Source organism: Xanthomonas sp. WCS2018Noco2-27, assembly GCF_031843525.1.
Taxonomy (GTDB): Bacteria; Pseudomonadota; Gammaproteobacteria; order Xanthomonadales; family Xanthomonadaceae; genus Xanthomonas.
This window is the reverse complement of record NZ_JAVTIK010000006.1, coordinates 171,979-268,693: the sequence shown is the minus strand read 5'-3', so window position 1 is coordinate 268,693 and position 96,715 is coordinate 171,979. Positions and strand designations below refer to the sequence as shown.

At 65.0% G+C, this 96,715-nt stretch carries 88 protein-coding genes, 2 other RNA genes and 1 pseudogene (1 of these 91 cut by a window edge); 56 read left to right on the top strand and 35 right to left on the bottom strand.

The genetic code is table 11. From position 1 onward, the window contains the following. From RQH86_RS12910 to RQH86_RS12895, 4 genes are all read left to right on the top strand, one after another. The coding region (locus RQH86_RS12910) for an ATP-binding protein (RefSeq protein WP_311260728.1) at positions 1-875 on the top strand (875 nt) is incomplete at its 5' end. Beyond that, positions 868-2,295: a nitrogen regulation protein NR(I) gene (gene ntrC / locus RQH86_RS12905; protein ID WP_311240521.1), complete on the top strand. Its 1,428-nt coding sequence runs from the start codon at positions 868-870 to the stop codon at positions 2,293-2,295. The genes RQH86_RS12910 and ntrC, both read left to right, overlap by 8 nt. Positions 2,296-3,009: 714 nt before the next feature. Further along, complete coding sequence (locus RQH86_RS12900) at positions 3,010-3,609, top strand: superoxide dismutase family protein (protein ID WP_055853746.1); 600 nt, start codon at positions 3,010-3,012, stop codon at positions 3,607-3,609. A 47-nt stretch (positions 3,610-3,656) separates the two neighbouring features. Further along, the gene (locus RQH86_RS12895; RefSeq protein WP_055853744.1) at positions 3,657-4,304 is read left to right on the top strand and encodes a superoxide dismutase family protein; all 648 of its coding nucleotides are present in this window, start codon (positions 3,657-3,659) and stop codon (positions 4,302-4,304) included. A 432-nt stretch (positions 4,305-4,736) separates the two neighbouring features. Here RQH86_RS12895 and RQH86_RS12890 read toward each other — a convergent pair. Together RQH86_RS12890 and RQH86_RS12885 are read right to left on the bottom strand one after the other, a co-directional pair. Continuing rightward, positions 4,737-5,093: pseudogene (locus RQH86_RS12890) on the bottom strand (glyoxalase). Between the two features lie 70 nt (positions 5,094-5,163). Beyond that, positions 5,164-6,048, bottom strand: a complete 885-nt coding sequence (locus tag RQH86_RS12885) for a hypothetical protein (RefSeq protein ID WP_311240522.1) — start codon at positions 6,046-6,048, stop codon at positions 5,164-5,166. Between the two features lie 88 nt (positions 6,049-6,136). On the opposite strand from RQH86_RS12885, the gene RQH86_RS12880 reads away from it, so the two are divergent. Beyond that, positions 6,137-7,432, top strand: a complete 1,296-nt coding sequence (locus RQH86_RS12880; protein WP_115526719.1) for an acetyl-CoA C-acetyltransferase — start codon at positions 6,137-6,139, stop codon at positions 7,430-7,432. A 121-nt stretch (positions 7,433-7,553) separates the two neighbouring features. Then, positions 7,554-8,096: a hypothetical protein gene (locus tag RQH86_RS12875; protein ID WP_311240523.1), complete on the top strand. Its 543-nt coding sequence runs from the start codon at positions 7,554-7,556 to the stop codon at positions 8,094-8,096. Positions 8,097-8,151: 55 nt separating this feature from the next. Here RQH86_RS12875 and RQH86_RS12870 read toward each other — a convergent pair whose 3' ends face one another. From RQH86_RS12870 to RQH86_RS12860, 3 genes are all read right to left on the bottom strand, one after another. Beyond that, positions 8,152-9,417, bottom strand: a complete 1,266-nt coding sequence (locus RQH86_RS12870) for a heme biosynthesis HemY N-terminal domain-containing protein (protein WP_055853736.1) — start codon at positions 9,415-9,417, stop codon at positions 8,152-8,154. After that, complete coding sequence (locus RQH86_RS12865; RefSeq protein ID WP_311240524.1) at positions 9,414-10,391, bottom strand: uroporphyrinogen-III C-methyltransferase; 978 nt, start codon at positions 10,389-10,391, stop codon at positions 9,414-9,416. Before RQH86_RS12865 ends, RQH86_RS12870 begins: the two co-directional genes overlap by 4 nt. Before the next feature lie 103 nt (positions 10,392-10,494). Further along, complete coding sequence (locus tag RQH86_RS12860; protein WP_311240525.1) at positions 10,495-11,358, bottom strand: uroporphyrinogen-III synthase; 864 nt, start codon at positions 11,356-11,358, stop codon at positions 10,495-10,497. A gap of 262 nt (positions 11,359-11,620) precedes the next feature. Between RQH86_RS12860 and RQH86_RS12855 the strand changes: the two genes are divergently transcribed. The 6 genes from RQH86_RS12855 (at position 11,621) to RQH86_RS12830 (ending at position 15,785) form a co-directional block, all read left to right on the top strand. Then, the gene (locus tag RQH86_RS12855) at positions 11,621-12,430 is read left to right on the top strand and encodes a glycosyltransferase family 25 protein (RefSeq protein WP_311240526.1); all 810 of its coding nucleotides are present in this window, start codon (positions 11,621-11,623) and stop codon (positions 12,428-12,430) included. A gap of 254 nt (positions 12,431-12,684) precedes the next feature. Further along, positions 12,685-13,155: a YiiD C-terminal domain-containing protein gene (locus RQH86_RS12850; protein ID WP_055853726.1), complete on the top strand. Its 471-nt coding sequence runs from the start codon at positions 12,685-12,687 to the stop codon at positions 13,153-13,155. A 30-nt stretch (positions 13,156-13,185) separates the two neighbouring features. Continuing rightward, complete coding sequence (locus tag RQH86_RS12845) at positions 13,186-13,608, top strand: hypothetical protein (protein ID WP_055853724.1); 423 nt, start codon at positions 13,186-13,188, stop codon at positions 13,606-13,608. 76 nt (positions 13,609-13,684) lie between these two features. Next, on the top strand, positions 13,685-14,119 hold the full coding sequence (locus RQH86_RS12840; RefSeq protein WP_115526724.1) for a rhodanese-like domain-containing protein: 435 nt from the start codon (positions 13,685-13,687) through the stop codon (positions 14,117-14,119). A gap of 109 nt (positions 14,120-14,228) precedes the next feature. Continuing rightward, positions 14,229-14,744: a protein-export chaperone SecB gene (gene secB, locus RQH86_RS12835; protein ID WP_055853720.1), complete on the top strand. Its 516-nt coding sequence runs from the start codon at positions 14,229-14,231 to the stop codon at positions 14,742-14,744. A 15-nt stretch (positions 14,745-14,759) separates the two neighbouring features. Continuing rightward, the gene (locus RQH86_RS12830; protein ID WP_115526725.1) at positions 14,760-15,785 is read left to right on the top strand and encodes an NAD(P)H-dependent glycerol-3-phosphate dehydrogenase; all 1,026 of its coding nucleotides are present in this window, start codon (positions 14,760-14,762) and stop codon (positions 15,783-15,785) included. A gap of 282 nt (positions 15,786-16,067) precedes the next feature. Here the strand turns inward: RQH86_RS12830 and RQH86_RS12825 are convergent, their stop codons facing one another. Further along, complete coding sequence (locus tag RQH86_RS12825; protein ID WP_104611926.1) at positions 16,068-16,664, bottom strand: diffusible signal factor-reguated Ax21 faimly virulence factor; 597 nt, start codon at positions 16,662-16,664, stop codon at positions 16,068-16,070. A 362-nt stretch (positions 16,665-17,026) separates the two neighbouring features. On the opposite strand from RQH86_RS12825, the gene poxB reads away from it, so the two are divergent. The 6 genes from poxB to RQH86_RS12795 all read left to right on the top strand — a co-directional run bounded on the left by poxB (position 17,027) and on the right by RQH86_RS12795 (position 24,934). Next, entirely contained in the window at positions 17,027-18,736 is a 1,710-nt protein-coding gene (gene poxB, locus RQH86_RS12820; RefSeq protein ID WP_193552576.1) for a ubiquinone-dependent pyruvate dehydrogenase, read from the top strand. 44 nt (positions 18,737-18,780) lie between these two features. Next, positions 18,781-20,223: a HAMP domain-containing sensor histidine kinase gene (locus RQH86_RS12815; RefSeq protein ID WP_311240527.1), complete on the top strand. Its 1,443-nt coding sequence runs from the start codon at positions 18,781-18,783 to the stop codon at positions 20,221-20,223. Continuing rightward, positions 20,208-21,548: a sigma-54 dependent transcriptional regulator gene (locus RQH86_RS12810; RefSeq protein WP_311260585.1), complete on the top strand. Its 1,341-nt coding sequence runs from the start codon at positions 20,208-20,210 to the stop codon at positions 21,546-21,548. The genes RQH86_RS12815 and RQH86_RS12810 overlap by 16 nt, the downstream gene beginning before the upstream one ends. Before the next feature lie 504 nt (positions 21,549-22,052). After that, positions 22,053-22,850, top strand: a complete 798-nt coding sequence (locus RQH86_RS12805) for a hypothetical protein (RefSeq protein WP_311240627.1) — start codon at positions 22,053-22,055, stop codon at positions 22,848-22,850. Positions 22,851-22,980: 130 nt separating this feature from the next. Further along, positions 22,981-23,616, top strand: a complete 636-nt coding sequence (locus RQH86_RS12800; RefSeq protein ID WP_311240628.1) for a hypothetical protein — start codon at positions 22,981-22,983, stop codon at positions 23,614-23,616. A 91-nt stretch (positions 23,617-23,707) separates the two neighbouring features. After that, a complete protein-coding gene (locus RQH86_RS12795; RefSeq protein ID WP_311240629.1) occupies positions 23,708-24,934 on the top strand; it encodes an MFS transporter in 1,227 nt (408 codons plus the stop codon). 333 nt (positions 24,935-25,267) lie between these two features. Here RQH86_RS12795 and RQH86_RS12790 read toward each other — a convergent pair whose 3' ends face one another. Further along, positions 25,268-25,744, bottom strand: coding sequence for a tRNA (cytidine(34)-2'-O)-methyltransferase (locus tag RQH86_RS12790; RefSeq protein ID WP_311240630.1), 477 nt, complete (start codon positions 25,742-25,744; stop codon positions 25,268-25,270). 26 nt (positions 25,745-25,770) lie between these two features. Then, complete coding sequence (locus RQH86_RS12785; RefSeq protein ID WP_115514985.1) at positions 25,771-26,232, bottom strand: hypothetical protein; 462 nt, start codon at positions 26,230-26,232, stop codon at positions 25,771-25,773. A gap of 386 nt (positions 26,233-26,618) precedes the next feature. Here RQH86_RS12785 and RQH86_RS12780 point away from each other — a divergent pair, with 386 nt between their 5' ends. The 4 genes from RQH86_RS12780 (at position 26,619) to RQH86_RS12765 (ending at position 30,359) form a co-directional block, all read left to right on the top strand. Next, complete coding sequence (locus RQH86_RS12780; RefSeq protein WP_055853702.1) at positions 26,619-26,939, top strand: DUF4156 domain-containing protein; 321 nt, start codon at positions 26,619-26,621, stop codon at positions 26,937-26,939. 101 nt (positions 26,940-27,040) lie between these two features. Beyond that, a complete protein-coding gene (locus tag RQH86_RS12775) occupies positions 27,041-28,057 on the top strand; it encodes a 3-oxoacyl-ACP synthase III (RefSeq protein WP_055853700.1) in 1,017 nt (338 codons plus the stop codon). A gap of 99 nt (positions 28,058-28,156) precedes the next feature. Continuing rightward, positions 28,157-29,311 carry a Fic family protein gene (locus RQH86_RS12770; protein WP_311240631.1) on the top strand — a complete coding sequence of 385 codons (1,155 nt, stop codon included), beginning with the start codon at positions 28,157-28,159 and terminating at the stop codon, positions 29,309-29,311. A 145-nt stretch (positions 29,312-29,456) separates the two neighbouring features. Continuing rightward, positions 29,457-30,359, top strand: a complete 903-nt coding sequence (locus RQH86_RS12765) for an alpha/beta fold hydrolase (RefSeq protein WP_115526732.1) — start codon at positions 29,457-29,459, stop codon at positions 30,357-30,359. 57 nt (positions 30,360-30,416) lie between these two features. On the opposite strand, the gene RQH86_RS12760 is transcribed toward RQH86_RS12765, so the two are convergent. Beyond that, a complete protein-coding gene (locus RQH86_RS12760) occupies positions 30,417-30,800 on the bottom strand; it encodes a YkgJ family cysteine cluster protein (RefSeq protein ID WP_055853696.1) in 384 nt (127 codons plus the stop codon). 321 nt (positions 30,801-31,121) lie between these two features. Here RQH86_RS12760 and oleC point away from each other — a divergent pair, with 321 nt between their 5' ends. The 3 genes from oleC to RQH86_RS12745 all read left to right on the top strand — a co-directional run bounded on the left by oleC (position 31,122) and on the right by RQH86_RS12745 (position 34,664). Further along, the gene (oleC, locus tag RQH86_RS12755; protein ID WP_311240632.1) at positions 31,122-32,774 is read left to right on the top strand and encodes an olefin beta-lactone synthetase; all 1,653 of its coding nucleotides are present in this window, start codon (positions 31,122-31,124) and stop codon (positions 32,772-32,774) included. 8 nt (positions 32,775-32,782) lie between these two features. Then, positions 32,783-34,336 (top strand): winged helix-turn-helix domain-containing protein, encoded by a 1,554-nt coding sequence (locus tag RQH86_RS12750; protein ID WP_311260584.1) that lies wholly within the window; start codon positions 32,783-32,785, stop codon positions 34,334-34,336. A 251-nt stretch (positions 34,337-34,587) separates the two neighbouring features. Further along, positions 34,588-34,664, top strand: a non-coding RNA gene (locus RQH86_RS12745) — sX9 sRNA. Between the two features lie 4 nt (positions 34,665-34,668). Here the strand turns inward: RQH86_RS12745 and RQH86_RS12740 are convergent. After that, positions 34,669-35,823, bottom strand: coding sequence for a serine hydrolase (locus RQH86_RS12740; protein WP_311239464.1), 1,155 nt, complete (start codon positions 35,821-35,823; stop codon positions 34,669-34,671). Between the two features lie 198 nt (positions 35,824-36,021). On the opposite strand from RQH86_RS12740, the gene oleD reads away from it, so the two are divergent. Both oleD and RQH86_RS12730 read left to right on the top strand, forming a co-directional pair. Then, entirely contained in the window at positions 36,022-37,032 is a 1,011-nt protein-coding gene (gene oleD, locus RQH86_RS12735; protein WP_055853689.1) for a 2-alkyl-3-oxoalkanoate reductase, read from the top strand. Between the two features lie 64 nt (positions 37,033-37,096). Further along, positions 37,097-37,255 (top strand): DUF1328 domain-containing protein, encoded by a 159-nt coding sequence (locus tag RQH86_RS12730; protein ID WP_003468167.1) that lies wholly within the window; start codon positions 37,097-37,099, stop codon positions 37,253-37,255. 114 nt (positions 37,256-37,369) lie between these two features. On the opposite strand, the gene RQH86_RS12725 is transcribed toward RQH86_RS12730, so the two are convergent. From RQH86_RS12725 to RQH86_RS12715, 3 genes are all read right to left on the bottom strand, one after another. Beyond that, entirely contained in the window at positions 37,370-37,852 is a 483-nt protein-coding gene (locus RQH86_RS12725; protein ID WP_311239463.1) for a GNAT family N-acetyltransferase, read from the bottom strand. Continuing rightward, positions 37,849-38,955, bottom strand: a complete 1,107-nt coding sequence (ddlA, locus tag RQH86_RS12720) for a D-alanine--D-alanine ligase (protein WP_311239462.1) — start codon at positions 38,953-38,955, stop codon at positions 37,849-37,851. Before ddlA ends, RQH86_RS12725 begins: the two co-directional genes overlap by 4 nt. 135 nt (positions 38,956-39,090) lie before the next feature. Beyond that, positions 39,091-39,363: a hypothetical protein gene (locus RQH86_RS12715; RefSeq protein WP_311239461.1), complete on the bottom strand. Its 273-nt coding sequence runs from the start codon at positions 39,361-39,363 to the stop codon at positions 39,091-39,093. Between RQH86_RS12715 and RQH86_RS12710 the strand changes: the two genes are divergently transcribed. Then, positions 39,362-40,006 carry an SCP2 sterol-binding domain-containing protein gene (locus RQH86_RS12710; RefSeq protein WP_311239460.1) on the top strand — a complete coding sequence of 215 codons (645 nt, stop codon included), beginning with the start codon at positions 39,362-39,364 and terminating at the stop codon, positions 40,004-40,006. The two genes, RQH86_RS12715 and RQH86_RS12710, sit on opposite strands and share 2 nt — an antisense overlap. Further along, positions 40,003-41,676, top strand: coding sequence for a ubiquinone biosynthesis regulatory protein kinase UbiB (ubiB, locus tag RQH86_RS12705; RefSeq protein WP_115514994.1), 1,674 nt, complete (start codon positions 40,003-40,005; stop codon positions 41,674-41,676). Before RQH86_RS12710 ends, ubiB begins: the two co-directional genes overlap by 4 nt. A gap of 171 nt (positions 41,677-41,847) precedes the next feature. Here ubiB and RQH86_RS12700 read toward each other — a convergent pair whose 3' ends face one another. Beyond that, positions 41,848-42,309, bottom strand: a complete 462-nt coding sequence (locus RQH86_RS12700) for a thioredoxin family protein (RefSeq protein ID WP_055853679.1) — start codon at positions 42,307-42,309, stop codon at positions 41,848-41,850. An 81-nt stretch (positions 42,310-42,390) separates the two neighbouring features. Here RQH86_RS12700 and RQH86_RS12695 point away from each other — a divergent pair, with 81 nt between their 5' ends. Then, a complete protein-coding gene (locus tag RQH86_RS12695; protein ID WP_115526742.1) occupies positions 42,391-43,161 on the top strand; it encodes a pseudouridine synthase in 771 nt (256 codons plus the stop codon). A gap of 949 nt (positions 43,162-44,110) precedes the next feature. Here RQH86_RS12695 and RQH86_RS12690 read toward each other — a convergent pair. Then, the gene (locus RQH86_RS12690) at positions 44,111-44,686 is read right to left on the bottom strand and encodes a DUF2059 domain-containing protein (RefSeq protein WP_311239465.1); all 576 of its coding nucleotides are present in this window, start codon (positions 44,684-44,686) and stop codon (positions 44,111-44,113) included. 57 nt (positions 44,687-44,743) lie between these two features. Between RQH86_RS12690 and arfB the strand changes: the two genes are divergently transcribed. The 8 genes from arfB (at position 44,744) to lepB (ending at position 55,754) form a co-directional block, all read left to right on the top strand. Continuing rightward, positions 44,744-45,175: an alternative ribosome rescue aminoacyl-tRNA hydrolase ArfB gene (gene arfB / locus RQH86_RS12685; protein ID WP_019301089.1), complete on the top strand. Its 432-nt coding sequence runs from the start codon at positions 44,744-44,746 to the stop codon at positions 45,173-45,175. 2 nt (positions 45,176-45,177) lie between these two features. Continuing rightward, positions 45,178-45,807 (top strand): lysophosphatidylcholine acyltransferase, encoded by a 630-nt coding sequence (locus RQH86_RS12680; RefSeq protein WP_311239459.1) that lies wholly within the window; start codon positions 45,178-45,180, stop codon positions 45,805-45,807. A 116-nt stretch (positions 45,808-45,923) separates the two neighbouring features. Beyond that, positions 45,924-46,193, top strand: coding sequence for a hypothetical protein (locus RQH86_RS12675; RefSeq protein ID WP_115561431.1), 270 nt, complete (start codon positions 45,924-45,926; stop codon positions 46,191-46,193). A 182-nt stretch (positions 46,194-46,375) separates the two neighbouring features. Continuing rightward, the gene (locus tag RQH86_RS12670) at positions 46,376-47,386 is read left to right on the top strand and encodes an isoaspartyl peptidase/L-asparaginase (RefSeq protein WP_311239458.1); all 1,011 of its coding nucleotides are present in this window, start codon (positions 46,376-46,378) and stop codon (positions 47,384-47,386) included. Between the two features lie 254 nt (positions 47,387-47,640). Continuing rightward, complete coding sequence (dcp, locus tag RQH86_RS12665) at positions 47,641-49,821, top strand: peptidyl-dipeptidase Dcp (protein WP_311239457.1); 2,181 nt, start codon at positions 47,641-47,643, stop codon at positions 49,819-49,821. Between the two features lie 227 nt (positions 49,822-50,048). Further along, positions 50,049-52,217: a M3 family metallopeptidase gene (locus RQH86_RS12660; protein ID WP_311239456.1), complete on the top strand. Its 2,169-nt coding sequence runs from the start codon at positions 50,049-50,051 to the stop codon at positions 52,215-52,217. Between the two features lie 268 nt (positions 52,218-52,485). Continuing rightward, a complete protein-coding gene (gene dcp / locus RQH86_RS12655; protein WP_311239455.1) occupies positions 52,486-54,654 on the top strand; it encodes a peptidyl-dipeptidase Dcp in 2,169 nt (722 codons plus the stop codon). Positions 54,655-55,127: 473 nt separating this feature from the next. Continuing rightward, complete coding sequence (gene lepB / locus RQH86_RS12650) at positions 55,128-55,754, top strand: signal peptidase I (protein ID WP_311239454.1); 627 nt, start codon at positions 55,128-55,130, stop codon at positions 55,752-55,754. An 88-nt stretch (positions 55,755-55,842) separates the two neighbouring features. Here the strand turns inward: lepB and RQH86_RS12645 are convergent, their stop codons facing one another. Together RQH86_RS12645 and RQH86_RS12640 are read right to left on the bottom strand one after the other, a co-directional pair. Continuing rightward, positions 55,843-56,772, bottom strand: coding sequence for an oxidoreductase (locus tag RQH86_RS12645; protein ID WP_311239453.1), 930 nt, complete (start codon positions 56,770-56,772; stop codon positions 55,843-55,845). Continuing rightward, the gene (locus RQH86_RS12640) at positions 56,769-57,836 is read right to left on the bottom strand and encodes an MBL fold metallo-hydrolase (RefSeq protein WP_311239452.1); all 1,068 of its coding nucleotides are present in this window, start codon (positions 57,834-57,836) and stop codon (positions 56,769-56,771) included. Before RQH86_RS12640 ends, RQH86_RS12645 begins: the two co-directional genes overlap by 4 nt. 98 nt (positions 57,837-57,934) lie before the next feature. On the opposite strand from RQH86_RS12640, the gene RQH86_RS12635 reads away from it, so the two are divergent. After that, positions 57,935-58,567 (top strand): TetR/AcrR family transcriptional regulator, encoded by a 633-nt coding sequence (locus RQH86_RS12635; protein ID WP_311239451.1) that lies wholly within the window; start codon positions 57,935-57,937, stop codon positions 58,565-58,567. Positions 58,568-58,959: 392 nt separating this feature from the next. On the opposite strand, the gene RQH86_RS12630 is transcribed toward RQH86_RS12635, so the two are convergent. Next, entirely contained in the window at positions 58,960-59,916 is a 957-nt protein-coding gene (locus tag RQH86_RS12630; protein ID WP_228324906.1) for a LysR family transcriptional regulator, read from the bottom strand. Between the two features lie 118 nt (positions 59,917-60,034). Between RQH86_RS12630 and aceB the strand changes: the two genes are divergently transcribed. From aceB to RQH86_RS12610, 4 genes are all read left to right on the top strand, one after another. After that, positions 60,035-61,651 carry a malate synthase A gene (gene aceB / locus RQH86_RS12625; protein WP_311239450.1) on the top strand — a complete coding sequence of 539 codons (1,617 nt, stop codon included), beginning with the start codon at positions 60,035-60,037 and terminating at the stop codon, positions 61,649-61,651. Between the two features lie 169 nt (positions 61,652-61,820). Continuing rightward, positions 61,821-63,116 (top strand): isocitrate lyase, encoded by a 1,296-nt coding sequence (gene aceA / locus RQH86_RS12620; protein ID WP_055853656.1) that lies wholly within the window; start codon positions 61,821-61,823, stop codon positions 63,114-63,116. Between the two features lie 192 nt (positions 63,117-63,308). Then, positions 63,309-64,376, top strand: coding sequence for a GGDEF domain-containing protein (locus tag RQH86_RS12615; RefSeq protein WP_115526749.1), 1,068 nt, complete (start codon positions 63,309-63,311; stop codon positions 64,374-64,376). A gap of 3 nt (positions 64,377-64,379) precedes the next feature. Further along, positions 64,380-66,872, top strand: a complete 2,493-nt coding sequence (locus RQH86_RS12610; protein WP_311239449.1) for a putative peptide modification system cyclase — start codon at positions 64,380-64,382, stop codon at positions 66,870-66,872. Positions 66,873-66,899: 27 nt separating this feature from the next. Here the strand turns inward: RQH86_RS12610 and RQH86_RS12605 are convergent, their stop codons facing one another. Continuing rightward, positions 66,900-67,211 carry an NHLP-related RiPP peptide gene (locus tag RQH86_RS12605; RefSeq protein WP_115526751.1) on the bottom strand — a complete coding sequence of 104 codons (312 nt, stop codon included), beginning with the start codon at positions 67,209-67,211 and terminating at the stop codon, positions 66,900-66,902. Between RQH86_RS12605 and RQH86_RS12600 the strand changes: the two genes are divergently transcribed. After that, positions 67,210-68,472, top strand: coding sequence for a putative peptide maturation dehydrogenase (locus RQH86_RS12600; protein ID WP_311239448.1), 1,263 nt, complete (start codon positions 67,210-67,212; stop codon positions 68,470-68,472). The two genes, RQH86_RS12605 and RQH86_RS12600, sit on opposite strands and share 2 nt — an antisense overlap. Positions 68,473-68,713: 241 nt before the next feature. Here the strand turns inward: RQH86_RS12600 and RQH86_RS12595 are convergent, their stop codons facing one another. The 4 genes from RQH86_RS12595 to RQH86_RS12580 all read right to left on the bottom strand — a co-directional run bounded on the left by RQH86_RS12595 (position 68,714) and on the right by RQH86_RS12580 (position 75,942). After that, complete coding sequence (locus RQH86_RS12595; RefSeq protein ID WP_311239447.1) at positions 68,714-70,801, bottom strand: S9 family peptidase; 2,088 nt, start codon at positions 70,799-70,801, stop codon at positions 68,714-68,716. Positions 70,802-70,904: 103 nt separating this feature from the next. After that, positions 70,905-72,932: an acetyl/propionyl/methylcrotonyl-CoA carboxylase subunit alpha gene (locus RQH86_RS12590; RefSeq protein ID WP_311239446.1), complete on the bottom strand. Its 2,028-nt coding sequence runs from the start codon at positions 72,930-72,932 to the stop codon at positions 70,905-70,907. A 225-nt stretch (positions 72,933-73,157) separates the two neighbouring features. Beyond that, positions 73,158-74,768 (bottom strand): carboxyl transferase domain-containing protein, encoded by a 1,611-nt coding sequence (locus RQH86_RS12585; RefSeq protein ID WP_311239445.1) that lies wholly within the window; start codon positions 74,766-74,768, stop codon positions 73,158-73,160. Between the two features lie 10 nt (positions 74,769-74,778). Next, on the bottom strand, positions 74,779-75,942 hold the full coding sequence (locus RQH86_RS12580; protein ID WP_115515010.1) for an isovaleryl-CoA dehydrogenase: 1,164 nt from the start codon (positions 75,940-75,942) through the stop codon (positions 74,779-74,781). A 129-nt stretch (positions 75,943-76,071) separates the two neighbouring features. On the opposite strand from RQH86_RS12580, the gene RQH86_RS12575 reads away from it, so the two are divergent. The 3 genes from RQH86_RS12575 to RQH86_RS12565 all read left to right on the top strand — a co-directional run bounded on the left by RQH86_RS12575 (position 76,072) and on the right by RQH86_RS12565 (position 77,675). After that, positions 76,072-76,689, top strand: a complete 618-nt coding sequence (locus tag RQH86_RS12575; RefSeq protein ID WP_082473618.1) for a TetR/AcrR family transcriptional regulator — start codon at positions 76,072-76,074, stop codon at positions 76,687-76,689. 87 nt (positions 76,690-76,776) lie between these two features. Next, entirely contained in the window at positions 76,777-77,151 is a 375-nt protein-coding gene (locus RQH86_RS12570; protein WP_055853635.1) for a hypothetical protein, read from the top strand. Then, on the top strand, positions 77,148-77,675 hold the full coding sequence (locus RQH86_RS12565; RefSeq protein WP_311239444.1) for an RES family NAD+ phosphorylase: 528 nt from the start codon (positions 77,148-77,150) through the stop codon (positions 77,673-77,675). The genes RQH86_RS12570 and RQH86_RS12565 overlap by 4 nt, the downstream gene beginning before the upstream one ends. Positions 77,676-77,891: 216 nt before the next feature. Here the strand turns inward: RQH86_RS12565 and RQH86_RS12560 are convergent, their stop codons facing one another. The 4 genes from RQH86_RS12560 to RQH86_RS12545 are packed head-to-tail and all read right to left on the bottom strand — an operon-like array spanning position 77,892 to position 80,833. After that, the gene (locus RQH86_RS12560; protein WP_311239443.1) at positions 77,892-78,227 is read right to left on the bottom strand and encodes a DUF3325 domain-containing protein; all 336 of its coding nucleotides are present in this window, start codon (positions 78,225-78,227) and stop codon (positions 77,892-77,894) included. Continuing rightward, positions 78,224-79,843: a PepSY-associated TM helix domain-containing protein gene (locus RQH86_RS12555; protein ID WP_311239442.1), complete on the bottom strand. Its 1,620-nt coding sequence runs from the start codon at positions 79,841-79,843 to the stop codon at positions 78,224-78,226. Before RQH86_RS12555 ends, RQH86_RS12560 begins: the two co-directional genes overlap by 4 nt. Continuing rightward, positions 79,840-80,151 (bottom strand): DUF3649 domain-containing protein, encoded by a 312-nt coding sequence (locus RQH86_RS12550; protein WP_115552641.1) that lies wholly within the window; start codon positions 80,149-80,151, stop codon positions 79,840-79,842. Before RQH86_RS12550 ends, RQH86_RS12555 begins: the two co-directional genes overlap by 4 nt. Positions 80,152-80,188: 37 nt before the next feature. After that, positions 80,189-80,833 carry a DUF4198 domain-containing protein gene (locus RQH86_RS12545; RefSeq protein WP_115552642.1) on the bottom strand — a complete coding sequence of 215 codons (645 nt, stop codon included), beginning with the start codon at positions 80,831-80,833 and terminating at the stop codon, positions 80,189-80,191. A 281-nt stretch (positions 80,834-81,114) separates the two neighbouring features. Between RQH86_RS12545 and RQH86_RS12540 the strand changes: the two genes are divergently transcribed. Further along, positions 81,115-81,633: a c-type cytochrome gene (locus tag RQH86_RS12540; RefSeq protein ID WP_055853623.1), complete on the top strand. Its 519-nt coding sequence runs from the start codon at positions 81,115-81,117 to the stop codon at positions 81,631-81,633. 283 nt (positions 81,634-81,916) lie between these two features. Further along, entirely contained in the window at positions 81,917-83,635 is a 1,719-nt protein-coding gene (locus tag RQH86_RS12535) for an ExeM/NucH family extracellular endonuclease (RefSeq protein WP_311239441.1), read from the top strand. A gap of 288 nt (positions 83,636-83,923) precedes the next feature. Here the strand turns inward: RQH86_RS12535 and RQH86_RS12530 are convergent, their stop codons facing one another. Continuing rightward, on the bottom strand, positions 83,924-84,310 hold the full coding sequence (locus tag RQH86_RS12530) for a MerC family mercury resistance protein (RefSeq protein WP_115552644.1): 387 nt from the start codon (positions 84,308-84,310) through the stop codon (positions 83,924-83,926). 61 nt (positions 84,311-84,371) lie between these two features. Between RQH86_RS12530 and RQH86_RS12525 the strand changes: the two genes are divergently transcribed. Further along, complete coding sequence (locus tag RQH86_RS12525; RefSeq protein ID WP_311239440.1) at positions 84,372-85,697, top strand: GTP-binding protein; 1,326 nt, start codon at positions 84,372-84,374, stop codon at positions 85,695-85,697. Positions 85,698-85,771: 74 nt separating this feature from the next. Here the strand turns inward: RQH86_RS12525 and RQH86_RS12520 are convergent, their stop codons facing one another. Next, positions 85,772-86,653 (bottom strand): EamA/RhaT family transporter, encoded by an 882-nt coding sequence (locus tag RQH86_RS12520; protein ID WP_311239439.1) that lies wholly within the window; start codon positions 86,651-86,653, stop codon positions 85,772-85,774. 66 nt (positions 86,654-86,719) lie between these two features. Between RQH86_RS12520 and RQH86_RS12515 the strand changes: the two genes are divergently transcribed. The 5 genes from RQH86_RS12515 (at position 86,720) to RQH86_RS12495 (ending at position 91,062) form a co-directional block, all read left to right on the top strand. Beyond that, the gene (locus RQH86_RS12515) at positions 86,720-87,382 is read left to right on the top strand and encodes an alpha/beta hydrolase (protein ID WP_115552900.1); all 663 of its coding nucleotides are present in this window, start codon (positions 86,720-86,722) and stop codon (positions 87,380-87,382) included. A 78-nt stretch (positions 87,383-87,460) separates the two neighbouring features. Next, positions 87,461-88,555: a cell division protein ZapE gene (zapE, locus tag RQH86_RS12510; RefSeq protein ID WP_055853613.1), complete on the top strand. Its 1,095-nt coding sequence runs from the start codon at positions 87,461-87,463 to the stop codon at positions 88,553-88,555. A gap of 466 nt (positions 88,556-89,021) precedes the next feature. Further along, complete coding sequence (locus RQH86_RS12505; protein WP_311239438.1) at positions 89,022-89,483, top strand: MarR family transcriptional regulator; 462 nt, start codon at positions 89,022-89,024, stop codon at positions 89,481-89,483. A 99-nt stretch (positions 89,484-89,582) separates the two neighbouring features. Next, on the top strand, positions 89,583-90,011 hold the full coding sequence (locus RQH86_RS12500) for an organic hydroperoxide resistance protein (protein ID WP_055853607.1): 429 nt from the start codon (positions 89,583-89,585) through the stop codon (positions 90,009-90,011). Positions 90,012-90,030: 19 nt separating this feature from the next. Continuing rightward, positions 90,031-91,062 (top strand): alpha/beta hydrolase, encoded by a 1,032-nt coding sequence (locus RQH86_RS12495; RefSeq protein ID WP_311239437.1) that lies wholly within the window; start codon positions 90,031-90,033, stop codon positions 91,060-91,062. 417 nt (positions 91,063-91,479) lie between these two features. Here the strand turns inward: RQH86_RS12495 and RQH86_RS12490 are convergent, their stop codons facing one another. Then, positions 91,480-92,280, bottom strand: a complete 801-nt coding sequence (locus RQH86_RS12490) for a DUF2884 family protein (protein WP_311239436.1) — start codon at positions 92,278-92,280, stop codon at positions 91,480-91,482. 219 nt (positions 92,281-92,499) lie between these two features. On the opposite strand from RQH86_RS12490, the gene RQH86_RS12485 reads away from it, so the two are divergent. Further along, positions 92,500-92,916, top strand: a complete 417-nt coding sequence (locus tag RQH86_RS12485; protein WP_055853599.1) for a hypothetical protein — start codon at positions 92,500-92,502, stop codon at positions 92,914-92,916. A 382-nt stretch (positions 92,917-93,298) separates the two neighbouring features. Here RQH86_RS12485 and RQH86_RS12480 read toward each other — a convergent pair whose 3' ends face one another. The 5 genes from RQH86_RS12480 to RQH86_RS12460 all read right to left on the bottom strand — a co-directional run. Further along, the gene (locus RQH86_RS12480) at positions 93,299-93,601 is read right to left on the bottom strand and encodes a hypothetical protein (protein ID WP_055853597.1); all 303 of its coding nucleotides are present in this window, start codon (positions 93,599-93,601) and stop codon (positions 93,299-93,301) included. Positions 93,602-93,722: 121 nt separating this feature from the next. Beyond that, a non-coding RNA gene (locus RQH86_RS12475) (sX9 sRNA) lies at positions 93,723-93,797 on the bottom strand. Positions 93,798-93,886: 89 nt separating this feature from the next. After that, entirely contained in the window at positions 93,887-94,690 is an 804-nt protein-coding gene (gene dkgB, locus RQH86_RS12470; protein WP_055853595.1) for a 2,5-didehydrogluconate reductase DkgB, read from the bottom strand. A 61-nt stretch (positions 94,691-94,751) separates the two neighbouring features. Further along, positions 94,752-95,780, bottom strand: a complete 1,029-nt coding sequence (locus RQH86_RS12465; RefSeq protein ID WP_311239435.1) for an NADP-dependent oxidoreductase — start codon at positions 95,778-95,780, stop codon at positions 94,752-94,754. A gap of 105 nt (positions 95,781-95,885) precedes the next feature. Continuing rightward, positions 95,886-96,715 carry the 3' portion of an aldo/keto reductase gene (locus tag RQH86_RS12460; protein WP_115515022.1) on the bottom strand. 139 nt of this gene lie beyond the right edge of the window, so only the last 830 of its 969 coding nucleotides appear in the window; the start codon falls outside the window, past its right edge; it ends in the stop codon at positions 95,886-95,888.

The window sequence follows — 96,715 nt, the reverse complement described above, 5'->3', positions numbered from 1 at the left end:
GCTTCCTGCTCAACGACGAACGCGACGTGCTGCGCCTGCACCGGCTGGCGCTGGGCCTGCCCAACGACGCGCCACGCTTTGCCGAAGGCTGGCTGTCGCGGCTGGACGACGGCGGCTGGCTGTTGGAAACGCACCCGGTCGACGAATTTCCCGCGCTGGACCCCACCCACGCGCTGCCCAATGCCTTGAGCGCCGCGCTCAAGGGCCTGGCGCACGAACTGCGTAACCCATTGGCCGGCTTGAAGGGCGCCGCGCAGTTGCTGGCGCGCCGCTCGGCAGGCCGCGATGAAGACGAGCGCGAGCTGATCGAGCTGATCGGCACCGAAATCGAACGCCTCAACACCTTGCTCGAACGCCTGCTCTCGCCGTCGCCGCTGCGCCCGCACGAGGGCCTCAACATCCACGTGGTGCTCGAACGCGTGCTGCGCCTGGCCGAAGCCGAGGGCGGCTGGTCGGTGCAGGTGCAGCGCGATTACGACCCCAGCATTCCCGACATCCTGGGCGATGTGGACCGGCTCACCCAGGCGGTCTGGAATCTGGTCCGTAACGCGTTTCAGGCGGGCGCCACCCGCGTCACCCTGCGCACCCGCGTCGAGCACGGCCAGCGCATCCGCGACCGCGTGCATGCGATGTCGCTGCGGCTGGAAATCATCGACGACGGCGGCGGCGTGCCGGAAGAGCTGGCCGAGCACCTGTTCCTGCCGCTGGTCAGCGGCCGCGCCGAGGGCAGCGGGCTGGGACTGGCGCTGGCCCAGCAGGTCTCGCGCGAGCACCACGGCACCCTGACCTATCGCTCGCGTCCGGGCCATACCGTTTTCACACTGCTGCTGCCCGAGCTGGTCGGCGATCACGACAAGGAGCATCTGCATGGCTGAGGCCGCCGCCGCATCCCACCACATCTGGGTGGTCGACGACGACCGTTCGGTCCGCTTCGTGCTGTCCACGGCCTTGCGCGATGCCGGTTACGCGGTGGATGGCTTCGACAGCGCCGCCGCGGCGCTGCAGGCACTGTCGATGCGGCCCATGCCGGACCTGTTGTTCACCGACGTGCGCATGCCCGGCGAAGACGGCCTGAGCCTGCTCGACAAGCTCAAATCCAAGCACCCGCAGCTGCCGGTGATCGTGATGTCGGCCTATACCGATGTCGCCAGCACCGCCGGCGCCTTTCGCGGTGGTGCGCATGAATTCCTGTCCAAGCCGTTCGATCTGGACGATGCGGTGGCGCTGGCCGCTCGCGCGCTGCCCGACGCCGATGCCGGTGTCGACAAGATCATTGGCACCCCGCTGGCCGAAGGCTCGGCCGCGCTGATCGGCGACACCCCGGCGATGCAGGCCTTGTTCCGCGCGATCGGACGCCTCGCGCAAGCGCCGTTGTCGGTGCTGATCAACGGCGAAACCGGCACCGGCAAGGAGTTGGTGGCGCGCGCGCTGCACAACGAATCGCCGCGCGCGCGCAAATCCTTCGTCGCACTCAACACCGCCGCCATTCCTGCCGAGTTGCTGGAAAGCGAGTTGTTCGGCCACGAAACCGGCGCCTTCACCGGCGCCACCAAACGGCACATCGGCCGCTTCGAACAAGCCGATGGCGGCACCTTGTTTCTGGACGAAATTGGCGACATGCCGCTGCCGTTGCAGACGCGCCTGCTGCGCGTGCTGGCAGAGAACGAATTCTTTCGCGTCGGTGGGCGCGAGTTGATCCGTGTCGATGTACGCGTGATCGCCGCCACCCACCAGGATCTGGAAGCGTTGGTCGAACAAGGCCGCTTCCGTGCCGATTTGCTGCATCGCCTGGATGTGGTGCGCCTGCAGCTGCCACCGCTGCGCGAGCGTCGCGGCGACATCGCGCAACTGGCGGAAAATTTCCTGGCCATGGCCGGGCGCAAGCTCGACATGTTGCCCAAGCGGCTATCGTCGGCCGCACTGGAAGACCTGCGCCAATACGACTGGCCCGGCAACGTGCGCGAACTGGAAAACGTCTGCTGGCGCCTGGCCGCCCTGGCCACCGCCGACATCATCGATGTGGTCGACGTGGATGCAGCGCTGGCGCGCGGCCGCCAGCGCACCGGCCGTAGCAGCGTCGGGCAATGGGACGACATGCTGTCCAGCTGGGCCGCGCAACGCCTCAGCGAAGGCGCCCAGGGCGTACACGCCGAAGCGCGCGAACGCCTGGACAAGACCCTGCTCGAAGCCGCCCTGCAACTCACCCAGGGCCGCCGTGCCGAAGCTGCCGCACGCCTCGGCCTGGGCCGCAACACCGTCACCCGCAAACTCGGCCCGGGCCGCAAGCGCCGCTGAGCAGTCCGGCGGCTAGGCCGGGCGGGGTCGGGATCGTGCTTGGGTGGTTGCTTGGGCGTTTTTGCGCTTACGTGAGCGCAAGGGTTCTGGTCACTCGGCGGCGAACGCTGCCCCCATCCGCCCTTCGGGCACCTTCCCCCGCACGCGGCAGAAGGCAGGCAGGTGATCGCTGCGGCGAGCCCTGCTGATCGCTGCCATGAAGCCCCCCTCTCTCTCGCCTGCGGGGCGAGAAGGCACGGTTTGCGCGCCACGCGCGCGCGCGCCTTTGGAGCGCCCGCGCCGCAAGCGCGGGCCGGGGCGCGGAGCTGGGGGTTGGGTAAGGGAAGGGCACCCAAGCCGATAAAAGCGCAGCCGCCTGCATCGCTCCTTTGAATCACCTCGTGCACGAAACGCGTGAATCACGTAGTGCACGCAACGAGCACGCAACGAGATTGACGCGCATCACCACACATTGAGCACCCTCACTGCACGTGTTTCACCATCCATACGACACCGCATCCCCCTGGCCATCGATGAACCCGTGGTAGCCCCTGATCGGCCTACGCCATCGTCGAAGCCGCGCAAGGCTCCCCGCACCGCATCCCGCACCGCGGGCGTGCAAACAACCCGACCATCCACACCAACCCCGTAAACTGCTGCGCTGCCCCAGACGCATTTCATGACACGTGAACATGCGCCCGCATAGGTTTCCAGCCTGATCAGGAGAACAGCTCGATGCGTTATCGGTCGTCCACGATCGTTGCCCTTACCGCTCTGGCGCTGGCCGCCTGCAGCAGCACGCCGCCACCTCCCCCGCCACCGCCGCCAGCGGCGCGCGTGGTGCCCGCGCGTCCGGTGCAGCAGGCCGAAGCCGCGCTGGCTTCGGCGTCGGGCAGCCTGGTCAGCGGCCGGGTCGTGTTGGTACCGGCGCTGCAGGGCATCCGCATTACCGGCACGGTCGGTGGCCTGCGCCCAGGTGGCGTGGCCGGTTTCCATGTGCACGAACGCGGCGATTGCAGCGCGGCCGATGCCAGCAGTGCGGGCGCGCATTTCAATCCAACCGGCGCCTCGCACGGCCGCGCCGGCAGCGGCGGCCATCACCTGGGCGATATGGACAACCTGCGTGCCGACGCCGAGGGCGTCGCGCATCTGGACATGATCCTGGCCGGCATCAGCCTGGGCGACGGCGCGCCCAGCGATGTGATCGGCAAGGCGCTGATCGTGCACGCCGATGCCGACGACTATCGCAGTCAGCCCAGCGGCAATGCGGGTGCACGCCTGGCCTGCGGCGTCATTCGCGTCACCCAGTGGCGCACACCCCCTTCGCAGCCCTGAGTTGGGGCATCAATGGCCGCAGCTGCGGTCTCTACAGGAGCTTTCCCATGCGCATTCTTCCCACAACCCTGTTCCTGGCGACCGCCCTGGTGTTGACCGCGTGCAAGCGCGACGAGCCCGCACCGGCCGAGCCCACACCCGCACCGACGGCCAGCACCCCGGCCGACGCGGCGCACAGTGGCGAGCATGCTGCCGCCATGGTGACCGGGGCGGCAGCCACCACCACGGCCACCGCCGAGCTCAAGCCGACCAAGGGCAATGACGTCAAAGGCACGGTGACCTTCAAGACCGTCGATGGCGTGCTGCGCGTGACCGGCCAACTCAGTGGGCTCACGCCCAACACCGAACACGGCTTCCATATCCACGAAAAGGGCGATTGCAGCGCCCCGGACGGCAGCAGCGCCGGCGGCCATTTCAACCCGGCCCAGTCCGATCACGGCAACGTCAGTGCCGACCCGCATCACGGCGGCGACATGCCCAACATCAAGTCCGACGCGCAGGGCAATGCCAGCATCGACGGCCCGGTTTCCAGCAACGTCAACCTGGGCAAGGCCGATCAGTTCGACATCGCAGGTCACGCGGTGATCGTGCACGCCGATGCCGACGACTACAAAACCCAGCCCACCGGCAACGCCGGTGGCCGTCTGGCCTGCGGCGTGATCACCACCGACAACGCGCAGGCTGCAACCAAGTAAGCGCATGGACGCGGCGGCATTCGATGGCCGTCGCGTCTTTTGTCTTGTAATGCACAACGGCCGCGGTAAGCAGCTGTGTGTCAGGCGTCGACGCGTTGTTCCGCCGGACATAATGGCCTGTTGGCAACACGAAGGCGGGATCTCGCGCATGGTCTTGCAGACGCTGATGCTGCTGCTACGACGCGGCAACGTTGCTCAGCGGAGCGTGCATGGTTGGACCGTGCATCGATAGAGCGGTAAATACTGCAGTTTATGCATCAGTGCGCCAACTGCTGCGCTGTCGAGCGTGTGCACGTATACGCGCTCGGGGCAGCCAATCCGTAACAAGCAATCTTCAGCTGGGCAGATGGCGCAGTAACCAGCGCGTATGAATCGTGGGCGGATCCGAGCACGAGCGCTACGTGTTGCGGTGAGTGGCTTTGCCAACCGCGCTCAGTAATTTGGCCAAAGACTATGAGTCGCCACCCAGCAAGTGCGCATCGGTATCGCGGAAGTAAATACGTTGCCGGCCACCGCGTGCGGCCTTCGATCAGCGCGCCGCACGCCTGCAAAGGCGCTTCCCAACCGGTCAGTGCATCGCCTAGCATCGCCAGTGCATAGTGCGCACGTCCGCTCCTGTTGTGCGGTGGAATCGTCCCGCCGGGTCATGTAGCCGTGTTCGAGGTACTTCCCTGCAAGAATCGGGAGCAACACTTGCCCCAGCGCACTCGCGTACGCCGGCATGCGCGCATCGCGGTGCATAGGGTCCAGGCCAAGTAAACGCGTATAAAACGCGCAGGCACGCTCCAGGTCTGCCGCCTACACGCCGGTGTCCAACACGCCCTGCAAGGCAGGCGCGCGGTGGACACCGACGCATCGCTTATGCAGATAAGGCCTGGTGCGGGTTCTGACCCGGCTCCACGTGCACGTACAGCACCGGCAACCCGTGCGCTTCCAGTACCGCAGCCATCTGCCGCTGACGCGAGAGGAATTGCTCGTAGACGCCGCGCAGGCGCTCGCAATTCTCGCGGTCGTGCGTGTAGTAATCGCACCAACCGGCCGGGTCGAACAATGCAATGCGCACTTCGCCATCGACATAGCGCAACACCGGCTCGGGCGATTGCTGCAGCCATTCTTCGCTGTCGGGGGCGAGCAGGGCGGCTTCGATCAGCGGCCACAGCGGTGCCAGGCCCTGGTTGTCGTACTGCATCGAGATCATCGCCGCCAGATCGTGCGCGGTGAGGTAGCGGGCGTGCTCGATGCGCGCGCCGAAGCTTTCCTGCGCCAGCAGCGCGGTGTCGGCCTGGGCCATGCCCTGGGCCAGCAGCACTTCTTCCATCGCATCGGCCACGCTCGCCACGATGTCAGGGTCGCCCGACAGCAGGAACGGCAGGACGCGCAGGCCGCCACCTGTCAACTGGGCATCGGCCTGGAACGGCAAGGGAATCTCGCCCTGCGCATCGGCACCGAAGGCCAGCACCCGCGGGCCCTGGTCGCGGCCCGGCGCGCGGGCATGCAGTTCCTCCAGCCGGCGATGCAGCGGCCAGCCCGGCCGCAGCACTTCGGCGGGGTCGAAATGCGCCATCGCCACGCTCAACTCCAGCGCGCGGATCTCCGGGATCCATTGCGCCAGGTCGCGGCCAATGCGTTCGGCCAGCATGCCGGCCTGCTCGGGCGCCAGGGCGCCGCGCTCGGGGGCGGTGCCGCCCGTCAATTCCAGCGCCATCACACCCATGGCGGTCACGCCGTGTTCGGTCTTGCTCATGATTCGCGGTTGGCCCATCACGGGGTCGAAGCTACACTGCGGCCATTATGCCTGCCGGCCCTGTGCAGGCCATGTCCCCGAGTCCTCCATGCCAGGTCAACCGATGCCCGCAGCCCGTCCCGTCGCCATTCTGGGCGGCGTTCGTATCCCGTTCTGTCGTCAGAACACCGCTTACGCGGACGTGGGCAACCTGGGCATGTCGGTGCGCACGCTGGGCGCGCTGGTCGAGCGCTTCGGCCTGCATGGGCAGCAATTGGGCGAAGTGGCGATGGGGGCGGTGATCAAGCACTCCTCGGACTGGAACCTGGCCCGCGAGGCAGCGCTGTCGTCGGGTCTGTCGCCGCTGACGCCGGGCATCACCTTGCAGCGCGCCTGCGGCACCAGCCTGGATTCGGTGATCACCATCGCCAACAAGATCGCGCTGGGGCAGATCGATTCGGGCATCGGTGGCGGCTCGGACACCACCTCCGAAGTGCCGATCGTCTATGGCAAGAAATTGCGCGCGCGCCTGATGGCCGCCAACCGCGCCAAGGCCACCGGCGACAAACTCAAGGCGTTGCTGCGCGGCTTCAAGTTGAGCGAACTCAAGCCGGACTTCCCCGGTGTGGCCGAGCCGCGCACCGGCAAGAGCATGGGCGCCCACTGCGAGGACATGGCCAAGGAGTGGAACATCTCGCGCGATTCGCAGGACGAATGGGCAGTGGCCTCGCACCACAAGCTGGCGGCTGCGTATGAGCGCGGCTTCTTCGATTCGCTGATCGCTCCGTTCCGTGGGGTCTCGCGCGACAACATCCTGCGCGCCGACACCTCGCTGGAAAAGCTGGCGACCTTGCGCCCGGCGTTCGACAAGACCTCCGGCCGTGGCACCTTGACTGCCGCCAATTCCACTCCGCTGACCGATGGCGCCGCCGCAGTGCTGCTGTCCAGCGAGGCCTGGGCGCTGGCGCACGGCCACACGCCGATGGCGTATCTGCGCGATGCGCAGGTGGCGGCAGTGGATTTCGTGCATGGCGAAGGCCTGCTGATGGCGCCGACCATCGCGGTACCGCAGATGCTGGCGCGTCAGGGTCTGACCCTGCAGGACTTCGACATCTACGAAATCCACGAAGCCTTTGCCGCGCAGGTGCTGTGCACGCTGCGCGCGTGGGAGAGCGAGGATTACTGCCGCACGCGTTTGGGGCTGGACGCACCGCTGGGCCGCATCGACCCGGACAAGATCAACCCGCTGGGTTCGTCGCTGGCCACCGGCCACCCGTTCGCCGCCACCGGCGCGCGCGTGGTGGCCACCGCCGCCAAGCAGCTGGAAGAACGCGGCGGCGGCCGCGCGCTGATTTCGATCTGCACCGCCGGCGGCATGGGCGTGGTGGCGATCGTGGAGCGTTGACGCTGCTGCGCAGCGTGGGATTTGGCATTCGCGATTAGGATTGGCAACATCAGGAGCGGAATCCTGTTTTTGCGAATCTCTACTCCCCAATCCCCAATCCCAAACCAGCAAGGACGCATGGATGTCGAATGACGCGTTTCGCGAGCCGCCCAGCCTGTATCTACCGCCGGCGAACGGCGATGTGTGGCGCGAGGGCGATGTGCTGGTGTGTACGGCGGGCGCCAATCTGCCGCCACGGTGCGTCAAGTGCAATGCGCCGGCCGACATGCCGCCACGTCGCTACATCTTTCATTGGCACCACCCGGTGATCTACGCCGCGCTGCTGCTGGGCGTGTTGCCGTACGTGATCCTGGCCATTGCGCTACGCAAACGCAGCGCGCATGTGCTCACCCTGTGCGCGCAACACGAGCGCCGCCGCGCCCGTTTCGTCGCGGTGGCGATGGCATCGGTGTTGACGTTGCTGGTGTGCGGGCTGTCGCTCGATAGCCAGTTCCGCTGGGTGATCGGTGCCGGCGTGATGGCGGCGATGCTGTTGATCGGCCGCCTGGGCTCGCGCGTGTTGTCGCCGACGCAGGTCGACCATGCGCAGGCACGGTATCTGGGTGCCTGCGATGCATTTCTGAGCGATTTGCCGCCACCGCCACAGGCATCGCGCCAGCGTTGATGCAACGCGGCGCACCTGTGGTGTGCGCCGCTGCAAGGTCGAACAACCGCAGCGATTACAGAATGCGATCGTCCGGTGCGAGTGGGTCGGCCGCAGGCGCCGGACTTGCCGACACGATCGGCCCGCGCAGCGACTGTTGCGGCATGCCTTCATGCACCGGCTCGCCGCGTGCGGCGCGCAATGCATTGGCGTAGCAATGCTGCGCAGAGAGCAGGTCGCCGGCGGCAGCAAATCCATGGCCCAACTCTTCCCAGGCCTCGCTGCCGGCGCCATTGGCAAGCGCGCGGTGCAGGAACTCTTCGGCCTGCGACCACTGCTGCTGATGGCGTGCCAGCCGCGCCAGCGTCAACAGCAGGCCTGGGCTGTCCGGATACTGGGTCAGCCAGCGCTGCGCACTGGCCCGACGCGAATCGTATTTTTCCAGCGGCAACACGCCGTACAGGCGCACCAGCGATTCGTCCCATTGCGTATCCAGCGCCTGTTCCAGGCTGTGCACGGCGGCATCGTCCCAATGCAGTACCGCGGCACGTTGCGCGTATGCACCGACCACGGCCGGGTAGGTGCGCAGCGGCTTGGGCAGCGCCTCCCAGCGCTCGGCCAGCGCATTGGCATCGCCGGCCTGCAACAGGGTCTGTTCGGCCAGTGTGGCCTCCAGCGCGCTGTAAGCCTCCGGTGCCAGCACCGCTTGCTGACGCAAGGCACCGAGCTGGCCGTAGGCTTCATCGGCACGGCCGATCTGGGTCAGCGCATGCGTGCGCAGCAACAGGCCACGTGCCGGCAGCGGTTGGGCATTGGCAGCATCGAGCGCATTGATCGCCTCGACCGGCCGTTGCCGCGCCAGATGTCGCTCACCCTGCAGCAGCGCGTACGCGGTGGGGTCGCGCTCAGCCAACTGCTGTGCGAGCGCAGTGGCCGATGCCTCGTCGCCGCGTGCATCGGCCACGCGCACCGCGCTGGCGAGCGCGATGCCGCTGACCTCGTCGTCTTCGCTGGCAGTGACCAGCAGGCGCTCGGCGCGTTGCCACTGGCCGTGGTCGGCGGCGCGCAGGCCTTCGATCAGGCGCGCGCGGCCCTTCTTGCGGCGGTACTTGCCCCATACGCGGAACGGCAGGCTGATGAGCGTCCACAGCAGCCAGATCACCAGCAGCGCGATGATTAGGATCAGCACCGCCTGCGGCATTGCGGCGCGGTAGTCGTTGCCACCTACGCTGACCACCACGTTACCCAGGTCGTAGCTGTTCTGATGCGACAACCACTGCGCACCGAGCACGCCCAGTGCCACGGCAACCAACAGGATCAAGACGGTACGCAACACTTTCATTGGGTGGATCTCCCTTCACGCATGGCCTGCAGTTGCAGCAGGGTGGTGCCCAGTTCCGGCAGTCGCGGACGCAGTGGCGCTTGTTGCAGCGTGCGCAGGCGCACACGCATCTGACGGCGTTGCGGCGAGTCCGGCCACAACCGGGTGGTCCAGGTCTCCACGCGGCGTAGCGATTGTGCAAAGCCTTGCGGATCGCCACGTTCTGCAGCGGCGCGGGCGAGGCTGATTTCGATCTGCAAGGCATCGCTGGCGGCGTTGCGGTCGCCGGCGGTCAGCAAGGCATCGCCACGGCTGGGGCGAATATCCACCAGCGGTGCGAGCACTTTTTGCCACCACGGCCGCGCCGCTTCGGTGGTTTGTGCGGAGTGTTCCGGCAGGCGCTGCAGATCGATGGCCAACTGATCGAGCGCCTGCGTCGCCTGGGCCTGCGGGCCGGCGCCGAGGCGGTCCAGCGCATCGCGCTCCTGCACCAGTGCCTGGCGCAGATTGAGATAGCCCGGATCGTCTATCCCGTTGAGGGCGCCGTTGGCCAGCGCGTAGGCGCGACGGGCGCCATCGGCATCGCCGGCAATGCTCAGCCGCTGCTGCCCGAGCCGCAGCAACAGTTCCACTTCATCCAGCCGCAGCGCCTGTGCGCCATGCCGGTTCGGGTCGGCAAGCTTTTGCACGGTGTCTTCGAGCAAGGCGCTGCGCTGGCTCAGGCCCAGCATTTCATCGCGCAGCACGCGATTGGTGGCGGCCGCATCCTGCAGGCGCTCATTGGCCAGGCGTTGATCGCGGCGCAGTGTTTCCAGCAATTGCTGGGTGCCGTCCCAGCGTTGCTGCTGCGCCTGCGCTGCCTGCAGTTGCGCGTCGTGATAGCTCTGCCACGCACGCCAGCCGAGAAACAGCGCCACGCCCACGGCGGCAATGGCCAGCACAAGCAGCAGCCAGGCCCAGGGAAACCGTCGCGTGGTGGCGGGCATTTCGGTCATTCGGACATCCTCGGGCGGTCACGACCGGCGCAGGCGCCGCAGTCATCTGGCACAGCATGGCGTGCGCCGGCAGAGCGCCGCAAGCTGTGCTTGAGTTCGCAGTTCAGCAAGGTCGCGATGGTGTCACGATCGCTGCGGCGGCAGCGACCAGTTGCTCCGGCAATGGACCTGCCGCGCGGACGACGTGGCAGAAGCCCGACGCTTGCGCGGCGTCGCACAGACGTTCGCTGGAGGCGACCAGCGGGCGTTGCCGCACTGCCTCGCTCAGCGCGGCGGGCAACTGTTGCAGCACCAGCGTCAGCGCCTCGGCACTGCTCATGGCCAGGACGCTGCGCGGCAGTGCGTCGGTCAAAGTGTGCAGTGCCGACGGGCGCAAGCGCAGCGGCACGCGTTGATACACATCCGCACGCAGGATGCGCGCACCGCGGTGTTCCAGCGCAGGCGCCAACATGCCGCGTCCACCCGGCGCGGTGATCAGGCCGACGCTCTGCAACGGCGCTGCGAACACCGGCAAGGCGAGCAGGCCTTCGCTGTCCATGCGCGCAGGGCGCACAACCGCGTCGATGCCACAGGCGTGCAGCGCACGCGCGGTGCCTTCGCCCACGCTGACCCACTGCGCCTGCACCGGCCGCTGCAAGGGCCGCAGCTGATGCGCGGCGCGCACGGCTGCCGGGCTGGTGAACACCGCGATGGGCGCCTCCAGCGCGCGCTGCAAGGCGGCGCGCGCCTGCGCGGTATCGTTGGTCTGCAGGCGCCACGGCGACAGGGCAAGCAGCCGCCCGCCATACCGTGCCACCGCCCGCCGCAATGGCGCGTGCTCCCCGCTGGGACGCAGCGAGAGCAGGGTCCAGGGATCGGCGAGCGGGGGAGGGAGGGTCATCTGACGATTATGCGAGAGCCATGCCGTCTCCGGGTGGTGCGCGTGCTGCGTTGGCGCGCACGACGATGCAGAGCGGCAAGCAAACACGAAGTGAGCCGCTGTCAGGGGGTGGGCAGGGCACAGAAACCGTCGCGGACGATTGGGGCGTGCCGATTCCGGGCACCAGCCGCACCCGTGTGGTGGTCGTGAGCGTTCGTTTTCGTCGTTCCTCCTCCTCGCGCGTTGCCTGGCTACGAGTGCCCGCTCGGCGGGATACCTGCGTTTGTGCGGCCACAACCTCGTACTCGGGGGTGAGCCAATCAGCGCCTCCGCTCACGATCCGCCACGACAATCGAGCTGGAGTGGCACCGTGATCAAGTCCTACCTCATCAACATGCAGCGCAGCGGCGATCGCCTGCAGGCCATGGCGGCGCGGTTCCAGGCATTGGGGATCCCGTTCGAGCGCCTCCCCGCCATCGACGGCGCCACCCTCACGCCGGAGCAGATCGCCGACTTCGTGCGTGAGCGCCCGCTGGAAAACTCCGGCGATGCGTTCAGCACCGGCCCGCGCAAATGGACCGCGTCCAACATCGGCTGCTTCCTGAGCCATCAGGCGGCCTGGCGCATCGCGGCCGAGTCCGACGCTGCGTACACCGCCATCTTCGAAGACGACATGCACCTGTCCGATGCGCTACCGGCGCTGTTGCGCAGCACCGACTGGCTCCCGTCGGGCAGCAGCATCGTGCGCCTGGAGCCGTCCTACAACCGGATCAAGCTCGATGCCAAGGTCGCCGACATTGCCGGGCGCCAGCTGCGCCTGGTGCGCCCATCGACCTACCAGCATTGCTGGCCGGTGTGCGCCGGTGCGCTGATCATCAGCCGCGAGGCGGCGCGACTGCTGCTGGCCGCCGACGCGCGCTGGCACACCATGGCCGATATCTTTTTGTTCGGTTGGAACGAATCGCCGGTGGCGCAGCAGCTGTCCACCTATCAGCTGTCGCCGGCAGCCTGCATCCAGGACAAGTTCTTTCACGCAGCGCCGGAGCAGATCGTGTTCACCAGCACCATCGATGCGCCGCTGACACGCGCGCAAAAGCAACGCAGCGCGCACTGGAAGGCCAAGGCGACGACGCTGCTGCGCGTGGCGCAGGGCTACCGCAAGGTCGTGTTCGCGCCGTAAACGGCGATCGCCACGGTGGCGCCATGGGCTGATCGCAGGTCTCGCACTTGCGCGCTCGCGCGCCGCAATTGCATGCACAGTCCACAGTGCCCGATGCCGGCGTGCTTACCGGGTTGTTGAAGCAAAACCTAAGGCGTGCAACAGCCCGATGCTGCACGCGTTCACCATGCGGTACCGCATGTCATCCACATGCACAAGACGCTCGCCGGACATTGCGGCATGATGCCGCCCTTCGTCGTCTGCCAGCCTTTCCAATGACTCCTTCGTGCACGCTCGTCTCCGCCCTGCAGTCGCTGCAGCAGCAGTTCATCGCCATGCCGCCGGTGTTGTCGATGGGCATTGCCGTGGATGGCTTGCACGATGGGGCGCTGCGCCTGCGCGCGCCGTTGCAGGCCAACGTCAACGACAAGGCCAATGCGTTCGGCGGCAGCCTGGCTTCCTTGATGACGCTGGCCAGCTGGGGGTGGCTGACGCTGCAACTGCAATTGGCCGGCCACGAAGCCGACGTGTATGTCGCCGACAGCCAGCTGCGCTATGTCGCGCCGGTGTACGAAGACCTGGTGGCCGATGCCGAGCCCGCCGAATTGGGTGGCTGGGACGCCTTTCTGGCGACCTTCCGTCAGCGCGGCAAGGCGCGCATCGGCATGCGCGCGCAGATCGCGCTGGGCTCGGGCGCAGCGGCGGCCACGTTGAGCGGGCGCTTCGTGGCGTTTCCAAAACGGTAGGATGCTGGCTGGATCAAGGGGGGAATACGTATGCGTGCACTGATGGGAGCAGTTGTCCTGCTGGGGCTGGCGATGCTGAGCGGGGTGGCCACCGCCGGCAGTCGCGCCCAGGGGCGCGCGCTGGAAACCACCCAGGCCGCCTACACGGCGGCGGTGCGCTGGAGCGATTTCGATGCCGCGCAGGGGTTTGTCGAACCGACCTACGCCCAGGCCCATCCGCTCAGCGACCTGGAACGCTCACGCTATGAGCAGGTGCAGATTTCCGGCTACCGCGAGTTGCGCGTGGGCGAAGAGCCCAATGGCGACCTGCGCCGTGAGGTCGAGCTGCGCGTGATCAACCGCAATACCCAGGCCGAACGGCTGGTGCGCAGCATCGAGATCTGGCACTGGAATCCCGAACAAAAGCGCTGGTGGCTGGCCAGCGGCCTGCCCGATCTGTGGAAGGGCCAGTAGCCCGGCCTCTGCCTCGCTGGCCGTCGCGCGTGCCAGCTGTGCGACAATTCCCGCCCGCTCGACTGACCCTGACCCCGTGAATTTCGAAGAGCTGCAGGCCTTTGTCGGCCGCAACCCCATGTTGTCGCTGGCCCTGGTGGGCCTGACCATCGCCCTGATCGTCACCGAGGTTGCGCGCCTGTTCCGCGGGTATCGCGCACTCAAGCCGGCCGAGCTGACCCGTTTGATCAACAGCGAAGACGCGCTGGTGATCGACCTGTCGCCCACCGCCGATTTCGAAAAGGGCCACATCGCCGGCAGCCGCAACGTGGCCCTGGCCAAGTTCGACCCGGCCAGCAAGCTGCTTGCCAACGCCAAGGCATCGCCGGTGGTGGTGGTCTGCCGTAGCGGCAACACCTCTGCAGGTGCGGCCAAGACGCTGAAGAAAGCCGGCTTCGAGAAGGTGTACTGGCTCGAAGGGGGCGTCGCTGCCTGGCAAATGGCCGAATTGCCACTGATCAAGGGCCGCTGATCCGCCTTGTGCGGCAGCTCGCAAGCCCCCATTGCTTGCGTGAGATACTCGCGTTTTCACGTCTGCATCACTCAACGCTGCATCCACCGAACCGCTTTTGGAGTTAGGAATGTCCGACGAAATCCTCAACGGCGCCGCTGCGCCGGCCGACGCCGCTGCTGGCCCCGCTTTCACCATCGAAAAGATTTACGTCAAGGACGTTTCTTTCGAATCGCCGAACGCGCCGGCCGTCTTCAATGACGCCAACCAGCCCGAGCTGCAGCTGAACCTCAATCAGAAGGTCCAGCGCCTCAACGACAACGCCTTCGAAGTCGTGCTGGCCGTGACCCTGACCTGCACCGCCGGCGGCAAGACCGCCTACGTGGCCGAAGTGCAGCAGGCCGGCGTGTTTGGCCTGGTCGGCCTGGAGCCGCAGGCGATCGACGTGCTGCTGGGTACGCAGTGCCCGAACATCCTGTTCCCGTACGTGCGCACCCTGGTCAGCGATCTGATCCAGGCCGGCGGCTTCCCGCCGTTCTACCTGCAGCCGATCAACTTCGAAGCCCTGTACGCAGAAACCCTGCGTCAGCGGTCGCAAGGCGAAGGCACCTCGCTGGCCGATTCCGAGCCGGCTGGCAACGCCTAAGCACTGTCTGCGCCGATGAGCGATTCGACCCACAAGATCGCCGTTCTCGGCGCCGGTTCCTGGGGCACGGCCCTGGCCGCGCTTCTCGCCAGACACGGTCACTCGACCGTGCTCTGGGGACGCGATGCGGCGATGGTGGATGCCATCGACCGCACCCACGAGAACGTGCGTTATCTGCCGGGCATTCCGTTGCCGGAGACGTTGCGTGCCACCACCGACCTGCAGGCCGCCATGGCCGATGCAAGCTGGATTCTGGTCGTGGTGCCCTCGCATGCATTCACCGAAACGATTCGCTTGATCGCTCCGTTGCGTCCGGCCAACGCCGGCGTGGCATGGGCGACCAAGGGCTTCGAACCCGGTTCCGGGCGCTTTCTGCATGAAGTGGCGCGCGATCTGCTCGGTCCCAGCGTTCCGTTGGCCGTGGTGACCGGGCCGTCCTTCGCCAAGGAAGTCACCCTCGGCTTGCCTACTGCTGTCACCGTGCACGGCGACGATGCGGCGTTTGCCCAAGTCGTGGCCGATGCGATGCACGGCCCCACCTTCCGCGCCTACACCGGCGATGACATGGTGGGCGCCGAGCTGGGTGGCGCAATGAAAAACGTGCTGGCGGTGGCCACAGGTGTGGCAGACGGCATGCAGCTTGGCCTCAACGCGCGTGCGGGTCTGATCACGCGCGGCTTGAACGAGATGTTGCGCCTGGCTGCAGTGATCGGTGCGCGCCCGGAAACGTTGATGGGCCTGGCCGGGTTGGGCGATCTGGTGCTCACCTGCACCGGCGATCTGTCGCGCAACCGCCGGCTGGGACTGGCGCTGGGGCGCGGGCAGAGCTTGAACGATGCGATCCGCGAGATCGGCCAGGTGGTCGAGTCGGTGCAGACTGCCGACGAAGTCATGCGCCAGGCCGAACAGCACGGCATCGAGTTGCCGATCTCCAATGCCGTACGCGCAGTGCTGCATGGCGAAATCACACCGGAAGCGGCGTTGAAGGAACTGCTGGCGCGCGAGCGCAAGCCCGAGTATCCGCAGGCCTTGTTCACCTGATCGGGCGGCAATGCGTATCGCGTGATGCAACGAAGACAACAAAAAGCCCGGCACTGCCGGGCTTTTTGTTGGTGCATATCAGATGCATCGCCGCTTCGCGGCAACTCAAGTGCGAGGTGACTCCAGTGCTTCGTTCAGAAGCGCTGCGTGCGCACGTATGCGAAACAACCACGCGACGCTGCGCGCCATCGACCAATCGCGCAAAAGAAAGAAGCCCGGTCGGGGGACCGGGCTTCCAATGCAACGCGGGAGAGAGAGTCGCGTTGCAGTCAAACGTGCGGCTTACCAGCTGAAGCGCGGGCCGACCGACCATTCCTTGTTGCCGTCGCCATCCATACGGATGTCGCCGTTGATGCCCCAGTTCTGGTTCAACTTCACCTGGGCGCCAAGGCGGCCGTAGAAGTTGTCGCCGATGTCGATGCCGCGCTTCTTGGAGAAGTCTTCGTAGCCAGCCAGGGCATAGACTTCGAAGTGCTCGCCGAACGCGTTACGCAGACCGGCTTCTACGCTGTAGCCGTCGAAGCTGATGTTCGGGCTGTCCAGGTCCAGCTTGCGGTAAGCAACGCGGGCAACGAAGTCGGTGCTGGTGGCGATCTCGTGGTTGTAGCCGACACCGACGCCCCACTGCTGGAAGTCGGAGTTGGAGCTTTCGAACACGCTGTCGTTGTCGTCAGCGTTCTGCTTGCTGTAATCGCCGAACACGTGGAAGTTCGGAGCAACGGCGTAAGAAGCCTTCAGGCCCCAACCATCTGCATCGCGACCTTCGGTCGGAGTGCGCACGTAGTCGCCTTCGACGAAATTGTAGGAGAGGTTTTCAGCAGCGGAGGCCGCAAACGGCAGGGCTGCGAGGAGGCCGAGGGCCAGCAGTGAAGTCTTCATGATCAATACCTGTACTTATGGTTTGGGCCGGCGCTGAGGCGAATGCCGTTCGCTGCCGAGATGTAAATTCTCCGTTATTCGATGGAACGCGACATGAATTTTGGACTGAGCCGTGAATGAATCATCGCGCCAGATTCAGCTGCGCTTTCTTGTGGTCCTCAGCGGATGCGCGTAGCGCACGCGTAAAACGTGACACGGCATTCACTGCGCACCTGCAATGTGAGACGTGTGTGCACAAACGTTTAAATCATCGAGTTTTTCAGGACTTTTCGTGCACGAGCACATTGCACTGACATCGCCGCTGGGAGCATTGCAGACCTGTTGACTAGTAGCGGAGCTGCATCGTGGCGAAGAAGAAGACGGTGGCGCGGTTTCTGGCCGAGACGCTGCAGAGCGCGGGTGTGGAGCGGATCTGGGGCGTGACCGGCGACAGCCTCAATGGGTTGACCGATGCATTGCGCGAGATGCAGACCATCGAGTGGATGCATGTGCGCCACGAAGAAGTCGCCGCGTTTGCCGCAGGCGCCGAGGCTGCGGTGACCGGCACGCTGGCGGTGTGCGCCGGGAGTTGCGGGCCGGGCAATCTGCATTTGATCAACGGCTTGTTCGACTGCCATCGCAGCCGACAGCCGGTGCTGGCGATCGCCGCGCATATTCCATCGTCCGAGATCGGCCTGAGTTATTTTCAGGAAACCCACCCGCAGGAGCTGTTCCGCGAGTGCAGCCACTTTGTGGAGCTGGTGACCAATCCGGCACAGCTGCCGGAAGTGCTGCATCGTGCGATGCGCACGGCCATCCTGCAGCAAGGCGTGGCGGTGGTGGTGATTCCCGGCGATATCGCGTTGCTGGAGGTGGACAAGCATCTGTCGAGTGCATGGCCTGCCCTGCGCGCGCCGCGCGTGCTGCCTGCGGCCGACGATGTGCAGCAGCTGGCCGAGCTGTTGCAGCAGAGCAAGGCGGTCACCTTGTTGTGCGGCAGCGGGTGCGCAGGTGCACACGATGCGGTGGTGGCGCTGGCAGAGAGGCTGGGCGCGCCGATCGTGCACGCGCTACGTGGCAAGGAATACGTGGAATGGGAGAACCCGTTCGATGTCGGTATGACCGGCTTGATCGGCTTCAGTTCCGGCTACCACGCAATGCTCAATTGCGACACCTTGATCATGTTGGGTACGGATTTCCCGTATCGGCAGTTCTATCCGAAGGACGCCACCATCGTGCAGGTGGACCGCGACCCGGGTGCATTGGGACGGCGCACGCCGCTGCAGCTGGGCATTGCGGCGGATGTGGGCGAAACCATCGCGGCCTTGCTACCGCAGTTGCAGCGTCGCGAAGACCGCCGCTTCCTGGAAAAATCGTTGGAGCACTATCGCAAGGCGCGCGAAGGGCTGGATGACCTGGCAGTGCCGGCCGATCCTGGTGAGCCGTTGCATCCGCAGTTCGTGACCCGGCTGATCAGCCAGATTGCCGATCAGGATGCGGTGTTCACTTGCGATGTCGGCACGCCCACGGTGTGGGCGGCGCGTTATCTGCGCATGAACGGCAAGCGCCGTTTGCTGGGGTCGTTCAACCATGGCTCGATGGCCAATGCGATGCCGCAGGCACTGGGTGCGCAGGCGGCGTTCCCCGGGCGGCAGGTGATTTCGCTATCCGGCGATGGCGGCTTTGCGATGTTGATGGGCGATTTCATCTCGTTGGCGCAGTTGAACCTGCCAGTGAAGATTGTGGTGTTCAACAATGCCTCGCTGGGCTTTGTGGCGATGGAAATGAAGGCTGCCGGTTATCTGGATACCGGCACCGAGTTGCGCAACCCGGATTTCGCCGCGATGAGCAATGCGATGGGCATTCTGGGCATTCGCGTGGACGAATCGTCGCAGCTGGAGCGTGCGTTGCGGCAGGCCTTTGCGCACTCCGGTCCGGCGCTGGTGGATGTGCGTATCGCCACGCAGGAACTGGCGGTGCCGCCGGCGATCAAGCTCGAACAAGCCAAGGGCATGGGCCTGTACCTGCTCAAGGCGGTGATGAGCGGGCGGGGCGATGAGGTGATTGAGCTGGTCAAGACCAACTTGCGCTAACGCGGCCAGTTCTATCATCGGCCGACCTTGCCCGGATTGCTTGCATGCCACGTTCGCTACTGCGGCAATTGTTGCTGATCTGGATGGTGATCGTGGCCGCCTGCCTGGGCGTGGCCACGATGTTGTATGGCCTGTATCGCCAGACCGAAGGTGTTCGGCTGGAAGACGCGCGGCAACAGTTGAGCGGGCAGTGCATGCGCATCGTGCAGCGCTATGCCGGCGCAAGCGAGGCCGCGCGCAGCGGCGACAACGGCGCCGGCTTGGCTGCGGTGGTGGTGCAATTGGTGCTGGCCGATGCGCCCGGCGTGGAAGGTGGCGTGTGGAATGTGGACAAGGGTTTCATCGCCTATGCCTACCCCACCTATGACGGCAGCGATCACAAGACCGATATCCCCGCAGCTGAGTGGACAACCATCGTGGGCACTGCGCGGCAAAGCGCGCAGGGACGCAAGCCCGTGCAGTTCCGCCGCGATGGCAGTCGTGAGGTGCTGCTGATCAGCGCCTGCCCGTTGGCGGCCGGCACCGCCGCGTGGACCATGTCGCGGGTGCCGGCGAGCAGTTCGGATGCGTGGCGGCCGCTGGTGGTCGGCATGGTGTTGATCTTTGCGATGGTCGCGGTGTCTGCGATTGCGCTGGGCGTGGTGGTGCGGCGCTGGAGTCAGCGTCTGCAGAAGATTCAACACGCACTGGCGGCCGATACCGAGATGCCGCAGATTCCGCACACGGGTGCGCCCGAACTCGATCGGCTCGGCGCTGCGGTCACCGGCTACGCGCAGCGCACTGCGCAGGCGCTGGCGCAGACACGCAAGCTGGCCGACGAGCTGTCGCGGCACGAGCGGCTTGCCGCGCTCGGGCGCATGACTGCAACGGTGGCGCATGAAATCCGCAATCCCATCGCCACCATGCGGCTTGCGGTGGAAAACGAGATCTCACGCCGCGATGTCACCCCCGACGACGCCGCGCATGGTGCGCTGATGCTGGCGCAGATCCGGCGTCTGGATGGCGTGGTCGAAAGCCTGCTCGGCATGGTGCAGCCGATCCGCCTTCATCTGGAGACAGTAGTAGTGCAGGACTGGCTCAAGGAGCTGCTGGATCCCACACTGTTGCCGCACACTGCGCATCAATTGCAGCTGCAGGTGCCGGATGCACCGCTGCAGTGGTCACTGGATCCGCAGCAACTGGGACGCGCGCTACACAATCTGTTACGCAATGCGTTGCAGCACGCCGACCCAGGCACGCAGATTGTGATGTGTGCGGTGCAGCGCGAAGGCATGTTGCATTTGCAAGTGAGCAATCGCGGTGCGCCCGTGCCCGAGCCGATTGCGGCGCAGCTGTTCGAACCGTTCGTCAGCGGCCGCAGCGACGGCAATGGGCTGGGGCTGGCGCTGGTGCGCGAGATTGCGCGCGCGCACGGCGGCCAGGCGCACTACACCCATGCCGACGGCATGACCCATTTCAATGTGGAGCTGCCATGGCGCGCATCCTGATCATCGACGACGACGCAGCGTTTCTCGCCACCTTGCAGGCGACGCTGCGCTCGCTCGGGCACAGCGTGATTGCCGCAAGCGACGGCGCGCAGGGGCTGGCGCAGTTGCGCGAAGGCGGTGTCGATCTGGCGTTTGTGGATTTCCGTATGCCGGGCATGGACGGGATCGAAGTGTTGCGCGCGCGGGCGGGCGATGCGCAGGCGGCCCAGGTGCCGCTGGTGATGCTCACCGCCCATGTGTCCAGCGGCAACACCATCGAGGCGATGACGCTGGGTGCGTTCGATCATCTGGTCAAACCGGTGGGGCGTGCCGATATCGTCGATGTGGTGGAACGTGCGTTGCTGAGCCGCGCCGATGCTGCAGCCGACGAGCCGCCGATCCCGCTGCCCGAAGAAGACGATGCGCTGGTCGGCCACAGCCCGGCGATGCGCACCGTGCACAAGCGCATCGGGCTGGCGGCCGCATCGGACTTGCCGGTGTTGATCACCGGCGAGACCGGCACCGGCAAGGAGTTGGCCTCGCGTGCATTGCATCGCGCCAGTGCGCGGGCAAATGCGGCGTTTGTCGCGGTCAATTGCGCGGCCATTCCGTTGGAGTTGATGGAGAGCGAGTTGTTCGGTCATCGCAAGGGCGCCTTCTCTGGTGCGACCAGCGACCGCATCGGCCTGATCCGCGAGGCCGATGGCGGCACCTTGTTTCTGGATGAAATCGGCGACATGCCGTTGGCGATGCAGGCCAAGCTGCTGCGCTTCTTGCAGGAAGGCGAAGTGACGCCGCTGGGCGGCCGCGGTGCCCAGAAGGTGGACGTGCGCGTGCTGGCGGCCACCCATCGCGATCTGGCCGCGTGGGTGGCCGCCGGGCAGTTCCGCAGCGACCTGCGCTACCGCTTGAACGTGGTGCCGATCGAGCTGCCGCCGCTGCGCGAGCGTGGGCAGGACATCGTGCTGCTGGCCGACTACTTTCTGCGCACAGGACAGGGCAGTGCACGCACGCTGTCGCCGGCCGCGCAGGCGCGCGTGCTGGCCTACCCGTGGCCGGGCAATGTGCGCGAGCTGCGCAATGTCATGCAGCGTAGCCAGGTGCTGGTGCGCGGGCACAGCATCGAGGCGGACGATCTGGACGAGGCGCTCGGCGACCTCGCGTCGCCGCAGGCGCCGCCGGCGGCTCCGGAAATGCAGCTCCCCGAAGCGGTGGCGCGGCTGGAGAAACAGATGATCCAGGATGCGCTAGCGCACAGCGGCGGCAATCGTGCCGAGGCCGCCCGTCGGCTCGGCATTCATCGGCAGCTGCTGTACCGCAAGCTCGACGACTACGGCTTGCAGTAGGCGCGCGGGCTGGCGCCTGCAAGGCTGTGCGGATGGGCGACGAACCGGTGCTGATTGAGTGGTTCGCCCGCCCGGCTCCATTGCCGGCAGGACGTTGCAAACAGATGCATCCCATCGCCAGGGCATCGACAGGCGGCCATGGGCCAGCGCTAGCATTTGCAGCTGTGCAGCTGTGCAGCTGTGCAGCCAGACAGCCATACAGCCAGCCAGCCAGCCAGCCAGACAGCCAGCCAGCCAGCCAGACAGCCAGCCAGCCAGACAGCCAGCCAGCCACAGCAAGCCACAGCAAGCCACAGCCGCAGACTGCAATCGCGAACGCCGGTTGCCCAAACACGGGACACCGCAGCGCACGTGTCTGCAAAACGGACAACGCTGGATGAAGTGCAGACATCTTAGGTGCCCTGTTCCAGGCCATCCGCCTTGAAAAACAAGGCTTTCAGAGTTGGCACGATGTCTGCGTTGTACCCATAGCGAGCGGCACTCCTGCCGCATTGGAGACATCACATGCTTCGTCAGACCGCACTTGCTGTTGCATTGGCTTGCAGCGTGGCTACCGCGGCGGCGCAGGTTCCGCCGCCGCCTGCCGCGCCGGTCGCACCGCGTCCGCCGGTGGGCACGCCGCCCCCACCGCCGCCCATGCCGCCTGCGCCGCCCGCACCGGTGGCCGCTACGCCGGTGCAGGTCAGCGGCACCGTCGAGCGTTTCATGCTCAATCCCAACGGCGACGTGGACGGGCTGTGGTTGCGCGACGGCACCCAGGTGGCGTTTGCACCGCATCTGTCCGATGACCTGCAGGCGGCCGTGCGCCGCGGCGATGCGGTGAGCGTGCAAGGCTATCGCCTGGGCGACTTGCCGGTACTGCGTGCCAGCAGCATCCGCTCCACGCGCAGCAAGCGTGAGGTGGTGGACCGCCCGCCGTTGGCCGGCGACATGCCGCCGCCGCCCGCGCCTGCCGCACTGACGCCGTTAACAGCGGATGGACACATCGAGCGCCTGGTCTACGGCCCGGGCGGCGAAACCAATGGCGCGTTGCTGAGCGACGGCACCGTGGTGCGGATGCCGCCGCATCTGGCATTGCAGTTGAGCGACCTGCTACGTACTGGAGCACCGCTGAGCGTGCGCGGGTTCGGTGTCGCCACTGCGGCCGGGCGCGCGATCGAAGCCACCGCAGTGGGTCGCGACCGCGCGTCGCAGCGTGCGTTGTTCGTTCCTCCGCGCCCGGATGGCCCGCTGCCGCCGCCACCGCCGCCCGCACCACCTGGGCCGCCCGTGCCGCCGGCGGCCCCACCCACACCGCGCTGAAGCAAGCCGCCGCTGCGAACGCGACGGCGGCGCGCACCCAGATGTTCGTTCACGCACCCCGCCGCGCCGCCTGCATGGCGTCGGGCGCGGCTTGCCGGCGTTGGCCGGTCCTACCTAGTTGGAGTCCACAATGCATTGGGTCGATCCTGATTTCCTCCCTGAAACCCGCGGCACCCTGGCGCGTTTTCTGCTCAATCCCAAGGCCGATATCGATGGCCTGCTGTTGACCGATGGCACTGAAGTACACACACCGCCGCATCTGTCGGCGGCCTTGCTCAAGGCGCTCAAGTCTGGCAGCGCATTGACCGTGCGCGGCCTCAAGCCACGCGATGTGGACATGCTGGTGGCCCTGGCGATCGACCCGGACGGCGGCAAGCGCATCCTCGACGAGGGCCCGCATGGGCCGCATGCCAAGCCCAAGCCCAAACCCAAACCCAAACCCAAACCGCCGGCCGGCAAGCCGCCCAAGCTGCAGCTCACCCAGCACGCCGGCACCATCGCGCGGCTGCTGCATGGCCCACACGGGCAAGTGCATGGCGTGCTGTTCGACGACGAAGTGACGGTGCGGTTTCCGCCGCATGCCGGTGCCGACTTCGCCAAGCAGCTAGTGGTCGGCAAGCCGTTGGTGGTCGAAGGCGACACCAAGGCCACACCGCATGGCGTGTTGATCCATGCGCATGCGCTGGGCAGCAAGGCCGCTGCGTTGAAGCAGATCGACCATCCGCCGCATGGCCCGGGCGCGCATAAGCCCAAGCCCAAGCACTAGGCGCCGCAATGTGCCCGCTGCGCTGCAATGAGACAGTCGTCATCGGCGTTGCCCTGCAGACAGGTCGTGCAGGGCAACGCGCAGCAGGGCGATGCGCATGAGCACGTCGACCCGACCGCGTGGCACGCGCGCGCTGGAAGCGCTGCATTTCAGCGTGGCCGATGTCCAGGACGGGCTGGGGCCGTTTTTGAGCGTGTTTTTGCAGTCCAAGGGCTGGTCGGTGGGCGCGATCGGCACGGTGATGAGCGTGGGCGGTATTGCCGGCATGCTCGCCACCACGCCGGCCGGCGCATTGGTCGATGCCACCCGGCGCAAGCGCGCCGTGGTGGTGGTCGGCTGTCTGGCGATCCTGCTCGCCACCGCGTTGATCTGGCTGCGCCCAACCGCTTCCGGCGTGGTCGCTGCGCAGATCGCATCGGCGCTGGCGGCGGCCGGCATCGGCCCGGCGCTGACCGGCATCACGTTGGGCCTGGTGCGTGCGCGCGGGTTCGATCATCAGCTGGCGCGCAACCAGGTCGCCAATCACGCCGGCAACATGCTGGCCGCGGTGCTGGCCGGCTGGTTGGGATGGCGCTACGGGTTTGGCGCGATCTTCGCGCTCACAGCGGTGTTCGGCGTGTTGGCGCTGACGGCCGTGCTGTCGATTCCGGCAACCGCCATCGACCATCGCGCTGCACGCGGCCTGGGGCATGCCGATGGCGCAGACGCATTGAGCGCCTGGCGGGTGTTGCTGACCTGCCGGCCGCTTGCATTGCTGGCGGTCACGCTGGGGCTGTTTCATCTGGGCAACGCGGCGATGCTGCCGTTGTATGGCATGGCGATCGTGGCTGCGCATGCCGGCGACCCGAGCGCGCTGACCGCCACCACGATTGTGGTCGCCCAAGCCACGATGGTGGTGGTTGCGTTGCTGGCGATGCGCTGGATCCGCGTGCACGGACATTGGTGGGTGCTGCTGCTGGCCTTCATGGCCTTGCCGCTGCGCGCGCTGGTGGCGGCCTCGGTGATTCACGGCTGGGGCGTATTTCCGGTGCAGATCCTCGATGGGCTCGGCGCCGGTCTGCAAAGCGTGGTGGTGCCGGCATTGGTGGCGCGCTTGCTGCATGGCACCGGGCGGGTCAACGTCGGCCAGGGCGCGGTGATGACGGTGCAGGGGATTGGCGCGGCGCTCAGCCCGGCGTTTGGCGGCTGGCTCGCGCACGCCTTTGGCTACCGCATCGCGTTTTTGAGCCTGGGCGCAATCGCCTTGCTGGCAGTGGCGTTATGGGCTGGATGCCGCAGCCTGTTGCAGGCAGCGACCAGCGTGCAGACCGCGTCGTAGTGGCTGCGCAGGTGCGTGCAAGAAAGCGCGTGTGTATTGATTCCATCGTTAGCGGTGCGTGGTGCATTGCGCGGTGTTGTCGAGGATCGCAAGCCTGGATGTAAAGACTGAAGACCTGCAGCGCGCATGCACACAACACGGCAATCACCATCGCGCTGTAAGGCGTGGGCAGTGCCGGGTGTGTGGTGGTCGACCAGTCCTGTCGAACACCTGCGGCAAGTGATAGGTAGACGCCTGGGCATCTCGCTCAAGAACCGAGCGTGCAGTGGTCCATGCAGATTGCTGATTGCCGATAGCGGGCGCGCAGTGCTTGCTGCTGGTGTTGCGTCGAGGCTACTGACCGCCAGCGAAGTTCCACTGCCGCCAGGCTTCGAACACCATCACCGCAACGGTGTTGGACAGATTGAGGCTGCGATTGTCCGGCCGCATCGGCAGACGCAGCCGGTGCTGCGGCGGGATCGACTCCAGCACCTCGGCCGGCAGGCCGCGGGTTTCCGGGCCGAACAAAAACGCATCGCCGTCGGCGAACTGCGGTGTGTCGTAACGCACCGTGCTGCGCGTACTCAGGGCAAACACACGCGTGGGCGCGATGGCAGCCAAGGCAGTTGCCAGGTCGGCGTGCACTTGCAGGGTCGCGTATTCGTGATAGTCCAGGCCCGCGCGCTTGAGCTGCTTGTCGCTGAGGTCGAAGCCGAGCGGCTCGATCAGGTGCAGGCGCGCGCCGGTGTTGGCGCACAAGCGAATCACATTGCCCGTGTTGGGCGGAATTTCCGGTTGAAACAGGATGACATCGAGGACGGGTGCTGACATGCGCGCAAGTGTAGCTGCGCGCGTGCTTAAAGGCTGATGGCGGCGCTGACCAGGGCTTCCAGTTCGGCCGGCGACGGCTGCAGCTGCGGCACCGGCAGATTGACCATGACCTGACCCATCAGCGCACCGATCGCGGCGGCGGTCTGGCCGGAGGCGCTCTGGGCAGTGGCGGCGCTGCTGCGGACCACCAGCTCGGCACGCTGTTCGGCCGAGGGACGGACCTGCACCGCGGCAAGGGTGACAACGCGCGGGCCGGCCTGTTCGGCAGCGAAGGCAGCCAGCTGCTCGGCGGACGGGCGCACCTGCACGGCAGTCAGGGTACGGATGTTGCTGCTGCGCTCCAGCGTCTGCTGGGCGATCTGGTCGGCGGCCGGGCGAACCTGGACGGTGTCCAGCGTGGTCAGGCTGGCGGCTTGGGCAAAACCGGCGAAGGTGGTGCCGGCCAGGAGGGCGGCGGAGAGGGCGATGCGCAGGGTCTGGGTCTTCATGGCGAGGTCTCTTGGTGTGGGTGATCAGTGGTGTGGTAGTAAGGTAGTACACCGTTTCGGTATGTGCAAGAACTTTCGAAGGTGTCGTTTATTTGTTCAGTAAAAAGTCAGCTTTCTGCTATTTGCTTCCGGTGCCGGTTGAATAAAGCAAACCGCGTGCCATCTTCAAGCCATTGTTTTTAAAGATGTATTTGATGTGTGCGGGTGTCCGCGTCCGGACACCCGGACGCGTTTGCGGGCAGTGGACGGCGACGCCATCAGTTCCATGCGGCGGATATGCGCAGGTGCCGGTGTGCTGAATGAGGCGTATGGCGCATGCCGGGCACGCGTTTGACCGCCGGACAACTGCGGCACAATCCGGCTTTGCCCTTCGGTGTGGATGACTTATGCGCGTGCTGATGCTGTCTGTTCTGGTTGCCACCACCACCGCGGCGTGCACCTGGGTGCCGATCGAACAAAGCGGCAAGAGCGTGCAGGTATTGCCCGCAGGCCCTGTGCCAGCTGGCTGTCAGCAGCAGGGCGAGGTGGTGGTGACGGTCAAGAGCAAGGTCGGCTTCTACAACCGCAACCCGCTGCGCGTGCAGGAAGAACTGGAGACCCTGGCGCGCAACGAGGCCCCGGGCGCCAATGCCAATACCGTCCAGGCGCAGGGCCAGCCGGCCGACGGAAGCCAGCGTTTCAACGCCTTCCGCTGCCCACCGCGCTGAACCGTTGGGCTGGGGCGGGGGCGATTCAAATGTAAAGATGCGGTAAAACCAGCCAGCGGCTAGACTGACGCCCCCTCGCCTGACGCCATGGCGCTACTTCGATGCTCTTCCAGAATGTCTCCATCGCGGGACTGGCGCATATTGATGCGCCGCATACGCTGACTTCCAAGGAAATCAACGAGCGCCTGCAACCGACCTACGACCGCCTCGGGATCAAGACCGACGTGTTGGGCGACGTTGCCGGTATCCATGCACGGCGCTTGTGGGACCAGGATGTCCAGGCATCCGACGCCGCCACCCAGGCCGCGCGCAAGGCGCTGATCGATGCCGGCATCGGCATCGAAAAGATCGGCCTGCTGGTCAACACCTCGGTGAGCCGCGACTACCTGGAGCCGTCCACGGCGTCCATCGTGTCCGGCAACCTGGGGGTCAGCGACCATTGCGTGACCTTCGACGTGGCCAACGCCTGCCTTGCCTTCATCAACGGCATGGACATCGCTGCGCGCATGCTCGAACGCGGCGAGATCGACTACGCGTTGGTCGTCGATGGCGAAACCGCCAACCTGGTCTATGAAAAGACCCTGGAGCGCATGACTTCCCCGGACGTCACCGAGGAGGAGTTCCGCAACGAACTCGCCGCGCTGACCCTGGGCTGCGGCGCTGCCGCGATGGTGATGGCGCGCACCGAGCTGGTGCCCGACGCGCCGCGCTACAAGGGTGGCGTGACCCGCTCGGCTACCGAGTGGAACAAGCTGTGCCGCGGCAACCTGGACCGCATGGTCACCGACACCCGCTTGCTGCTGATCGAAGGCATCAAGCTGGCGCAGAAGACCTTCCTGGCCGCCAAGCAGGCGATGGGCTGGGCGGTAGACGAGCTGGACCAGTTCGTCATCCACCAGGTCAGCCGCCCGCACACCGCTTCGTTCGTGAAGTCGTTCGGCATCGACCCAGCCAAGGTCATGACCATCTTCGGCGAACACGGCAACATCGGCCCGGCCTCGGTGCCGATCGTGCTGAGCAAGCTCAAGGAGCTCGGCCGCTTGAAGAAGGGCGACCGCATCGCACTGATGGGCATCGGCTCGGGGCTGAACTGCTCGATGGCGGAAGTGGTTTGGTGAGTGGCTGTCAGGTCGAATGCCACAAGAACGTGTTAAAAAAAATGGATTTTTAGAACGCGTCCCTGCATCATGTTCGTTCTCGCAACATGAGTAGGTGACATGGACGACACCTCCGTTTTCGATCCGACCAATTTCGATCCGACCAAGCCCCATAACGCTCTCCCGCCGCTACCGCCGGCGGGAGATATCGAAACCCGCAGCCTGCTCAAGGCCTGCATCGTTGCCCGCACCGCATTGGCCGAGCTGAAGCAGGCCACTGCGCTGCTGCCCAATCCGGTCGTACTGATCAATACGATTCCGATCCTGGAGGCGCAGGCCAGTTCGGAGATCGAAAACATCGTCACCACCACGGACGAGTTGTTTCGTTACGCAGACGATCAGGAGCGCGCGCAACATCCCGCGACCAAAGAAGCGCTGCGTTACCGCAGTGCGCTGTATGAGGGATTTCAATCGCTCCAGCAGCGGCCGCTGTGCACCGACACCGCTGTTGTGGTGTGTAGCCGCATCAAAGCGGTGCAGATGCAGATTCGTCGCGTGCCGGGCACTGCGCTGGCCAACGACCAGATGCAGCAGATCATCTACACCCCGCCGGTTGGCGAAACGCTGCTGCGCGACAAGCTCGCGGACTGGGAGCGTTTCATCCATGAGCATACCGACATCGATCCACTGATCCGGATGGCGGTGGCGCACTACCAATTCGAAGCGATCCACCCGTTTACCGACGGCAACGGTCGCACGGGGCGGGTGCTGAATCTGTTGATGCTGATCGAACAGGGTCTGCTGGATGTGCCGGTGCTGTATCTGTCGCGCTACATCATTCGCCATCGCAGCGATTACTACCGCCTGCTGCTGGACGTGACGCAGCATGGGCACTGGGCTGAGTGGATTCATTACATGCTCGCTGCGGTTGCGGAGACCGCTGCCTGGACAACCGCGAAAATTCAGGCGATCCGCGGCCTGGAGACGCAGGCGCGTGATCACGTTCGCCGCCTTGCACCCAAGGCTTATAGCCGGGAGCTTGTCGATGTGATTTTCAACCAGCCGTACTGCCGCATTCAAAACGTGGTGGATGCGCTCGGCGTGACGCGCCAGACCGCAGCGCGTCATCTCAAGGAACTGGTGGATATCGGAGTGCTCAAGGAGCAGCGTCTGGGCAAGGAGAAGTTGTTCCTGCATCCGGCCTTCCTGCAACTACTCTCCGCTGACGGTCATCAACTGCCGCCTTACCGAGAAAGTCCGCAAGAAACCCCATGATCTCTAAGACTGCTGCCACTTTATGCATCCAGTGCTGCCGTCTGATAGGGCGCAGCATGCGATCGCTGCAGGATTTTTATCTGCATCGCTCGGGCCAACGCCAGCGCGATGTAGCTCTTCTTGAAACAAATCGGATCCCTTTGGCATGAACTACCCAGGCTACCCCTTCACCCCCAAGCGCCTCGATGTGCGGCCCGGCGTTGCGATGTCGTATCTGGACGAGGGTCCACGCGATGGCGAGGTGGTCGTGATGCTGCACGGCAATCCGTCGTGGAGCTATCTGTGGCGGCATCTGGTCAGCGGGCTGTCCGATCGCTACCGCTGCATCGTGCCCGACCATATCGGCATGGGCTTGTCCGACAAGCCGGACGATGCACCCGATGCGCAGCCGCGCTATGACTACACCTTGCAGTCGCGCGTAGACGATCTGGATACGTTGCTGCGGCACCTTGGCATCACCGGGCCGGTCACGCTGGCGGTGCATGACTGGGGCGGCATGATCGGGTTCGGCTGGGCGTTGTCGCATCACGCGCAGGTCAAACGATTGGTGATCACCAATACCGCCGCATTCCCGCTGCCGCCGGAAAAGCCGATGCCGTGGCAGATCGCGATGGGACGCCATTGGCGGCCGGGCGAATGGTTTATCCGCACCTTCAATGCGTTTTCGTCCGGCGCTTCATGGTTCGGCGTATCAAAGCGCATGCCCTCGGCCGTGCGGCGCGCCTATGTGGCGCCCTACAACACTTGGCGCAACCGTATCTCCACGATCCGTTTCATGCAGGACATTCCGCTGTCGCCGGCCGACAAGGGCTGGTCGTTGCTGGAGCGTTCCGCACAGGCCTTGCCGTCGTTTGCCGACCGCCCTGCGTTTATCGCCTGGGGCCTGCGCGATATCTGCTTCGACAAGCACTTTCTGGCCGGTTTTCGCCGCGCGTTGCCGAATGCGGAAGTGACTGCATTCGAGGATGCCAATCACTACGTGCTCGAAGACAAACACGACGTGTTGGTGCCGGCGATCCGCACGTTTCTGGACACGCATCCGTTGTAAGCGATGCACGCCGCTGCTGACCCATGCGCTGGTGCGCAGGTCAGCAGCGAGGCATGTTCACGAGGTTGGCAGCGGATTGCGCTGTGCGTCGTCCACGCCGATCCAATCGTCCTGCGTCAGCGCATGCAGCCCATGCGCCAGGCGCGACTTGTCACATTGCGCACTGCGCTCGCCGAACTCCAGCGAGGCCGGTACGGCGGCGCAGGAGGACGGGCGGCGGTCGTGGATGCTGCAGCGGCTGTAGCGGCCGATGTCCGCATCCAGCGCGATGCAGCGCGGTTGCGATTGCGAGGTGCCACGCATCACGCGCTCATGCGTGCGCAAGGAGTCGGTCAGTTCGATCGGCACCCTGCCGCCCAATGCGGGATCGGCTTCGCTCCAGTGGAAACTGACGCGGAAATAGGCGCAGCAAGCGCCGCAGGTAAGGCAGGGGTGTGCCATGGAATGCCGGGCCTGGCGCGGCGAAATCGCGTGGGGAGCGCGGCATTTTGACCGAACCGTGCTGCGATACAAGGGGCGTGGTGGCGCGTAGGTCAGCGATTCATCTGCCTGGACCTGCCAAGACCGACAAAGAGCGTGCATGCATTGCGTGGTGGTTAGGCCGCACAGCGCCAAACAGGCGCCGCATCCGTACGTCGGCTTCCGTTCGATCAGTCCGGTCGCGGCGTGCGGCGCGCCATCCCTGCAAGGGCTAGTGCACGCCTGATCCTGGAGATAGATGCAAGCGGCCGGCACTATGAGTGCATGAGTGATAATACGGCGATGACCACTCTCTGCAATATCGCTGCCACCTTGCCGCAGCTGGCGCGCGAGCGCCCCGATCAGATCGCCATCCGCTGCCCCGGCCGCCGCGCCGCCAACGGGTTTGCGGCCTACGACGTGACCTTGAGCTATGCCGAACTGGATGCACGCAGCGATGCGATCGCGGCCGGCCTGGCACTGCACGGCATCGGCCGTGGTGCGCGCGCGGTAGTGATGGTGCGGCCGTCGCCGGAGTTCTTCCTGCTGATGTTTGCGTTGTTCAAGGCCGGTGCGGTGCCGGTGCTGGTCGACCCGGGCATCGACAAACGCGCGCTCAAACAGTGTCTGGACGAAGCGCAGCCACAGGCGTTTATCGGCATTCCGCTCGCGCAGCTGGCGCGCCGGTTGCTGCGTTGGGCGCGCTCTGCCAAGCAGATCGTCACTGTCGGTGGAGGCTACGGCTGGGGCGGGGTGACGCTGGCGCGCGTAGAGCGCGATGGCGCCGGCGCTGGCAGCCAACTGGCCGATACCGCACCTGACGATGTGGCGGCGATCCTGTTCACCAGCGGCTCCACCGGCGTGCCCAAGGGCGTGGTGTACCGGCACCGGCATTTTGTCGGGCAGATCGAGCTGCTGCGTAACGCGTTCGGCATGCAGCCCGGTGGCGTGGATCTGCCGACGTTTCCACCGTTTGCCTTGTTCGATCCCGCCTTGGGGCTGACCTCGGTGATCCCGGATATGGACCCGACCCGTCCGGCCACCGCCGACCCGCGCAAGCTGCACGATGCGCTCAACCGCTTCGGAGTGACACAGTTGTTCGGCTCGCCGGCGCTGATGCGCGTGCTGGCCGACTATGGGCAGCCGCTGCCCAACGTGCGCCTGGCAACGTCGGCAGGCGCACCGGTGCCGCCCGATGTGGTGGCCACCATTCGCGCGCTGCTTCCGGCCGATGCGCAATTCTGGACCCCGTACGGCGCCACCGAATGTCTGCCGGTAGCGGCGATCGAAGGCCGCACGCTGGACGCGACCCGTGCCGCCACCGAAGCCGGGGCCGGCACCTGCGTGGGGCAGGTGGTCGCGCCCAATGAGGTGCGCATCATCGCCATCGACGATGCGGCCATTACCGATTGGAGCGGCGCGCGCGTGCTGGCCGTGGGCGACGTCGGCGAGATCACCGTCGCCGGCCCCACCACCACTGATACCTATTTCAATCGCGATGCGGCCACACGCATCGCCAAGATCCGTGAGCGCAGCGACGATGGCAGCGAGCGCATCGTGCACCGCATGGGCGATGTCGGCTATTTCGATGCGGAAGGACGCTTGTGGTTTTGCGGGCGCAAGACCCATCGCGTGGAAACGGCCACCGGCCCGCTGTACACCGAACAGGTGGAGCCGGTGTTCAACGTGCATCCACAGGTGCGGCGCACCGCCTTGGTCGGTGTGGGCGCGCCCGGGCAACAGCAACCGGTGCTGTGCGTGGAGTTGCAGCCGGGCGTGTCGGCATCGGCTTTTGCGGACGTGCAAACCGCATTGCGTGCGCTGGGCGCTGCGCATCCGCATACCGCCGGTATCACGCGTTTTCTGCGGCATTCCGGCTTTCCGGTCGATATTCGCCACAACGCCAAGATCGGCCGCGAAAAACTGGCGGTCTGGGCGGCGCAGCAGCGCTCCTGACGTCCACGATGTCCACGCATTATCGTCTGGATGATCTGCGCATCGATGTGGCGCGGCAGCGCGTGGAGCGCGACGGCGTGGCGCTTGAGGTGGGTGGGCTGAGTTTTCGCCTGTTGCACTACATGCTGCAACAGGGCCAACGCGTGGTGGATTTCGACGCGTTGATCCAGAACGTGTGGGCACCGGCGCTGGTCAACGAAGAAACCGTCACCCAACGTGTGCGGCTGCTACGGCAGGCCTTGGGCGACGACTCGCGGCAGCCGCGCTATCTGCGCTCGGTACGGGGGCAGGGGTATCAACTGTGCGTGCCGGTGCAGCAGGAACAGGCGCCGCCCGCGCCCGCGCCACGGCGGCATGGCGTCTGGATCGCCGCTGCCGTGGCGATGCTGGTCGTTGTAGGCGGCGCTGCAGCATGGTGGGTGCAGCGCGGCGACGCACCACCCGCGAAGGCGGCGTTGCTGCAACGTGCCGACTACTACGCCGGCATCGGCCAGCGCGACGACAACGACCGCGCAATCGGTCTGTATCGCCAACGTCTGCAGCAAGCGCCGGACGATCGGCAGGCCCAGCTCGGGCTCAGTCGTGCCTACGCCGCACGCGTGTGCCAATACGATGGCGACGGCGGATTTGCACAGCAGGCCCAGCAACTGGCCGATGCGGTGATCAAGGCGCAACCGCGTCTTGCGGCGGCCTACGCCGCGCGCGGTTACGCGCTGGATTGCCAGGGCCGTAATGGCGCTGCACTGGCCGCCTACGAGCAGGCGTTGCAGCTGGATCCGGCGGCCGATGCCGTGCGCGGCTCGGCCGCCTACCTGTACGAGCGGCAGGGCAAACTGGTGCAGGCGCTGTCGGCCAACCTGGCCGTGCGCGAGCCAAAGCGCGTGCGCTTTCTGCCGATCCAGATTGCCAGCAACCTGAGCCTGCTCGGCTATGCGAGTGCCGCCGAAGCACGCTATCGGCAGAACTTTCAGCTGTATCCGGACGATGCGTTTTCCAATCTGGCCTGGCCCACGTTTCTGTTCGAGCATGGCCGCGCGGCAGAGGCGCAGACGGCATTGAACGAAGCATTGGGCCGCGGCACCGACTATGCCGGGCTGTCCTTGTTGCAGGCGCAGCTGGCGTGGTCGCGTGGCGACACCGCGCTTGCACGCAGCGCGGCGCGGCAGGCCTTGCAGCTGCGCCCACAGGGCAGCTTTGCGCAGACGGTGGTGTGGGCGCTGCACGCCGAGCCGCCTCCGCCAGCCGCCACGCTGCACGCGCATGCGCAGGAGTTGCTCGGCAGCGTCGCGCGTGGCGGCGACCCGTTCGATGCAGTCGATGCCGCGGTGTTGTTGCTGAGTGCGGATGCGCCCGACGCGGCGATGCGCGCCTTGCAACGTGCAGAGGCCGCCGGCTACCGCAACGCCGGCTATTTGCGTCAATCGCCGCTGCTGCAGCCATTGCGCGGGTTGCCGGAGTTTGCCGCGTTGCTGGCACGTATCGATGCCGATCTTGCTGCCCAGCGTGGGCAGGTACGGCGTGCCGATGTGCTGCGTGCGCAGGCAACATCCAACGGCGACTGACAACTGGGTGAGCGTGGTCCGGACGGGCCGACTGCATGCTCAGACGGTGAGGTCAGATCCAGAATGAGCCATTGAGATCTGCGCCGCAGCAGGCACCGGCCGCGCCCTGCGGCGCGTCGGTGTGGTGTGGCATCGGTTGCCAGGTCTGGGTGGCGAACACGCCATGCACGCCAACCACCAACCAGTGTTTGGAGCGGCTAACTGACAGCTGCAGTCACCGCCAGGCAGGTGCGACCGGTGCTCGGTCTGGCATGTGCCACGCGGACATGCCGAGTCAGCGCGCGCCGTGCACACCCACCTGACGACTGCTTGCGACGTTGTGTTACCCGCTCTCAGTGCTCAGGCAGCGCCTTGAGCACATAGTCGGTCAGCAAGCGCTGCGACTGTTGGTGCATCTGCCGCGTGTTGTACGCGCTGCGCGTGAGCACCACCACCAGGCGCTCGTCAGGCACCACGAACACGTAGTTGCCGCCATTGCCGGACATCGCCCAGGTATCGCGTTGCACACCGCGCACCGGAAACCGGAAGTGCCAGATCAGATAGCCGTAATCGGCATCCTCGCGCGCCTGCGCGTGCACGCTGGTCATCGCCTGCACCCAGTCGGCAGGAATCACCTGGCGGCCTTGCCAGCGGCCGTGCGCCAGCAGCAGTTGGCCGAGTTTTGCCAGGTCGCGGCTGCGATAGCGGGTGCCGCCACCGCCCATGCCCACACCTTCGGACGACAGGTTCCACTGCGCCCGCTCGATGCCCAGCGGTGTTTCCAGCACCTGCGCCGAAAAGGCCTGCAGCGGCTCGCCGGCGACTTTTTCCAGCATCGCACTCAGCAGGAAGGAGCCGGCGGTGCAATACGAAAACGCGCGGCCGTGCGGGCTCTGTGCGGGCCGCGGCGTCCACGGTGCATAGCCGCGGATCGGTAGATCCAGCGCGAACTGCGTCCAGTCCGCACTCACGTACATGCGTTCTTCGTTGCCGGCCGAAAATGTATTTTCGTCGTTGCATTCCAGCTGCGAGCTCATCGTCAGCAGGTCTTCGACGGTGATCGCACGCTTGCGCGGATCGGGGTGCTGCCAGTGCCGCTCGCCAAAAGCGTCGTAGACCTTGGCCTGCACGTCGGGGATCAGCTTGCGCGCGATGGCCGCCCCGACCAGCAGCCCGGTCACGCTCTTGGTCAACGAGCGGGTGTCGTGCAGGGTCTGTCGATCGGCATCGCCCAGGTAGCGCTCGTAGACCAATGCGCCGTCGCGTGCGATCACCAGGCTGGTGGTGGAGGGGGCCAGATCGGCGGCGAGCGCCTGCTCCATCTGCGCCAGCAGCGGAAGGTTCCAGCCCTTGGCGGCAGCGTTGGCGACCGGCCAGCCGTCGTCCAGGGCTGGCGGTGTGGCGGCTGGCGGCGCGGGCGCTGCTGCTGTCGAGGCGGCAACTGGCGCCGCGGCGTGCAGCGCGGAGACGTAAAGCAGGGGTAGCAACAGCAGTGACAGGTGGGTCATGACAACTCCAGCGATCGAGGGTCCGGCCATGACGCCTGCGCCGCGAATGAACTGCCTGATGCTGCAATGAAGATTTATGAAGGTCTTTGCGATCAAGGGGTTAGCCGCACCGCTCGCGAGAAGAAACGCACGCCGCGTCGCCCTGACGGTTCTGTCCGGCTATTGTGTGCGCCCTGCAGGAGCGATGGGTGTGGCGTGATGAAAGTGCTGGTGACCGGCGGTGGTGGATTTCTTGGCCAGGCGTTGTGCCGCGGCTTGCGTGCGCGTGGGCACGAGGTGGTGAGTTTCCAGCGCGGCGATTACCCGGTGCTGCAGACGCTGGGCGTGGGCCAGATCCGTGGCGACCTGGCCGACCCGCAGGCCGTGCGGCATGCCTTCAGCGGCATCGATGCGGTGTTTCACAACGCCGCCAAGGCCGGCGCGTGGGGCAGCTACGACAGCTATCACCAGGCCAATGTGGTGGGCACCCAGAATGTGCTCGACGCGTGCCGCGCCAATGGCGTGCCGCGGCTGATCTACACCTCCACGCCCAGCGTCACCCATCGCGCCACCCATCCGGTGGAGGGCCTGGGCGCCGACGAAGTGCCGTATGGCGAAGACCTGCGCGCCGCGTACGCAGCGACCAAGGCGATCGCCGAGCGTGCGGTCCTGGCGGCCAACGATGCGCAGCTGGCCACGGTGGCATTGCGTCCGCGGTTGATCTGGGGGCCGGGCGACAATCATCTGTTGCCGCGTTTGGCCGCACGCGCACGCGCCGGTCGCCTGCGCATGGTGGGCGATGGCAGCAACCTGGTGGACAGCACTTATATCGACAACGCCGCGCAAGCGCATTTCGATGCATTCGACCATCTTGCGCAGGGTGCTGCCTGCGCGGGCAAGGCGTACTTCATTTCCAACGGCGAACCGTTGCCGATGCGCGAGCTGCTTAATCGCTTGCTCGCGGCCGTAGACGCGCCGGCAGTGACGCGCTCGTTGTCGTTCAAGACGGCGTATCGCATCGGTGCGGTGTGCGAAACCTTATGGCCACTGTTGCGTCTGCCAGGCGAAGTGCCGTTGACGCGGTTCTTGGTCGAACAGTTGTGTACGCCGCATTGGTACAGCATGGAACCAGCGCGCCGCGACTTCGGCTATGTGCCGCGTATCAGCATCGAAGAAGGCCTGAATCGGCTGCGATCCTCATCTTCCAACGACATCGCCATCACTCGATAAAGACCGCCGTCTGATCAGGATACGTCTGCGCCGATTCGGCACGACAACTTCTGGAACCATTGCCATGCTGCATTACGCCATCATCTTTTTCGTCATCGCCATCATCGCCGCTGTGCTGGGCTTCAGCGGTATCGCCGGTGCGGCGACCAACATCGCCTGGATCCTGTTCGTGGTGTTCCTGATCCTGGCAGTGATCTCGATGTTCCGTCGCGGCAAGGTCTAACGCCTCACCGCGATACGTCACGGCAGCGGCGCTGCCGGTCGGCGCTCACATGGCCCGCTTCCGCAAGGAGGCGGGCCATGTGCGTTATGGCGGTTTTCAGCGGGTTTTTTCATCTCACAGCAACTTTTCCAGGTATTGCACTTGTTTGCCATTGGCCAACACCGCATCGCCGATCGGCACGAATCCCAGTTGTCGATGCAATGCCAATGAGGCCGGGTTGGGCGGGCTTAGATTGACTTCGCACACCACGCGCGGTTGCGCTGCTGCACGCGCGCTGCGGATGAGGTCGTCGTACAGCTGCACCGCAAGGCCGCGTCGCTGCGCATGGGCGGCGATCACGATGCGGTCCACGTACACAAAGCGCGCGAAGCGCTCCGCCAGCCATGCAAAGTTCGCATTGGCATAGGCAGCGCTCTGATCCAGTGCGATCAGCAGGCCGTCGGCCGGTGGGATGAGGCGTGCATGCCAGGCCATCTGCAATAAAGCAGTGAGCCCATCGGCATCGAGCAACGACAGTGCGGTGGCGTGCGTATTGTTGAGTGCGAGCAGCGCGGCATGGTCGTGCGCTTGCACTGCGCGTAACTGCGCCGCACTCATGCGCGCGCGTCCACCGCGCTGCGCAGCAGTTGATCGTCCGCATGCCGTTGCAAGGCCAGCTCAATCAACTGCGTGATCAAACCACGATAGTCCAGCCCGCTTGCCTGCCATAACTTTGGATACATGCTTATGCTGGTGAAGCCAGGCAGCGTATTGACCTCGTTGATCACGATGCGCCCGTCCGCACACAGGAACACATCCACGCGTGCCATGCCGGCACAGTCCAGTGCTTGATACGCCTGCACCGCAAGTTGCTGGATGCGCTGCTGCGTCTGCGCATCGAGATCGGCGGGGATCACGATGTCGGCGCCATCCGCGCTGATGTATTTGGTGTCGTACGAATAAAACGCATCGTGTACCACCACCTCGCCGCACACGCTGGCCTGTGGCGTGGCATTGCCCAGCACCGCGCATTCGATCTCGCGACCGACAATGGCCGCTTCCACCAGCACCTTGTGGTCATAGGACAACGCCAATGCGAGCGCGGCGGCAAAGGCGTCCGCGCTGCGCACCTGGCTGACGCCGACCGAAGAGCCCTGGTTGGCCGGCTTGACGAACAGCGGCAAGCCCAACTGCGCGATCAGCGCATCCACATCGGCCTGCGCGGCGGTGTGGCGGTTGAAGCAGACAAACGGCGCCACCGCCAGGCCGGCATCGCGCAGCACGCGCTTGGCCATGTCCTTGTCCATCGCCACCGCCGAACCAAGCACGCCGGAGCCGACGAAGGGCAGGTTGGCCATGCGCAACAAGCCCTGCAGCGAGCCGTCCTCGCCCAGGGTGCCGTGCACGATCGGAAACACCACATCGATCTGCGCCAGTGCCTGCTCGGTATCCACCGGCCGCAGCTGCGCCTGCTCGGCGCCGGGTAGCACCGCCACCGAGCGGCCGCTGCGGTGCAAGGCGATCCGGCCCGGGTCGTCGGCATCGTGCAGAAAGCTGTCCGGCGCGCTCAGATGCCACTGGCCCTGCTTGTCGATGCCGATCAGCACCGGCTCGAAGCGCTGCGGGTCGAGCGCGTCCAGGAGGTTGCGCGCCGATTGCAGCGAAACCTCGTGCTCGGCGGATTTGCCGCCAAAGATGAGACCGACCCGGATCTTGCGCATCGCCTGCTCCTGCCAACTGTTCGAGAAGGGCGCCAGCATGCCCGTGACCGGCCGGCCGAAGGAAGTCGGCAGATCGCGCGCGGTCGGCAGCTGTGCACGGACGCCGCGCTCATCGCCGCAGGGCGCGATGGCCCATCACGTGCCGCCTACAAAGCGCAGCATCCCGGCGAGCCGCCGTGCAGCGCCGGCCTGCCAGACAATCCAGACAATCCAGACAATCCAGGCAATCCAGGCAATCCAGGCAATCCAGGCAATCCAGACAATCCAGACAATCCAGACAGCGACCCCTGCATCGATCGCTCCACCGCCAGGCAAGCGCCTGCCATGGCCACCGCAACAGCCCCCGGCGCGCAACGCCTTATCACCGTCAGTCAGCTGCGACATGCGGGGGCGGTAGAATGCGCCCATGCCCGGATCATTCTTCAATTCCCTCAAGCCGCTCGCCGGCCAGGCCCTGCAGGCCGCGCTCAATCGCGCACTGGCGCTGGACCCGGATACCCGCGATGCCCTGTTGCCGCTGGAAGGCCAGCGCATCGCGCTGACCCTGGACGCGCCCGCATTGGCGCTGCTGATCCGCGTGCACGAGCGCCGGTTGCTGGTCGGCCCGGTCGATCAGACACACGAGCCGGATCTGGCGGTGCGCAGCAGCCTGGCCGGTTTGCTGGGGCAGCTGCCGTTTCTGGCCAACGCGCGCCGCAGCGGTGCACCGGCGGGGCGGCTCAAGGTCTCCGGCGATGCGGAACTGGCGCGTCAGCTGCAGCAACTGGCCGGCCGCTTCGACCCGGATTGGCAGTTGCCGTTCGTGGCGGTGTTCGGCGAGATCCTGGGCGTGCAGATCGCCGGCGCGGTGCGTGCAGCGTTGCAGCAGGCGCGTCGCAGCGCCTCGGATCTGGCGCATAGCGCGGCCGAATTCGTCACCGAAGAATCGCGCGATGTGGTGCCGCGTGCCGAGCTCGAGGCCTTCCACGATGATGTGGACGAGCTGCGCGACGACGTGGAGCGGATGGCCGCGCGCGTGAGCCGCCTGCGTGCCGCCGGAGGCGCGGCATGAAGGCGATTTTGCGGGCCAGCCGCATCGGCCGAGTGATCTTGCGCTACCGCCTGGACGACCTGCTGCAAGGCACCGCCGCCGAGCGCTGGCTGCGGTTAGCCAAGCCGTTCGTTCCGCGTGCCAGCGCCGAAATCGCCGCGCAATCGCGCGGTGCACGGCTGCGATTGGCATTGCAGGAACTCGGCCCGATCTTCGTCAAGTTCGGGCAGATCCTGTCGACCCGCCGCGACCTGATCCCCGCCGATGTGGCCGAAGAACTCACCTTGCTGCAGGACCGTGTCAAGCCGTTCGATGGGCAGGCCGCGCGCCTGATCGTGGAAGGTGCGCTCGGCCTGCCGGTCAGCGTGGCATTCGCATCCTTCGACACCGTGCCGCTGGCATCGGCTTCGATCGCCCAGGTGCATGCGGCCACCTTGCCGCCCGATGCCAATGGCGTGCGCCGCGAAGTGGTGGTCAAGGTGTTGCGCCCGGACATCGAGCGTCAGATCGACGCCGATATCGCGCTGCTGCATTCGCTGGCCACGCTGGTCGAACGCACCCATCCGCGCGCCGACAAGATCCGTCCGCGCGAAGTGGTGGCCGAGATCGAAGGCACCTTGTCGGCCGAACTCGATCTGCAGCGCGAAGGCGCCAATGCCAGCGTGCTGCGCCGGTTCTGGGAAGGCTCGGACGATCTGTACGTGCCGGAAGTGATCTGGTCGCACACCGCCGAGCGCGCGCTCACGCTGGAGCGCGTGTACGGCATTCCGTCCGACGATATCGCCAAGCTCGATGCTGCCGGCATCGACCGCAAGGCGCTGGCGGCCAAGGGCGTGCGCGTGTTCTACACGCAGGTGTTCCGCGACAACTTCTTCCATGCCGATGCGCACGCCGGCAACATCTGGGTCGATTCGGACCCGGAGCGCCGCCTCAATCCGCGTTTCATCGCGCTGGATTTCGGCATCATGGGCCAGCTCTCGCAGGAAGATCAGTACTACCTGGCCGAGAACTTCATGGCGATCTTCCACAAGGATTATCGCCGCATGGCCGAGCTGCACGTGGAGGCGGGCTGGATGCCGTCCAACGTGCGCATCGACGAGCTGGAAGCGGCCGCGCGCTCGGTCTGTGAGCCGTACTTCACCCGGCCGCTGTCGGAAATTTCGTTGGCGCAGGTGCTGATCAAGTTGTTCCGCGTGGCGCAGCGCTACGAGTTGACGCTGCAGCCGCAGTTGATCCTGCTGCAGAAGACGCTGCTCAACATCGAAGGCGTCGGCCGCCAGCTGGATCCCAAGCTGGATATCTGGGCGGTGGCGCGACCGGTGCTGGAGCGCATCCTGCGCGAGCGTTACAGCCCGCGGCGCATGCTGGGCGAGTTGAGCAAGCGGCTACCGGAAATCATGACCCACGCACCGGACATGCCGCGCCTGGTGCACAGCTGGTTGAAGCAGCAGGTGGAAGGCCGGCATCAGCTGGACATCCGTTCGAGCGAATTGCGCGCGCTGGACATCAGCCTGCGCAAGCTGCAGACCCGCGTGGTCACGGCCATCACCGGTAGCGGGCTGTTGGTGGTGGCGGCCGTGTTGTACGGCCTGCATCCGGATGGCTGGTACCTGGGCACGGTGCCGGTGTGGAGCTGGATCAGCGGCGGCGCCGGGTCGGTTGCGTTGCTGGTCGCCTGGTTGCGTCGTTAGGCAACTGGCTGCGCGACAATCCGCGCGTACACGCTACTGCACTGCCCGCGTGCAGCGCATCGCTGCACACCGCTGCGGTGATATGCAGCGCGATGTTGCCGGGCACACGCGAACGGGTGGCGGTTCGCGCCCTGGTGTGAGCCCGCACCGCCAATCCTGCACACCCGCGCGTCAGGGCGCGCGGTGGGCGTGCGCCACTTGGTCGAAGAACTGATAGATGCCGTCGTCGCTCATCTGGCGCGCGTTGGCCAGCTCGCCGGCACGCGTGGTGTAGAGCAGCGTGCCGGCCGGCGATACCACCACCGCAGCCGGGATGCCGTTCTGGATCGGGTCGCCGTAGCGCTGGCTGATGTCCAGGTTGTGGTCGAAGTTACCCACGTCCACCTTGACCACAACAAACGAGCGGTCGATCAGCGGCGCGTTCTTTGCGCTGTGCAGCGAGGTATCCAGCGCGCGGCAGTCGTGGCACCAGTTGGCGCCGAAAATCACCAGCGTGGGTTTGTGGGTTTTCTTGCCGGCGGCCAGCGCATCGCGCAGCTGGGTGCCGGCGTCGGCATGGTCGTCGTACGGCAGGGTCGAAGACTGCGCCAGCGGAGCGACCGCCAGTAGGCAAAGCAGGAGCCAGGTGCGCATGGGGGACGCTCCGTGAGGGGGAATCGGCATGCTGTGCCAGCGGCCTGATGCGGTCAACGGGCGCGTGGATAGCGCAGCGCAGTGGCATGCGGTGTCAGCGATGCGGATAATCCGCCGGTGAGCATATCCCCCAAGCATCTGCAGATTCTCTACCAGGACGATGTCCTGGCCGTCGTCGACAAACCCGCGGGCCTGATGGTCCACGACAGCAAGCTGGCGCGCGGCGAGGACGACTTTCTCGCCGATCGCCTGCGCGAGCAGCTGGGCAAACCGATCTTCCTGGTGCATCGGCTCGACCGCGCGACCAGCGGCTGCCTGCTGCTGGCGTTCGACCGCGACAGCGCCAGCGCGCTGGGCAAGGCCTTGATGGCCGGTGAGGTGGATAAAAATTATCTGACCGTGTGCCGCGGCTGGCCGGCCGAGGATCGGTTCATCGTCGATCACGACCTGGATGGCGGCCCCGGCAAACCGGTCAAGAAGCCGGCGGTGACGCACTTCCAGCGGCTGGCGACCGGCGAGCTGGAAATCCCGTCCACCGGCTTTGCCACGTCGCGCTATGCATTGCTGCGCTGCCAGCCGCAGACCGGGCGCTTTCGGCAGATTCGCCGGCACATGAAGCATCTGTCGCATCACATGATCGGCGACACCAGCCATGGCGATGGACGCCACAACCGCAGTTTCCGCATGCTCGGTATCCACCGCATGCTGTTGCACGCCGAACGCCTGGAATTTCCGCATCCGGCCGATGGCAGGCGTATCAGCATCACCGCGCCGCTGGATGTGGAATTTGCCAAGGCGTGTGCGTTGTTTGGGTGGGAGATTGCGGAGTTGGGAGTAGCGCAGACAGCGTGATGTGGCGTGCCTGGTTCAGAGATCGAGACGTCCACTCAGCCTGCTAGACATCTGCGCAAGCATCCCCTCACCCCAATCCCTCTCCCGCAGGCGGGAGAGGGGCTCAAGCGCGACGCGCGATATTCGCCTTCCCGCGTTGCCGCCCTCCCTGGTCGCCTTCCGAATTGCTTCCTTCCCTCGCCTGCGGGGGAAGGTGCCCGAAGGGCGGATGGGGGCAGGCTCGCCGCTGCGGGCTCAAGGCAGCAGCTCTTCCGGCGGCAGAAGCGCCAAGAGAGATCGAGAGGTCCACTCAGCCTGCTAGACATCTGCGCAAGAGTCCCCTCACCCCAACCCCTCTCCCGCAGGCGGGAGAGGGGCTCAAGCGCGACGCGCAATGTTCACCTTCCCGCGTTACCGCCCTCCCTGGTCGCCTTCCCCGCGTGGCTTCCTTCCCTGCGTTGCTTCCTTCCCTCGCTTGCGGGGGAAGGTGCCCAAAGGGCGGATGGGGGCACGCTCGCCACTGCGGGCTCAAGGCAACAGCTCTTCCGGCGGCAGAAGCGCCAAGAGAGATCGAGACGTCCACTGAGCCTGATCGAAACGTCCACTCAGCCTGCTAGACATCTGCGCAAGCATCCCCTCACCCAACCCTCTCCGGCAGGCGGGAGAGGGGCTCAACCGCGACGCGCAATGTTCGCCTTCCCGCGTTGCCGCCCTCCCTGGTCGCCTTCCGAATTGCTTCCTTCCCTCGCTTGCGGGGGAAGGTGCCCGAAGGGCGGATGGGGGCGCGCTCGCCGCTGCGGGCTCAAGGTAGCAGCTCTTCCGGCGGCAGAAGCGCCAAGACAGTCGTCTTCCGCCAGCTGAAGAAGGTGAAGCACTCCCGTCACCGGCAACGCACGCAACCCGCATCGGCAACCGTTGCAGGAATCGCGCACCGACGAATTCCCACTCTCCATTCCCGGCTGCCGTCCCTTCAGGGTTTCTTGGCCGCAGCAGGCTCATTGACGATCTTCTCCAGATCCTTCTGCAGATCGGCAAACAGCGGCAGCATCTTTTGCTGGATGGCGCCCATCAGGTTCTGGGTCAGCGCCGGGGTCTTGTCCAGCAGGCTCTGGCCGGCCGAGCTCTCGTAGAACTCGGCCATCGCCAGCACGTCCTCGCGCGAGAACGAGCGCTTGTAGATGTCCACGTACATCGGGCGCAGCTCCGACCACGACAGCGCCTTGCGCACGGTCTGGCGGGTGCGTTCCTGGATGCGTTGCAGCTGCGCCTGCTGATCGGCGTCGAACTGGCGCTGCGCGGTGAGCTGGGCGAATTGCTGCTGCTGCATCGCTTCGATCTGCGGCAGCATGGTGTCGAGCATGGTCTGCGCGCGCGAGGCGGCCAGCAGACGGTTGACGTCGGCATCGGTGGGTGCCTGCGCCAGCGCAGCCGGGGCGGCCACCGCCAGCAGGGCGAGCAACAGCAGGCGGCGGGCAAGCGCGCCTGCGGTGGCGAACGAATGAGGTGTCATCGGAGCATCCTGCGATCGGGGAACCGGCCGCAGGATACGGGAAGCTGGCGTTCGCGCGCGCGTCCACGCCGCTGCCGATACAATCGCGGGCTAATGGCCAGCGACCCGATCCAGATCACCCCTAGCCTGACGATTCCGCCCAGCGAACTCGTCGAACGCTTCGTGCGCGCCAGCGGCGCGGGCGGGCAGAACGTCAACAAGGTGTCCACCGCGGTGGAACTGCGTTTCGACGTGGCAGGGTCGCCCTCGCTGCCCGAGCCGCTGCGCGAGCGGCTGTTGTCGCGTCGCGACCGCCGCATGACCGCCGAGGGCGTGCTGGTGATCGACGCGCAGCGTTTTCGCACCCAGGACCGTAACCGCGACGATGCGCGCGAGCGGCTGGCCGAGATCATCAGTGCATGCCTGTCGGTGCCCAAGCGCCGGGTCGCCACCAAACCGAGTCACGGTGCCAAGCTGCGGCGGCTGGATGCCAAGCGTGAGCGCAGCCATATCAAGCGTGGACGCTCTGCGTCCCACTGGGAGTAAGCGTGAGTCACACCGACCCGTCGTTGCCGCCGGTCGCACAGGCCAACATCCTGCTGCAGTCAACCCCGCCCAGAATGCCGCGTGCGCACGGTCGCTTCGGCCGCTGGCTGGGCCGTACCGCCTTGCGCCTCACCGGCTGGCGGCTGCTCGGGCGGCTGCCCGACGAGCCCAAGTTGGTGATGATCGTGGCGCCGCACTCGTCCAACTGGGATGGCTTTGTGGGCTTTGCGGCCAAGTTCGCGCTCGGCTTCGACGTGCGGGTGCTGGGCAAGGCGCAGCTGTTCTGGTGGCCGCTGGGGCCGCTGCTGCGCAAGTTGGGCGCCATCCCGCTGGACCGCAGCTCGCCGCAGGGCACCATCGGCCAGGCGGTGCGGTTGATCCGCAACTCCGAACAGATGTGGTACGTGATCACCCCCGAAGGCACGCGCAAGCGTGTGGAGCAGTGGAAGGCCGGTTTCTGGAAGATCGCGTCCGATGCCAAGGTGCCGATCCTGCCGGTGTATTTCGACTACCCCAGCAAGACCGTGGGCATCGGCGAACCGTTCTGGACCGGCACCGACATGGCCGCCGACATCGCCGCCATCCGCACCTGGTACCGGCCGTGGCGCGGTAAGCATCGCGATACGTTGTAGGTTGCGACCGCGTGCCTTGAACACGCATGTGAGCCTAACGATGCGCTGCACTGTTTAGGCATGCCGTGGCTCGCATCGGTGGATCGGACTTAGGCGTCATGGAGAGGAGTGCCCGCATGACCGCGACACAGGAGCAGCTGTTCGCCTTCGCGCTCTACGAGATTCGGTGCCTGCTGGCTGGGCACCTCGGAAGCCAGAACGAGTCGCCTCTTTCCATCCGTGCCGCTGCGCATCTGGCGTACGCGATGCACAACGAGGCCGAGACAGTGCTGCGCGGCGGCGTATTCGATCCTGACAGCGTTGTCGTCAGACTCGGGGTGGTGGATAAGATGCTCGGAACAGACTTCCAGCGTCGTCTTGCCGAAGCAACGCGCGATGATGCCTGACACCATCACGCCGGATGTTGTCGACGCTTGGCTGATGCGGGCAGCAGTAGATCAGTGCCCGGCATGGTGACCCACTGGCGCGGACGTAGCCGAGGTCGTGCATCGCGTGCGGCGAACCTGCGGTCTTCGCCGCTTGCCCGACACCACCGGGTCACTCAATCAACTTGCAGTGAGAAAACACCATGATCGCTTCGTCCGCTCGCGCGCTATGCCTCTCACTACTGCTCTGTGCCGGCCCGGCGCTGGCCGCCACGCCGATGCTGGTGATCCATGGGGGTGCGGGCGTGGAAAAATCCAGTCTTTCGCCCGACGAACAAGCGCAGGCACGTGAGGCGATGCAACGCGCGCTGCGTGCCGGCCATGCGGTGTTGACGCGCGGCGGCAGCGCGGTGGATGCGGTGGCCGCCACCATCACCGTGCTGGAGGACGCGCCGCAGTTCAACGCCGGGCGCGGTGCGGTGTTCACTCACGACGGCAAGAACGAGCTGGATGCGGCGATCATGGACGGCGCCAGCGGCGAGGCCGGCGCGATTGCCGGCGTGCACACGGTCAAGAACCCGATTCTGCTGGCGCGTAGCGTCATGGACCACTCCAAGCACGTGATGCTGGTCGGCGACGGTGCCGAGCAGTTTGCGCGCGAGCAGGGCATCACCTTGGTCGAGCCTAGCTATTTCCGTACCGACAAGCGTTGGCAACAACTGCAAAAAGCGCGCAAGGCCGAAAGCGGCGACCGTCAGGCCCAGGCCGCGCTCGACCTGGAAACCGCCAATCACTTCGGCACCGTCGGTGCGCTCGCGCTGGATCGCGACGGCCACTTGGCTGCCGGCACGTCCACCGGCGGCATGACCAACAAGCGCTACGGCCGCGTCGGCGATGCGCCCATCATCGGCGCCGGCACCTATGCCAATGCGCAATGCGCGGTGTCCGGCACCGGCTGGGGCGAGTTCTACATCCGTGCGGTGGCGGCCTACGACATCTGTGCGCGCATGAAATACGCCGGGCAGTCGCTGCAACAGGCGGCCGACGCGGTCATCGATCAGCAGATTCCCAAGGCCGGCGGCGATGGCGGTGCCATCGCGCTGGATGCGCAAGGCAACATAGCCTTCCCGTTCAATACCGAAGGCATGTACCGCGGCTGGATCGGCGCCGACGGCAGCCCGCATGTGGCGATCTTCAAGGACGAGGCGCTCTGACGGATGGGGTCGGCCGGGTCCCGGACCCGCCAACCGTTTCGACTGAGTGTTGTCTCGCGATCGAACCCAGGAAAGCCGCAAAACCCCATGCTGCACCGTGTCGCTTACACCGGCCAAGCGTGCCGAGCCTGCGGCTGCGCGCTTGCCTGCACCATCCCCAAACCGCTGCATCCACCCAATCCAACGGCACATGCCAGCATCGCGCAAACCCGCTAGCGTGACCGGCTGCCGTACCCACTCAGGAATCACACGCCATGTCGCGTACCGTCGTTCTGGCCGCCGCCATCACCCTGGCATTGGCCGCATGTTCTGGAAAAGAGCCATCCGGTAAGGAGTCCACCACCGTGCCCGAAAAGACCACCACCCCGGCCGCCGACGCTGCGCCGAACCCGTTGTTGAGAGCCAGCACCCTGCCGTTCCAGGCGCCGCCGTTCGACAAGATCAAGGACAGCGATTACCTGCCCGCGTTTGAAGAAGGCATGCGCCTGCATCTGGCCGACGTGCGCAAGATCGCCGACAACACCGAAGCGCCCACCTTCGACAACACCATCGAAGCGATGGAGCGCAGCGGCGAAACGCTCACACGCGTGTCGCGCATCTTCTTCGGGCTGGTGCAGGCCGATACCAGCGACGCACGCCAGAAAATCCAGGAAGAGATCGCGCCCAAGCTGGCCGCGCACAAGGACGAGATCAACCTCGACCCGAAGCTGTTCGCACGCGTCAAAACCCTGTACGACCAGCGCGACACGCTGAACCTGGAGCCGGAACAAAAGCGTCTGGTCGAGCATGATTACGAAGACCTGGTGCGCGCCGGCGCGCAGCTTTCCGATGCCGACAAGGACAGCTTGCGCAAGCTCAACGTGGAAGAAACCACGCTGTCTACCCAGTTCCATACGCGTCTGGTTGCAGCCTCCGCTGCCGGTGCGGTGGTGGTCGATGACAAGGCCAAACTCGACGGTCTGAGCGAAGGCGATATTGCCGCCGCCGCCGATGCTGCCAAGGCACGCAAGTTCGATGGCAAGTATCTTCTGACCTTGCAGAACACGACCCAGCAGCCGGTACTGGCGTCGTTGAAAGATCGCGCGCTGCGCGCCGAGGTATTGAAGGCTTCCGAAACCCGTGCAGAAAAGGGCGATGCCAACGACACCCGCCAGACCATCCAGCGTCTGGCGCAGCTGCGTGCGCAAAAAGCCAAGTTGCTCGGCTTCGACAATTACGCCGCTTATAGCCTGGGCAACCAGATGGCAAAGACTCCGGAAGCGGCGCTGAAGCTGCTGACCGACACCGTGCCGGCGGCCACTGCCAAGGCGCGCCGCGAAGTGGGCGAGATGCAGAAGGTCATCGACGCGCAGCGTGCTGATGCAAAGACCGGCGATTTCAAGCTTGCCGCCTCCGATTGGGACTTTTACGCCGAGCAGGTGCGCAAGGCCAAGTACGATCTGGACGAGTCGCAGATCAAGCCGTATTTCGAACTGGATAACGTGCTGCAGAACGGCGTTTTCTATGCGGCCACCCAGCTCTACGGCATCACCTTCAAGCAGCGCACCGACATCCCGACCTACCACGCCGACATGAAGGTGTACGAAGTCTTCGATGCCGACGGCACCTCCATGGCGCTGTTCTACACCGACTACTTCAAGCGCGACAGCAAGTCCGGTGGCGCGTGGATGGACGTGTTCGTCGAACAGGACGGCCTGACCGGCACCAAGCCGGTGGTCTACAACGTCTGCAACTTCACCAAGCCCGCTGCCGGCCAGCCGGCGTTGCTGAGCTTCGACGACGTCACCACGCTGTTCCATGAGTTCGGCCACGCGCTGCATGGCATGTTCTCCAAGGTGAAGTATCCCTCGATCGCCGGCACCAGCACCTCGCGCGATTTTGTGGAATTCCCCTCGCAGTTCAACGAGCACTGGGCGTCCGATCCGAAGGTCTTCGCCAACTACGCCAAGCATTATCAAACAGGCGCGGTGATGCCGGCCGAACTGGTGGAAAAGATCAAGAAGGCCAAGACCTTCAACAGCGGCTACGCCACCACCGAATATCTGTCGGCAGCGCTGCTGGATCTGGCCTGGCACACCCAGCCGGCGGATGCGCCGTTGCAGGACGTGAGCAAGTTCGAAGCCGATGCGCTCAAGCGCTTCAAGGTGGACCTGGCCGAAGTGCCGCCGCGCTACCGCAGCAGCTATTTCGACCACATCTGGGGCGGCGGTTATTCGGCCGGCTACTACGCCTATTTCTGGTCGGAAGTGCTCGACGACGACGCTTTCGAATGGTTCAAGGAAAACGGCGGATTGAACCGCAAGAACGGCGATATTTTCCGCGCCAAGATTCTCTCGCGTGGTAACACCGTGGATCTTGCTACGCTGTACCGCGACTTCCGCGGCAAGGATCCCAGCGTCAAGGCACTGCTGGAAAATCGCGGTTTGACCGAGTGATCGGCAATCCTTAATCGGTGAACGAAACGGGATGGCGGTGCCATCCTGTTTCGTTTTCAAGGCCGCCGATTCCGTTCCTGCCGGATGTCATGCAGGCATCGCCCAGATACTTGGCGACCGCCAACGCGCAGTAGCGCAGCTGTGGCGCTCTGCTCATTCAGGGCCGATGCCGGACGTCGAGGCATCCGTCCTGTGTCCGGTTACACGTTCTGCAGGATCACTACACCATGCGACGTTCACTTATTCTGGCTGCTGCGGTCACCTTTGCGCTGGCCGCATGTTCGGAAAAGAATTCCCCGCGCACCACACCTGCCGCCGCAGGTGCCGCGACACCGGCCACCACATCTGCGGATCTGGCGTCCAATCCGCTGCTTGTGCCCAGCACGCTGCCATTTCAGGCGCCGCCATTCGACAAGATTCGCGACAGCGATTATCTGCCGGCCTTTGAAGAAGGCATTCGCCAGGTCCGGCACGAGTTGCACGGCATTACCGAAAACCCGGAGCCACCCACCTTTGAGAACACGGTTGAGGCGCTGGAACGCAGCGGCGCAACACTCGCATATGTCTCCAACATCTTCTTAGGCATTTCAACTGCCGATACCAACGCTGCGCGGCAGAAAATCGATGAAGACATCGGCCCCAAGCTGGCCACCCTCGGCGATGAGATCGCACTGGATGCGAAGCTGTTTGCACGCTTCAAGATCCTTTACGATCGGCGCGATACGCTCGCACTGACGCCGGAACAGCTGCGCCTGCTCGAGCACGGCTATGACAGCTTCATCAAGGCCGGAGCGCAGCTTTCCGATGCAGACAAAGCCACCTTGCGCAAGCTCAACTTGGAAGAGACCAACCTCACCACCCAGTACCACAATAAATTGACGGCCGCAGCTTTGGCCGCTGCGGTGGTGGTGGACGACAAGACAAGGCTCGACGGCATGAGCGAGGGCGATATCGCCGCCGCCGCTGCTGCTGCCAAGGCGCGCAAACTTGAGGGCAAATATCTTCTGAGTCTGCAAAACACCACGCAGCAGCCGGTGCTGGCCTCGCTGAAGGATCGCGCATTGCGTGCGCAGATACTGCAGGCCTCGGAAAAACGCGCCGAGCAGGGCGATGCCAATGATACGCGTGACACCATCAAGCGCTTGTTGCAGGTACGTGCGCAGCGCGCCAGCCTGCTTGGGTACGACAGCTATGCGGCCTACAGCCTGCGCAACGAGATGGCCAGAACGCCGCAGGTGGCACTGAAATTGCTGACCGACACGGTGCCTGCCGCCACGGCCAAGGCACGCCGGGAAACGGCACAGATCCAGGCGCTGATCGATGCGCAGCATGGCGGCTTTACGTTGGCTGCGTCGGATTGGGATTTTTACGCCGAGCAGGTGCGCAAGGCCAAATACGATCTGGACGTATCGCAGATCAAGCCGTATTTCGCCTTGGATACCGTGCTCAATGATGGCGTCTTCTATGCGGCCACACAGCTGTACGGGATCACCTTCAAGCAGCGCACCGATATCCCGACCTATCACCCAGACGTAAAGGTCTACGAAGTCTTCGATGTAGACGGCACCTCGTTGGCGCTGTTTTACACGGACTATTTCCAGCGGGAGAGCAAGTCCGGTGGTTCGTGGGCAGGCTCCTTGGTCCAGCGCAATGGACTCACTGGCGCCAAGTCGGTGATCTATAACGTGTGCAACTTCAGCAAGCCGGCCGATGGGCAGGCTGCGTTGCTAAGCATGGAAGAAGTCACCACGATGTTTCACGAGTTCGGCCATGCGCTGCATTACATGTTGTCGACAGTGAAGTATTCCTCGTTGGATAGCGCCGCTACGCCGCGAGATTTTTCTGAATTCCCCTCGCAGTTCAATGAGCACTGGGCGACCGACCCATCTGTTTTCGCGCACTACGCAAAGCACTACAAGACCGGCGAGGCGATGCCGGAGGCGCTGGTGAAGAAGCTGAAGAATGCAAAGACCTTCAACAGCGGATATCTAATGACCGAGTCACTCTCGGCGCAGATTGTGGACCTGGCCTTGCATGGCCAACCAGCGACCGCAGAGATGCAGGATGTGAGTGCCATGCAGGCCGACACGCTGAAGCGTTACAAGGTTGACCTGCCTGAGGTTCCGCCACGCTATGGCGCCAGTTATTTCGACCATATCTGGAGCCGTGGTTATGCGGCGAGTTACTACGCGTACTTCTGGTCGGAGGTCATCGACGATGACGCGTTCGAGTGGATCAGCGAGAACGGCGGTTTGACGCGGAAAAATGGGGATCTCTTCCGCGCCAAGATTCTCGCGCCTGGTAATTCGGTGGATGTGAGTCAGCTGTATCGCGATTTTCGTGGCAAGGATCCAAGCGTCAAGGCACTGCTAAAAAACCGCGGGTTGGCGGAGTGATCGGCAATCCTTAATCTGTGAACGAAACGGGATGGCGGTGCCATCCCGTTTCGTTTTTATCGCCAGTCATTCGCTCTCGCCAAGTCATCGGCCATTGCGCATGGGCACTATCGCTGCCCTATCGCCTTCAATGAGGTCATCGCATCTTCTGCAACAGCAAGCGCTGTCCTTAACCCCGCCATGCCGATCAGTTCGGCAGCACATGCTCGATGCCGGAAAAGCTATTAACGTTGCCGGCTGCTGTGATCACTCAGGAATTCCATACTCCATGTCGCGTACCCTAATTCTGGCAGCTGCCATTACCCTGGCGCTCGCTGCCTGTTCCGGAAAAGAAGCGCCGGATACGCAGCCCGCGACCACGACCGGCAATACCGCCACCAGCCAGTCTTCTGTAGCCAGGTCCAATCCGTTATTGACCGCCAGTACGCTGCCGTTCAAGGCGCCGCCATTCGACAAAATCCAGGACAGTGATTATCTGCCTGCCTTCGAGGAAGGCATACGTCTGGAACTTGCGGACGTGCGCAAGATCACCGCCAACCCCGAACCGGCGACCTTCGAAAACACCATCGAAGCATTCGGTCGCGGCGGCGAGCTACTGTCGCGCGTGTCGGATATTTTCTTCGGGGTGATCTCTGCCGATACCAATACGGCACGCGAGAAAATCCAGGAGGAGCTCGGGCCCAAGCTGGCGGCGCATAGTAATGAAGTTCTTCTGGATCCCAAGCTGTTTGCGCGCATCAAGGCGGTGCATGACCAGTCCGATGCGATGAAGCTCAATCCGGAGCAAAAGCGCCTGGTCGAGATCACATACAAAGGGTTCGTCGCATCCGGCGCGCTGTTGTCCGATGCCGACAAGGTCACCGTGGGCAAGCTCAATGTGGAGGAAACCACGCTGTCCACGCAATTCCACGCGAAGCTGGTGGCTGCCACGGCCGCCGCTGCGGTGGTTGTGGACGACAAGGCCCGGCTGGCTGGCTTGAGCGAGGGCGATATCGCCGCCGCCGCCGATGCCGCCAAGCAGCGCAAGTTCGACGGCAAGTATCTGTTGACCTTGCAGAACACTACCCAGCAGCCCATTCTCGCCTCGTTGAAGGATCGTGCGTTGCGTGCGCAGATCATGCAGGCTTCGCAGAAGCGCACCGAACAGGGCGATGATAACGACACGCGCAAGGTGGTGCAGCGACTGGCGCAGTTGCGCGCTCAACGCGCCAAGCTGTTGGGCTACGACAGCTATGCCGCTTACGTACTGAACGACCAGATGGCCAAGACCCCGGCTGCGGCGCTAAAGCTGCTGACCGACACCGTGCCGGCGGCCACGGCCAAGACGCGCCGCGAAGCAGCCGAGATTCAGAAAGTCATCGATGCCCAGAAGGGCGGTTTCAAGTTGGCCGCTTCCGACTGGGACTTCTATGCCGAGCAGGTACGCAAGGCCAAGTACGATCTGGATGAGTCGCAGATCAAGCCGTACTTCGAACTGGATAACGTGCTGCAGAACGGGGTTTTCTATGCGGCCAACCAGCTCTACGGCATCACCTTCAAGCAGCGCACCGACATTCCCACCTACCATCCGGACGTGAAGGTATACGAGGTGTTCGATGCAGACGGCACCTCGATGGCGCTGTTCTACACCGACTATTTCAAACGCGACAGCAAGTCCGGTGGCGCGTGGATGGACGTGTTCGTCGAACAGGACGGCCTGACCGGCACCAAGCCGGTGGTCTACAACGTCTGCAACTTCACCAAGCCCGCTGCTGGCCAGCCGGCGTTGCTGAGTTTCGACGACGTCACCACGATGTTCCATGAGTTCGGCCACGCGCTACACGGCATGTTCTCCAAGGTGACCTACGCGGGGATTTCCGGAACCAAAACGCCGCGCGACTTCAAGGAATTTCCCTCGCAGTTCAACGAGCACTGGGCCTCCGATCCCAAGGTCTTCGCCAACTATGCCAAGCATTATCAAACCGGCGCAGTGATGCCGGCCGAGCTGGTGGAAAAGATCAAGAAGGCCAAGAGCTTCAATAGCGGCTACACGATCACCGAGACCCTGTCGGCATCGCTACTCGATCTGGCCTGGCACACCCTGCCGGCCGATGCACCCTTGCAGGACGTGGGCCGGTTCGAGACCGATGCGCTCAAGCGCTTCAAGCTGGACATGGCTGACGTGCCGCCGCGGTATCACAGCAGCTATTTCAACCATATCTGGGAGATGGGTTATGCCGCCAGCTATTACGCCTACCTCTGGTCGGAAGTGCTCGACGACGATGCCTTCGAATGGTTCGAGGAAAATGGTGGCTTGAACCGCAAGAACGGCGACATTTTCCGCGCCAAGATACTCTCACGCGGCAACACCGTCGATTCGGCCACGCTGTACCGCGATTTCCGCGGCAAGGATCCCAGCGTCAAGGCATTTCTGGAAAATCGTGGTTTGACGGAATAAGCGATGCGTTTGGGTGGCTTTGTTTGCACCGGTGAGCGCTTGCAGTAGACGAAACGGGATGGCCCTTGTGCCATCCCGTTTGCGTTGGCGCAATCGGGAAGGTGCAGTAAACCTACGGTTGTGGTTGTTGTTGTTTTGGCCATTGGCTTGCTGATCCCCATGCCGCAGCGGCAGGTACGGTCGCGACAACCCGCAGGGCGGCGTGCATGGATGCGCGAGATTTTTGTAAGGAACATGCACGTCCCTGATAAAAATGTATCCCGCGGATTGCGAACCTATCGCAGCGCAACGGGATAAGGACGTGTTTCGTTGTTGCTCGATCAGCTACCGGCTGATGAAGCACGCTTGCTTACTCGCGCAAGTCCCCACACGCAACAACGGCCCTTGCCATGTCTTTCGTCACTTCCAGGGCCCGACGCCCAGGCGCATCGTCGAAGCGCCAAGCCGGCTGCCGACCACCCGACAGATCTCCCATGCACCCATCGCATCCCACCTCCCGCCTTCAGCGCGCCGCACAGTGGTCGCGCAAGGAACTGCTGCCGCTACTGGTCATGCTGGTCTTGCTGACCGCTGCGCGCTCCTCGTTTGCCAATCACTACCAGGTGCCCAGCGGCTCGATGCAGCCGACCTTGCAGCCGGGCGATCGCGTGGTAGTGGATATGCACGCCTACGGCTGGCGATTGCCGCTGAGCAACCGCATCGTCATCGATGGCGACCGACCGCAGCGTGGGGATGTGGCGGTGTTCGATTCGCCGCGCGATGGCACGCGGTTGATCAAGCGCGTGGTGGCAGTGGCAGGCGACCGTGCGGATCTGCGCAATGGGCATTTATCCATCAACGGCCAACCGCTGCAGATCGATGACGAGGGTGAGCGCGAGCGCTTCGGTGCGCGCATTGCGCACCTGAATCTGGATGCCGGCGGTGGGCCGGATCTGCACGATGTCCGCGTGCCGGCCGGCAAGGTATTGGCGGTGGGCGACCACCGCGGCGATAGCCTGGATGGGCGCTACTTCGGTTTTGTCGATGCCTCGGCGGTGTACGGCAAGGCGGTTGCGGTGTACTACCGGCGCGGCGAAGGCCTGGAGTGGAACCGGCTGTAGTCGCCGGCGCGGCGGTGCCCGCACAGCGCGTGCGGGCCTGCAGGCGAACACGCGCAGCCGATGTGCAACCGCCTGCAGCGCGTCGTGATCAGAACGCCACGTCCGCCAGCGTGCAGGAGGACTCCCATAAGCGCGTTGCCACCTGTCGGTCGTGGACCTGGCGGGCGATGGTGGCCGGGGCGGGGGCGCCCTTCAGTTCGAACAGGCCATCCGGGCCGTAATACCTGCCACCCTGTGCCTGCGGGTCGGTGGCGGCATACAACGTGGGGAGCGCGCCGGCGGCCGCGGAGTGGCTGATGTAAGGCCCCAGCAGCGCGGTCGCTGCACCGATCGCGGTGCGGCGACCACCAGCCGCCGGTCCGTTGGCGATCAGGGCGGTACGCGCCAGACCGGGATGCGCGGCGATCGCGCGCAGGCCCCAGCCTTGCGCGTCGCTGCGCCGCTGCAGTTCCATGCTGAAAATCAACATCGCCAGCTTGGACTGGCCATACGCCTTCCACGGCCGATACGGGCGTGCGGTCTGCAGATCATCGAAATCAATGCGGGCACTGCGATGCGCCAGACTCGACAGGTTGACCACACGCGGCGCCGCTGCCGCGCGCAGCAACGGCAGCAGCTGCGCGGTCAGCGCGAAATGCCCCAGATAATTACTGCCGAACTGCAGCTCCATCCCGTCGGCGGTGGTCTGCCGCTGCGGCGGCGCCATCACGCCGGCATTGTTGATCAGCAGGTCCACCCATTGCTGGCGCGCGCCAAGTCGCTCGGCGAACGCGCGCACCGATGCCAGGTGTGCAAGGTCCAGCGTTTCCACGCGCACCGTGGCGTGCGGATGCACGGCGAGCAGCGCCTGCCGTGCGGCTTCGCCCTTGTCGGCGTTGCGCGCAGTCAGCACCACGCTGGCGCCGGCACCGGCCAACGCCAGCGCGGTCTCATAGCCCAGCCCGCCCACGCTGGCGCCGGTGATGACCGCCACTTTTGCGCGCTGCGGTGGCAGGTCGGCCAGGGTCCAGCCGCTCATTGCGCCAACGCCAGCGTTTCGGGCAGCGTGCGCCACCAGCGCTCGCCGGTGGCCGGGCTGCGTAAATCCACCCGTTCGCCCATGTGCGGGGTGGCCAGCGCGACGTTCGCGTCCGCTGCCAGCGCCACGATGCGTTCCAGCGGCTCGGACCAGACATGCATGGCCAGGTCGAAGGTGCCGTTGTGGATCGGCAGCAAGGTACGGCCGCCGATATCGATAAACGCCTGCAGGCTCTGCTCCGGTTGCATGTGCACGTCCGGCCACATCTGGTCGTAGGCGCCGTTTTCGATCAGCGCCACATCGAACGGCCCCAGACGCTGGCCGATCGTCTTGAAGTGCGGGCCATAGCCGCCGTCGCCGCTGAAGAACACCCGCAGATCGGCGTCCTGGATCGCCCACGAGCACCACAGCGTGCGGTCGCGGTCGAACAGGCCGCGGCCGGAAAAATGCCGCGACGGGGTGGCGGTGAGGGTCAGGCCACCCACGTCCACCGATTGCCACCAATCCAGCTGCCGCACCTTGCCCGGGTCCACGCCCCAGCGCACCAGCAGATCGCCCACGCCCAGCGGCGCGACGAATACACCGACGCGGTCGGCCAGGGCGCGGATGGTGGCGCGGTCCAGATGGTCGTAGTGGTTGTGCGACAACAGCACGCCGGCCAGCGGCGGCAGGTCGTCCAGCGCGATCGGCGGCGCATGGAAGCGCTTGGGGCCGGCAAACGCGAACGGCGAGGCGCGCTTGGAGAACACCGGGTCGGTCAACCACAGGCCGCCACGCAGTTTCATCAGCACCGTGGAATGGCCCAGCCGGAACAGGCTATGGTCGGGCGCGTCGCGCAGCTGCGCCGCGCTCAGTGGCAGCACCGGCAGCGCCTGCGACGGCACCGTGTGCGCGGGCTTGTTGAACAGCACTTCCCACAGCAGGCGCAGGCCAGCCAACACACCGGGCTGACTCAAGCGGGTGGGCAGTGCGTTGCGGAACCGGCCGTTGCGGAACTGCGGCGAGGCGGCATGCGAAGCGGTAGGTGGCAGGTGGCGGGACTGGGTGAGCACGACGCTATCCATCGTTGGGGGCGGGCGAACCGGCGGTGCCGGCGCTTTAGTTACACTACACAGTGTAGTTTTATTTTGGGAATGTAAACTGCTCGGTGTAACATTGCGCCATGTCCAGTTCATCCGACGCAGCGCCGGCACCGCAGCGGCTTACCGACCGCAAGCGCCACGCCATTCTCGAAGCGGCCATCGCCGAATTCAGCCAGCACGGGTTCGAGGCCACCAGCATGGACCGCGTGGCCGCGACGGCGGGCGTGTCCAAGCGCACCGTCTACAACCATTTCTCCAGCAAGGACACGTTGTTCGGCGAGATCCTGCGCGGGCTGTGGCAACGCAGTGCCGAGGCAGTGAGTCTGGTTTATCGCCCCGACCAATCATTGCGCACGCAGTTGACGCAATTGCTGCAGCAAAAGCTGCGGCTGCTCGACGATGCCGCCTTTATCGATCTGTCGCGCGTGGCGATTGCCGAATGCATCCACTCGCCCGAACGCGCGCGCGCCCTGTTGGCGCAACTGGGCAGCAAGGAAGAGGGCACCACCACCTGGCTGCGCGCCGCGCTGGCCGATGGCCGCCTGGCAGCGGTCGATGCGGAATTCGCCTCGCAGCAATTGCAGGCGCTGGTGAAGGGGTTCGCGTTCTGGCCGCAGTTGGCGATGGGCCAGTCGCCGCTGTCGCCCGCCCAGCAGGCGCAGGTGGCCGAGTCGGCGGTGGAGATGTTTCTAGGGCTTTACGGGCGCGAGTAAGTGCCGCAGGCAACACGGCTTCGCATCCATCGGGCGGCGTGGGCGGTGCCTGCACTCGGCACTGCTGCCCGCACACTTTGGTTCATTCGCGCTGTCCGAGCGCATCTGACCAACGCGCTCTAGTTGTTGGCCTTCAGCTGCGCCTGTGCACACAAGCAGGCGTTACCAAACGCGCCTTGTTGTCATCTACGTGAGACTTGCGAGCGCGCACTGCCGAGCTACACGGGGCTCCCGAGTAAGGCCACGCAACTCATCGCCTGTGCAACGGTTTCGTGCATGCGGTGCCGCGGTGTTGGGCAGTATCAGCGTCCCGCACGGTGCGACGGCGACGGTGCGCAGGGGCGTTAAATCAGTTATCGCTGGCCGCATCGCTCGCTGCGAGAGCGATGTTGTTAGCGCTCCGAATCGCCGCTCTCGTCATACCCGCGCGGCGTAAACAGATCCGGCTGGATTAATTCGATAAACGCGCGTGCCTGCGGCGACAGATACTTGCCCTTGCGCACCACCACGCCATAGCTGCGGGTGGGGAAGTATTCCTTGAGCGAGCGCGTTGCCAGCTTGTCGCGATCGGCCTCGGTCACGCAGATCGCGGTGACGATGGAAATGCCCATGCCCATCGCCACGTACTGCTTGATCACTTCCCAGCCGCCCACTTCCAGCGCCACCGTGTAGGGTACGCGCGCCTGCTGAAAAATCAGGTCGACCAGGCGATAGGTCACCTGCCGACGTGGCGGCAGGATCAGCGGATAGGGCGAGAGATCCTGCAGCGACACCGTGGCCTTGTGCGCCAGCGGGTGATCGGGCGGGGTGATCAACAGCTGCTCGAAGCGATACACCGGCGCGTAGTTGAGGTCGGCTGGCACATCCAGCATCGAGCCGACCGCCAGGTCCACCGCATCCTCGCGCAACAGGTCGGTGCCGTCGGCGCTGATCGCGTTGTGCAGGGTCAGCCGCACGTCCGGATGGCGGGCGCGAAAGTTCGCCACGATGCGCGGCAGCAGATACAGGATGGTGGAACTGTTGGCGGCGATGTTGAGCTCGCCGGCATCCAGCCCGCGAACCTTCTCGCGAAAGCTCGCTTCCAGGCCGTCCAGGCTTTCCACCAGCGGCAGTGCCATGTCGTAGAGCAACTGGCCCTCCCGGCTGGGCGCCAGGCGTCGCCCGGAGCGCTCGAATAAGGCCACCCCCAGGTCGCGCTCCAGCGCCTGCAATTGCAGTGTCACCGCCGGCTGACTGACGTATAGCGCCTCAGCGGCCCGTGAGACCGAGCCCAGACGGACCGTCTGACAGAACGCGCGCAGTGGCTTGAGGCGATCGGATTTGTAGGAAAATCGAGGGGTTGGCGCCATGTCGGGCGGGCTTCCAGCGCGAGTATAAGTCCAGCTTATTTACAGCATTGATAAAACTGCTTTGTCAAATAGTTGCTCGGGGCGCACGGTGCAGGTCCGGATGCACAAGGACCTCCACATGTCTGCCACCGCTTTCGCTTCACGTCCCACCGCCCACGCCACGCCCGGTCTGTCGCTGACCACCCAGGTCGCAGGGCAGGCGGAGCTGCTGCCGCCGGCCGCGCTGGCGCTGCTGGTGTCGCTGCATCGGGCGATCGAGCCTGGCCGCCAGCAGCGGCTGGCCCAGCGACGTGCCCGCCAGGCCGCCTTCGACGCCGGCCAGCTACCGGACTTCCGTGCCGACACCCGCGCCATCCGCGAGGGCGACTGGGGCGTTGCCGCGCTGCCGGCGGCGCTGCAGGACCGCCGCGTCGAGATCACCGGCCCGACCGATCCGAAGATGGTCATCAACGCACTGAACTCCGGTGCCAAGGTGTTCATGGCCGACTTCGAGGATTCCACCGCGCCGACCTGGCGCAACCTGCTGGCCGGCCAGCGCACCCTGGCCGCCGCCGTGCGCGGCGATCTCAGCTTCGATGCGCCCAATGGCAAGCACTACGCGTTGCGCCCGGAAGCCGAGCGCGCGGTGCTGATCGTCCGCCCGCGCGGTTGGCACCTGGACGAAAAACACGTCCACATCGATGGCCAGCCGCTGGCCGGCGGCCTGTTCGATGCGGCACTGTTCGCCTTTCATAACGGCCGCGCACTGCTGGCCAAGGACCGCGGCCCGTACCTGTATCTGCCCAAGTTGCAGAGCATGGAAGAAGCCGCGCTATGGGACACCGCGCTGGCGCATATCGAAGCGATGCTTGGTCTGCCGCATGGGCAGATCAAGGTCACCGTGCTGATCGAAACGCTGCCGGCGGTGTTCGAGATGGACGAGATCCTGCACGCGCTGCGCGAGCGCATCGTCGGGCTCAATTGCGGGCGCTGGGACTACATCTTTTCGTATCTCAAGACCTTTCGTGCGCACCGCGACCGCGTGTTGCCGGAGCGTGGCCAGGTCACCATGACCCAGCCGTTTTTGAAGGCGTATTCGGAACTGCTGATCAAGACCTGTCACCGCCGTGGCGCGCATGCGATGGGCGGGATGGCCGCGCAGATTCCGATCAACCACGACGAGGCCGCCAACGAGCAGGCCATGGCCCGCGTGCGCGCCGACAAGCTGCGCGAGGTCAGCGCCGGCCACGATGGCACCTGGGTGGCGCATCCGGCCTTGATTCCGGTGGCGATGAAACTGTTCGACGAACACATGCCCACCGCGCATCAGCAGCATGTGTTGCGCAACGATGTGCAGGTGACGCGCGACATGTTGATCGCACCGTCCGCCGGTAGCGTCACCCGCGCCGGTTTCGAAGGCAATGTCGAAGTCTGCGTGCGGTATCTGGCGGCCTGGCTGGATGGCAACGGTTGCGTGCCGATCCACAACCTGATGGAAGACGCCGCCACCGCCGAAATCAGCCGCGCGCAGCTGTGGCAGTGGCTGCATCACGGCCAGCATCTGGACGACGGCACCGCCATCGATCAACAGCTGTTGCAGGCAACCTTGCGCGCATTGCCGGCACGGTTGGGCACAACCACGGCACTCCCCGGCGCAGCGCGAATCGATGAAGCCATTGCGTTGCTGGAAGAACTCAGCCGCGCCGATGAACTGGCGGACTTTCTTACCGTGCCGGCGTACCAACTGATCGATTAATCACCGCGTTGCAGCGACACCTCGCATGCTGTCGCTGCACTTCTCACCTCCACGCAGTACACCGCCCGTTGCGCGCATGCGCAACGACGGCCCCGCCATGCCGCATGCCGTGTCATGCACGCCGTTTCTTCCTCGTTCCATCCGTCGTCCCTTTTCAGGAGAACGCAAGATGAGCACCGCACTGCAAAACGCCGAACAACTGCAGCAGGACTGGACCACCAACCCGCGCTGGACCGGCATCACCCGCAACTACACCGCCGCCGATGTGGTGCGCCTGCGCGGCACCGTGCATGTGGAGCATTCGTTGGCGCGCTTGGGCGCGGACAAATTGTGGACTTCATTGCACGCCACCCCGTTCGTCAACGCCCTGGGCGCGTTGACCGGCAACCAGGCGATGCAGCAGGTCAAGGCCGGCTTGAAGGCGATCTACCTGAGCGGCTGGCAGGTGGCAGCCGATGCCAACCTGGCCGGGCAGATGTATCCGGATCAGTCGTTGTACCCGGCCGATTCGGTGCCGGCGGTGGTCAAGCGCATCAACAACACCTTGCTGCGCGCAGATCAACTGCATCATGCCGAAGGTAACGACACTATCGACTTCCTGCAGCCCATCGTGGCCGATGCCGAAGCCGGTTTTGGCGGCGTGCTCAACGCCTTCGAGCTGATGAAGGCGATGATCGAAGCCGGCGCTGCCGGCGTGCATTTCGAAGATCAGCTGGCATCGGTCAAGAAGTGCGGCCACATGGGTGGCAAGGTGCTGGTGCCCACGCGCGAAGCCATCGAAAAATTGAACGCCGCGCGCCTGGCCGCCGATGTCTTGGGTGTGCCGACGCTGCTGATTGCACGCACCGACGCAGAAGCGGCCGATCTGATCACCAGCGACGTGGATGCCAACGATCAGCCGTTCACTACCGGTGAGCGCACCGTCGAAGGTTTCTTCAAAACCCGCAACGGGCTGGATCAAGCCATCAGCCGCGGGTTGGCGTACGCACCGTATGCGGATCTGATCTGGTGCGAGACCGGCAAGCCGGATCTGGAATTCGCGCGTGCATTTGCACAGGCCATCCATGCCAAGTTTCCAGGCAAGTTGCTGGCCTATAACTGCTCGCCCAGCTTCAACTGGAAGAAGAATCTCGACGATGCCACCATTGCCAAATTCCAGACCGAGCTGGCGAGCTATGGCTATAAATTCCAGTTCATCACCCTGGCTGGTTTCCATGCACTCAACTACGGCATGTTCCACCTGGCGCACGGCTATGCGCGCCGCCAGATGAGCGCCTTCGTCGAGCTGCAACAAGCCGAATTCGATGCGGCAGAAATGGGCTTCACTGCGGTCAAGCATCAACGCGAAGTGGGCACCGGCTACTTCGATGCGGTGACGCAGGCGATTCAGCAGGGGCAGTCGTCCACCACCGCGCTGCGCGGCTCTACCGAAGAAGAACAGTTTCACGGCGAGAAGGCGGCCTAGCCTGCAGCGGGCTGCCCACGTTTCGCCACCCCGGGAGGGGGAAGGGCTCGGGAAACCGGGCCCTTTTTTTTAAAGCGGTACCCGACAATTCGTCTCTTTTGTAATGAGAACAAGTGTGATCTGGTGCTGAACAAGGGGGTCCTGTAGGATTTGTCCATGGGCTAACGTTGCAGGCCGGCCTAAGGAAACAGGATGACTTGCCACAACACCGCAGGCGCAGTCGAGCCGACGGGCAGCGTCGCCAAGACGCTCTCGGACGGGCTGCATGCGTTGATGACCGCTGACGAACTGGCGTTTTTCGCCCGTTTCGGCCGTACCCGTGAGCTTGCGGCAGGCCAGGCGCTGTTCGAGCGCGGTGCGATCGGCACGCAGATGTTCATCGTGGTGAGTGGCCAGATCGACCTGGATTTCGGCGAGGATCTGATGCTCAAGCATCTGGGCCCGGGCGAATTTTTTGGCGAACTCGGGCTGCTGATCGGCGATCATGCGCGCAGTGCCGGTGCCAGCGCATCCATGGACAGCCGCCTGATCGAACTGGCGCACGACGATTTTCAGCGCCTGGTCGACCACGACCCTTCGATGGTCGCGCATTTCCTGCGCCGCTCCATCGTGCGCGTGGTCAACAACGAGCAGTTGCTGATCCGCCAGCTGCGCCGTCGCAACCACGATCTGGAAGCGGCGCTGGATAATCTCTACGTCACCTCGCATCAGCTCAACCACACCGAAGAACTCAGCCGTACCGACGAGCTGACCGGGTTGCACAACCGGCGCGGTCTGGCGCTGTATCTGCAGGAATGCCGACGTGCCGGCAACGTGCCGGGCGTCGGCCTGATCCTGATCGACTGCGACCGCTTCAAGCGCATCAACGACGAGTTCGGTCATCTTGCCGGCGACCGCGTGTTGCAGAACGTGGCGCATGCGTTGCGTTCGGTCATCGCCGAAGGTGACCTTGCCTGCCGTCTCGGCGGCGACGAATTCTGCGTGCTGGTTGCACAAGGCACCCCGGAACTGGTGCACCACATTGGCGAGTGCATCGTGCGCGCGGTGGAGGCGCGCCTGTGCAACGGCCAGAGCGAGCAGGGCTGCTCGGTGAGCGTCGGCCTGTGCATGATCGATGCCGATGCGGCCTGGAACGACTGGTACACGCTCGCCGACAGCGCGCTGTACGAAGCCAAGCGCCAGGGCGGCAATGTGTTGGCCATGCACGAAGCGCTTGCGCCGCTGCCATCCGGTACCACGCATGCACCGGGGCATCGCTAAGGCATGAGCGCCCGCACCCACGCACGCAAGGACGCGTCGTCGGAGGCGATGCAGGCGCCCCGTCTGCGAACCCTGTTGCTCACCGATCTGTGCGATTCGACCGCACTGGTCGAACGCATCGGCGACAACGCCGCCGCCGCGCTGTTTCGCGAACACGATCGGTTGGTGGTCAAGCTGCAGCAGCAGTGGCGCGGCCGCCTGATCGACCGCTCCGACGGCTTGCTGCTGTTGTTCGACCGCCCGATCGACGGGTTGGGCTTTGCGCTGGATTACGCGCGTGGGCTCAAGGCGATGAGCGATGCCCACGCGCTCATTTTGTGTGCGCGTCAAGGCCTGCATGTCGGCGAAGTGCTGACCTGGCGCAACAGCGACGAGGCGGTGAGCATCGGTGCCAAACCGCTGGAAGTCGAAGGCCTGGCCAAACCGACCGCCGCACGCCTGATGTCGATGGCGCGGCCTGGGCAGATCCTGATCTCGGCCGTGGCCGAATCGCTGACGCACCGCGCCGCGCGCGAACTGGGCGAGCGGGTCGAGCGCATCCTGTGGAAATCCCACGGACGCTGGCGCTTCAAAGGCGTGCCCACGCCGATGGAAATCTACGAGGTCGGCGAAGTCGGCCTGACCCCGCTGCGCACCCCGAAAAACTCCGCCAAGGCGTGGCGCGATGTGCCGTTGTGGCGCCGGCCGGCGGCGTTGGCGACGGAGGTCGCATTGATCGTGCTGACCGCCGGCATCTTGTGGGTCATCGGTCGTCCGGAGCCTGCCATCGCTTTTGCCGAACGCGATTGGGTGGTGGTCGGCGACCTGCACAACCTCACCGACAGCGCCGTGCTGGATGACCCGTTGCAGCAGGCGTTACGGCTCAGTCTCCAGCAGTCCAAGCACGTCAACCTCGTGTCCGAGAAACGCGCGCACGACATGCTGGAACTGATGAAGCAGAGTGATCGTGCCAAGATCGATCGTGCATTGGGTGCGCAAATCGCCCTGCGCTCGGGCGCCAAAGCCCTGATATTGCCCAGCGTGGCGGATGTCGGCGGAAACCTCCGGGTCACCGTCGAAGTGATCGATCCTGTCACGCAGGCGACGATCTACATGTATCACTCGGAGGGCCGCGGCCAGCGCTCCCTGCTGTCTTCCATTGACGCAGTCAGCTCCAATCTGCGCGCAGGACTTGGCGAAACGCTAGCGTCGATCAAGGTGAATTCTGCACCGTTGCCGCGCGTGTCCACTGCAAACATGGATGCATTGAACGCGTACGCCCTGGCGCAGCGCGAATTTGGCACCGGGCATTATCGGCGTGCACGCGACTATTACATGAGGGCCGTGGAGCTTGATCCGACATTTGCACTGGCCAATGTCGGCGTCGCGCGCTGTAATTATTACTTGGAAGAGCCACTCCTTGGATTGCCTTATCTGGAAAAAGCCCTCAGCTTCCGAGAAAAGCTTCCTCCGCGCGAGCAGGTCTACCTGGACGCGTGGTACGCACAGATCAAGGATCCAATAAACGCATACGAGAAATGGATGCAGATGGCCAATCTGTATCCGGATGATTTCGCTGCGGCCGAAAATACGGCGTACGCGCTGGAGGCGCGCAATCGCTACAGTGAGGCGCTTGTCTATGCCAAGAGTGCGGCATCGTCGCGCTACGAATATGATCCGTTGGCATTAGAGCTTCTCGGTCGGATGCAGTTGGCGTTGGGGAAAAAGAAGGAAGCACTGGCAGCATTTCGCTCGGCAAGAGCGTCAGGTCTGGCATCGGCTGCGGTCTGGGAAGCGATCACCCTGGCGGTGATGGGAGATTTTCCGGCTGCGCATGCCATCTGGCCGGACGAGAAACGCCTGGATGTCGCCTATTTCGATCAGGTCTCCATCTATATCGATGAAGGGCGCAGCGACAAGGCGCTTCCAGAAATACAGCGTCTTTCCAACGGGATAGAGCACACGTCGACACGCTATCGCCAATCGGTCGTCGCCATGGCCGCAGCCCAATATGCGCAGGGACAGCATGCCGAGGTCCTGGCGACGATCAAGGCGACGGTTCCTGAGGCGTTGGCGAGCATCTCAACAAGCGCGGATGGTTTCAGCCAGCGCTCCAATGCCGTGGTCGCCGCTTCCTTGGCATTGTTAGGGCAACGCCTGGGGCACGCGGCAACGGCCAAGGCGGTCTTGCAGACCCTCATGGCCAAGCCGGAGCTGGCCAAGATGCCCTCTGTGGCCGAGCTGGTCTTGCTACTGCAGGCACGGACGGCGCTCCTTGAGGGGCGCGCCAGCGAGGCCGTCCAGCTGCTCAAGCCGCGTCTGGATGGTACTGAGGCGTACCAGTATCACGTCGTCCTGAAAGAGGCGTACACGTCTTTGAACGATCAACGTTCTGCGGCAAACGAATCCAGGTGGCTGAAAAACGCACATGGGCGCGCTTATGCCGAGTTCGGCGGCTGTGGGTGGTGCCAGCAGCCGATGAATGTCTTCGATGCCATGAAGGCTGGCGGCAAATGAACCAGGATGTCATTTGCCGCAGCACGATTACTTCTTGAGCTGGGGCGTCGATCCCGAGGGAACATTGAGTCGAATCGGCTGCATATTGACCGACGACGTCAGGCTGACGTGGATGTCGTCGCGTGCCTGTGCGATGGAAGCCTTGTCGGCCAGGGTTTCTACCTTGAGTTGAGCGGCGAGCAGTGCTGCATCCTCGGGGGGGTGGCCGACCTGCACCAGTGCGGCCTTCGGGTCGTTCTTGAACAGATCGCGGAATCCATCATCGGTTGCCAGAAGATCCAGCAGCCTGTGCGCGGTGTCCGGTTGTAGCGGGGCAGGGCCTTTCTCGTTCTCGTTCATGCTCTTCAATGGTAGGGAGGTCTTCAAGAAATCTAAGTCCAGACCGCTAGAAGATCAATCTAAAGATGAGTTCAAGAACATGCGGGTAAGGCGTTGTGCGGTTGTCTATCTCGAGCCCAGAGAGTCTGTTGCGATTGATCTTGTCGATTTGTGCGCAGGAGGTGCCGGTACCTCGCGTGCATTACGCTGGGTGGCGCTTGCGCCGCATCTGGATGCGGAGTGTGTGCTGACCGAAACGGAGGCGCTTGTGTTGGGCCGGGTGAGTCCGAGCAACTGGCAAGACGCCACGACCATTAAAGACCCATCTGTTGTGCGATCGCTGTTAGACAAGGGTCTGCTACTAGAAGACAGCGAACAGACGCATCCGGCACAACAGCGCGATACCGTACAGCGCCACAGCCAGTGGCATCCACTCGCAGCGACCTATCACGCCTTTACCCGTTGGAATGATGTCGACTCAGCGCAGGCAGCCAAGGACGCAGGCGCGGACACTGCAAGCGCATTGCTGCGGACCTTCGGCCCGCCGCCGCCCGAGCAGGTGCGACGGGGAACGACCGATGCAATCTGCCTCGCACGCGCCCATGACCACGGCTACCTGGACACAGTGCTCCGACGTCGTACCACCTGCAGAAATTTCGAAACCGATGCGCACATGGATGCTGCGGTGTTTGCGCGGATCATCGAGCGAACCTTCGCTGCAAATGCAGTGCTGGAGGCCGATCCGGAAACCGTGTTTCTCAAGCGCTCAAGTCCGTCGGGTGGCGGCCTGCATCCGTTGGACGCGTATCTATTGATCCGCAACGTGTCGGGTATCGCGGATGGGATTTACCATTATCTTCCCGTCGATCATGCCCTGGAGCCGCTTGGTGTGGAGGTGGACAATCTGCAGGATGTCGCGCTGACTCTACTGGCAGGGCAGGACTGGTTCGCCAATGCGCAGGTGATCGTGGCGCTCTGTCCGCGTTACTACCGCAATTTCTGGAAGTACCGCATGCATGCAAAGGCGTATCGCGCGCTTGCGCTGGAAGCAGGCCATTTTTCGCAAACGCTGTACATGGCAGCCACAGATGTGGGCTTGGGTGCATTCGTCACCTGCGCGATCAATGAAGTCCAGATCGAAGCATTGCTCGGCCTGGAGCCGATCATGGAAGGTGTTGTGGCGCTGTGCGGCTTCGGTGTGCGCGGCGATAGCATGCAAACCATGGAGCTTGATCCCAACAACGAAGTCTGGGCGTCGACCTCGCCGACAATTCTTGCGTGATCGGCTGCTGCGTTGGGCGCCGCCGTCATGCCAAGCGCGCGTATATGTCGATGCCGAAAACGGTGGGCCATCCCGCGGACTGCGCGGGTGGCCCCATCGTGGGATCACGGCATCTGTTATGGAGTGATGGCGTTCGGTCGATGTGCCGCACTCCGCATTGCGCTCGGTGGATAGCCGCCGAGCGCAATGCGATCAGTATCCGCAGATACGTTCAGCCGACTCTGGCTGCACCACCGGATGCCTACTTCCGAATCGCCTGCGTATGCGTCTTCAGCGCATCGCTCAGGCCGGTGACTTTGTCGGCACCTTCCGGGACGGTGAGGCTGGAGCCTTCGAAGTCCGCGCCGATCGGTTGCGCGCGGCCGCCCAGGCATTGGCTCAGGAACCCTTCGGTCACCGCGTTGAAGGCCTTGCTGTTTTCCGGGCGCCTGAAGCCGTGGCCTTCGTCGGGGAACAGCACGTAGGTCACCGGGATGTTCTTGGCCTTCATCGCGTTGACGATCTGGTCGCTTTCGGCCTGCTTGACGCGTGGGTCGTTGGCGCCCTGGCCAATCAGCAACGGCTTGCTGATCTTGTCGACATGGGTCAGCGGTGAGCGTTCGGTCAACCATTGCTTGCCGGCTTCGGTGGCGGGGTCGCCCATGCGCTTGGTCAGTTGCTTGTAGAGGCTGGCCCAGTACGGTGGCACGGTGCCGAGCAGCGTATTGAGGTTGGCCGGCCCGACGATGTCCACGCCGCACTTGAATGCGTCCGGCGTGAAGGTCATGCCTACCAGCGTGGCGTATCCACCGTAGCTGCCGCCCATGATGGCGACCTGGTCGGGCTTGGTGACGCCCTGCTTGACCGCCCACTGCACCGCATCGAGCAGATCGTCGTGCATCTTTGCGGCCCACTCGCCGTTACCGGCATTGGTGAAGGCCTTGCCGAAGCCGGTAGAGCCGCGGAAATTCACCGACAGCACCGCGTAGCCGCGATTGGCCAGCCATTGTTCGTAAGGGCCGTAGCCATAGCTGTCGCGCGCCCACGGGCCGCCATGCACGAACAGCACCAACGGCACCGGCTTGTCGGCCTTGCCGTCGTGGTTGGCGTCGGCCTCGGCGGGGAGCGTGAGGTAGCTGACCAGGGTGAGGCCATCGCGCGCGGTCAGTGCCTGCGGCCACATCGGCACCAGCGGCTTGCCGTCGAGTGCGGGGCGGGCGGAGAACAGTTTGCTCAGCTTGCCGCCGTCGGCGCGATCGTAGCGGTAGTACGTGGTCGGCGTTTCCGCAGCCGAGTAGGCCACGATCCAGGTGCGGTCATCGAGCGTGCGTGCGGAGACCTCGGCATCGCCGGCGCCGAGCGACTTGAGTTTCTGCAGGTCGGCAGCGATCCCGGTATCCAGCGCCTTCCATTCTTCGCGTAGATAATCGGTGGAGACCGCCTGTACCACGCCGGTCTTGGGGTCGCTCAAGGTCTTGCCGACGTCGACCTTCGGGTTTTCGAACAGCAGCGTGCGTGCATTGCTGGCGGTGTCGATGGCATACAGCGCAGCGGTATCGCGGCTGCGCGAATCCTGCATGTACAGCGTCTTGCCGTCGTCGGTCAGTCCTTGCGGCGAGGTGTTGGTGACATCCTCGAACGGAATGCGGTCCACGCTCTTCCACGCCTTGCCATCGGGCACCAGCAACTCACTGCCGGCATCGTCGGTGGCACGGGTGGCATAGCGCAGCTGGTAGTCGCCGTCGAGCAGATAGGTGCCCAGGCTGTCGGTGTTCTTCTGCACCAGGGTGCGTTTACCCGATGCCAGATCGACCCGATACAGGTCGTGCCACTTGGCGTCGCGGTCGTTCATGCCGACCATGATCGACTCCGGGTGGTGTGCGCTGATCCTGACCACCTCGGCATTGGTTTTCTGGAACGGGGTGAGGTCCTTGCTGCTGCCATCGCTCAGGTTGACCGAGAACAGATGGAAATCCTCGTCGCCGCCGTTATCGCGCAGGTACAACAAGGTGTCGGTGTGATGGGTCCAGAAATAGCTGCGGATGCCGCGTGCGGTGTCCTTGGTGATCGCGCGTGCCTGATCCGGTGCATCCACCGGCGCGACCCAGACGTTGAGCACGCCGTCCAGCGGGGCCACCCAACTCAGGTACTTGCCGTCCGGACTGATGCTGACGTTCGCCCGCTCGGGATTGCCGAACAGCGCGTCGCGGGTGATCAGTTCCGGCGGCGCCGCCGGTGCAGGCGCGGCAGTCGGCGTCGGGGTTGCCGCAGTGCTGTCGGCCGGTGCGGTCTTGTCGCTGCAGGCGGACAAGGCCAGCAGCATGCTGGAAACGAGAAGCAGGCGTTGCATGAAAGTCTCCGGTTGGGGGTCGCGGCCAATCCAGCCGATACTGCCACGCTACGACCAGGACCGATGCGCGCGGACGTGCCGTTGGTCACCCTGCCGGGCGGGTCTACGTTTTCGCGGACACGAATTCCACCAACAAGGCGGCATCGGCAACCAGATCGCCTTCGGCCACCAGATACGCCTGTACCGTGCCGTCGCTGGGGGCGTGCAGGGTGTGTTCCATCTTCATCGCCTCCAGCACGACCAACGCCTGCCCGCGAGTGACCGGTTGCCCCACTGTCGCGACCAACGCCACGATGCGGCCGGGCATCGGTGCAGTGAGTCCGCCGGTATCGTGCGCTGGCTGGTCCGCCTCCAGCAACGCGTCGTGGTGATGGAAGATCGCGCGTTGGGTGGAATCACTGACGATCAGCGCGGTGCCATCACGCAAGGCGTGCGCACGCCACTGGCGACCATCCAATTCCACGCGCAGTGCGTTGTCGTGTGGGTGGTAGCGCAGGGTGTGTGTGGTGCCTGCGTGCGTGACCTGCCAGGCATCGGCGAGGCGACGCACGCCCAGTTCGCGATGCTCGCCAGCGGCTTCCAATCGCACGGTGTGCGCTGCATGCGCACCGATGCGCCAGCCATCGCTGTCCTGCCACGGCGAAAAGGGGTCGGCCGGGTCCGGCGTCGCCTTGGGCAACGCGTGTGTCATCAACACCGCCGCCAGACACCACCAGGCGGTGTCCGGGACCACCGTATCGGCAAACAGCGCTGCATGTTCGCGTTCGATCAGCGCGGTATCCAGATCGGCAGTCGCAAATGCGTGGGTGCCGACCAGCCGCGCAAGGAAGGCGCTGTTGGTCGTGACGCCCACCGCATGCACCTGCGCCAGCGCCTCGCGCATGCGTGCCAGTGCGGCGGGGCGGTCGATATCCCAGACGATGAGTTTGGCGATCATCGGGTCGTAATACGGGCTGATGGTGTCGCCTTGCTCCACGCCTGCATCGATGCGCACATGTGCGCTGGTGGCAGGCAACTGCAGCTGGCGCAAGGTGCCGGTCGAAGGCAGAAAACCGCGGTCGGCATCTTCGGCATACAGACGCGCTTCCAGTGCATGCCCGTGGATACGCAGCGCATCCTGGCGTTGCGGTAGTGGCCCGCCTGCGGCCACGCGCAGTTGCCATTCGACCAGATCGGTGCCGGTGATCAACTCGGTCACCGGGTGCTCTACCTGCAGCCGGGTATTCATTTCCATGAAATAAAAATCGCCATCCGGCCCGGCGATGAATTCCACCGTGCCTGCGCCGACGTATCCCACCGCGCGCGCCGCATCCACGGCTGCCTTGCCCATCGCCGCGCGGCGTTGTTCGGTCATGCCGGGTGCGGGCGCTTCTTCCAGCACCTTCTGGTGCCGGCGCTGCACCGAGCAATCGCGTTCGAACAGATACACCACCTCGCCATGCGTATCGCCGAACACCTGGATCTCGATATGCCGCGGACGCTCGACATATTTCTCCACCAGCACGTGCGCATTGCCGAACGCCGATTGCGCCTCGCGCTGGCAGCTGGCCAATGCCTCGTCGAACGCGGCGCTGGTATCGACCCGCCGCATGCCCTTGCCGCCACCGCCGGCGCTGGCCTTGATCAACACCGGGTAGCCGATGGCATCGGCTTGCGCACGCAAAAACGCAGGGGCCTGTTCGTCGCCGTGATAGCCCGGCGTCAACGGCACGCCCGCACGTTCCATCAACGCCTTGGCTGCGCTCTTGTCGCCCATCGCGCGGATCGCGCTTGCAGGCGGGCCGATAAACACAATGCCGGCCTGCGCGCAGGCGTCTGCAAACGCCGCGTTTTCAGAGAGGAATCCGTAACCGGGATGAATCGCCTGGGCGCCGCTGACGCGTGCAGCATCGATAATCGCATCGCCGCGCAGATAGCTCTGTTGCGCCGGTGCCGGGCCGAGATGGATCGCTTCGTCGGCCAGACGCACATGCCGCGCATCGCGGTCGGCATCCGAATACACCGCCACCGTGGCAATGCCGAGCTTGCGGCAGGTCGCCATGATCCGGCACGCGATCTCGCCGCGATTGGCGATCAGGATCTTGTCGAACGGCCGCTGCGGTGCCGTGGCAATGGAGTCGTGCTGTGTCATCGGGTCGGTCTCTGCACATCGCCAGCGTGGCCGGCGGTCGTGCGATTAAAGTCTTGCGATTAAAAGCGCGGATGTGTCGTTGTGCGAAGACAGCAGGTGCGATGCATGCGTTAGAGACGGACGGGTGACGCTGACATCTGGTCAAACACGCTACCTGTCTGTCGATGGAGCAACCGCAGCGCGCAGCCGGCAACACCTGCAGTGCCTGCCAGCACACGCTGCCGCTTACATGCGAAATACGCCAAAACGCGTTGGCTCGATCGGCGCATTCAACGCCGCCGACAAGCCCAGGCCCAGCACACGGCGTGTATCGGCCGGATCGATGATGCCGTCGTCCCACAGCCGTGCGCTGGCGTAGTACGGATGGCCCTGCTGCTCGAACTGCGCGCGGATCGGCGCCTTGAAGGCGTCTTCGTCGTCGCCCGACCACGCGCCGCCCTTGGCTTCGATGCCGTCGCGGCGCACCGTGGCCAAGACGCTGGCGGCCTGCTCGCCACCCATCACGCCAATGCGCGCGTTCGGCCACATCCACAGGAAATTGGGCGAATATGCGCGGCCGCACATGCCGTAATTGCCGGCACCGAACGAGCCGCCGATCACCACGGTGAACTTGGGCACCTTGGCGCAGGCCACCGCCATCACCAGCTTGGCGCCGTCTTTGGCGATGCCGCCATGTTCGTATTTGCGTCCCACCATGAAGCCGGTGATGTTTTGCAGGAATACCAGCGGAATGCCGCGCTGCGTGCACAACTCGATGAAGTGTGCGCCCTTCAGCGCAGACTCGGAAAACAGGATGCCGTTGTTGGCGATGATGCCCACCGGGTAGCCGTGCAGATGCGCAAAGCCGGTGACCAGGGTGCTGCCATAGCGCGGCTTGAACTCGTCAAGTTGCGAATCATCGACGATGCGCGCGATCACTTCGCGCACATCGAACGGTTTGCGCGTATCGGCAGGGATCACCCCATACAGTTCGTCGGCGGCATGCCGCGGCGGCAACGGCGCCTGCAGCGCCAACGATGCAGCCGGCTTGCGCCAGTTGAGCTGCGCAATGATCGCGCGCACGCGTGCCAGCGCCTGCAGATCGTTGTCGGCAAAATGATCGGCCACCCCGGAGATGCGCGTGTGCACATCGGCGCCGCCCAACTCTTCAGCGCTGACTTCTTCGCCGGTGGCGGCTTTGACCAACGGCGGGCCGCCGAGAAAGATCGTGCCCTGTTCGCGCACGATTACCGTTTCATCGCTCATTGCAGGCACATAGGCACCGCCGGCGGTGCACGACCCCATCACGCAAGCGATCTGCGGGATGCCCTGCGCCGACAGGTTGGCCTGGTTGTAGAAGATGCGCCCGAAGTGATCGCGATCCGGGAAGACTTCATCCTGCAGTGGCAAGAATGCGCCGCCGGAATCGACCAGATAGATGCACGGCAGGCGGTTCTGTTGCGCGATTTCCTGCGCGCGCAGATGCTTTTTCACCGTCATCGGATAATACGTGCCGCCCTTGACGGTGGCATCGTTGGCCACGATCACGCATTCCACGCCGGACACGCGGCCAATGCCGGCCACCACGCCCGCGCACGGCACCTGATCGTCGTACAGACCATGCGCCGCCAACGGCGCGATTTCCAGCAGGGCGCTGCCGGGGTCGAGCAGCGCGTCGATGCGTGCGCGCACCAGCAGCTTGCCGCGTGCGACGTGCTTTTCACGCGCGGCCTCGCTGCCGCCGAGCGCTGTGTGCGCCAAGGTGCGGCGTAAGTCATCCACCACGACGCGCATCGCAGCGGCATTGGCCTGAAAGCTGTCGCTGCTGATCTGCAGCTTGCTGGTGATCACGCTCATGGTGGCTCCGTCAGGCGGTGCGTTCGAACAGCTCGCGGCCGATCAACATACGGCGGATCTCCGAGGTGCCCGCGCCAATCTCGTACAACTTCGCATCGCGCCACAAGCGCCCGGTGGGGTAGTCGTTGATGTAGCCGTTGCCGCCCAGCACCTGGATCGCCTGGCCGGTGAGCCAGGTCGCCTTTTCGGCAGCGTACAAGATCGCCCCGGCTGCATCCTGGCGCGTGGTGCGCCCCGCATCGCAGGCGCGCGCCACCGCATACACATACGCGCGGCAGGCATTGAGCCCTACGTACATGTCGGCCAGCTTGGCCTGCATCAACTGGAAGGTACCGATCGGCTCGCCGAACTGCTTGCGCTCATGCACATACGGAAACACCACATCCATCGCCGCGGCCATCAATCCAAGCGGGCCACCGGCCAGCACCACGCGTTCGAAATCCAGCCCGGACATCAGCACGCGCACGCCACCGTTGAGCGTGCCCAGCACGTTTTCGGCGGGCACCTCGCAGTCGGTGAACACCAACTCGCAGGTGTTGGAGCCACGCATGCCCAACTTGTCGAGTTTTTGCGCGGTCGAAAACCCGGGCATGCCCTTTTCGACGATGAACGCGGTGATGCCGCGTGCGCCGGCATCCGGGTCGGTCTTGGCGTACACCACCAGCACGTCGGCATCGGGGCCGTTGGTGATCCACATCTTGCTGCCGTTGAGCACGAAGCGGTCGCCGCGCGCGTCGGCGCGCAGCTTCATCGACACCACGTCCGAGCCGGAGCCGGCCTCGCTCATCGCCAGCGCGCCCACGTGTTCGCCGGTGCAGAGTTTGGGCAGATAGCGTTGCTTCTGTTCTTGACTGGCGTTCTTGCGCAGCTGGTTGAGGCACAGGTTGGAATGCGCGCCGTAGGACAAGCCGATGGCGCCGCCGGCGCGCGAGATTTCTTCCATCGCCACCACATGCGCCAGGTAGCCCATGCCGCTGCCGCCGTATTCTTCTTCCACGGTGAGCCCGAGCAGGCCCTGTTCGCCAAACAGGCGCCACAGCTGCGACGGAAACACATTGTCGTGATCGGCCGCGGCGGCGAGCGGGGCGATATGGTGGCTGGCGAACGCCGCGACGCTTTCGCGCAGCAGATCGATCTCTTCGCCAAGCTCGAAGTTCAAGGACGGCACATGCATGGAGCGACTCCACAAGGATCGGGACGTGCCGGGTGGGAGCGGGCGGGCCGCACGGCGTATGTGGGGCAGCCTAGCGGTCCGCGACAAAAAAGTGAACTAAAATTCAACTATTGAACCCAGAATCACACCATGGCTTATCGACGCTCCGCCCTGATGGAAGAACGCCTGGCCGGCAATCGCGAACGCATCCTGCACGCGGCCCGCGCCCTGATCGCCGAAGGCGGCTATCGCAATGCCCCGATCACTGCAGTCGCCGCCGCCGCCGGGGTCTCGACCGGGCAGATTTATCGGCATTTCCCCTCCAAGGCCGAGCTTTTCGTCGAAGTTCTCGACGCGGCGGTGCAGCGCGAGATGGCCATCCTGCGCGCCATCGCCACCACCGATGCCAGCGCGGCTGAGCGCCTGCGTAGCGCCATCGCCACCTTTGTGCGGCGAGCGCTGGCCGGCCCGGCGCTCGCCTACGCCTTCATCGCCGAGCCGGTGGAAAGCGAGGTGGATGCCGAACGTATCCGTGGCCGTCGCCTGTTTGGCGAGGTGTTTCGTCAGTTGCTGGCCGAAGGCGTGGCGGCCGGAGAGTTCCCCGAGCAGTCGCTGGATGCGGCCGCGGCCTGCATCGTCGGCGCCTTTACCGAAGCTCTGGTCGGGCCGATTGCCCCCAGCCGGGGCGACCCGCAGCAGGGTGAGCACTTGGTGGAGGCGATCTGCGGCTTCTGCCTGCGCGCCGTGGGCGCAGCCGCGCCCGCCTGAGGATGCACTGACCATGCATCTGGCTGTGCTGGATGGAGGCGGATTACTGTGCATATACTGTGCGCACTCCGTATCGAAGCACATGCCATGGTCGCCGTCCTCAATCCGCTGTCCCTGACCGAGCGGCTGCGCGCGCCCGATCGCACCATCCTCTCGCCGTCGGCCATGGCGGGCCTGCTGGAGTTGTCGCAGCAGGAGCTGGCCGAGCTTGCCGGCGTGCATCGCAACAGTCTGCGCGTGCACCCGGAGAGTCCGCGTGTGCAGGATCTGCTGCGCAACCTGTCGCGCCTGTTGGTGGCGATGGCGCAGATCCAGCCGGACGAGCGCCAACTGGTGTTCCATCTCAAAAACACGCCGATTCCTGCGTTCGAATTCGCCACGCTGCTGGAAGTGGTCAAGCAGGGCCGCACCGACGACGCGCTGACGTATCTGCGCACCGTCGCCGCCGGGGCCGCAGGTTGAGGCTGAGCGCCCCGGCGCACTGCACGCTGTATCGCGCCTTCACTCCGCGCTGGGCCGCCGAACCGCTGAGCGGCGCAGGTGCAGCGCGATCGGGTGGCCGCTTCAACCGCTTCGGTCAGCCGGCGCTGTATCTGGCCATGGAACTGGACACCGCTGCTGCCGAATATGCGCAGGCGGCGCCGTTCCTGCCGCCGTTTACGCTGGTCAGTTATGCGGCCGCGTTGCCTGCGCTGGCCGATCTGCGCTTGCTCGACGCAAGCTGGGACGCGCTATGGGCCGACTGGACCGACGACTGGCGCAAAGCTCTGGTCAACAAGGTCGAGCCGGTCAGCTGGGTGCTTGGCGACATGCTGCGCGAGGCGCTGATTCCCGGCGTGATCTTCCCCAGCATGGCCGCGCCCAATGGCGTCAACGTGGCGGTGTTCCTGGACATGCTGCAGCCCGATCAGGTGCTGCGCGTGCTCGACGATGGACGCCTGCCGCGCGATGGCCGCAGTTGGGGCGACCCGCCGACAGTGGTGTAGCGGCCAGACGCGCGGCAGTTGCGGATCCTGCATCGAACGCACGGGACGTCATGGCGGCCGCGATGCGACGAAAACGCGCGTGACCAATGTCCCGAAGATCGCCTGATCCGTCTACGCGCCCAGCAACGCCGTGTGCGCGAAAGCAGCGGAAATCGCAGCACACCAGAAACCGTTGCAACCCAGGGCACTGCCGCCGCGAAAACAGCGCGACCGGGTTCAACCGGCCAGCAGCTGCGCCATGCCGGCCAGCACCGGGGCGGCCATCGCGGCCGGCAGGATCAGTCCACGCCGGTACGGCAGCAGCCATAGCGATAACAGTGCCGCTGCAGCGGTCACTGTCCCCAGCCATAACACCGGCCCGATACCCCAGCCTTGTGCATGGACGGCGATGCCGAAGGTGAGCGACAGCAGCAACCAGCCGACGATGCGCAGTTGCCGGGTGCGGGCAGTGCCGAGACTGCGGCCACGGACCTCGTGCTGATGTTTTTCCATTGCCAGACACAGCGCGGCGAATCCGGAAAAATTCAGCGCCAGCAACAGCAGCACGCTCATGCGCCTTCCTGCACAGGGACGTTGTTTTGCACCGCTGTCGCAGTCGTGGCGGCGCGTGCACGGCGCGCGGCTGCCGATTGCGGCGCCTTCCAGTGCTGCAGGCGCCAGCCGGCAATGCCCAGGCACACGCCCAGGCCCAGGCACACCAGATCGACACCGGCCAACGCCCATTGCCCGGCCGGCAGCGTGACGCCCAGATGCACGTCGGTGGTCAGTGCGTTGACGAGCGGCACCAGCGCGAACAAGGCGGCGCCTAGATACAGCTGCCAACTCCACATCGCGCGACGCGGCCACACGAACGCGGCCAGCAACGCAGTGCCCCAGGCGGCGAAGAACAGGTTCGCTTCCATCGCCGCGCGCGATTCCAGCGTCACCGGCAACAGCCGGTTGGCCCAGAAGAAACTGGCAAAGGCGATCGGCAAGCCGGCCACCGTGCCGATATTGAGTGCATCCACCAGGCGCAATCCAAACCCGATGCGGCCGGCTTTCAGATGCTTGGGCCGTTCTTTCACCGCCCACATCACCACGCCGCTGGCCACCATCAAACAGCCCAGCAATCCGGAACTGAAAAACAGCACGCGTAACCAAGGGCCGGCGAAGTGCGCGATATGCAGGCCGACCATCACGCCGCGTGTTTCGCTCGCGCCGCCGGGCGCGCTACTGCGTTGCAGGCGCTCGCCGCTGACTGCGTCGTACAGCATGGACGGCGCGGTGGTGGACAGCTTGGCTGCCAACTGGCTCACGCCAATGGCGGCATGCGCATCGTTGGGCAGCGAAACCGCTACGTTGCCGATGTCGCCATCGCGCAGATCGCGGCGCGCACGTGCCACAAACTGCTCCAACGGCAGCATCGGCGCCCGCGTACCGGCCGCTTGCCGCGTGTCTGCTACGCGGTTGGCCGACTCGTCGTAGAAGCGCATCTCGTCGTCGGCGTAGCGTGCCTTGATGCCCCACGGCAGGTACATGAACATCAAGGTCACGATGCCGGTATAGGTGATCATCGCGTGGTAAGGCAACGCGGTCACCGCACTGACGTTGTGGAAATCCAGCCACGACCGCAGGCCTTTGCCCGGGCGGAAGGTAAAGAAGTCCTTGAAGATCTTCTTGTGCGTGATCACGCCGCTGATGATCGCCACCAGCATGAACATCGCGCAGAACCCCACGATATAGCGCGCCCACAGCACCGGCAGATAATGCAGATCGAAATGCAGCCGGTAGAAGAATTCGCCGCCCAGCGTGTCGCGCGCGGCGATCTCCTTGCCGGTGGCCGGGTCGATGATGGCATTGCCATACAGTTGCCGGCGGCTTGCCGGTTTGCCGTCGGCGGGCGCAGGATTTTGCCAGTACATGCTCACCACCGGGTTGCGCGTCTCCGGCAAGGTGATGTTCCAGCTCAGCGCATCGGCTGCATGCGTTTGCAGATAGCGTTCGGCGCTGCGCAGTGCGATCTCTGTGCTCACCGTGGTGGTGGGCAGCTCCGGGCGCATCCAGCGGCTGATTTCGTCGCGGTAATAACTGGCCGTGCCGCCCATGAAGATCAGCAGCAATACCCAGCCGACCAGCAGCCCGGTCCAGGTGTGCAGCCAGGCCATCGACTGGCGGAATCCCTGCTTCATGCCATACCCCGTTGCAGCCAGCTGGCCAGCGCAAACATCAGTGCCGCCGGCACAGTAATGCCCGCCCAGGCACGCCACACGCTGGCGGTGGCGAACGCCCACAGCGGCGCGCATGCGCACACCACGATGCCCACCAGCATGCTGGTCAAGACCGCTTCGCTACGCGGCAACGGCAAGACCAGTGCAAGCAAGAGATTGGTCGCGCTGGCCAGCGCGTAGCCGCCGAAGATCGCCGCCAGCGTGCGCGCAAGCACGCCCAGCCACGGGCGCCGGAACCACGGAAGCGACAGGGGCGATGCACTGGACATCAGGCGGGCGACAGACGTGGCTGAGCTAAAGCGATGCTTATTCGGCGACGAAGGTCAGGGTGCTGATGTGATGCACCATCGACACCTGCTTGCCGGCGATCTCACGCGTCACCGGCTCCTTGTTGTTCACCACCAGAATGTGGCGACCGGCGCGCAGTTTGGGCAGGGTGACCTGGCCCTTGTCGTCGGAGGTGAGCGTCTTTTGCCACTTCTGCGGGTCGATCACGGTGACCTCGGCCTTGGGCAGCGGCTTGTTGCGATAGAGCACGGTGAGCGTGCTGCCGTTGGCGGTGGTGGGCACCAGCTCCAGATCGAGCTTGGCCGCTGGCGTGCTGCGCCCGGCACGGGCGTAATAGCTCACCGTCTCGAACCCGCCGGCTTCGCCCTTCCAAGGCTCGAACACGCTGTCATCGCTCAGCCACGCATCGCCGGCACCGGAGAGCGGCGCGGTCAGGAAGTCGTCGCCACGCGTCAGGGCGCCGGCCTTGCCGGCGGTACCGAACACGCTCGGCTTTACCACGCGCTTGATCTCGTCCTGGCCGTGGTCGAGGGTTTCCTGCGCTGGCTCGCCGAAGAAGATGCGTACCGGGCCGCTGCCATCGCGTTCGATCCAGATTTCGTGGGCCTGGGCGGACAGACTGATGCTGGCCAAGGCCAGGCAGGACAGCAGGAAGGACTTCATCGCGGCGACTCCTCGTTGACGGGACCGGGCGAGGCAGCAGGCGCGTCACCGTGGGTTGATGGGAATGATACGCAATTCCCTTCGCAGAGACCAACATGCCATGCGGCACTGCGGCAATTTGTCGGCGGGCGCGAGCGTGTCCGTGCACAGGGGCTACAGCCGGTCAGGGCGCAGCGCACATCGCGGCAAAAACTGTCATGCACGCTGGTCAGACGGGCATGAACTGTGCTCTATACTCCGGCGTTAGCAGAGGTCTTCGACCAACAGCCAGGGGTGAGCGCGTGCGGAATTACGACCTCGAGTTCCTGAAAAAATTCTCGATGGTGATCGGATTACTTGTAGTCATCACCCTGGGCCTGATCGCCCTGGCAGCCTATTTGCAGCGTGCCATCCCCGATGAGGTGTCGCCGACGGCCGTCAAGCGCGTGCAGCAGCGCATCGCACCGGCCGGCGCGGTCTATGCCGGCACCACCGGTGCAGCCGCACAGGCTGCGGCCCAGGCGGCAGCGCTGGCCAAGGCGTCCTCGCAGTCCGCCTACGGTGGGACCACCGACGGCAAGACCATCTTCGACAACCTGTGCACCGCTTGCCACACCACCGGCGTGGGCAAGGCGCCGACGCTGGACCACTCGCATTGGGACGCGCGTATCGCCCAGGGCAAGGACACCTTGTACAAGCACGCGATCGAGGGCTACACCGGCCCGGACGGCGGCATCATGCCGCCCAAGGGTGGCAACCCGGGGTTGACCGAAGAACAGGTGCGCGCCACGGTCGACTGGATGCTGGGCAATCTGAAATAACCTTTTGCGGCGTCGTCGACGTCGACAGGCCCGCGTCTACTCTGGCGGTGGGTCTGCGGCGGGTGCGTCTGATGAGCTCGCTCGCCGGGTCGGTGCGCGCTTCAGTGCACGGGTCTGCCAACGTGACGACGTGCACACCCGGTGCCGCCGGTCCGCCATGCAGCTGTCGACGCAGGATCTGGCGGTACTTCCCAGCGGTTTGTTAGCCTGCTCCTGCGCCCCCGTCCTCACGCGCCGCCTTCCGGGCGGCGTTTGCGTTTGACCCATTTTCTGGAGTGTTTCGATGTCGCGTTGCCCGCTGCTTGTGCTCGGTGTGATCGGTTTGCTGGCGCCGCTGCTGTGCAGCGCGGCCGACAGCGCGCCGCAGCGTCTGTCGATTGCCGACGTGCAGGGCGAGGACACCCGCAGCCCCTACGACGGCCGTGTGGTCGACGTGGAAGGCATCGTCACTGCCGATACGCGTGCCGGGCTGGCCGGCCTGTTCGTGCAGCAGCCCGGCTTCGAGCCGCGGCGCTCGCATGGCCTGTTCGTCACCGGTGCAGGCAATGCCGAGGTGGCGGTGGGCGATCGCGTCCGCATCATCGGCACGGTGCGCGAGGTGTCGGCAGGCGGCGCGGCGAGTCTGACGTCGGTGGATGCCAGCAGCATCGAACGGCTCGCCAGCGGCCAGCCGGTGCCGGTGCGCATGCTCAGCGGGCCGCCGGCCAACTGGGAAGCGCTGGAAGGCGAGCACGTGCGCATCGCCGCGCTGACGCTCAACGGTAGCGACCGTCTGGACACCTACGGCGAGCTGGTCGCCGCATTCGGTGGGCGGCTGTGGCAGCCGAGCGAAGTGGCCGCCGCTGGCACCCCGGCCTTTGCCCAGGTCGAAACCGAGAACGCGCGCCGCCGCGTGCTGCTGGACGATGCGCGCAATGGACGCAGCCCCAAGACGGTGTCGTATCTGCAACCCGAGGCGGTGCTGCGCAGCGGTAGCCTGCTCAGGTCGGTCGACGGCATCGTCGACCAGCGCTATGACGGCCAGTACCGCATCCAGGTGCTGACTCCGCTCACGCTGCCAGCCATGCCGACGGCGGTGGCGCCGCAGGTCGGCGGCGATCTGCGTATTGCCTCGTTCAATCTGGAGAACTTCTTCAACGGCAATGGCCGCGGCGGCGGTTTCCCGACCAAGCGCGGCGCGCGCACGCACGAGCAATTCCAGGCCCAGCTGACCAAGCTGGTTGCCACCATCCTGCCGTTGCAGGCCGACGTGGCTGCGCTGATGGAGCTGGAAAACGACGGCAACGGCGCCGATGCGGCCGTCGCGCAGCTGGTGGCCGCGCTCAACGCCGCCGGCAAGGACAAGGACTGGCAGTTCGTCGATACCGCCAGCGGCCCGGGCGAGGACGCGATCCGGGTCGGCTTGCTCTATCGCAGCTCGCAGGTCACTCCGGTAGGCAAGCCGGCCATGCTGACCGGCGGGCCGTTCGACAACCACAGCCGCGTGCCGTTGGCGCAGGCTTTCCGCAGCAGCCGCGGCGCCACCTTCGTAGTGGTCGCCAACCACTTCAAGTCCAAGGGTTGCGGCAACGCCAGCGGCGCCGATGCCGACCAGCAGGACGGCCAAGCGTGCTGGAATGCCACGCGCACCGAATCGGCCAAGCGTCTGCACCAATGGTTGCAGACCGACCCCACCGGCGCGCAGACCAAGCTGGCTGTGCTGCTGGGCGACTTCAACGCCTACGCGATGGAAACGCCGATGCGCAGCCTGCGCGCTAGTGGCTGGCAGGATGCCTTTGCGGTGGCTGGGGTGAAGCAGCCCTACAGCTACGTCTACGACGGCATGAGCGGGCGCCTGGACCATGCGCTGCTCAGCCCGGCGATGGCCAAGCAACTGCGCGGCGCAGTGGAATGGCACGTCAATGCCGATGCGATGGACGACGCCGGCTACGCCAAGCGCAACCTGCCCGGCCCGTGGCGCAGCTCCGATCACGACCCGGTGTTGTTGGGCTTTTCGTTGTAGGTGACGCCGAGGCACGGTGGTCGCGGCGGTGCTGGTGCGCGGATGCAGCGACCAGCTATATACGTCGCCGTGTTGCCATATCACGAAGGCATGTTGTCGCCGATGCCTCAGGTCAGGCGCGCGTGCAGCAGTGACGTCGGCAACGCCATCGTGCCGATAGCCAGTGCAGCGATTGCAGCGGCGAGTCTCCGCCAAAACGGCCATCAGCGCCTGTGATTGCACCACCCGCTCGCGCCTTGAACGTCATCGTCCACAACGCCGTCTAGGCCGGGCCGGGCTGCAGCAGGTCTAGCTCTCACACTGCCCAGCGCTGCGGCGCAGCCGCAGATTGAGCAGATGCGCGCTGGCCAGGAGCAAGCTGCCTGTGACCGTGATGGGTGTTTCCAGAGGGCCGCCTGCAATGCCGCTGGCGCCCAATGCCAGGCCGGCCAGTCCCAGGCCCGCCAACGCCCACACCGGCGCCGGTAGCGCGTGGCGTCGATGCGTGCTCCACAGCGCGAAACCGCTCAGCGGCACCGCCGCAGCGGCAAACACGACGTGCACCCATTCGGCCCGGCTCCACGCACCCAGCAGTGGCAGCGCAACGGCCAGCAGGGGCAGTGCCAGGCAATGCAGCAGACACAGGCCGGACAAGGCGATGGCCGAGGTATCCAGTAACGAAGCGGTTGCACGCATGGACGCGGTCTCGTTGAGTAAGTGTTATATAGTAACACTTCACTCCCCCGAGGTTGTCCGGATGTCCCTGTCCCCCACCCGCGATCCGCGTCTTCCCGTCACCGTGTTGTCCGGTTTTCTGGGTGCCGGCAAGACCACCTTGCTCAACCGCATCCTGCACAACCGAGAGGGCCTGCGTGTGGCGGTGATCGTCAACGACATGAGCGAGATCAATATCGATGCGCAGCTGGTGCGCGACGGCGGCGCGGCATTGCGGCGGACCGAAGAGACGCTGGTGGAATTCAGCAACGGCTGCATCTGCTGCACGCTGCGCGACGACCTGCTGCAGGAGGTGCGCAGGCTGGCCGAGCAGCGCCGCTATGACTATCTGCTGATCGAATCGACCGGCATCGCCGAACCGATGCCGGTCGCGGCGACCTTTGCAGTGCGCGACGCAGATGGCTTCAGCCTGTCGGATATCGCGCGCCTGGACACCATGGTGACGGTGGTGGACGGCAGCCGTTTTCTCGAGGATTTCGGTTCGGCCACGACGCTGGCCGAACTGGGTCAGCAAGCCGGGCCGGACGATACGCGCGGATTGGTGCAATTGCTGGGCGAACAGGTCGAGTTCGCCGACGTGCTGGTGATCAGCAAGTGCGACCGTATCGATGCAGCGCAGCTGCAACGTCTGCGCGCGGTGCTGCGTGCGCTCAATCGCGAGGCGGCGATGGTGGATGCGACCCACGGGGATGTGCCATTGCATCAGCTGCTCGATACCAAGCGGTTCGATTTCACCCGTGCGCAGCTGGCGCCAGGCTGGATGCAGGAACTGCGCGGTGAGCACACGCCGGAGACCGAGGAATACGGCATCAGCAGTTTCGTGTATCGCGCACGTCGGCCGTTTCACCCGCAGCGGTTTGCGCGCATGGTGCACAACGGGCTGCCGCAGGTGATCCGCAGCAAGGGATTTTTCTGGCTGGCCAGCCGCATGGATTGGGTGGGCGAGTTGTCCAGCGTGGGTGGCGCCACCCAGACCAATGCCGCCGGCTTCTGGTTTGCCGCACGCCATCGCGTGGATGCGCAATCGATCGGCGAGCGGCTGCAGACCAGCATCACGCCGCTGCCGTACACCGACATCGGTTGGCAGCGGCAGCAGACCCAATGCTGGACCGCGCCGCTACCGCAGCTGCATGAAGTGGGCGATGCCACCGAGTACGCCGCCATGCAGCGGCTCTGGCACCCGTTATGGGGGGATCGTCGCCAGGAGCTTGCGGTGATCGGTGTGGAGATGGATACGACGCACACGCGCGCCGCACTGGATGCCTGTCTGCTCAGCGATCACGAACTGCGCCAGGGTCCGGCGCAGTGGCAACTGCTGGAGGATCCGTTCCCGCAGTGGGAGCGTTGAAGTCTTTGCACGCTGTCATGCGGGCGCCGGTGGCGTACGGATGACAGCCGCGACGTGACTAGGCAACTGGCCCCTCAGCGCGAGCCCCAGGCAATCAGCGCAATCGCCAGCACCGCCAATCCCAGACCCACGCGCGTCCAGCGCGTGGTGCGCTCGCCGAACACTGCGATACCGGCCAACGCACCGAGCGCCACCACCCCGATGTTCATCGTCGCAAAGACCGTGGCGGGGCTGTGCGGCAGCTGTTGGTGGGCGCGCACGTAAAACAGGATGTTGCCGAAATTGAGCACGCCCAGCAGCAACCCGGCGGCCATGCTGCGCGGATGCAGCCGATGGCCGCGGCGCATGCGCACCAGTTGCACGCACAGCAGTAACCCGAACGCGATTGCAAAGCACAGCGTCAGCGCAGTGAGTGAGGTCGTGCCCGAAAGCGCAATCGTCTTGAGCAGGATATCGATCAGCGCAAAGCCCACCCATACGCCCAGCAGCCAGGGCCACGCACGTGCCTGCGCGCCGGTGGTAGATGCGGGCTCGACCGGCGACGGTGCATGCGCGCGCTGCACGATGCCGACCATCGCCAGCAATCCGACGCCCAGCCCTGCCAGCTTCCAGGGCCCGACCGCCTCGCCGAAGACGGTAAACGCCGCCGCCAGCGACAACAGCAGCGACAGCCGTTGCGCCACGTCGGTGCGCACGATGCCGGCCACGCGCACCGAGCGCGCCAGCACCAGGAAAATACCTGGCAATGCAACCGCCAATCCCAGCAGTGCCAGCCACGGCGTGGTCGCCGCGCTCAGGCTAGAAAATGCGGGGTTGAGCAGGGCCACGGCCAGCACGCAGGCGGTGGCGTAATTCCAGGTAATGGCCTGAAACACGTCGATCTCGCGACGCGGTGCCAGCTTCAACAACACCGACACCAACACGCTGCAGACAACGGCAAACAGCAGAAAATGCATGGGCAACGCAACGAAGTGTGCAGGCAGGGCGATGAACGCGGCCGGCGGGGCGGCTATTATGCAGGCATGTCCAATCCCCCATTTCCCACCGAATCCGCCACGTTGACGCTGGATGGGCCGGTCGGTCCGCTCGATGTCGCGGTCGATCTGCCCGAGCCGGACGTTGCCGCGCAACCGCTCACGGCCATTCTCTGCCACCCGCTCTCTACCGAGGGCGGCAGCATGCACAACAAGGTCGTCACCATGGCCGCGCGCGCGCTGCGCGAGCTCGGTATCACCGTGGTGCGTTTCAATTTTCGCAGCGTGGGGACCTCGGCCGGCAGCTTCGATCATGGCGACGGCGAGCAGGACGATCTGCGCGCGGTCGCCGATTGGGTGCGCGCGCAGCGGCCGGGCGACACGCTCTGGCTGGGCGGTTTCAGCTTCGGTGCGTATGTGTCGTTGCGGGCTGCCGGTGCGCTCGCGCCGCAGGTGCTGATCTCGATCGCACCACCGGCCGGGCGCTGGGATTTCAGCGACATGCAGCCGCCGGAGCAGTGGCTGGTGATCCAGGGCGATGCCGACGAAATCGTCGACCCGCAAGCGGTGTACGCCTGGCTGGACACGCTGGAGCAGCAGCCCGAGTTGGTGCGCATGCCCGACACCAGCCACTTCTTCCACCGCAAATTGATCGACCTACGCGGTGCGATCCAGCATGGTGTCCGGCGCTGGTTGCCGGCCGCTGTCTGACCGCGGCATGGACCACGCGTATCGCCTGGCGATGCGCCGTTGAGCGGGCAGGGCAGCAGCCGGCCCGCGGAGAACACAATGAGTGAGATGACCCCGTCGCAGCGCTACGCCGCCGGCGTACAACGCGGCGACTGGCGCGCCGATCCTGCGCAGCAGGCGGCGCTGGCGGAACTGGACCGTATCCACGAGGCCTTGGTGGACAGCGCGCAGGACGGCTGGCTGGATCGGCTGTCGGCGTTCTGGAAAAAGCCCGAGCCGGTGCGCGGCCTGTATTTCTGGGGTGGCGTTGGGCGTGGCAAGACCTTCCTGGTCGATCTGTTCTACGACGGCTTGCCGATCAAACAGAAGTACCGCACGCACTTCCACCGCTTCATGCGCGGCGTGCACGAGCAGTTGCGCGAACACGCCGGGCAAAGCGATCCGTTGGCCAAGATCGCCCAGCAATGGCGCGAAAATCTGCGTGTGCTAGTGCTGGACGAATTCTTCGTCACCGACATCGGCGATGCGATGTTGCTGGCGCGCCTGCTGGAGCGCCTGTTCGCCGAAGGCGTGACCCTGGTGACCACCTCCAACACCGCGCCGGCCAACCTCTACGCCAACGGCTTGCAGCGCGACAGCTTCATGCCGGCGATCGGGCTGCTGCAGAAATTCTGCGTCGAGCTCTATGCTGAAGGCACCGAGGATTACCGCATGCGTGCGTTGACGCGCTCGCCGGTGTATCGCGCGCCGCTGGATGCGCAGGCCGATGACTGGCTGCTGCAGCGCTGGAGCGAATTGAGCGGCAATGCCGAGGCACGCGGCGGCAATATCGAAATCGAAGCGCGCAAGATCGCGGTGCGCGCGCGCGGCAAGAGCATCGCCTGGTTCGATTTTGCTGCGCTGTGCGAAGGCCCGCGCGGTCCGGCCGATTACATCGAGATCGCATGCGAATTCACCACCGTGTTGCTCGGTGGCATTCCGCATTTCGATCGCATGAACGAGGATGCCGCGCGGCGCTTCGTCAACCTGATCGACGAACTCTACGACCGTCACGTCAATCTGGTCTGCACCGCGCAGGATGCACCGCCAGCGTTGTACAGCGGCCAACGCCTGGCCGGCGCCTTCGAACGTACTGCCTCGCGTTTGATCGAAATGCAGAGCGCGGAGTATCTGGCGACTGCGCATCGGGCGTGAGCGCGCACGCGCGTCCTGCGCCGGGGCGCTACAAGATCGGCGCCGTCGAAGAAGAGTACGGGTAGCGCCAGTTTGGCGGCGGCGCGTGGTTGAACGAGATGCCGTTGTTGGCTAGCGCCCCGTCGACCCGCCAGCCGATGCTCCCGAGCGTCATGCTGACCGACCTGTTCCTGCCCAGTCCCGTGCTGGCCGATGGCATGGCAGCGACGGTGTTTGCAGCGATCAAACGGCGAGGCGACGGCGACCGCCGGGCTGCGTTGTGCAAGGTCGCCTCCCTCCGCAAAACCAACGCGACAACATCGCGTCGAGCGATGCCAAGACCTAGCCTGCCGATACCGATACCGATACCGATACCGATAGCTCCGGTAGGGGCCGATGGACTCCCGGCGACATGGCCGCAGCAGTCCATGACAAACGCACAAAAAATCGCTTGCAATTAAATAGTGCACTATGTAAATTGCAGCCCATGGACACCGTCACTGCCACCAACGACCGCACCAACGCCTTGTTGCAACTGGATAACCAGCTGTGCTTCGCGCTGTATTCGGCCAACCTGGCGATGCACAAGCTCTACCGCGGTCTGTTGAAGGATCTGGATCTGACCTATCCGCAGTACCTGGTGATGCTGGTGCTGTGGGAGACCGATAGCCGCAGCGTGTCTGAAATCGGCGAGCGGCTGTATCTGGATTCGGCCACGCTGACGCCGCTGCTCAAGCGGCTGCAGAGCGCGGGCCTGGTCACCCGTACGCGCGCCATCAGCGACGAGCGCCAGGTCATCATTGCACTGACCGATGCCGGGCGCGCGCTGCGCAGCAAGGCCGGTCGCGTGCCGGAGCAGGTGTTTTGCGCCTCGGCCTGCTCGTTGGACGAACTGCGTCAACTCAAGCAGGAACTGGAAAAGCTACGCTCCAGCCTGGGTGCGGGATAAGTTGGTCATCGCATCCACTCGCCACATCCACTAAGTAGCACGCTATTTAATCGCTAACAATTTATTCAACGCGCACTGCGCTCACTCAGGAGAACCACCATGGCCTCACCCGAAAAGATCCTCTACACCGCCCACGCCACTGCCACCGGCGGCCGCGAAGGCCGTGCCGTGTCTTCGGACAATGCACTGGACGCCAAGCTGTCCACCCCGCGCGAACTCGGCGGCGCTGGCGGCGACGGCACCAACCCGGAGCAGCTGTTCGCTGCCGGTTACGCGGCCTGCTTCATCGGTGCGATGAAGGCCGTGGCCGCGCAGGACAAGCTCAAGCTGCCGGGCGAAGTCAGCATCGACAGCAGCGTGGGCATTGGTCAGATTCCGGGCGGCTTCGGCATCGCGGTCGAACTGCGCGTCGCCGTGCCGGGCATGGACAAGGCCGAACTGCAGGCGTTGGTCGACAAGGCCCACCAGGTCTGCCCGTACTCCAATGCCACCCGCGGCAACATCGACGTCACCCTGACGTTGGCCTGATCCCACCCCGGACATCCCCATGAAACCCTACGCATCGTTGCTGTTGGTTGGCACGTTGGCGTCGGCAATCGGCGGCGCGCTTGCCGCGCCGACCGATTCCAGCGCACCGGCCGCCTCACCCAAGGTCCAGGCCTTTCTGGACGCGCTCAACTCCTCCGGCGGCAAGCCGATGGAGCAGCTCACCCCGCAGCAGGCCCGCAAGATACTGGTGGACGCGCAGGCCGGCGCCACGCTGCCGGCCGCCGAGGTCACCCGCAAGACCATCACCGTCGACGGCAAGCCGCTCGGCCTGGTGGTGGTCAAGCCGCCGGGCAGCGCCGGCAAGACCTTGCCGGTATTCATGTTCTTCCACGGCGGCGGCTGGGTATTGGGAGATTTCCCCACCCATGAGCGGCTGATCCGCGATCTGGCGCGCGCCTCGGGCGCGGCTGCGGTGTACGTGGACTACAGCCCGTCGCCGGAAGCGCGTTATCCGGTCGCCATCCACCAGGCCTATGCGGCCACCAAGTGGGTCGCCGAGCACGGCGCCGAGCTTGGCGTGGACGGCACGCGCCTGGCGGTGGTCGGCAACAGCGTGGGTGGCAACATGGCGACCTCGGTGGCCTTGCAGGCCAAGGCGGCCGGCACGCCGGCACTGCGCTACCAGGTGCTGCTGTGGCCGGTGACCGATGCCGCGTTCGACAACGGCTCCTACCAGCAGTATCAGCAGGGCTATTTCCTCAGCCGCAACATGATGCGTTGGTTCTGGGACAGCTACACCACCGACCCGAAGCAGCGCCGCGAGATCTATGCCGCGCCGTTGCAGGCCAGCGTGGAGCAGCTCAAGGGCTTGCCGCCGACCTTGATCCAGACCGCCGAGCTGGATGTGTTGCGCGACGAAGGCGAAGCCTACGGCCGCGAGCTGGACCAGGCCGGTGTCGATGTCACCGTGACCCGCTACAACGGCTTGATTCACGATTACGGCCTGCTCAACGCGCTCAGCGAGGTGCCGGCAGTGCGCACCGCCATCCGTCAGGCGGGCGATGAGTTGCAGCAGCATCTGGCCAAGTAACCGCGGCCGTTGACCGGTCGGTGTTCGTCAGCCCCTGTTGACGGCGCGTTCGGCAGCAGAAAGTACGAGTGGTGCACACCCTTTAAGCGAACTGCCGCGGTCACTTCACGGTGCGCCGGATGGAGGTGTGTGTCCGCTGCTCGGTGCCAACGTGTGAGTGTGGATTGCCATAGCAGATACGCCCGGTGCGGCCGCATCGGGCGTATGTGTGTGCGTCGTTTTGTGAGCCGTGCTGGAGCTGGAACAGCGGCAGGCGGTGTCGGATACGTGACGCAACTGGCTGCTGCGCCAGGCAGCAATGGGTCAAACGCGGTCGATCGCCACGCGCCTTTCCGCTAGCGCGTGGCTCTTCCGAAGAAGACACGGCGGATCAGACAATGGTGTTGGACTAGCAAATCCAGCACGCGGGCGACGCGTTCAATGCGCCGCGGTGGCAACCACGCTGGCAGACACCGGCGCGTCGTCCTTCTGCACGGGCGTGTTGAGTTCCAGCATCTGCAACTGTTCGCCCTGGAAGCGGTATTCCAACGCCTGCTGGATCGCATACAGCGCCTGCGCATGCACGCACACCGCCTGCGCCTGTGTCTCCAGCACCTGGTTGCGCTGCTGCATGGTTTGCTCCAGCCGTGCATCCAGCTCCGCGCCACGGCGTTCCAGCTGCCCGGCACGGCCAGTCATCACCGTCCACATCACGCTGCGGGTGAGGCTGCCGGCCAGATCCTCGGCCGCGTCCTCGACGCTGGCCTCGAAACGCTCGTCGAACAGTTGCTGCTCCCAGCGCCCACGCCCCAGGCTGCCATCCACCTGCGCCAGCGCGCCGGTGCGCAATTGCTCGACCTTGCGTTGCTGACGTGCGCTTCCGGACAGCACATGCACCACACCGCCAAGCGCATCGAAGGTGATGTCGACCACCGAGTGGGCGATGGAGGTCACCGCCGGCATCAGCGCGCGGGTGCGTTGTTCGAGTTCGCGCAGTCGTTGCGCATCGGCTGCGCTGACCGGTTGCGCCTGGCGGTCCACGTTGAGCTCGCCACCGTGGAAGAAAATCTCGCGTGGCGCGCCCTGCTTGCGACGCAGCCAGATGCCGCCGCTATCGGCCAGTACGTCGTAGGAGGTGCTGACCTCGCATTGCCGCGAGGACAGCTGCGGCTTGGCGGTCTCGGCCTGCGCAGCGCAGGTTGCCAACACAAGCAGCGGCACAAGGACGGCAAGGCGCATGGGAGTGACCGCTGGCGGGGGACTGCAGCATCACGCAGCGGCGCTTGGGCTGCATGGGCAGGAAGTCAGGGTGCCGGCCGTGCCGCTCCGACCGGCGGTCGTCGTAAAGCGTGAACCGGGTCGAGCATCGGTGCGCTGACGGTATCCAAACGACTGGCTCACTTGATTCTCACGGCGTATGGTGTGAATTATGTTGCATAGCAGCATCGGAGCTCCGCAATGCTCGACACACGTATCGAAAAGGTTGACCTGGCGCTGACCGAAATCGCCCAGGACCCATCGGAAAAGGTGGCGCTGTGGCAATGGGCGTGCCGCGAGATGCTGCACGAAACCCTGATCGGCATGCATCAGTTGTCGCACCTGGCCGGCATTGCCCGCCACGTCGCCAACGACTGGCGCGCGCCGGTGGATGTGATCGCACCGCCGAAGCCTTATCTGGCCGCGTCCGCCTTGGCAGACCGCCGCCTGCCGCAGGTGCTGGATGGGCTGGGCAGCACACAGGACGACGACGACCGCGCCAACCTGTGGCGTCTGCGTTACGCCAGCCTGATCGCCTCGACGCTGCAAGGCATGCAGGCGCTGGCCGAAAAGCACCGTATCGATCGGCAGGCGATGGCGATGGGTCAGTTGAACTGATTGCTGCCCACGATGCCGCGCGCTGCCGCGCGGCCAGCTGTTACCGGGGTGATGACGTCGCGAAGTAGAGCGCTCGCCATGCCGCGCGTTTAGGGCGTCGTGTGGTGCAGGCAATTTGTGTTGCCAGCTGCCTTATCGCGCCAGCGTGTGTTCGATGTTTGTAGCGTCAGCGCGCTTAAAACGGCGGCTGATTCGCGCTTACGGCCCGACCTGATTTGATGCGGTTCGCGAAAGATATCCCTTTCCAACTCAAACAACGTGGCGGTGTGCAGTCATCGCGAGCATAGGGCGCGCAGCACAACACGCAGCACGCGCTTCTTGATCGAACTACGCTGCCGTCCATCCTGCAAAATGCTCGCGTTGTGCCGAAGCTCAGTCGCCTTCAGTGCCGCACGCTTGCATCCTGCAGATGCTGCCAGGCATGGCGCACGATCCAGCGCGCCTGGTCCCACGGTACCGACAGCAGCGGTTGGTCCTGGTAGTAGGCATCCTGCAGTACCCGGTACAGCTGCGCTTCGGTGGCGCGCGGATACGCCAGGTAGATGTCGTAGCCCAGCATCAGCAGGCGGGCGTAATCGGCAAACGCGTAACCGCCCAGGTGCCCTTCGGCATGGACATCGCGCCAGTAGGCGATTTCTGCGTCGACATTGACGGTGTTGCGGGTCAGAACGGCTGCGCTGTGCATGGGTAGGACTCCGTGACCGGGCTACCCCCCTGTGCGGGCACCGTAGCAGCGCCGGTGGCGGCTCACCAGCCCGCGACGACGAGCGGTCGCCACCGCTGTCGATACATGCAGCGCCAAGCACGGCTAACACCGTAGCGAGTAGTCGTCAGATGGGTGTGGGCGGCGCACTCAGAACCGGAGTATCTGAGTGGTCCATGCCACACCGCGTACTGACTGCGCCCGCCTGGTGGTGAGCGCAGTCGTTTGGTCAGCCGCTCTCAGCCCGCTGCAGGCGCAGGTGCACCATCAGTCCCAGTCGGGCGCGATGGCGTGCGGGTTGGCCAGCCGCTGCCCGCGGTCGAGTGCGGCGATTTCGCCCATGTCCTGCTCGCTCAGGCGCAGGTCCTGCGCCTTGAGATTGCTTTCCAGATTCGCCCGCTTGGTCGATGACGGAATCACCGAATATCCCTGCTGCAGTGCCCAGGCCAGCGTGACTTGGGCCGGGGTGGCGTCGTGGCGCGCGGCAATGGCCAGGATTGCCGGATCCTTCAGCACCTCGCCCACCGCCAGCGTCATGTAGGACGTCACGTGGATCCCCTGTTCGCGCAGGAATGCAATCAACGCGCGATTTTGCAGGTACGGATGCACCTCGATCTGGTTGGTGGCAATCGCCTCGGCGCCCAGGATCTCGATCGCCTGCTTGACCAGGGCAATGGTGAAGTTGGACACGCCAATCGCACGCGTCAGGCCCTGCTGCTTGGCGTCCGCTAAGGCTTCCAGATATTCGCGCATCGGTACCTGATCCTTCGGCGACGGCCAATGGATCAGGGTGAGGTCGACATACTCGGTGCCGAGTTTGCGCAGGCTCTCCTGCAGACTCGGCAGCAGCGCATCGCGGCCGAACTTGTCGACCCAGATTTTAGTGGTCACATACAGTTGGTCGCGCGGCACGCCGGAAGCGGTGATCGCCTGGCCAACCTGCGCTTCGTTGTCGTAGATCTGTGCGGTATCGACGGCGCGATAGCCCAACGCCAACGCGTTGCGCACCGAGTCGATAACGACCTGATCTTTGAGACGGAAGGTGCCGAGGCCGAATGCGGGGACAGTCATTGTGTTCCTTTGGGAATTGGGAATAGGCAATCGTAAGAACCGGTAGAGCGCTGCGCATTGATCAGTCGAGTGCGACGACTGCTTTGCCGAAGTTTTCGCCGCGCAACAGGCTGATCAGCCCCTGCGGTGCGGCATCCAGGCCATGCAGCACATGCTCGCGATACTGGATGCGCTCTTCGCGCAGCCACTGGCCCATTTCGCGCAGAAATGCCGGCATCAGGCGGATGAAATCGTGCTGGATGAAACCGCGCACGGTCAGTCGCTTGCGCAGCACATGGCCCATGAAGTCCGGCAGGCGATCGGGTCCAGGCAGTGCCTGCCCACGGCTGTTGTACGTCGCGATCACGCCGCACACCGGAATGCGCGCAAAGTCGTTGAGTTGCGGCAGCACCGCATCGAACACCTTGCCGCCGACATTTTCGAAATAGATATCGATGCCGTCGGGCGTGGCGGCGCGCAACTGCGCAGCAAAGTCGTCAGCGCGATGGTCCAGCGCCACATCCACCTGCAACGACTCACGCAGGTAGCGCACTTTTTCTGCGCCACCGGCAATGCCCACCACGCGCAAGCCTTGCAGGCGCGCCAACTGCGCCACGGTGGCGCCGACCGGCCCACTGGCGGCGGCCACCACCAGCGTTTCGCCGGGCTGCGGCTTGCCGATCTCGTGCAGGCCGGCGTAGGCGGTAAAGCCGGGCATGCCGTAGACGCCTAGCGCGGTGCTCAGCGGCAGGCTGTCGTCCTTGGGCAGTTTGCGCAGCGGCGTTGTCGGGGTGAGCAGGCTATAGGTCTGCCAACCGCCGGAGAGCACCAGCAGATCGCCGGGCTGATAGTCGGCATGATGCGACTCGACGACTTCGCCGATGGTGCCGCCTTCCATCACCGCATCAATGGCCACGGGCGCCGCATACGACGGGCCATCGTCCATGCGGCCACGCATGTAGGGGTCGAGCGACAGGAAGCGGTTGCGCACCAGAATCTGGTCGTGTCCGGTGGGCGGCAGGGCGACTTCTTCGATGCGGAAGTTGTCTGCGTTGGGTTCGCCGTGCGGGCGCGATGCCAGCACGATGCGGCGGTTGGTGATCGATGTCATGCGGAAGATCCTCGCAGGGGAGCCGCGCGTGCGCGGCCGAGGGAACACAGCGACAGAAGTCGCCGTGCGAGTGAATGAACAGGCCGATGCTGCGCTGTTGCGGCGTTACGCTGCAGCCGGTTCCGGCGCGCTTGCGCCATCCAGTTGCGCAATCTGCTCGGCGCTCAGCGACAGCTGCGCCGCAGCCAGCACATCGTGCAGCTGGGTCACGCTGGTGGCGCTGACGATCGGCGCGGTGAGGCCGGGGCGTGCGATCAACCAGGCCAAAGCGATCTGTGCCGGCGTGGCGTTGTGGGTCGCGGCCAGGTCGTCCAGCGCCTGCAGAATGCGCAGGCCACGCGGGTTGACGTATTGCTTGACCACCGAGGCGCCACGCGCGCTGCTCTTGCCGGCATCCTCATTGCTGCGGTACTTGCCGGTCAGAAAGCCGCTGGCCAACGAGTAGTAACTGATCACGCCCAGCTCGCGCTCGCGCACCAGCGGTTCCAGCTCGGCTTCATAGCCGGCGCGGTCGTAGAGGTTGTATTCGGGCTGCAGGCTTTCGTAGCGCGGCAGCGTGTATTGCTCGGAGATATCCAGCGCATCGCGCAGGCGCGACGCGCTGTAATTGGACGCGCCGATCGCGCGCACTTTGCCTTGTTCGATCAAGCGGCCGAACGCGGCCAGCGTGGCTTCCAGCGGAATCGACTCATCGTCTTCGTGCGCCTGGTACAGGTCGATCACATCGGTCTGCAGACGCGTCAGCGAATCTTCCACCGCCGCTGCGATGTTCTCCGGCGACAGGCCGGGATGCTCGCTCCACTTGGCGACCTTGGTCGCGATCAGCACCTTGTCGCGCTTGCCGCTGCGTGCAAGCCAACGCCCGATGATGGTTTCCGATTCGCCGCCGCGATTGCCCGGCACCCAGCCCGAATACGCATCGGCGGTGTCGATCA

Excerpts from the sequence above, each read along its gene's own strand:
- RQH86_RS12530 (WP_115552644.1), bottom strand. The coding sequence starts at position 84,310 with ATGCGTGCAACCGCTTCGTTACTGGATACCTCGGCCATCGCCTTGTCC.
- RQH86_RS12830 (WP_115526725.1), top strand. The coding sequence starts at position 14,760 with ATGAGCGATTCGACCCACAAGATCGCCGTTCTCGGCGCCGGTTCCTGG.
- RQH86_RS12795 (WP_311240629.1), top strand. The coding sequence starts at position 23,708 with ATGCGCATGAGCACGTCGACCCGACCGCGTGGCACGCGCGCGCTGGAA.
- RQH86_RS12600 (WP_311239448.1), top strand. The coding sequence starts at position 67,210 with ATGCTCTTCAATGGTAGGGAGGTCTTCAAGAAATCTAAGTCCAGACCG.
- RQH86_RS12870 (WP_055853736.1), bottom strand. The coding sequence starts at position 9,417 with ATGAAAGTGTTGCGTACCGTCTTGATCCTGTTGGTTGCCGTGGCACTG.
- RQH86_RS12500 (WP_055853607.1), top strand. The coding sequence starts at position 89,583 with ATGGCCTCACCCGAAAAGATCCTCTACACCGCCCACGCCACTGCCACC.
- RQH86_RS12550 (WP_115552641.1), bottom strand. The coding sequence starts at position 80,151 with ATGTCCAGTGCATCGCCCCTGTCGCTTCCGTGGTTCCGGCGCCCGTGG.
- dcp (WP_311239455.1), top strand. The coding sequence starts at position 52,486 with ATGTCGCGTACCCTAATTCTGGCAGCTGCCATTACCCTGGCGCTCGCT.
- RQH86_RS12560 (WP_311239443.1), bottom strand. The coding sequence starts at position 78,227 with ATGAGCGTGCTGCTGTTGCTGGCGCTGAATTTTTCCGGATTCGCCGCG.
- aceB (WP_311239450.1), top strand. The coding sequence starts at position 60,035 with ATGTCTGCCACCGCTTTCGCTTCACGTCCCACCGCCCACGCCACGCCC.
- RQH86_RS12465 (WP_311239435.1), bottom strand. The coding sequence starts at position 95,780 with ATGACATCGATCACCAACCGCCGCATCGTGCTGGCATCGCGCCCGCAC.
- RQH86_RS12780 (WP_055853702.1), top strand. The coding sequence starts at position 26,619 with ATGCGCGTGCTGATGCTGTCTGTTCTGGTTGCCACCACCACCGCGGCG.
- RQH86_RS12670 (WP_311239458.1), top strand. The coding sequence starts at position 46,376 with ATGATCGCTTCGTCCGCTCGCGCGCTATGCCTCTCACTACTGCTCTGT.
- ntrC (WP_311240521.1), top strand. The coding sequence starts at position 868 with ATGGCTGAGGCCGCCGCCGCATCCCACCACATCTGGGTGGTCGACGAC.
- RQH86_RS12615 (WP_115526749.1), top strand. The coding sequence starts at position 63,309 with ATGACTTGCCACAACACCGCAGGCGCAGTCGAGCCGACGGGCAGCGTC.
- RQH86_RS12590 (WP_311239446.1), bottom strand. The coding sequence starts at position 72,932 with ATGACACAGCACGACTCCATTGCCACGGCACCGCAGCGGCCGTTCGAC.
- RQH86_RS12845 (WP_055853724.1), top strand. The coding sequence starts at position 13,186 with ATGCGTGCACTGATGGGAGCAGTTGTCCTGCTGGGGCTGGCGATGCTG.
- RQH86_RS12555 (WP_311239442.1), bottom strand. The coding sequence starts at position 79,843 with ATGAAGCAGGGATTCCGCCAGTCGATGGCCTGGCTGCACACCTGGACC.
- RQH86_RS12765 (WP_115526732.1), top strand. The coding sequence starts at position 29,457 with ATGAACTACCCAGGCTACCCCTTCACCCCCAAGCGCCTCGATGTGCGG.
- ddlA (WP_311239462.1), bottom strand. The coding sequence starts at position 38,955 with ATGCGCAAGATCCGGGTCGGTCTCATCTTTGGCGGCAAATCCGCCGAG.
- oleD (WP_055853689.1), top strand. The coding sequence starts at position 36,022 with ATGAAAGTGCTGGTGACCGGCGGTGGTGGATTTCTTGGCCAGGCGTTG.
- RQH86_RS12775 (WP_055853700.1), top strand. The coding sequence starts at position 27,041 with ATGCTCTTCCAGAATGTCTCCATCGCGGGACTGGCGCATATTGATGCG.
- zapE (WP_055853613.1), top strand. The coding sequence starts at position 87,461 with ATGAGTGAGATGACCCCGTCGCAGCGCTACGCCGCCGGCGTACAACGC.
- RQH86_RS12630 (WP_228324906.1), bottom strand. The coding sequence starts at position 59,916 with ATGGCGCCAACCCCTCGATTTTCCTACAAATCCGATCGCCTCAAGCCA.
- RQH86_RS12850 (WP_055853726.1), top strand. The coding sequence starts at position 12,685 with ATGACTCCTTCGTGCACGCTCGTCTCCGCCCTGCAGTCGCTGCAGCAG.
- RQH86_RS12635 (WP_311239451.1), top strand. The coding sequence starts at position 57,935 with ATGTCCAGTTCATCCGACGCAGCGCCGGCACCGCAGCGGCTTACCGAC.
- RQH86_RS12875 (WP_311240523.1), top strand. The coding sequence starts at position 7,554 with ATGTCGAATGACGCGTTTCGCGAGCCGCCCAGCCTGTATCTACCGCCG.
- RQH86_RS12485 (WP_055853599.1), top strand. The coding sequence starts at position 92,500 with ATGCTCGACACACGTATCGAAAAGGTTGACCTGGCGCTGACCGAAATC.
- aceA (WP_055853656.1), top strand. The coding sequence starts at position 61,821 with ATGAGCACCGCACTGCAAAACGCCGAACAACTGCAGCAGGACTGGACC.
- RQH86_RS12505 (WP_311239438.1), top strand. The coding sequence starts at position 89,022 with ATGGACACCGTCACTGCCACCAACGACCGCACCAACGCCTTGTTGCAA.
- RQH86_RS12525 (WP_311239440.1), top strand. The coding sequence starts at position 84,372 with ATGTCCCTGTCCCCCACCCGCGATCCGCGTCTTCCCGTCACCGTGTTG.
- RQH86_RS12495 (WP_311239437.1), top strand. The coding sequence starts at position 90,031 with ATGAAACCCTACGCATCGTTGCTGTTGGTTGGCACGTTGGCGTCGGCA.
- RQH86_RS12640 (WP_311239452.1), bottom strand. The coding sequence starts at position 57,836 with ATGGATAGCGTCGTGCTCACCCAGTCCCGCCACCTGCCACCTACCGCT.
- lepB (WP_311239454.1), top strand. The coding sequence starts at position 55,128 with ATGCACCCATCGCATCCCACCTCCCGCCTTCAGCGCGCCGCACAGTGG.
- RQH86_RS12825 (WP_104611926.1), bottom strand. The coding sequence starts at position 16,664 with ATGAAGACTTCACTGCTGGCCCTCGGCCTCCTCGCAGCCCTGCCGTTT.
- RQH86_RS12580 (WP_115515010.1), bottom strand. The coding sequence starts at position 75,942 with ATGCATGTGCCGTCCTTGAACTTCGAGCTTGGCGAAGAGATCGATCTG.
- RQH86_RS12810 (WP_311260585.1), top strand. The coding sequence starts at position 20,208 with ATGGCGCGCATCCTGATCATCGACGACGACGCAGCGTTTCTCGCCACC.
- RQH86_RS12575 (WP_082473618.1), top strand. The coding sequence starts at position 76,072 with ATGGCTTATCGACGCTCCGCCCTGATGGAAGAACGCCTGGCCGGCAAT.
- RQH86_RS12520 (WP_311239439.1), bottom strand. The coding sequence starts at position 86,653 with ATGCATTTTCTGCTGTTTGCCGTTGTCTGCAGCGTGTTGGTGTCGGTG.
- RQH86_RS12570 (WP_055853635.1), top strand. The coding sequence starts at position 76,777 with ATGGTCGCCGTCCTCAATCCGCTGTCCCTGACCGAGCGGCTGCGCGCG.
- RQH86_RS12490 (WP_311239436.1), bottom strand. The coding sequence starts at position 92,280 with ATGCGCCTTGCCGTCCTTGTGCCGCTGCTTGTGTTGGCAACCTGCGCT.
- RQH86_RS12885 (WP_311240522.1), bottom strand. The coding sequence starts at position 6,048 with ATGAGCAAGACCGAACACGGCGTGACCGCCATGGGTGTGATGGCGCTG.
- RQH86_RS12805 (WP_311240627.1), top strand. The coding sequence starts at position 22,053 with ATGCTTCGTCAGACCGCACTTGCTGTTGCATTGGCTTGCAGCGTGGCT.
- dkgB (WP_055853595.1), bottom strand. The coding sequence starts at position 94,690 with ATGACTGTCCCCGCATTCGGCCTCGGCACCTTCCGTCTCAAAGATCAG.
- ubiB (WP_115514994.1), top strand. The coding sequence starts at position 40,003 with ATGAAGGCGATTTTGCGGGCCAGCCGCATCGGCCGAGTGATCTTGCGC.
- RQH86_RS12740 (WP_311239464.1), bottom strand. The coding sequence starts at position 35,823 with ATGACCCACCTGTCACTGCTGTTGCTACCCCTGCTTTACGTCTCCGCG.
- RQH86_RS12880 (WP_115526719.1), top strand. The coding sequence starts at position 6,137 with ATGCCAGGTCAACCGATGCCCGCAGCCCGTCCCGTCGCCATTCTGGGC.
- oleC (WP_311240632.1), top strand. The coding sequence starts at position 31,122 with ATGACCACTCTCTGCAATATCGCTGCCACCTTGCCGCAGCTGGCGCGC.
- RQH86_RS12515 (WP_115552900.1), top strand. The coding sequence starts at position 86,720 with ATGTCCAATCCCCCATTTCCCACCGAATCCGCCACGTTGACGCTGGAT.
- RQH86_RS12700 (WP_055853679.1), bottom strand. The coding sequence starts at position 42,309 with ATGCGCACCTGGCTCCTGCTTTGCCTACTGGCGGTCGCTCCGCTGGCG.
- RQH86_RS12730 (WP_003468167.1), top strand. The coding sequence starts at position 37,097 with ATGCTGCATTACGCCATCATCTTTTTCGTCATCGCCATCATCGCCGCT.
- RQH86_RS12800 (WP_311240628.1), top strand. The coding sequence starts at position 22,981 with ATGCATTGGGTCGATCCTGATTTCCTCCCTGAAACCCGCGGCACCCTG.
- arfB (WP_019301089.1), top strand. The coding sequence starts at position 44,744 with ATGGCCAGCGACCCGATCCAGATCACCCCTAGCCTGACGATTCCGCCC.
- RQH86_RS12545 (WP_115552642.1), bottom strand. The coding sequence starts at position 80,833 with ATGAAGTCCTTCCTGCTGTCCTGCCTGGCCTTGGCCAGCATCAGTCTG.
- RQH86_RS12725 (WP_311239463.1), bottom strand. The coding sequence starts at position 37,852 with ATGAGTGCGGCGCAGTTACGCGCAGTGCAAGCGCACGACCATGCCGCG.
- RQH86_RS12770 (WP_311240631.1), top strand. The coding sequence starts at position 28,157 with ATGGACGACACCTCCGTTTTCGATCCGACCAATTTCGATCCGACCAAG.
- RQH86_RS12865 (WP_311240524.1), bottom strand. The coding sequence starts at position 10,391 with ATGACCGAAATGCCCGCCACCACGCGACGGTTTCCCTGGGCCTGGCTG.
- RQH86_RS12480 (WP_055853597.1), bottom strand. The coding sequence starts at position 93,601 with ATGCACAGCGCAGCCGTTCTGACCCGCAACACCGTCAATGTCGACGCA.
- RQH86_RS12785 (WP_115514985.1), bottom strand. The coding sequence starts at position 26,232 with ATGAAGACCCAGACCCTGCGCATCGCCCTCTCCGCCGCCCTCCTGGCC.
- RQH86_RS12605 (WP_115526751.1), bottom strand. The coding sequence starts at position 67,211 with ATGAACGAGAACGAGAAAGGCCCTGCCCCGCTACAACCGGACACCGCG.
- RQH86_RS12610 (WP_311239449.1), top strand. The coding sequence starts at position 64,380 with ATGAGCGCCCGCACCCACGCACGCAAGGACGCGTCGTCGGAGGCGATG.
- RQH86_RS12790 (WP_311240630.1), bottom strand. The coding sequence starts at position 25,744 with ATGTCAGCACCCGTCCTCGATGTCATCCTGTTTCAACCGGAAATTCCG.
- RQH86_RS12710 (WP_311239460.1), top strand. The coding sequence starts at position 39,362 with ATGCCCGGATCATTCTTCAATTCCCTCAAGCCGCTCGCCGGCCAGGCC.
- RQH86_RS12535 (WP_311239441.1), top strand. The coding sequence starts at position 81,917 with ATGTCGCGTTGCCCGCTGCTTGTGCTCGGTGTGATCGGTTTGCTGGCG.
- RQH86_RS12750 (WP_311260584.1), top strand. The coding sequence starts at position 32,783 with ATGTCCACGCATTATCGTCTGGATGATCTGCGCATCGATGTGGCGCGG.
- RQH86_RS12900 (WP_055853746.1), top strand. The coding sequence starts at position 3,010 with ATGCGTTATCGGTCGTCCACGATCGTTGCCCTTACCGCTCTGGCGCTG.
- RQH86_RS12595 (WP_311239447.1), bottom strand. The coding sequence starts at position 70,801 with ATGCAACGCCTGCTTCTCGTTTCCAGCATGCTGCTGGCCTTGTCCGCC.
- RQH86_RS12675 (WP_115561431.1), top strand. The coding sequence starts at position 45,924 with ATGACCGCGACACAGGAGCAGCTGTTCGCCTTCGCGCTCTACGAGATT.
- RQH86_RS12645 (WP_311239453.1), bottom strand. The coding sequence starts at position 56,772 with ATGAGCGGCTGGACCCTGGCCGACCTGCCACCGCAGCGCGCAAAAGTG.
- RQH86_RS12660 (WP_311239456.1), top strand. The coding sequence starts at position 50,049 with ATGCGACGTTCACTTATTCTGGCTGCTGCGGTCACCTTTGCGCTGGCC.
- RQH86_RS12715 (WP_311239461.1), bottom strand. The coding sequence starts at position 39,363 with ATGGGCGCATTCTACCGCCCCCGCATGTCGCAGCTGACTGACGGTGAT.
- dcp (WP_311239457.1), top strand. The coding sequence starts at position 47,641 with ATGTCGCGTACCGTCGTTCTGGCCGCCGCCATCACCCTGGCATTGGCC.
- RQH86_RS12895 (WP_055853744.1), top strand. The coding sequence starts at position 3,657 with ATGCGCATTCTTCCCACAACCCTGTTCCTGGCGACCGCCCTGGTGTTG.
- RQH86_RS12815 (WP_311240527.1), top strand. The coding sequence starts at position 18,781 with ATGCCACGTTCGCTACTGCGGCAATTGTTGCTGATCTGGATGGTGATC.
- RQH86_RS12585 (WP_311239445.1), bottom strand. The coding sequence starts at position 74,768 with ATGAGCGTGATCACCAGCAAGCTGCAGATCAGCAGCGACAGCTTTCAG.
- secB (WP_055853720.1), top strand. The coding sequence starts at position 14,229 with ATGTCCGACGAAATCCTCAACGGCGCCGCTGCGCCGGCCGACGCCGCT.
- RQH86_RS12760 (WP_055853696.1), bottom strand. The coding sequence starts at position 30,800 with ATGGCACACCCCTGCCTTACCTGCGGCGCTTGCTGCGCCTATTTCCGC.